Annotated in this window: 78 protein-coding genes (2 of these 78 cut by a window edge); 24 read left to right on the top strand and 54 right to left on the bottom strand. The window is 42.4% G+C overall.

All coding sequences use genetic code 11. The annotated features are described in order from the left end of the window. Both OQX61_RS15095 and OQX61_RS15090 read right to left on the bottom strand, forming a co-directional pair. On the bottom strand, nt 1-615 hold the beginning of the coding sequence (locus tag OQX61_RS15095) for a hypothetical protein (RefSeq protein WP_265842598.1). Its footprint begins 993 nt before the window's first position; only the first 615 of its 1608 coding nucleotides appear in the window; it begins with the start codon at nt 613-615; its stop codon lies beyond the left edge, outside the window. A gap of 125 nt (nt 616-740) precedes the next feature. Continuing rightward, nucleotides 741-1133 (bottom strand): acyl-CoA thioesterase, encoded by a 393-nt coding sequence (locus OQX61_RS15090; RefSeq protein WP_265842597.1) that lies wholly within the window; start codon nt 1131-1133, stop codon nt 741-743. A gap of 209 nt (nt 1134-1342) precedes the next feature. Between OQX61_RS15090 and OQX61_RS15085 the strand changes: the two genes are divergently transcribed. The 4 genes from OQX61_RS15085 (at nt 1343) to OQX61_RS15070 (ending at nt 6050) form a co-directional block, all read left to right on the top strand. Further along, nucleotides 1343-2593, top strand: a complete 1251-nt coding sequence (locus tag OQX61_RS15085) for a hypothetical protein (RefSeq protein WP_265842596.1) — start codon at nt 1343-1345, stop codon at nt 2591-2593. Between the two features lie 41 nt (nt 2594-2634). Beyond that, nucleotides 2635-2883 carry a hypothetical protein gene (locus tag OQX61_RS15080; RefSeq protein WP_265842595.1) on the top strand — a complete coding sequence of 83 codons (249 nt, stop codon included), beginning with the start codon at nt 2635-2637 and terminating at the stop codon, nt 2881-2883. Nucleotides 2884-2939: 56 nt separating this feature from the next. Next, nucleotides 2940-5627 (top strand): alpha-L-rhamnosidase, encoded by a 2688-nt coding sequence (locus OQX61_RS15075; protein WP_265842593.1) that lies wholly within the window; start codon nt 2940-2942, stop codon nt 5625-5627. Between the two features lie 102 nt (nt 5628-5729). Beyond that, nucleotides 5730-6050, top strand: coding sequence for a hypothetical protein (locus tag OQX61_RS15070; protein ID WP_265842592.1), 321 nt, complete (start codon nt 5730-5732; stop codon nt 6048-6050). A 101-nt stretch (nt 6051-6151) separates the two neighbouring features. Here the strand turns inward: OQX61_RS15070 and OQX61_RS15065 are convergent, their stop codons facing one another. The 5 genes from OQX61_RS15065 to OQX61_RS15045 form a co-directional block, all read right to left on the bottom strand. Continuing rightward, nucleotides 6152-6481 carry a helix-turn-helix transcriptional regulator gene (locus OQX61_RS15065; protein WP_265842591.1) on the bottom strand — a complete coding sequence of 110 codons (330 nt, stop codon included), beginning with the start codon at nt 6479-6481 and terminating at the stop codon, nt 6152-6154. Between the two features lie 230 nt (nt 6482-6711). Next, nucleotides 6712-9378 carry a glycoside hydrolase family 2 TIM barrel-domain containing protein gene (locus OQX61_RS15060; RefSeq protein ID WP_265842590.1) on the bottom strand — a complete coding sequence of 889 codons (2667 nt, stop codon included), beginning with the start codon at nt 9376-9378 and terminating at the stop codon, nt 6712-6714. Between the two features lie 71 nt (nt 9379-9449). Further along, complete coding sequence (locus OQX61_RS15055; protein WP_265842589.1) at nt 9450-11324, bottom strand: RagB/SusD family nutrient uptake outer membrane protein; 1875 nt, start codon at nt 11322-11324, stop codon at nt 9450-9452. A gap of 12 nt (nt 11325-11336) precedes the next feature. Further along, on the bottom strand, nt 11337-14423 hold the full coding sequence (locus OQX61_RS15050) for a SusC/RagA family TonB-linked outer membrane protein (protein ID WP_265842588.1): 3087 nt from the start codon (nt 14421-14423) through the stop codon (nt 11337-11339). 304 nt (nt 14424-14727) lie between these two features. Continuing rightward, a complete protein-coding gene (locus tag OQX61_RS15045) occupies nt 14728-16611 on the bottom strand; it encodes a 7TM diverse intracellular signaling domain-containing protein (protein ID WP_265842587.1) in 1884 nt (627 codons plus the stop codon). Between the two features lie 164 nt (nt 16612-16775). On the opposite strand from OQX61_RS15045, the gene OQX61_RS15040 reads away from it, so the two are divergent. Next, nucleotides 16776-18191 (top strand): alanine/glycine:cation symporter family protein, encoded by a 1416-nt coding sequence (locus tag OQX61_RS15040; protein WP_265842586.1) that lies wholly within the window; start codon nt 16776-16778, stop codon nt 18189-18191. 119 nt (nt 18192-18310) lie between these two features. On the opposite strand, the gene OQX61_RS15035 is transcribed toward OQX61_RS15040, so the two are convergent. The 13 genes from OQX61_RS15035 to OQX61_RS14975 all read right to left on the bottom strand — a co-directional run bounded on the left by OQX61_RS15035 (nt 18311) and on the right by OQX61_RS14975 (nt 36940). Beyond that, the gene (locus OQX61_RS15035; RefSeq protein ID WP_265842585.1) at nt 18311-20812 is read right to left on the bottom strand and encodes a glycoside hydrolase family 2 TIM barrel-domain containing protein; all 2502 of its coding nucleotides are present in this window, start codon (nt 20810-20812) and stop codon (nt 18311-18313) included. 131 nt (nt 20813-20943) lie between these two features. Further along, the gene (locus OQX61_RS15030; RefSeq protein ID WP_265842584.1) at nt 20944-21177 is read right to left on the bottom strand and encodes a hypothetical protein; all 234 of its coding nucleotides are present in this window, start codon (nt 21175-21177) and stop codon (nt 20944-20946) included. Nucleotides 21178-21334: 157 nt separating this feature from the next. After that, the gene (locus OQX61_RS15025; RefSeq protein ID WP_265842583.1) at nt 21335-21709 is read right to left on the bottom strand and encodes a hypothetical protein; all 375 of its coding nucleotides are present in this window, start codon (nt 21707-21709) and stop codon (nt 21335-21337) included. A 123-nt stretch (nt 21710-21832) separates the two neighbouring features. Continuing rightward, a complete protein-coding gene (locus OQX61_RS15020) occupies nt 21833-22213 on the bottom strand; it encodes a VOC family protein (RefSeq protein ID WP_265842582.1) in 381 nt (126 codons plus the stop codon). A 68-nt stretch (nt 22214-22281) separates the two neighbouring features. After that, complete coding sequence (egtD, locus tag OQX61_RS15015) at nt 22282-23259, bottom strand: L-histidine N(alpha)-methyltransferase (RefSeq protein WP_265842581.1); 978 nt, start codon at nt 23257-23259, stop codon at nt 22282-22284. A gap of 10 nt (nt 23260-23269) precedes the next feature. Beyond that, nucleotides 23270-24538, bottom strand: coding sequence for an ergothioneine biosynthesis protein EgtB (locus tag OQX61_RS15010; protein WP_265842580.1), 1269 nt, complete (start codon nt 24536-24538; stop codon nt 23270-23272). Further along, a complete protein-coding gene (locus tag OQX61_RS15005; RefSeq protein ID WP_265842578.1) occupies nt 24538-26163 on the bottom strand; it encodes an ABC transporter permease/substrate-binding protein in 1626 nt (541 codons plus the stop codon). The genes OQX61_RS15010 and OQX61_RS15005 overlap by 1 nt, the downstream gene beginning before the upstream one ends. Next, entirely contained in the window at nt 26156-27166 is a 1011-nt protein-coding gene (locus OQX61_RS15000; RefSeq protein ID WP_265842577.1) for an ABC transporter ATP-binding protein, read from the bottom strand. The genes OQX61_RS15005 and OQX61_RS15000 overlap by 8 nt, the downstream gene beginning before the upstream one ends. A gap of 83 nt (nt 27167-27249) precedes the next feature. Continuing rightward, nucleotides 27250-28635, bottom strand: a complete 1386-nt coding sequence (locus OQX61_RS14995) for a mercuric reductase (protein ID WP_265842576.1) — start codon at nt 28633-28635, stop codon at nt 27250-27252. A gap of 335 nt (nt 28636-28970) precedes the next feature. Next, entirely contained in the window at nt 28971-30107 is a 1137-nt protein-coding gene (locus OQX61_RS14990; protein WP_265842575.1) for an efflux RND transporter periplasmic adaptor subunit, read from the bottom strand. A 1-nt stretch (nt 30108) separates the two neighbouring features. After that, on the bottom strand, nt 30109-34449 hold the full coding sequence (locus OQX61_RS14985; protein ID WP_265842574.1) for a CusA/CzcA family heavy metal efflux RND transporter: 4341 nt from the start codon (nt 34447-34449) through the stop codon (nt 30109-30111). A 77-nt stretch (nt 34450-34526) separates the two neighbouring features. Further along, on the bottom strand, nt 34527-34907 hold the full coding sequence (locus OQX61_RS14980) for a hypothetical protein (RefSeq protein WP_265842573.1): 381 nt from the start codon (nt 34905-34907) through the stop codon (nt 34527-34529). Between the two features lie 221 nt (nt 34908-35128). Beyond that, on the bottom strand, nt 35129-36940 hold the full coding sequence (locus tag OQX61_RS14975) for a right-handed parallel beta-helix repeat-containing protein (RefSeq protein WP_265842572.1): 1812 nt from the start codon (nt 36938-36940) through the stop codon (nt 35129-35131). A 299-nt stretch (nt 36941-37239) separates the two neighbouring features. On the opposite strand from OQX61_RS14975, the gene OQX61_RS14970 reads away from it, so the two are divergent. Next, nucleotides 37240-37839 carry a hypothetical protein gene (locus OQX61_RS14970; protein ID WP_265842571.1) on the top strand — a complete coding sequence of 200 codons (600 nt, stop codon included), beginning with the start codon at nt 37240-37242 and terminating at the stop codon, nt 37837-37839. A 93-nt stretch (nt 37840-37932) separates the two neighbouring features. Here the strand turns inward: OQX61_RS14970 and OQX61_RS14965 are convergent, their stop codons facing one another. The 3 genes from OQX61_RS14965 to OQX61_RS14955 are packed head-to-tail and all read right to left on the bottom strand — an operon-like array spanning nt 37933 to nt 45192. Further along, a complete protein-coding gene (locus OQX61_RS14965) occupies nt 37933-40347 on the bottom strand; it encodes a hypothetical protein (protein WP_265842570.1) in 2415 nt (804 codons plus the stop codon). 56 nt (nt 40348-40403) lie between these two features. Then, nucleotides 40404-42101 (bottom strand): RagB/SusD family nutrient uptake outer membrane protein, encoded by a 1698-nt coding sequence (locus OQX61_RS14960; RefSeq protein ID WP_265842568.1) that lies wholly within the window; start codon nt 42099-42101, stop codon nt 40404-40406. Between the two features lie 28 nt (nt 42102-42129). After that, entirely contained in the window at nt 42130-45192 is a 3063-nt protein-coding gene (locus OQX61_RS14955) for a TonB-dependent receptor (RefSeq protein WP_265842567.1), read from the bottom strand. Nucleotides 45193-45382: 190 nt separating this feature from the next. Between OQX61_RS14955 and OQX61_RS14950 the strand changes: the two genes are divergently transcribed. Both OQX61_RS14950 and OQX61_RS14945 read left to right on the top strand, forming a co-directional pair. Then, entirely contained in the window at nt 45383-46690 is a 1308-nt protein-coding gene (locus OQX61_RS14950; RefSeq protein ID WP_265842566.1) for a hypothetical protein, read from the top strand. 46 nt (nt 46691-46736) lie between these two features. Continuing rightward, complete coding sequence (locus OQX61_RS14945) at nt 46737-47288, top strand: hypothetical protein (RefSeq protein ID WP_265842565.1); 552 nt, start codon at nt 46737-46739, stop codon at nt 47286-47288. Nucleotides 47289-47340: 52 nt separating this feature from the next. Here OQX61_RS14945 and OQX61_RS14940 read toward each other — a convergent pair whose 3' ends face one another. Further along, a complete protein-coding gene (locus OQX61_RS14940; RefSeq protein ID WP_265842564.1) occupies nt 47341-49806 on the bottom strand; it encodes a mechanosensitive ion channel domain-containing protein in 2466 nt (821 codons plus the stop codon). 113 nt (nt 49807-49919) lie between these two features. Here OQX61_RS14940 and OQX61_RS14935 point away from each other — a divergent pair, with 113 nt between their 5' ends. Continuing rightward, nucleotides 49920-50768 (top strand): hypothetical protein, encoded by an 849-nt coding sequence (locus tag OQX61_RS14935; protein ID WP_265842562.1) that lies wholly within the window; start codon nt 49920-49922, stop codon nt 50766-50768. Nucleotides 50769-50848: 80 nt separating this feature from the next. Here the strand turns inward: OQX61_RS14935 and OQX61_RS14930 are convergent, their stop codons facing one another. Both OQX61_RS14930 and OQX61_RS14925 read right to left on the bottom strand, forming a co-directional pair. Continuing rightward, nucleotides 50849-52264 (bottom strand): PLP-dependent aminotransferase family protein, encoded by a 1416-nt coding sequence (locus tag OQX61_RS14930; RefSeq protein ID WP_265842561.1) that lies wholly within the window; start codon nt 52262-52264, stop codon nt 50849-50851. Between the two features lie 55 nt (nt 52265-52319). Next, entirely contained in the window at nt 52320-52700 is a 381-nt protein-coding gene (locus tag OQX61_RS14925) for a hypothetical protein (RefSeq protein ID WP_265842560.1), read from the bottom strand. Between the two features lie 231 nt (nt 52701-52931). Here OQX61_RS14925 and OQX61_RS14920 point away from each other — a divergent pair, with 231 nt between their 5' ends. Beyond that, entirely contained in the window at nt 52932-53201 is a 270-nt protein-coding gene (locus OQX61_RS14920; protein WP_265842559.1) for a hypothetical protein, read from the top strand. Between the two features lie 49 nt (nt 53202-53250). On the opposite strand, the gene OQX61_RS14915 is transcribed toward OQX61_RS14920, so the two are convergent. Continuing rightward, nucleotides 53251-55014 (bottom strand): RagB/SusD family nutrient uptake outer membrane protein, encoded by a 1764-nt coding sequence (locus OQX61_RS14915; RefSeq protein ID WP_265842558.1) that lies wholly within the window; start codon nt 55012-55014, stop codon nt 53251-53253. A 19-nt stretch (nt 55015-55033) separates the two neighbouring features. After that, nucleotides 55034-58294, bottom strand: coding sequence for a TonB-dependent receptor (locus OQX61_RS14910; protein WP_265842557.1), 3261 nt, complete (start codon nt 58292-58294; stop codon nt 55034-55036). 615 nt (nt 58295-58909) lie between these two features. Between OQX61_RS14910 and OQX61_RS14905 the strand changes: the two genes are divergently transcribed. Both OQX61_RS14905 and OQX61_RS14900 read left to right on the top strand, forming a co-directional pair. Beyond that, on the top strand, nt 58910-59758 hold the full coding sequence (locus OQX61_RS14905) for a DUF6266 family protein (protein WP_265842556.1): 849 nt from the start codon (nt 58910-58912) through the stop codon (nt 59756-59758). After that, entirely contained in the window at nt 59755-60168 is a 414-nt protein-coding gene (locus OQX61_RS14900; RefSeq protein ID WP_265842555.1) for a DUF2809 domain-containing protein, read from the top strand. The genes OQX61_RS14905 and OQX61_RS14900 overlap by 4 nt, the downstream gene beginning before the upstream one ends. Here OQX61_RS14900 and OQX61_RS14895 read toward each other — a convergent pair. The 13 genes from OQX61_RS14895 to OQX61_RS14835 all read right to left on the bottom strand — a co-directional run bounded on the left by OQX61_RS14895 (nt 60110) and on the right by OQX61_RS14835 (nt 75092). After that, complete coding sequence (locus OQX61_RS14895; protein ID WP_265842554.1) at nt 60110-60802, bottom strand: SDR family oxidoreductase; 693 nt, start codon at nt 60800-60802, stop codon at nt 60110-60112. The two genes, OQX61_RS14900 and OQX61_RS14895, sit on opposite strands and share 59 nt — an antisense overlap. A gap of 84 nt (nt 60803-60886) precedes the next feature. Continuing rightward, a complete protein-coding gene (locus OQX61_RS14890; RefSeq protein WP_265842553.1) occupies nt 60887-61087 on the bottom strand; it encodes a KOW motif-containing protein in 201 nt (66 codons plus the stop codon). A gap of 39 nt (nt 61088-61126) precedes the next feature. Further along, nucleotides 61127-63259 carry an FUSC family membrane protein gene (locus OQX61_RS14885; protein WP_265842552.1) on the bottom strand — a complete coding sequence of 711 codons (2133 nt, stop codon included), beginning with the start codon at nt 63257-63259 and terminating at the stop codon, nt 61127-61129. Nucleotides 63260-63405: 146 nt separating this feature from the next. Continuing rightward, nucleotides 63406-65214 carry a cytochrome c peroxidase gene (locus OQX61_RS14880; RefSeq protein ID WP_265842551.1) on the bottom strand — a complete coding sequence of 603 codons (1809 nt, stop codon included), beginning with the start codon at nt 65212-65214 and terminating at the stop codon, nt 63406-63408. Nucleotides 65215-65286: 72 nt separating this feature from the next. After that, nucleotides 65287-66771, bottom strand: coding sequence for a hypothetical protein (locus OQX61_RS14875; protein WP_265842550.1), 1485 nt, complete (start codon nt 66769-66771; stop codon nt 65287-65289). A 119-nt stretch (nt 66772-66890) separates the two neighbouring features. Further along, nucleotides 66891-68234 (bottom strand): ankyrin repeat domain-containing protein, encoded by a 1344-nt coding sequence (locus OQX61_RS14870; protein WP_265842549.1) that lies wholly within the window; start codon nt 68232-68234, stop codon nt 66891-66893. Between the two features lie 13 nt (nt 68235-68247). Further along, complete coding sequence (locus OQX61_RS14865) at nt 68248-69429, bottom strand: ankyrin repeat domain-containing protein (RefSeq protein WP_265842548.1); 1182 nt, start codon at nt 69427-69429, stop codon at nt 68248-68250. 111 nt (nt 69430-69540) lie between these two features. Then, the gene (locus OQX61_RS14860) at nt 69541-69714 is read right to left on the bottom strand and encodes a hypothetical protein (protein ID WP_265842547.1); all 174 of its coding nucleotides are present in this window, start codon (nt 69712-69714) and stop codon (nt 69541-69543) included. Between the two features lie 272 nt (nt 69715-69986). Then, on the bottom strand, nt 69987-71216 hold the full coding sequence (locus OQX61_RS14855) for a hypothetical protein (protein WP_265842546.1): 1230 nt from the start codon (nt 71214-71216) through the stop codon (nt 69987-69989). Then, nucleotides 71213-71659 carry a Rieske 2Fe-2S domain-containing protein gene (locus tag OQX61_RS14850; RefSeq protein ID WP_265842545.1) on the bottom strand — a complete coding sequence of 149 codons (447 nt, stop codon included), beginning with the start codon at nt 71657-71659 and terminating at the stop codon, nt 71213-71215. Before OQX61_RS14850 ends, OQX61_RS14855 begins: the two co-directional genes overlap by 4 nt. 2 nt (nt 71660-71661) lie before the next feature. Beyond that, nucleotides 71662-72864, bottom strand: coding sequence for a di-heme oxidoredictase family protein (locus OQX61_RS14845; RefSeq protein WP_265842544.1), 1203 nt, complete (start codon nt 72862-72864; stop codon nt 71662-71664). Between the two features lie 193 nt (nt 72865-73057). Beyond that, complete coding sequence (locus OQX61_RS14840; protein WP_265842542.1) at nt 73058-74503, bottom strand: alpha-L-fucosidase; 1446 nt, start codon at nt 74501-74503, stop codon at nt 73058-73060. Nucleotides 74504-74645: 142 nt separating this feature from the next. Next, complete coding sequence (locus OQX61_RS14835) at nt 74646-75092, bottom strand: hypothetical protein (RefSeq protein ID WP_265842541.1); 447 nt, start codon at nt 75090-75092, stop codon at nt 74646-74648. A 198-nt stretch (nt 75093-75290) separates the two neighbouring features. Here OQX61_RS14835 and OQX61_RS14830 point away from each other — a divergent pair, with 198 nt between their 5' ends. After that, nucleotides 75291-76367, top strand: coding sequence for a histidine kinase (locus tag OQX61_RS14830; RefSeq protein WP_265842540.1), 1077 nt, complete (start codon nt 75291-75293; stop codon nt 76365-76367). Then, entirely contained in the window at nt 76364-77080 is a 717-nt protein-coding gene (locus OQX61_RS14825) for a response regulator (RefSeq protein ID WP_265842539.1), read from the top strand. The genes OQX61_RS14830 and OQX61_RS14825 overlap by 4 nt, the downstream gene beginning before the upstream one ends. 9 nt (nt 77081-77089) lie before the next feature. Here OQX61_RS14825 and OQX61_RS14820 read toward each other — a convergent pair whose 3' ends face one another. Continuing rightward, nucleotides 77090-77971, bottom strand: a complete 882-nt coding sequence (locus OQX61_RS14820) for an AraC family transcriptional regulator (protein WP_265842538.1) — start codon at nt 77969-77971, stop codon at nt 77090-77092. Between the two features lie 405 nt (nt 77972-78376). On the opposite strand from OQX61_RS14820, the gene OQX61_RS14815 reads away from it, so the two are divergent. Genes OQX61_RS14815 through OQX61_RS14805 form a run of 3 tightly spaced genes read left to right on the top strand, consistent with a single transcriptional unit; the run spans nt 78377 to nt 83950 of the window. Further along, nucleotides 78377-81505, top strand: a complete 3129-nt coding sequence (locus OQX61_RS14815) for a SusC/RagA family TonB-linked outer membrane protein (protein WP_265842537.1) — start codon at nt 78377-78379, stop codon at nt 81503-81505. 12 nt (nt 81506-81517) lie between these two features. Next, nucleotides 81518-83386: a RagB/SusD family nutrient uptake outer membrane protein gene (locus OQX61_RS14810; RefSeq protein ID WP_265842536.1), complete on the top strand. Its 1869-nt coding sequence runs from the start codon at nt 81518-81520 to the stop codon at nt 83384-83386. A gap of 15 nt (nt 83387-83401) precedes the next feature. Then, nucleotides 83402-83950, top strand: a complete 549-nt coding sequence (locus OQX61_RS14805) for a hypothetical protein (protein ID WP_265842535.1) — start codon at nt 83402-83404, stop codon at nt 83948-83950. Nucleotides 83951-84082: 132 nt separating this feature from the next. Here the strand turns inward: OQX61_RS14805 and OQX61_RS14800 are convergent, their stop codons facing one another. Continuing rightward, entirely contained in the window at nt 84083-87013 is a 2931-nt protein-coding gene (locus tag OQX61_RS14800) for a glycoside hydrolase family 2 TIM barrel-domain containing protein (protein ID WP_265842534.1), read from the bottom strand. A 191-nt stretch (nt 87014-87204) separates the two neighbouring features. On the opposite strand from OQX61_RS14800, the gene OQX61_RS14795 reads away from it, so the two are divergent. After that, a complete protein-coding gene (locus OQX61_RS14795) occupies nt 87205-89013 on the top strand; it encodes a response regulator (RefSeq protein ID WP_265842533.1) in 1809 nt (602 codons plus the stop codon). A 57-nt stretch (nt 89014-89070) separates the two neighbouring features. Here OQX61_RS14795 and OQX61_RS14790 read toward each other — a convergent pair whose 3' ends face one another. Next, a complete protein-coding gene (locus OQX61_RS14790) occupies nt 89071-89964 on the bottom strand; it encodes a DMT family transporter (RefSeq protein WP_265842532.1) in 894 nt (297 codons plus the stop codon). 96 nt (nt 89965-90060) lie between these two features. Between OQX61_RS14790 and OQX61_RS14785 the strand changes: the two genes are divergently transcribed. From OQX61_RS14785 to katG, 6 genes are all read left to right on the top strand, one after another. Next, a complete protein-coding gene (locus tag OQX61_RS14785) occupies nt 90061-91476 on the top strand; it encodes a PLP-dependent aminotransferase family protein (protein WP_265842531.1) in 1416 nt (471 codons plus the stop codon). Between the two features lie 99 nt (nt 91477-91575). After that, on the top strand, nt 91576-92421 hold the full coding sequence (locus OQX61_RS14780) for a GLPGLI family protein (protein WP_265842530.1): 846 nt from the start codon (nt 91576-91578) through the stop codon (nt 92419-92421). Further along, complete coding sequence (locus OQX61_RS14775; protein ID WP_265842529.1) at nt 92418-95060, top strand: hypothetical protein; 2643 nt, start codon at nt 92418-92420, stop codon at nt 95058-95060. The genes OQX61_RS14780 and OQX61_RS14775 overlap by 4 nt, the downstream gene beginning before the upstream one ends. A 36-nt stretch (nt 95061-95096) precedes the next feature. Then, nucleotides 95097-95495, top strand: a complete 399-nt coding sequence (locus OQX61_RS14770) for a BlaI/MecI/CopY family transcriptional regulator (protein WP_265842528.1) — start codon at nt 95097-95099, stop codon at nt 95493-95495. Nucleotides 95496-95497: 2 nt separating this feature from the next. Further along, complete coding sequence (locus OQX61_RS14765) at nt 95498-96871, top strand: M56 family metallopeptidase (protein ID WP_265842527.1); 1374 nt, start codon at nt 95498-95500, stop codon at nt 96869-96871. 245 nt (nt 96872-97116) lie between these two features. Next, the gene (katG, locus tag OQX61_RS14760) at nt 97117-99393 is read left to right on the top strand and encodes a catalase/peroxidase HPI (RefSeq protein ID WP_265842526.1); all 2277 of its coding nucleotides are present in this window, start codon (nt 97117-97119) and stop codon (nt 99391-99393) included. Between the two features lie 64 nt (nt 99394-99457). On the opposite strand, the gene OQX61_RS14755 is transcribed toward katG, so the two are convergent. From OQX61_RS14755 to OQX61_RS14710, 10 genes are all read right to left on the bottom strand, one after another. After that, the gene (locus tag OQX61_RS14755; RefSeq protein WP_265842525.1) at nt 99458-100375 is read right to left on the bottom strand and encodes a ketopantoate reductase C-terminal domain-containing protein; all 918 of its coding nucleotides are present in this window, start codon (nt 100373-100375) and stop codon (nt 99458-99460) included. 24 nt (nt 100376-100399) lie between these two features. After that, on the bottom strand, nt 100400-101353 hold the full coding sequence (locus OQX61_RS14750) for a bifunctional helix-turn-helix transcriptional regulator/GNAT family N-acetyltransferase (RefSeq protein ID WP_265842524.1): 954 nt from the start codon (nt 101351-101353) through the stop codon (nt 100400-100402). A gap of 134 nt (nt 101354-101487) precedes the next feature. Next, nucleotides 101488-102495, bottom strand: a complete 1008-nt coding sequence (locus tag OQX61_RS14745) for a metallophosphoesterase (RefSeq protein ID WP_265842523.1) — start codon at nt 102493-102495, stop codon at nt 101488-101490. A gap of 315 nt (nt 102496-102810) precedes the next feature. Beyond that, on the bottom strand, nt 102811-103842 hold the full coding sequence (locus OQX61_RS14740; RefSeq protein WP_265842522.1) for a S41 family peptidase: 1032 nt from the start codon (nt 103840-103842) through the stop codon (nt 102811-102813). Nucleotides 103843-103971: 129 nt separating this feature from the next. Beyond that, the gene (locus OQX61_RS14735) at nt 103972-107355 is read right to left on the bottom strand and encodes an endo-alpha-N-acetylgalactosaminidase family protein (protein WP_265842521.1); all 3384 of its coding nucleotides are present in this window, start codon (nt 107353-107355) and stop codon (nt 103972-103974) included. A gap of 312 nt (nt 107356-107667) precedes the next feature. Further along, complete coding sequence (locus tag OQX61_RS14730) at nt 107668-109842, bottom strand: hypothetical protein (protein WP_322973582.1); 2175 nt, start codon at nt 109840-109842, stop codon at nt 107668-107670. A gap of 13 nt (nt 109843-109855) precedes the next feature. Further along, nucleotides 109856-111445 carry a sodium/solute symporter gene (locus OQX61_RS14725; protein WP_265842520.1) on the bottom strand — a complete coding sequence of 530 codons (1590 nt, stop codon included), beginning with the start codon at nt 111443-111445 and terminating at the stop codon, nt 109856-109858. Nucleotides 111446-111542: 97 nt separating this feature from the next. Beyond that, a complete protein-coding gene (locus OQX61_RS14720; RefSeq protein WP_265842519.1) occupies nt 111543-112628 on the bottom strand; it encodes a Gfo/Idh/MocA family oxidoreductase in 1086 nt (361 codons plus the stop codon). Nucleotides 112629-112638: 10 nt separating this feature from the next. Beyond that, nucleotides 112639-115182: an L-rhamnose mutarotase gene (locus OQX61_RS14715; RefSeq protein ID WP_265842518.1), complete on the bottom strand. Its 2544-nt coding sequence runs from the start codon at nt 115180-115182 to the stop codon at nt 112639-112641. 5 nt (nt 115183-115187) lie between these two features. Next, a protein-coding gene (locus OQX61_RS14710; RefSeq protein ID WP_265842517.1) for a sugar phosphate isomerase/epimerase family protein crosses the window boundary here: on the bottom strand, nt 115188-115343 show its end. 750 nt of this gene lie beyond the right edge of the window; the window shows 156 of its 906 coding nt (coding positions 751-906); its start codon lies off the right edge, out of view; it ends in the stop codon at nt 115188-115190.

Here is a 115343-nt window from a genome sequence, read left to right as displayed (position 1 = left end):
ATGATTAATAAGTTTGGGAAGCTGTGAAAAGGGAGAAATGAAAAACTCCACTTTTGCTTTATGCTTAAAATGAATAATCAGGTTTACGATAAAACTGAGGAACAACAACACGAAAAAATAACGTCCATAAAGCAGACAAAGCGGGACAATAATCAAGGGCAGCACGCTTAAAATCAGAATCACATACTTGTTTCCGGATGGCTTTAATTTCCAGTCGAATATAATATTAGGGATAAAATAAGTTAAAGATTTATTCAGTTTCAAAAGATTAACTTCCAGTTCTTCTCTCAATTCCTTATGGTTAAAAAACAAGTCGATGAAACGATTCCTCTGTTTCAACTCCTCCAGCTCCTTAGCCGGATTTTGTAATAAGTAATACAGATATTGTTGTCCGATTTTGGTCTTACACCTATCTATTTTACTAAAAACCTCGTTAATATTCAGGTCTTCCAGGCTTTTAGCGGTCAGCTGATGCTGCTCATTGTCTTGAACAAGATGATCATTGTAAAGTCCAATGCGGTCAAAATCCCTGTAAACGATCTCTTCCTGCCCCCATTTCTCAGCCAGCTCAGCTTTAACCTTTTTCTTCTTATGGCCGAGATACCACTTTGACAAGTACCGGAGCAAGAAAAAGAGTGCTATTGTAGTTAAAATAAGAGGCGTTATCGTCATTTAACAATAATACCAACAAAATCAGACAATCACACGCTGTTAAATATTAATTATACTCCGGCTGTATCTTATACACCCAGGGTATCAAAAATCTCTCCTCTGCTTAGTTTGTCATCTATTTTTGCGATTACTTCTACTTTTGCTTTAAGGCATAAGGCCTGATCCGAAACACGGATAATATCCTGGAAAAACACCAGCTTCAGGCCCTGACGTTCCGTTCTAAGTTGCACCGAAAACACATCGGTACTGCTGAGGGATCTTTTAAAATCCATCTCAATCCGGGATACCATTAAGAGGATTCCCTGTGCTGTAAGTTCTTTAAAGGATTTTTCCTTAGACAACAGGTATTCATGTCTGGCGTGCTCTAAATAAGATTGGTACACTGCATTATTTACCACACCCTGAATGTCACATTCATAATCCCTTACTTTCAACTGAATTTCAAAAATATAATCCTTCATAATTGTCAAAGATCGTGAACTTATCCATTATTCAAACGCGTTTTCCAAAATGAAATAAAACCTAAGATTCATCGGGTGTTTTACGATATTGTATTTAAACAATTAACCTTAATACCTGCCAACAATCAAGCTTATAAACCACATTGCAATTAAACAACCTATTGCAAGCCGACAGCTTACTGCAAGCAGACAATTAACCTTTCAAATGCATGAATAACACTTTGGACCAACAAAACGACTGGACCTTACTACAGAAAACAGCCTTCAGATTTATCTTTCTTTTGTTCCTCCTTTTTATCATTATCTTCAATAACGGCGTTACTCCCTTATTGGTCCGATTATTTAACTACCCTCTCGAATTATTTAAAGACTTCGTGCCCTGGTTCGCAAAACAATATTTAGATACGGCTCATGAGGCTACCTACCATGTGAGCGGCAGTGGCGACACCACCTTTGCTTATGTTGCTTTATTGATCATTACTTTGTTTTCTCTAATTGGAACCCTCATCTGGTCAATTGCAGACCGGAAAAGAAAAAACTACGAACAGCTTTATTATTGGTTAACCGTTGCCGTTCGTTTTTATGTGGGAATTATGTTGCTCAATTACGGGCTGGTTAAGTTCACGAAAACGCAGTTCCCTTTCCCCGGTCTCTTCCAATTGACACAAAATTACGGAGAAAATCGTCCGATGGGTTTAGCCTGGGGCTTTTTCGGCTATTCTAAGGGATACAATATATTTGTTGGCTTTGCAGAAGTCCTGGCAGTATTACTCTTCTTCAGAAGAACTACCACCATTGGTGCTTTTTTAACACTGATGACCGCCTTCAACATCATGATGGTCAATTATTTCTATGGAGTACCCGTAAAAATGGTCTCTACCGCACTGTTTGTGTTCTGTCTCTTTTTGCTGGCCCCTAACTTTGGCACGCTGATTGACTTTTTCCTCAAGGGAAAGGCTGTTGCTTTAAAAATGTTAGCAGCTCCGGAGATCAGAAAAAAGTGGCTTTATTATACTAAATACACCGTCAAGTATCTGTTCATTTTGATGACACTCATTGGTCTGGCGCTTCATATGCAACAAATGAATAAGTATTTTTCAAAAGACCCGAAAAAGACGCTGCTTTATGGTGCCTACCGGATCAACTCTTTTTCTAAACCAAAAGACGCTCAGTCTACTGAAAAGAACTGGAAGTTCTTATTGATCGGAGGTGACAATGATAGTGGTATCAGATATTTTAATGACGAATATGAACCCGCTAAAATTAAAATTGATACCTTAAATAAAAAAATGGAAATTGTTTTTGAAAAAGATGAATCAAAACATAGCTTCTCGTACACAAAGTCCGCTGAAGGTCAGCTCATCTTAAATGGTACGCTTTACAAGGATTACGTAAGTATTGAATTAATCAGGGAAAAATTCCCATTGGTCACTAAAGAATTCCAATGGATCATTGAGTAATAAAAACATACAGGTGCTTGTCGCCTTAATAAAACAACGTTATGAGCAAATACCAACAAGAGTGGAAAGCACTCCTTCAAAAAGAGAAAACGTTTAAAGGCTGGAAAATCAGGTCCAGTGGTGGCGATCTGCTGATTCGTGTACCTGAAGACACAGACATGGACGTGCTGAAAATGCAGTTTTCTGACATAATCGGCCCATTTGCACCTTTGCTGAAATCTCCAAAAAACACCCTCAAATTCTACGTAGGTAATTCTGACGAATTCGATTTCATCTTTACGCTCAATTAAAAAAAGGGATAGTCAAAAACATAAGGAATCTCAGAAAATTATATAACTTCATGGAGATGAAACCTTATTTACTAAAACTCCTCCCTTCTTCAGCCATGCTGTTCCTCGCCCTGCCCATATTTGGACAGGCTTTAAAGACCATAAAAGTTCAGTCTACCGCATTAAAATGCGAGCATCTGGAAAATCCTTTAGGCATTGATGCGGTACATCCGCGTCTTTCCTGGATGATGAGCGATCCCCGACAGGGTGCTAATCAATCCGCGTACCGGATTATTGTAGGCAAAGATTCCTTAGCGGTAACCCGAAAAAAAGGGTCTTTCTGGGATTCCGGAAAAATCAGCAAACCGGTGAATTTGGTCAATTATCAAGGCCAGCCACTGGCTCCTTTTACCAAATATTTCTGGGCAGTTGAGCTTTGGGATAAAGACGGGAAACCGACTTCCTCCCTCCCTGTGGCAAGTTTTGAAACAGGAATGATGAAGATGGAGAATTGGAAAGGGATCTGGATCACCGATAAAAACAACACGGAGAGACGGGAAGCACCTTACTTTAGAAAAGCTTTTAATACATCAGCTAAAACGATTAAATCAGCAAGAGCCTACATCGCTGCAGGGGGACTTTACGAACTCTATCTCAATGGCAGGAAAGTAGGTAACCATCGCCTGGACCCCATGTATACCCGCTTTGACAAAAGGAACCTATATGTTTCTTATGATGTGACCGCTCAGCTTAAAAAAGGCCAGAATGCGGTTGGCGTATTACTGGGCAATGGCTGGTACAACCATCAGGCCATCGCGGTTTGGAATTTTGATAAAGCCCCATGGAGAGCAAGACCGGCTTTTTGCCTGGATTTAAGAATTACTTATGAAGACGGAACAACAGCCCTGGTAAGTTCTGATGGCGGCTGGAAAACCAGCTCCGGTCCTGTGGTATTGAACAACATTTATACGGCAGAACATTATGACGCCCGACTGGAACAACCCGGTTGGAACAACATCAATTTTAACGATCAGCATTGGAATACTGTTGTGCTGCGTAAGGCACCTTCCAATCAAATCGTGACACAAGCGATGGAGCCTATCCGCAATGTGGAAGAAATCCCGGTGAAGTCCATGAAGAAATTCAATGATACAACCTATGTTTTTGACCTTGGCAGAAATATAGCCGGCGTAACGAAAATCAAAGTTGATGGTCCGGCAGGTACAGTGATCCGGTTAAAACATGGCGAGCGCCTCTATCCAAACGGCCGCGTTGACCTGTCCAACATCGATGTTTACTATCGTCCAAAAGATGACACTGACCCATTTCAGACTGATATCATCACCTTATCCGGCAAGGGTCCCCTGGAGTTCATGCCCAAATTCAACTATAAAGGATTTCAGTATGTGGAAGTCAGCAGCAGCAAACCCATTCAGCTCAGCAAAGAAAGTATCACAGGATATTTTATGCACAGCGATGTTTCAGCTACCGGAAAAATCAGTTCCTCAAATCCGCTGATTGACAGATTATGGTGGGCAACCAACAATTCCTATTTGTCTAACTTAATGGGCTACCCTACCGATTGTCCACAGCGCGAAAAGAACGGCTGGACAGGAGATGGCCATTTTGCCATAGAAACTGGTCTTTTTAACTTCAATGCCATCACCATTTATGAGAAATGGCTGGCAGACCACAGGGATGAACAGCAGCCAAATGGCGTGCTTCCTGATATTATTCCTACAGGAGGCTGGGGATATGGAACGGCCAACGGAACCGACTGGACCAGTACCATTGCCATCATTCCATGGAACATATACCTGTTTTATGGGGACGCTCAACCGCTTTCAGATTCCTATACCAGCATTAAGAAATACGTAGCTTATGTGGAAAGTATTAGTCCGGCGGGATTAACCACTTTTGGAAGAGGCGACTGGGTGCCCGTTAAATCTGAATCTTCTCTGGAATATACCTCTTCTACTTATTACTATGTGGATGCGGTTATTCTTGCAAAAGCGGCCCGCTTATTTGGTAAACCTGCCGATGAAAAATACTACAACACACTGGCTGAGAAAATTAAAAAGGCCATCAATGATAAATACTTCAAACCGGAAACCGGAATTTATGCATCCGGTACGCAAACCGAATTAAGCATGGCCTTACAGTGGAATCTGGTACCGGAATCAATTCAGGCGAAAGTTGCATCAAATCTGGCAAAAAGGGTGGCCGCAGACGGCATGCACCTTGACGTTGGTGTACTTGGCGCTAAGGCCATTTTAAATGCGCTCAGCGACAACGGACAAGCCGAAACCGCTTACAAGCTGGCGGCACAGGATACCTATCCTTCCTGGGGATGGTGGATCGTAAACGGCGCCACTACCCTTTATGAAAACTGGGACATTAATGCGCCAAGAGACATTTCATTAAACCACATGATGTTTGGCGAAATAGGCGCCTGGTTATTTAAAGGTCTTGGCGGGATTCATACCGATGAAGCAGAACCAGGGTTTAAAAAGGTCCGCTTGCGTCCTAACTTCGTGTCGGGTCTGAACCATTTCGAAGCGGAACATGAGGGGCCTTATGGTAAAATAAGATCCTCCTGGAAAAGGGCTGGAAACAAAGTGATTTATGAGGTTCTTATTCCTGCAAATTCCAGCGCAAGCATCAGCTTTCCATTAACCGGCGACAAGAAAGCTTATCAGGCCGGCAAAGTATTGCCAGCTGTAATTTCTGTTCCTGCAGGCAAGTATCAATTTGAAATTAATTAGGCATCATAAAATAATCTCAGTATATTGTATTGTGATTCCTTAGCTAAACACACCAATAAATCAGCAACTTAGGGAAACAACGGAAATTTAAACCATCGAAACATGAACCAAACAGATTTTGATTTTTCTCATAAATACGATCAATTCATCACTGAATTGAATGCTGCTATGAACTATAGAGATTCCAGAGGTTACCTCACTTTAAATCCCGACAATAGATTAGAAGATTCTTTTACAGACTTGTTTGTCAACTATTGTGATCATCCCTTACCTCCGGGTCATAAGGGTGAATTTGATGATGCTACACTGGCATATTACTATTTCTGTTCCTCTACCGGGCGACAGGTGAACCTGAAATTGATTCTACAGAAATTTGGAAAGAAGTTTATCAAGGATTGTGAGAAACGTTTTAATGAACATTAATCAAGGTTTAAATCTACCTGCAAAATATACGATATACCACTACGATGAGGTACAAAAAACCCGGTCAGCTATTTAGGCGACCGGGTTTTTAAACATAAACACTATCCCCCGTAACTCATATCTTTTTTTACAATCAACAACACTCCATCTTCCTTAACTTTCTTTTTCACAATCACCAGCATCCCGTTAATCACATTCGCCTCCTGGATCTCTTCCCCTACCAGATATTCCACATCACATTTAAGGACGCTACAAATGGTCAGTAAGGTGGAAAGCATATAATCACACCGCGCATTTTCTATTTTACTAATTTTAGCAGAATTAACACTACATCTTTGTGCTAAAGCATCCTGAGTATAACCCAATGTTAACCGGATAATTCTTAAATTCTTGCCAATGGTCTCGTAGATAACTCGGAATGAATGTTTCATGTTTTAAAAGTCGTATCTTTTTTAAAATCAGTAATTGTCAATAAAAACAATAATTAAAATATTATCGTCTATTTATTCCTATTTTTCATCAATATATGTATTATTAATGATAATATTAAAATTACAATATAAAAAATAAACTTAACGGCAATAACCTGATATACATTCTTCCTAAAGCCCCATCATTCTTACTGCTTCCTGGCACTGGTTATCAGCTTCCCTTCGGATTTTTAGTTCAGCTTCCTTAATGACAAGGCATTCAGCACCGGCTTACCCTTAATGGGATTAAAGTCCAGCACAATTCCTTTTCCATTGGCAACCTGAATTCTGATCAACTTTTGGGCAGCCCTGGTATAGCCATATTCTTCAGAAATATTAAAGTCTTTAAGAAATTCATGACCATTAACATTCAGGTTAAAAACACGTTGATCCGAAATTTCCTTTTGTTGAGCATCATCGAGATTATAAGCCAGTGCTTCTTTCTCTGCGCCCCCCTGCAGTTCTGAGAAGTAAAGACTTAGCTCATAGAATCCATCAGGAACATCCATTTTATAGGCAGCTATTCCTACCTGCTGCGTCTGATAAACAGGATCTGAGTCAGTACCGGTAATATTTTTATCAGAACCATAAGTCATGCGGTTGTTGCCTCCCCGAAAGGCTGTCCCTCCAATGTATCCCCAGGCTCCTTTACGATAGGGCTGATCGGGTGTCCATAAGACATGGTTCTTTTCATCTATGAAATATCGTTCCGAACCCAATAAAACATTTAAAGTACTGAAGGTCTTTTCTGTAAAAAGGTAAGGCATCAACGTAAATTCAATATCCGCCAGATCACTAAGCTCAGGATGTTGAGCAGCAACAGCTTTTAACTGATGCTTACCCGCTGAAAAAGGCACATCCCAGGTGCAAATACGGTCTGTGCTTTCCTTAATTCCCAGACTCTTTCCATTTAAAAACAACTCCAGCGACTTTAAATTTGTAGCCACCTGAACCGGTTGAGTACTGAAGGATTTTGAGGAATCAGCGATACCTGTTCTTGCTGTCCAGTTTTTTGAGGCAATTTTAATGAATGGCTGTTTTAGCAAATAAGCCTGATACAGGTAATAAGTATCTTTGGGCTGGCGACCCAGTGTTAATAAGCCCTTATTATTGATGTGCGGCATCGTCTCTTCCCTGGTTTCGGAATTAAAATCAGCCAGGTTCCAGACCATGCCACCGCTTACAAATGGACGGCTTAACATCTCATTTAAATACACCTGACTAAATTTAATCGCGTACTCTACACTTTTATCAAAGCGAATCGGTTTAAATGACCTGATCCTCGGGTCTGCATCGGCACCAAATTCTGTAATCAACAATGGCTTATCCGGCAATTCCCGGTGGTGCTTGTCCAGAAAGCGACCAAAATCAGCTAATGATCCACCATACCAACCCTGATACAGGTTCCAACCAATAACCATAGGAATTTTTGTCAGCCCCACTTTATGATAACGGTCGAAATCTCCATGTAATGCCATCATCGTATATCTGGAATTATCCTCTTTACGGGTCAGTTCTTCCAGGCTTTGTGCAAGCTCAAAAACATGTTTAAAATACAGTTCCTGTCTGGGTTTATCATTCCCAAACTTTGGCCGCAGCAAAACCTCGTTCATATAAGCCCACATAACCACGCTGGGGTGATTATAATTTTGACGGATCATCTCTACCTGCATATTCCTGCAATTCTCGCTGAAGGCAAGACTTTCCGTGATTCCGTTGACGATAGGAATTTCTACGGATGCCAGAATCCCCAGCCGATCGCAGGTTTCCAGAATGACCGGGTCTTGCGGGTAATGGGCGACCCTTAGAAAATTACCACCCATTTCTTTCAGCAACTCTACATCTCTGATTTGTAAAGCATCCGGAACCGCATTCCCCAATCCTTCATAATCCTGGTGACGACTGGCGCCCATGAGCTTAAGTGGTGCCCCGTTTAAGAAAAAACCCTTTTCTGCATCAAATTTAAACCACCTAAAGCCAATAGAATGCGTCAGCTCATCGAGGGTATTTGAACCTCCGGCATCCAGGATACTGGAAACTACCCGATATAAAACAGGCGAATCCGGGGACCATAATTCTGGTTTATCTACCTTTGGTAAATCCATCAGAATGGTTTTCTTTTCCCCTCCTTTTAAGGTGACAACGATGGATCGCCTGACCACCTGTCTCCCCTCCTTGTTATAAAGGGCAGTATTCAACCGGACTTTACGGCTTTGGCCAGCCGCGTTTTCCAAAACATACTTTAGGGCTACCTGAGCACTTTCTGCGGATACCTGAGGTGTGCTGATGTAAATCCCGTCTGCTCCATGATCTCCATTATAAAAATGAACAGGATCCGTAATTAACAAGCCTACTTTTCTATAAATCCCGCCAAAAAAAGTGAAATCTGCTGTTAAAGGGGCAATATCTTCCTGATAACGATTAGAAACTTTGACCATCACTTCATTTTTAAAGTCGCTGTTAAACTTCAAAAATTTGGTTACAGGAATAATAAACCGCGTATATCCACCCGCATGTTTGCCAGCCAGCTGTCCATTCACATAGACCTCGGCTTCCTGATTTACCCCATCAAAACAAAGGAAAAGCATTTTACCTTTCATTGCCGGACTGGTTTTCAAAGTCCTTTTATACCAGCCTGTTCCGCGATAATAACCGGGAGCATCATCCATGACATCCTTTGCATTCCAGGTATGTGGCAAGTTAACATCCTCCCGGATCTGTTCATCCTTACTGAAGGACCACTGGTCATTCAAACCAATATACTGACGACCGGGATTACTATTTATACTTTTCGAAAAAGAAGCACCGGCAAAAAAAAACAACAATAAGAACAGGCATAAATGCTTAAAACAAGTCATAGGCAGTATTTCGTAGAAAAAAACGGTTAAAATAAGGACCAGGCGAAAACTACGCCTGGTCCTGTCAAAATTTATTTATCAAGTGCAGGCACATTGGATTCATATCCGCTATACCCTTTATTCTGGTTGATGTGTCCTTCAGTATTAAATCTTTGCGCAGTGGCAGGAACCGGCCATAAGACATGATACGGGGCAATTCTATAATTTACGCCTTGAATCGTTCTTACATTATTTTTATAGAAATCATTTTTCTCTATAATGCGGTCATAGAAGAAATTCTGATCAGAAAAAGCGTTCAAAGTATAGGTCTTTCCATTATAGGCCATTTTGCCGGTCAGGGCAAAAATATAGGCCATCCTGGTCAGCTCTGTCTTTCTGGGCTCCTCCCAGAACAATTCCCTGGCTCGCTCGTCCAGGATAGTACCAATATTGATTTTACTGATATCGGTGAGTAAGGCCGCATTTGCCCTGGCCCTCACCACGTTGATATCACTCATTGCTGAACCAAGATCGCCCTTCCAGTAATAAGCTTCCGCTCTTAACAAATAAGTCTCCGCTAAGCGAAACACATACCAATCTGTATTTGTACCGCGTGGTGGCGACCAGTATGGATCATTTGCCAGCGTATTTGTGGAGTTGATGAACACCTTGTAATGTGGCCAGCCAAACCAATGACGGATGGTATCTAATGCCCCATTCTGAAAAACGGTAGCGATATTCGCCGGAGTATATTGTTGTATAGGTTTTCCATATAGATCTTTGTCGACTTGATTTTTTGAAGTTTTCAGTGCCGGATTATTGTATACCAGATCGGTCATGTCCATCCACATCCCCTTGGCATGCCTGTAATCGGTCTGGTCTGTCCAGATGTATTTTGTACTATATGGGGTGCCGCGGTACCTTCCAATTCCACGACCATACATCTTCGTTAATGGAATCTCAGCGGTTACCGCATCCGTGATGGCTTGTATTCCGGATCCCGACGGGGAGCGCAGGTTTGCGAAATGCCAGGCTGGCACTGTATTACGCATCAGCTGCGATCCATTTGGCGTAAAGCCCTGGAATGCTTCTCTGTCAATCACCAAAAACAAAGCCTCTTTATTTGTTGAAATGGCCTTATTATCCATTCTGTGTAAATCCCACACCACATTTTTCGTTGCATCGGAAGCGGTACTGCCGAATCTGCTGGTCATCATTCCATATTTTCCTCCGCCAATTACATTGGTTGCAGAAAGAATTGCTTCATCAAATTTACCTAAAGCCAGATTAACTTTTGTCAGCAAATGGCTGACCGCACCTTTGGTCACTTCTCCTTTGTTCACATTATCCGTTACCCAGGTTTGTGCAAACTCAAGATCAGTTTTCATTCTCGCCAGAATCACTTCTCTTTTGGTAGAATAGAAATCGGAACGTGGGGCATCAAGGTCATTCAATAACAAAGGTACATCGCCAAACTGGTGTACGAGTCTGTAATAGTAATAAGCGCGATAGAAATAGGCAGAGCCTAAAATGGCATTCTTTTCTGCTTCAGAAGCATATTTCGGAACATCAATACGGGTGATAATCGTATTTGCCTGTCTGATGGCGACAAACGAATTGTCCCAATACCAACCAACTTTGTTAAAATCATCACTATTCAGATTTGCATCCGGTGTGATGCGGGTTACCAAATCCTGGGCAGGTGTACTTTTGTCGGTAGTCCCATCTACTGCGACATCAGAGAACAGCGATTCTGTTAACATTGGGGCAGAATCACCAAAGTACTCTCTCCTCAGGAGGAGTGCTACCCCATTTAGGGCAGCTCGCATGGCATTAGGATTATCCAGGTTTTCCGGCGAATAGCTGGACAGTTGATTGGCATCCAGGTAGTTTTTTTTACATCCTGTATCTGCTACCAGTAATGCGGCAGTACATAACAGGACTAGTGCTTTATTTATTTTTTTCATGTCGCTAAAATCTTATAAGGAAACATTTAAACCCAGGGTGTAATATCTTGGTGTCGGGCCATTATTCTCAGGATCCCAGTAATTCCAGTCGCGAGTATACACCGCCGCATTGTTTACATTGGCATATATCCTTGCATTTTTAATACGAAGCTTACTGATCAGGTTTTGAGGAATCGTATAGGCAAGGGCAATTGAATTTAAACGGATAAAGGAGTTGTCACGAAAAACATTAAAACTGGTTCCGCTGGTACCTGAGCTTAGCCTTGCATAGTCATTGATTGGATTTTCTGCCGTCCAGTAAGGAAGTTCATAAGAATTCTGGCGGGCAAAACCAACGCTTCCCGGCTGGTTCTTTGCAGAGTTATATTCTTTTTTCTGGCCCCAGTTAGACAATAACTGGAAAGAGAAATCAAAGTTCTTAAAAATGTTAAACTCATTTCTAAGGGCAAAGATAAAGCGAGGGGTTCTGTAGCCTAAAAACTGTTTATCGGCATCACTATACGCAAAATCTCCGTTCACATCCTCTAGTTTGAAATCTCCTGGTTTAATCGCTCCTTTTGTATATTTAGCAGCCTCTGCCATTTCGTTTTCCTGCCATACCCCAAGGACCTTATAATCCCAGATCACATCGATATCTTTTCCGATAAACCAACCATTTCCGGGATCATCAGCTGGTAAAGCCAGACTGACAATTTTGTTCCTTGAAAAAGAGAAATTGAAATTGGTATTCCATTTGATTTTCCCATCGGTGATGTTCTTTGTGTTTAAGCTAAAGTCCATTCCTTTATTACTGATTTCAGCAATATTGGAGTACACATAAGCGTAGCCAGTCACATTTGGAAGGGTTTGTTTCACGAGTAAGTGATTCGTTTTTTTATCATAGAAATCTACGGCACCAGTAATTCTGTCCTTTAAAACAGAGAAGTCCAATCCGACATTAAATGACTTTGTCTGCTCCCATTGCAAATTTGCATTCTGCATTTTGGAGGTAATTGCCAGCGTATTCACCGTTGATGCAGTACCACTACCATCTACGGTTTGATATTTATCGCTACCCAAAATGGCCAGAGCGGCATACGGATCAACCGTATTGTTATCCGGATTTCTCAGGTCCCTGTTTCCATTGATCCCATAAGAAACACGCAGTTTACCAAAGTCTAACCAGGTCAGAGACTTCAGAAAAGACTCTTCTGTAAACACCCAGGCAAAAGCTGCAGCAGGGAAAGTCGCTCTTTTGTAATTGACACCAAACACAGAATATCCGTCTCTGCGCACAGAAAGTGTCAGGTTATATCTTTGCATCAGGCTATAATTTAACCTGGCCATTAAAGCATCCCCCGTAAAAACCTTATCTTCTGCATTCACAACAGGTTTGATACCGGTAGAAAGGTTATGGTATCCTAAAACATCGCTGGGAACAAAACCTTCATTTCCAGCCTGTGTCCACCAGGTTTGATACTTTTCCGCATTTGCCAATAGGGTTACATCAAAACTATGGATATCTGCAATCGTCTTACTCCATTTTAACAAATGATCGATTTGCCAGTTGTAACGGGTTTCATTTGCTCTGGTCACAGAACCTCCGGGGGTGGTTACATTTGGATTTTTTGAAGAAGCGTGATCAAATGTCCGGTACATATCGATACCCGGGCTAAAATTCAACTGATAGGTAATTCCAAAAGGCAGTTTAACCCTGGTGTATAGACTTGCAAACAAGGTGTTTTGTCTATTCATCCTACTGTTATAGGTCATATTCAGAAAAGGATTTCTGGCGTTCAAGCCATTGTCGTCTGTTGGGATCCGTCTTAAAGTTCCATCTGGATTGTACATATCGCCATAAGGGGAAAGGTTGATCAATTGATTCCAATCAGCTTCAATCGCACTTTCATCACGGTCTGCATATTGAGCATTAAGTCCGATGGTCATAAATTTAGCTGCCTGGCCCTCAAGGTTAATACGCGCTCTAACCGTACTGAATGCGCCACCTTTGATCAGATTCTCATTTTTCTGGTAACCCAGAGACATGTAATAACTGATTTCATCTTTTTTCCCGCTCATGCTTAAGGTATGGTCCTGGCGCAATCCTGTTCTGAAAATCTCATCATACCAATCGACCGTTTTACCAGCCATGTAGTTTTCTTTTTCATTGGCTACCAGCCCTAGTCTGCCCAACCATACGCCCACAAGATCTGTAGGAACAGGATCTGTTGGTTTAAGATTCAGCCATTGCCCGACTGTCACGCCCGCAGGAAGGTTTCTTGGATCGTTGTACAAATAAGGCGCCGTAGCACCTCCACTACGCATCACATCCCCTCTCCAATTCAGGAAAGCATCTCCGGTATAGGGACGCATATTCTGAGCAAGATTAACCAGGCCAACATTGGTGTTAAAGATAATTGTAGGTTGATCTCCCCGACCCTTTTTTGTGGTAATTGCGACCACACCAGTCGCTGCTTTTGCACCATAAACGGCCAGTGAACTTGCATCTTTCAATACATCCACCGTCTCAATGTCATTGGGATTAATATCGGAAAGCTGACCGTTATAGATCACACCATCCAATACGATCAATGGGGAACTCCCTGCTGTTAATGTTGATTTTCCACGTACGAGTAAGTCGCCACCACCTTTAGCACTTGTATTTAAGCCTACGGAGAGGCCGGCAATATTGCCTTTTAGAATATCGGCCACACTTTGGGGGTTTTCATTTTCCAGCTGAGTAGCTTTGATGCTCGAAATTGCCCCTGTAGCATCTTTTCTGGTCGCTGTTCCATATCCGATGACCACCACTTCAGATAAGCCCTGAGCTTCTTCCTGAAGGGATACATTCAGCTCACTACGATTGTTTACCGGAACTTCAAGGCTGGTATAGCCAATCGCTGAAAAGAGCAGAACGGCTTTTCCGGAAACCGCAATGGCATACCTACCATTGCCATCTGTAGAGGAGCCGGTTTTTGAATTTTTAAGTTTTACGGATACCCCCGGCATTGGTGATCCTTGTGTGTCCTTTACTACTCCTTTTACGGTAAGGTCCTGTGCATAGGCCAATACATAGCTGGTTAGAAAGAACACCATGAATAGTGTAATTCTTTTTTTCATTTTTTGCTTGGTTAGGTTTATAAATGGTTTGATAAAACTAGGCTAACAAAAGCAAAAGAACAAGCTAGAATAACTACAACTATCTATAAAACAATAAGTTACAAACAACAGTGATACGCTTGAGACTCAATCAATAAATGGTGTTTTCACTGATTATCACCTGATTAGGCAGGATCGTAAAATGGAAGCTGATACGCTAAAAAAACATTAAAAAAAATACAAGAAAAATTCCCCTGAATAGTAATACAGCCCCTTTTTTTGATAAAAACGGCTGGGATTAAACAGGCTGGGTAAGATTCAGGGATTATACCACTGGTTTTCCGGCAAATGATGGAGACTCAAAGATCAATTTACTCCATCCGCCTTCACCGGCATTTTTCAGTTCTTTATTTCTTTCCTCCAGCAGCTTTTGCATCTTGCTGTTATAGGCCCAGCAGGTACTTTGTCTGATCAGGAGCAGCTGAGATAATTTATGGGAAGAAATTTTACCCTTGGTGGAATAAACCAGGAAAAGCATATAGAAAGCTTTATTGATAGGTATCCTGCTATTCTGAAAGATGGTATGGGCGATTACAGATTCATCATAACCACATTTTGTACACCTGCGGCTATAAGGCAGGAAACCGGAAAGATATTGTGTGTTGAGGCATTTTTTACAACTATATCCATTGGTCCATTTTAGCTCGGAAAGGTATTTAAAACAGGTATCCCTGTCTGGATATATTTTACTGAACTCTTCAAAATTCACTTCCATAGACATCACTCTTGCACGGCTTACTTTCTTGATGTTTTCATGCAGTTCCTGGTTGTCTTTTTCCAGCATGGCATTCATCAGGGAGATTTCCATGTTTTGCTTTTCAATAGTTGCGGCCTTCTGGCTGACCTCCTTAGTACGTTCATCAACCAATGAGCTCAGCTCCTTATTTAAAGTTTCCTTTAGTTTTTCATTAATCTGAAGCTGCTCAATCATCCGCTTTTGCGCTCTGTCTTTTTTCTGTCTTAAGCCTCTGATGTTATCGCCAATGGCAAAAGAAACCAGAATCATCTCTATCACGAAGCAAAAGCTTAAGCTGTAATGGGTAACCGGACCATAGGGCAACCAGGGAACGTTTAAAAGCACCAGCCCTTTAATGATGAAGCCAATTAATAGAAATGAGTAGCCAATCACAAAGAATCTGGCTGGTCTGAAGCCATTTTTCCAGATATAAATACCGGAGCCCAGGGCAATCAACAAAGGCAATACTTCTACTAATTTGTAAGTAAACAACTGATGGTCATACAGGCAGGCTATAAAAAACAAAGTCCGCAGCCCAATCATTGCAATGATGGCTTTGTAAAGCCCCGGGGCCTTACTTTTCAGGTATAAAAAATTCAGGGTAAAGAGCAATCCGAACAGACTGCTTAAATACAAGGCAATCCCATATCCGTATTGGTTTAAAGCAGGATGCTCTGGCCATAAGTACTGAAATGCGATGCCATCCACACAGGTTTCGTACAATCCAATACTTAGATTGTATAACACGTAGTATAGATATTGTTTTTGCCTGATGGCGATGAACATCAGTAAATTGTAAAAACTAAAAACAACGATCATCCCATAAAAAAGCCCGAAAAACATATATTCTTCCGTCGCATAATGAACTAACCAGCGCAGGTTTCTCAGGACAATGATTACGCTTGCCGATTGTGAGGACTTTATTCTGATGTAATAAGTCTCCTCCCGCTCTTTAGAATTATCGAGGTTTAGCAGGAAATTCTTATGTGCATACTCGCGCTGATCAAACTTGTATTTTGCACCAAACTTAAAACGTTGGTATTTATGAGGCCCAATAGGTGCATAGAAATTAACGTCATCAATGGTCTGGTCGAAGAATTCGAGCACCCAATTCTCCTTAGATTGGGGGTTAAACCTGATCTTAATCTTAAACCAGTGGGTGGAATTCAGGCTAAATATCTTAGGCGTATAGATCGTGCTTTTGCTGAATTTGCTGTCCATTGCCGGACTTAGAATATCCTGTAGTGTTAGTTTTCCGCCAGGATCTTCCAACAACTCAATTTCCCCGTAATTAAAGATGTGGTGAGGTACTTTGTCGTCAATCGTTACCTGGACCTGCGCCCTGGATTTCAGCTGTAAAACACTCAGTATAGCAAAGGCACAAAAAAAAATAACCCTGGAAATTTTCATCATTTAGCATTACAACATGGAGCACGCAATTCATTGCCACTGAGGGGAATTGCTGCCAATTATATTTAGTTGCTGTAATGATAGGAAAAAATTCCATGGAATACAGGCACCTCGTTATTGAATTTTTATCGGCTTCCTTTTAAAAAATTCCCCTATTTTACCGGCTTATGGAAGAAATCATTACCAAAATTAACGACCTCGTATGGAGCAATGCGCTCATTTTACTTTGTATGGGTACCGGCATATATTTTTCTATCGTTACCAGATTTGTACAGCTTCGATACATCAAAGAGATGATCGCACTTCTTTTCGGAGGACAAAGTTCTGCCAAAGGGGTGAGTTCTTTTCAGGCATTTGCCATCGCCATTTCCGGACGCATTGGTACTGGAAATATTGCGGGAGTAGCAACGGCTATTGCGATGGGTGGCCCTGGTGCCATATTCTGGATGTGGTTGATTGCATTTCTAGGTAGCGCATCGGCTTTTATTGAAGCTACACTCGGTCAGATTTACAAACAGGTTAACAATGGACAATATCGTGGAGGTCCGGCCTTCTATATAGAAAAAGGACTGGGCGTAAAATGGTACGCGGTGGTATTTGCCATAGCCACCATCATGAGTACCGCGCTTTTTTTACCTGGAGTTCAAAGTAATAGCATTGCATTGAGCATGCATAATGCTTTTCAGGTTCCGGTGGGCTATACTGGCGCAGGAGTCGCTATATTACTTGGATTAATCATATTTGGCGGTGTTAAACGCATCGGCAGAGTTGCAGAAATTGTTGTCCCATTTATGGCCGGGGCTTATATCCTGATGGCCATCATTATTATGGCTCTACATATCCAGGAGATTCCATCTGTGATTATGCTGATTGTAAAATCGGCTTTCAAACTAGAACCAGCCTTTGCCGGCGTATTTGGTATGGCGATTGCCTGGGGCGTAAAAAGAGGTATTTATTCCAATGAAGCTGGCCAGGGAACAGCACCACATGCTGCCGCAGCAGCGGAAGTAAGTCACCCGGTAAAACAAGGTCTCGTACAGGCATTTTCTGTTTATGTAGATACTTTATTTGTGTGTACTGCAACCGCTTTTATGATTCTCTTTACCGGCCAATACAACGTCATTAATCCGGAGGGCGGCTTCCTGGTTGAAAACCTACCGGGGGCAAAAATCGGAGCAGAATACACCCAATTCGCCGTAAACTCCCATTTCCCTTCCTTAGGTAGTGGCTTCGTTGCGGTATCCCTCCTGTTCTTCGCCTTCACCACCATTATGGCCTATTATTATATTGCGGAAACCAACCTCAGCTATCTGGATAAAAAAGGTAGAAAATGGGCCTTATGGACCTTACGTATCCTGATCCTTGCAGCTACTTTTTATGGATCTGTCAAAACTGCTGAAGCAGCATGGACATTGGGTGATATTGGTGTGGGTGTTATGGCCTGGCTCAACGTTGTCGCCATCATATTACTTAGAAAACCGGCATTAAAAGCTTTTAAAGACTACCAGGAGCAACGCAAAGCGGGTAAAGATCCGGTCTTTGATGCGAAGGCATTGGGCATAAAAAACACTACAGAATGGTAGTATAGGAATTCAGTAAAAAAGCAATGCCGTAAAAAGGGGATTGGCGATTTTAAATCACCAATCCCCTTTTTTAATTGTTAGCCCAATACTTCAGTTAACCTAATACCCTGGTCAACCTGTTATTTCACTTCAATTTTCAGTGTTGTAGATTTCAAGCCCTTTGCAGTCGCCTCAAAATAAATCGGGCCTTGTTGCTCATCAGCTTTCACAATAGCGGTCAGCTGACCGCTAAAAGCTTTCATTTTAGGTGCCTGAAAAGATTCCAGACTTGCACTGTTGCCATTGGCTACTGCATGAAATTTCCCTGCCCCTCTGACTTTAAAACTGATCTCTCTGGTATCCTCTGAACATAGATTTCCAGCTGCATCCACTACGCTAACCAGCACAAAGGAAAGATCCTTACCGTTTGCCGTTAACTGCGTACGATCCGCTTTCAGTTCCAAATGGTGAGGTTTACCAGCGGTATGAATTTCTTTTTCCTCCACAGCATTTCCTTTCGCATCATAAGCAATCACCTTAACCGTTCCCGGTTCATACTTCGTATCCATCCACATCAGGCGGTATCTTTTCTGACGGTCAAAAGCTTCCAAAGATTTTTTATCGCCGGTATTATACACTGTAAACGTCGTATCTTTAGTTTTTCTTCCCTGACTTTTACCATTGATAAACAATTCAGCAGTCGGGTAATTGGTGTAGACAAAAACCGGAGTAGTTTCACCTACCCTGTCTTTAAAATTCCAGTTTGGAAGAATATGAAGCGTATTTGCAGTGGTATTCCAGTGACTTCTATACAAATAATAACGGTCTTTAGGGATTCCGGCAAGATCTACTATTCCGAATAAAGAGCTATGGCTTGGCCAATTCGTGTAATATGGAGTTGGCTCTCCGAGGTAATCGAAACCTGTCCACACAAATTCACCTATCGCATAAGGCAGATCATCATGCTGAATAAAGTTATCTTCCGGCAAGTCAGACCAGCTACAATGCTCTACATCATAGGATGAAACCTGCAAATCCTTATATACAGGCATCGCCCGTCTGGTGACAGGGAATTTATAGATCCCTCTTGAGCTGATGGTTGAAGCAGTTTCAGTACCCAGAATCAGTTGCTGAGGTAATTTCTTATAAGCCTCCGGATAAGCAAAAGGGCGGTAATTAAATCCGGCTACCTGCATGGTTGCCGCAAAATTGTTATTGATAACCGATCCGGGGTTATCCATGCCTTGCGTCACAAAACGTGTAGGATCTTCGCGGAAACAGATGTCCTGGAGAAACTTTGCAATTTTAGCAGCACCAACCATTCCCTGCTCCGGGACTTCATTTCCGATACACCACATCACTACACTCGGATTATTTCTGTAATGATGGATCAGATTCACCATATCTTTTTCCGCCCACTGGTCAAAAAACTTATGGTAACCGTTCTTTTGCTTTGGCTCTTTCCATTCATCAAAAGTTTCTGCCATGAGCATCATTCCCATTTCATCACAAGCCTTTACAAATTCCGGGGCCGGCATATTATGAGAAGTCCGGATGGCATTTACGCCCATATCTTTCATGATGCGAATCTGTCTTCTGATGGCGGCATCATTTACGGCGGCACCCAGCGGACCAAGGTCATGGTGTAAACAAACGCCTTTAAACTGCGTTCTTTTCCCGTTCAGGAAGAATCCTTTATTGGGAATAATTTCTATTGACCGGATACCAAAGGTAGTCGTGTATTCATCGCGTAGCTCATTTCCTTCGTATAACTTAGAAACTGCGGTATATAAAACCGGGGTTTCCGTATCCCACAATTCAGGGTTTAAAACCACCAGCTCCTGATTAAAAACATCCTGATCATATTTGTTCAGGGGCGTTTTCAAAACCGCAACAACCTTACCTTTTGCATCCTTAATTTCGGTAGACAACTGAAACTGATCTGCCGCGGTTTTTCCTGCTCCTGCCAACTTTGTTTTGATGTTTACCTTCGCAAATCCGGCATTGATCACCGGTGTCGTTAACTGCGTTCCCCAAACCGGAATATGCGCTGCTTCTGTAACCAGCACATGAACATTACGGTATAATCCGGCACCAGGATACCACCTTGACGATTCAGGGAAGTTCTCCAACCTTACAGCAAGCGTATTTTCCTTGCCAGGCTCTAAAAACTCCGTGATATCAAAATGAAAAGTATTGTAACCATAAGGCCAGTAACCTACCTTTTTACCATTTAAGTAAACGGTAGCATTGCTCATTGCACCATCAAAGATGATCGTTGCCTTTTTACCGGCACTAAAAGCAGGCAGCACAAACTTATTCCGGTACCAACCTACGCCAACAAATGGCAAACCACCGGTACGACCGGCGTGCTCAGAAGCTTCTTTCTGCCCATCTTGTGTAATGGCAACATGTTGTTTATCATTATTGGCACTAAAAGGACCATAAATCGCCCAATCATGGGGAACTGTAACACGCTGCCATTTACTGTCATTATATTTAGCAGAGATAAAGCCTTCCTGATCTTCCCTGGTAAACTTCCAGTTCTTTTCCAGAAGTAATCCGGACCTGCTTTGCGCCTTAGTGGTCCCATACAGCATGCCTAACGACAATATAACAACAGCAAAATAATTCTTTTTCATATCAAAATTTAACGTTCTAACCGGTTCAACTCACCCTCTATTATGTACTACATAATACTGGCAGCTAAATATATGTTAAAACCCTATAATTTTGATGCTTTATGGAGATAAAGTAGCGTGGAGACCTGAATTTACCGGTGACCTAAATAACACCAATGGGTTACCCAGTAATAATCGTCCATCGGCAATCCCTTTAAATACCATTCCGGACACAAAGGATCCAAACCAGCGTAACCAAGGTAGATTTTAGCTGGACTTCCAAAATCAGTAATCCTCACCAGGACAATCCTTGAAAACTCATCTCCCTTATCTGTAGGAAGCGGCAAATAACTATCTGCGCAAATCCAATTAGAGTTACTTTCCATATTAACTGAGCTACTGCATATAGATACGAAAATATAGTCGGGCTGGATTTACAAAATCCCAGTCCCTGATGGTCATAATTCCTGTTTAAATAGTTCGAAAACAAAACGAGGGCGCCAAATTACTTTGGGCACCCTCGCTTCAATATTTAAGAATTTATTACCTGGTACAATCTGCTGTCCAGGTCGCTCCATCCTTGGTCACGAACATTTTTAAAGTACTTTCATCAATTTTAATTCCGGTTAACCCGCTTCCAACACTTACATAACTATTATCTCCGGATTTTTCAAATTTCACACCTGTGATATCAGGAATGTTATTACCGAAAAAGAAATTGTAAGTTTCTCCTACTTTACTCACTGTAATCTTCCCATCAGAACTAGTGATGTTATTGCCATCTTTTGAGTAAGAAACTGAACCTTTATAAGTTCCCACAAATAAATCTTTAGAAGCTGGATCTGTGTCTTTCTTACAGGCGATCATAATCGTCGTAGCGATTAAAAGTAAACTGAAGATTCTAATTGCTTTTTTCATAATGTGATGTGTTTTATTGTAACACCACAGTTACAAAGCCCGTGCCAACAACGCAATTCATGTTGACAATTAATGACCTTTTCAGGAGCAAAAAGCCACTTTTCAACCACAAAAACAGTACTTTTAATTGTTTTCCAGAATGGAGAGAATATTCCCTGCCGGGTCTTTAAACCAGGCAATTACCGGTCCTTCTCCACGAAATACACCTTTTTCATCGGTCTTAAAACCTTCCTCCTCATAATGCTCAAAAAGCACTCCTTTTTTCCCTAACTGCTCCACCGCTTCCTCCACACTTTGAACCGGAAAATTTAGGACAGTGAAGGTTGCGGGCTCATGATTGCGCTTTGGATAGATCACTATCGGACTGGATCCATTCACATGGAGTTCCAGTATTCCCATTGGATCATCTTTCAAATCTAACCCTAATACGCCACCATAAAATGCCCTTGCTCTTTCCAGATCGTCCACTGAAAATGAGCTAAATGATTTTGAATTCTTTAACATGATTTGTGTTTTAATTTAAGACAATCCGCTACAAATAAAGTTTGAGGATGTCCTATTCAGTTTAAAAATCAATCCACTATCCAAACCGCATCTACAAAGTATTTATTTGCATCAAAAAACAGATGTTTACCTACAAAACCTGTAACCCTGGCCATAGCCTCTATTTCGGGAAGCGAATATTTCTGTGAAATCTCCATATAAATAGGTTCATGCGCCGCAAAGCTGATGGCGGTTTCCTCATCAAGATGGACTACCTGCTCTTTCTTACTGATCAGGTAACTTTTGCAAGCCCCTGAATCCGGATCGTAACAGGCATAATGTTCAAAAGATTGCAGGTTAAAATCGCCGCCCAGTTCTCTGTTGATCCGATGGAGCAAATTGAGATTAAAGGCCGCAGTGATCCCTTGCGCATCATTATAGGCTGCCAGAATTTGCTTTGGGTTCTTCTTCAGGTCAAAACCGATGATCAACATATCTCCTTTTGACAAATACGCGTTTAGTGTACTGCAAAAGGCATTGGCCTCCTCCACATCCATATTCCCAATATTTGCGCCCATAAAAAGCACCACCTTCCTACGATTGGAAAGCGAAATACCTTTATCCAGCATTTTGAAATAATCACCATTCAATCCCTTAATATCCAATCCGGGCAATTGCTTCGGTAAAACCTCTTCCAGATGACGGATCACATTCGCAGAAATATCGATTGGCAAATAACTGAATTCCAGCTTCCGCTGACTCAGCTCCTTCAACAAATGAATAGATTTAGTGGCGTCACCGGCACCCAGTTCGATCAGGTCAAAGGGGCTGTTTTCAGAAGCAATCAAGTCTGCAATGTCTCCGCTTTGATTGGAAAAGATGTCCATCTCTGCATTGGTCAGGTAATATTCATCCATTTTCATAATCTGCTGAAAAAGCAGATCCCCCTGATGATCATAAAAATATTTAGCCTGCATAAACTTCGGACTTGCCTGCAGCCCTGTTAAAATATCTTTCCTGAATTGGGTCATCGTACTTACTTGTTCTTCTAATTTAATTGTGTCCATATAGCCCATATTATTTCGCAAGTCTTATCCCTGTAAACTGCCACCTTAAGTGTGGATGAAAAAAGTTCCTGTAGCTAACCCTGCTATGTTCCGCAGGGGTGGCGACAGATGCACCACGGAGTACCTTTTGATTGACCATAAACTTTCCGTTATACTCGCCTATTGCCCCTGGTGCTTTACTGAAACCCGGATAAGGGAGGTAGGCGCTTTCTGTCCATTCCCAGCGTTGCCCCCATTTAAAAGAGTCCGCAGCAACCTCCCATTCAAATTCTGTTGGTAGCCGCATTTTTGCCCAGCTCGCATAAGCATAAGCTTCATAATAACTGATGTGTGTTAAAGGCGCATAAAGATCTAGTGGCTGAAAGCCTTCCAGCGTATAATTTTGCCATACGCCATCTACTGAATGCCAGTACATCGGAGCAAGGATCTTGTTGTTATTTACCCAGTCCCAGCCTTCTGAATGCCACCATACAAAGTTCTCATAGCCCCCGCTATTGATAAATTCAAGGTATTCGGCATTGCTCACCAGATTGGAACTGATGGAGAATTGGGGTAAATAAACCTTATGCCTGCCCAACTCATTGTCGAAACAAAAGTCAGTTCCGGCATAACCAATCTCATAAAGCCCTGCTGTTATCGTTTTCATTTCCCGGAACCGGGAAGATACTTCAATGTTCTGAGGCTGTGCCGCATGAGGAAGATGCCCCCCTTTCTGAGCTACCTCAATATGCTCAGGATGCTCCGCATGATGAAGATGTTCAGCGTTCTGAGCGGCCTCCACCTGATGAACATGCTCAGCCATTTCGGTGCGATAAGCAGGAAACAATGGATTATGTCCCAGAATATATTTGATATCAGTCAGCAAAAGTTCCTGATGTTGCTGTTCATGATTAAAACCAAGAAGCAACAATTCTTCTGCCTTTTGCTCCAGTGGATTTTCCAGCAGCCGAAGCATTGCAGCATCTACATACGCCCGGTACTGATAAATTTCCTTTACACCCGGCCGACTAAGATTCCCCCTGTCCGTTCGGATCACTCTGCTTCCTACCGTTTCATAATAACTATTGAAAACATAATTATATGCGACATTGTAAAGCTCATAACCCGGCAAGAAGCTCTGCAGGATAAAGGTCTCAAAAAACCAGGTGGTATGTCCCAGATGCCATTTTGGAGGGCTCACATCTACAATGGGCTGCACTACATAATCTTCGGTCTCTAAAGGCTCGCAAATCTGTTCAGAGTGTTTTCTAATTTGCCGGTACTTTTCCGCTAGTATCATCAATTCGTATCTAAGTAATTTTTTAATTCGGTTATGGTATTAACACCTAGTGCTTTCGATTGTTTTTCCCTCATCATCAAGGCATAAGAATTGTTAAAACCAATAGGAATAAGCCACTTAATCTTGTATTTCTGCTGAAAAGTTTTGTTCACATAATCGTATACTTTGTCTTTATCCTGTCCGATGTTTTTCAGCAGCTGCTGATCAGGAGCCAGCAACACCAGCAAGCCCGTACCAGTATACTCGGGATAAAAATCAATCTGATCATTGACCAATGCGTCGAAGCAGATTTTTGTACCACCAAGACCGGATTTTGTTTCCACCTGATAATCGGTATTACCCTCTATCAACATCCGGTAGATCTGGGCAAGAATATATTGTTCACCAAATATTTTGGAACCAATCCTGACCACTTCCCCATTTCCTTTCCGCGGACTTTTATACAATCCTGCGCCAGATAAAAAATCTCTGGCCACCCGTTCAGGGCTCTGCTTCAGGTAATCTGTGCGGTAATTTAGCGCGATCATGGTAGAATCATTGATTTTTCCTGCCAGCAGATTCAATACCCCTTCCAGTTGTGGGAACTTCTCCAAAGCCCCCTCCCGAACGATAGGTACCGCATCATAGGGCGGAAATATTCCTTTGTCATCTTTCAAAACGATCAGGTCAAAAGCTTTTAATCTGCCGTCAGTTGAATACCCACTAATCACATCTAGTTCCTTTTCGTAAACTGCTTTATACATCAGGGCATCACTAATTACCCGCGTCGGAATTTTCAATTTATAGACGGACTTTAATCCCAGATCTCCGTCTTGTCTGCCCATAAATTCAGGGGTAAAACCCGCAGTCAATTTAGTACCATCACCGGAACCAGCAGTCCTTTCCGCAGCAAGCCGTCCTGCATTACCAATACCCGTAATCACAGGCCCAAGCTTATATCCTAACAAAGCTATCATGACAAAAACCAGCACATAGCTCAGTTTTTTAAGCTTGATAAAATCAAGTTGCTGAACCTTCGACAATAAAAAATCTAAACTGATAGCCAATAAAGCGGCCGGAATCGCCCCTGCAAGGATCATATTGCTGTTGTTCAGCGAAATCCCTCCGAAAATAAACTCGCCCAATCCGCCGGCAGCAATAAAAGAAGCCAGGGTGGCAACACCGATATTAATCACCGCAGCCGTTCGGATCCCCGCAAGGATCACTGGCATGGCCAAAGGCAGTTCTACATGAAAAAGAACCTGTTTTTTATTCATACCGAGGGCGGTTGCAGCCTCAATAACATCCCGGTTTATTCCTGTTATGCCGGTATAAGTATTTCGGATAATGGGTAACAGCGCATATACCAGCAAGGCGACTATAGCCGGTTTTGCACCAATCCCCAATAGAGGAATCATAAAACCCAGCAGAGCGATGCTGGGAATCGTCTGTAGCACACCTGCAAAGCCTAAAACCCCTGCCGCCCATTTACGTTTCCGCGCAATAAACATCCCCAGGGGAAGGCCGATTGCAATGGCTAACAATAGCGCAGTAAAAGTAAGCCCAAGGTGTTGAAAAGTCTGGCTGAGCAGCTTATCCCTTTGCTCCCACATGAAATTCCACAAGGTTTGCTGGCGATCATCCATGAATATGCTGTTGTTGATAGTGGTGAAAAGCCCCGGTCAGCTCCTGAAAGCTAATGGTTTTTATCTGCTCCGGACTACCGTCCAGCACAAAGCTTACATAGTCCTCCACCGTAAAATTAAAACACTCCATTGCCAGCCAGACACTCAGTGTTGCTGGTTGTAATTGATCACCCGTCACCTTGGTCTGCTCAGTAAGCCGGATAAAATTCTCCTCAGCATTGATGGAATGCGGAGGCAGCAACTCCCATAAATCTTTGATGCTGGCACATTTAAATTCTAAAACCAAACGCGCGCCATCGAGAAACCGACGTGCAAAATCATTAACAGGTCTGTACAATAAATCCTTTGCAGTACCAATTTGTACAATTTCACCACGGTTCATCAAACAAATCCTGTCGGCCAGCTCAAAAGCTTCCTGAACATCATGTGTCACCATCACGATCGTTTTTCTCTTTAACTCTTCCAGCGCTTTGAATTCTGTATGAATCTTCGACCTGGTCACATTGTCAAGCGCTCCAAAAGGCTCATCCATCAATAAAATCGCAGGATCTGCAACCAATGCTCTCGCCAGACCGACCCTTTGCTGTTGTCCGCCACTCAATTCATGAGGAAACAGGGATAAGCAATCCGGAGATAAACGCAGCTTTTCCAGCAATTCAGCTGTGCGCTTTAAAGTTTTTTCTACAGGCCATTTCAATAGCTTCGGAACGATGGCAATATTTTCAGAAACGGTATAATGAGGAAAGAGACCAATATTTTGCATCACATACCCAATTTTTCGCCTCAGCATTTCCGGTTTTTCATCAGATGCGGACTGGCCATTGATGCTGATCTTTCCGGAATCTGGCTCAATCAGGCGGTTGATCATTTTGAGCGTGGTGGTTTTCCCGCAACCACTGGTCCCCAGGATTACCATAGTTTCACCTTCAAGCACCGTAAAAGAAACCTCTTTTACCGCTTCTGTATTTCCGAAACGCTTACTGACACCTGATAACTCAATCATCCATTCATTTTCAAGGTTTACAAAAAGTTGATTTAAAGATCCCGATACTATTCTTTCCCGCTTCATCATTTATTTCAGATACGCTATTCCTCTTTAATACTCATAAAAAGGTTGTTTAGCGATTCAGAAAATGTGGGATGGGCAAACACACCATATCGGATCTCGTCGTAGGTAATCCCTCCTTGCATGGCCATTTGAAGTACGGCCATAATTTCTCCGCCTTCTGCGGCAAGGATGCAGGCGCCCAATATCTGCTTACTTTTACGGTCTACAACGGCCTTCATAAAACCTGAAGTCTGACCGGTTTCTATGCCACGTGCCACTTGCGACATTGGTATTTTAGCGACCAGAAAATCCAGTCCTTTCGCTTTTGCATCTCCAGCTGAAAGCCCTACACGACCGAGCTGAGGATCAGTGAACAGACAATATGGTACCTGCCTGTCTACTGTACTAAAATTTCCTTTCTCTATCAGATTTCTATAGACAATCGTAAAATCATTATAGGCAATGTGCGTAAAAGCAGGGCCACCGTTTACATCACCAAGCGCATAAATTCCCTTTACATTCGTTTCCAGCTTGTCGTTCACAGAGATATATCCGTTCTTATCTGTTTTTACACCCGGAATATCCAGGTTTAAAGAAGGGGTATTGGGGGTTCTGCCAATGGCGATTAAAAGATGACTGGCCTTAATATTTGCTGCTCCGGCAGCTGATTTCAGCTGAATTTTAAGTTGCTTAGGAACCCGCTCAATTTCTTTTATAGTGGTGTTGGTCAGGATTTCCAGCCCCTCCTCCTTAAGTATTTTTGTGATTTCAGCAGAGACATCTTCATCCTCCCGTCCTATAATTCTCGCGGATTTCTCCAGGACAGTCACTTTACTACCAAACCGGTGAAAGAGTTGTGCAAATTCCAGACCGATGTAATTTCCTCCAAGGACTACCAAATGTTCAGGTATTTCAGCTAGATCCAGAATAGTAGTGGAAGTCAGGTAGTTTGATTCAGTCAGGCCCGGCAATTCCGGTAGCTTAGGTTTGGCACCGGTATTAATGAAAATCCAGTCTGCGGAAAGCATTAGTTTCTCTCCGCCAGCCAGGGTTACTGTTAATTCTTTCGGGCCGGAAAAAGCAGCGCTGCCATGAATAAGATCCAACCCCTTCGTCGACTCCAGTCCTTTTTGTGCCCCTGCTCTGAAAGACTCAACGATCTCATCCTTCCGTTTCCTGATTTGTTTAAGATCCACTTTAACAGTACCGGTTTGTACGCCCAATTTACCCGCCATCCTCGCCTGATAAGCCGCACGAGCAGAGGCAATCATTGTTTTTGTTGGCGTACACCCATCATTGATGCAGGTTCCACCAACCATTCTTTCCTCAATAATTACTGTCTTTTTTCCGGCTTCGGCTAGCTTTTTGGCTAATGGGATACCCGCTTGTCCTGCTCCAATAATAATAGCATCGTAATATTTCATACCTAGTTCCTTTAACCGATTCGTAAATACACTGTCTGATGTAGACGCTCTGTCTAATATAACTACTATTCAGCACAAATGTTTGGGAGCCGAAAAAAGAGATAAACTAACATACTGAAGCGCAGTACATTGAATAAGCAAACACCTTAAGCCGCTGCACTGACAGCATTAAACCAGCGCAAAAGCAAGATTTATTTTGATCCGGGATTACCCGGAAGAAAATGCGATTTCATAATTAAGCCCTCCTAAAATCATTAAGAGGGCTTAAACAATCAATTATTGGGATTCAGTTTTTTAATCCCAATAATTAAAAAAAACCGGGCTTAAAACAAACCTTATTCTTCGGTCGTATTTTTCAATTTCATCAATAACGAATAAGCACCTTTCACTACAATATCCTTCCCTTTTAAATCAGAATTTACGGCGGAGAAACCTTGTTCCGTAGCACCTTTTTTCACTTCGGTCAGCTTAAAAGCATCCTTACCATTCCGCACAAAAACATAATCCTTGCTCTCGTAATTCACAAAAGCATCCTCAGGTAAAGCATCCACTTTATCATTATTTATCTGCACTACCGCATTCATATACATGCCCGGAACCAGTTTCTGATCATACTGATCGAAATCACAATGCACCGTGGTACTCCTTTCCTCATTTAATGCATGACTCACCAATACCACCTTCGTCAGGTGTTTTTTATCCGGTTTAGCATTGTTGTAAGCCATCACCTGCTGACCGATTTTGATCTTAGTCAAATCCTTTTCAAATACCGTCAGATTCAGGTGGATATTATCCGGATTAACCAGCTCAAAAATAACATCAGCAGGCAGCACATACTTTCCGATGTTCACATTCACTTTGCTCACATAACCGTTAATAGGCGAGTAAATCCCTATAGTCCTGCTGATATTATCTTCTGTAAGTTTCGCAGGATTCAATCCGATCAAACGCAGCTTTTCTGCTAAAGCTTTACTTTCGATACTGAAATTTCTAAACTCATTCTCTGACTGTTGCAATACCTTATCACTACCAGCTTTAGCGTTATGGAGTTCCCTTTGTCTGTTATATTCTTTAAGTGCAAAGCCGAGTTTATTCTTCGTGCTCAGGTAATCCTGTTGCAATTGAATATACTGCGGATCCTCAATAACCGCTAAAACCTGCCCCTTTCTCACCTTCGTCCCTGGTAGCATTTGGGTCGATTTCAGGTAACCACCCAGGGGTACACTCACCGACACCAGATTTTGTGGCGGCACTTCAATCTGTCCATTCAGCTTCAACAGCGTACTAATCTCTCTGGGCTGCACCTCCTGGACCTGCAAATCAATTTGTTTTACCTGCTCCGGACTCAGCTGTACGATGCTTTCATCCGTATTGACAGGTGTTTTCGACTCTTCTTTAGCGCTGCTACTGCATCCATAGATAAGTACAGGAATAATCAGTGCAGACAAATATTTAAAAAATATAGATTTCATGTTATTTTGATAAAAGGTAATTCAATTGGATGATGCTGTTGTTCAGGTTGATGACGGCATTTAAATAATCCATACGGACTGCTAAAGCCTGTTGGTTCAGCATGGTCCATTCCAGGTAATTGATCTCCCCTTTTTGCAACTGTTTATTCAGTGTTTGGGTAATTTCTCTGGCGTTTTTTAACGCATTATGCTCAAAATCCTGCACAATTTCTTTGTTCTTTTTCAGCTGCTGAATGCCATCTTCCATTTCAGCCTGCAACTGTTTCCTGGCGTAACCCGTTTCATTGATGGCCAGATCCTGATCCGTCTTCGCAGATTTTATTCTGGCCTTTTGTGCTCCGGAGAAAATTGGTATACCGACACCTAACTGAAAGGAATGAAATCTTGAACCCGGATCATAGCGAATACCATCCTGTAGAGACATGTTTTGATAACCCAGGCTAATTTCCGGAAGCAGTTTTGATTGCTCCACACCAGTCCTTGCTTTAGCCAGCTGTTCCTCCTGTAAATGAAGTTTTAAGAAGGGATGATTTTCCAGCAATGCCGGATCAATCCCGCTAACTGTCAATTTAAAATCCGCTGCCTGAGGTAAGCGCGCTTCTGAGCTATTGATCAACAACATGAATTGCTGCTGCAGGAAACTAAAGTCCTTCTGTAACTCTTTCTTTTGTCGCCCGATTTGTGTCAATTGATTTTCTGCACTAGCCTTTTCCAGCATATTCGTTTCGCCGGCTTTAAACCTTAACGTTGCGATCCTTAGAAACTCCCTGAACGTACTGTCCATCGCCCCCAGCAAAGCTTCCTTTTCCGCAATCACCAGCATTTCATAAAACATTGAACTGGTCATCTTTTTAACTTCCGACTGCTTTAAATCAACATCCAGCAATTTCAGTTTCCATTCTTCGGATAACCGCTGCTTTTGCCGGCTATAAACCGTTGGAAAACTGAAGCTTTGACTAAGCCCAACTGCATTATCTGTTAAAGCACTATTGAACTTCCCATACTGCGCGGATAAATTCGCTTGTGGAATATCCCGCCCGGTTTTGATTAGTTGCTGCGCTTGTTCCGCTCTTAACTGCTGACCTTTAACCAGCATATTCCCCGTGGCAGCACTATCCAGCGCCTCATTTATACCAATCGGCCTTTGGGCAGTAGCCGAATTAAAAGGGCTGAAAGCAAAAACCAACAAGATCAGCGTAGCAATAGATTTGGCATGCCTGGCCCCGGGTTTCAAACCTTTCTCCACAGCAATGTATAAGATTGGTAAAACGAAAAGCGTCAGCAAGGTGGCAATCATCAAACCACCGATCACTACTGTAGCCAGTGGACGTTGTACCGCTGCCCCTGCACCATTACTCAATGCCATAGGCAGGAAGCCTAATGAGGCCACAAAAGCAGTCATCAATACCGGCCTTAACCTGGTCATTGTGCCCTGCATCACTACATTTCTCATATCTGTTTCTCCTGATTTTTTAATGCGGTTAAACTCGGCAACCAATACAATCCCGTTGAGCACCGCGATACCGAATAAAGCGATAAAGCCCACTCCGGCACTGATACTGAAAGTCATCCCACGAATCGCCAGCAGGAAAATCCCGCCAATGGCCGACAATGGAATCGCCGTATAAATCAACAGACCATATTTTATAGAGTCAAAAGCAAAGTATAACAACAGGAAAATAAGGATCAGTGACACCGGAACAGCTACCGACAACCGGGATTTAGCCTCATTCAGGTTTTCAAATGATCCGCCATAAGCCACCGTATAACCTACCGGCAGCTTAATGTGCTTATCCACCTTTTCCTGGAGCTCGTTCACGATACTTTCTACATCGCGACCATTCACATTAAAGCCAACCAACACCCTTCTCTGGGTATTTTCACGTTGTATCTGACTTGGGCTGTCTACCAATTCAACAGTGGCTACCTGACTCAAAGGGATCTGGTTACCGGCAGGAGTTGGAATCAACAGCTCCTGCACATCGGTCAGGTCTTTCCTATTGTCATTATCGAGCCTAACGACCAGTTCAAAGCGCTTTTCACCTTCAAAAACCAATCCTGTACTCTGACCTGCAAATGCCGCATTGATATTCCTGTTTACTTCCGAAATGTTCAAACCATATTGCGCAATCGCAGGTCTGTTGTATTTGATTACAATTTGAGGCGTTCCGGAGATCTGCTCCACATAGTGCTCGGTTGTACCTTCTACAGTCCGCACAATATTGCCGAGCTTTTTGGCGTAAACACTCAAAGTATCCAGGTTTTCACCATAAATCTTACAGACCACATCCTGCCTTGCCCCCGTCATCAGCTCATTAAAACGCATCTGAACAGGAAATTGAAAACTCGTTGTCACCCCCGGAACCTCTGAAGCTGCCTTGCTCATTTTCTCCGATAACTCATCAAAAGAACTCGCGGAAGTCCATTCGCTTTTCTTCTTCAGGTTGATGATCATATCGCCCATATCCATTGGCAAAGGCTCTGTAGGCACCTCACTACTTCCTATTTTGGTCACTATATTTTTCACTTCCGGAAATCTGGATTTCAAAATCGCAGACACCTTCTGTACATTTTCTATCGTCGTATTCAGGCTACTACCAGAAAGCACCCTCGTTTCTACGGCATAATCACCTTCTTCAATGGAGGGAATAAACTCGCCCCCCAGCCTTGTCAACAAAAACACTGCAAAGACGAACATCACCACGACCAGGCCCAGAATAAGCTTAGGAATCCCCAATGCACGGTTTAATACTTTGCTGTAACCAGCTTCTATTTTTGCCATCAGACGATCCGAGAAGTTCTTTTTATCCGAGATCGTTTTGCTCAGAAACACGGTGCTCATCATCGGAATATAGGTTAGCGAAAGGATAAAGGCACCTAAAAGTGCAAAAGCCACTGTTTGTGCCATTGGCTTAAACATCTTTCCTTCAATTCCCTGCAAACTGAAAATCGGCAGGTAAACGATCAGGATAATGATCTGTCCGAATACCGCGCTATTCATCATTTTAGAAGACGCACTTTTCACTTCCTTATCCATCTCCTGCTGCGATAAAGTCCGTAGACCGGCGAATTTCTTGCTATGCGTTAATTGGTGCATTACCGCTTCCACGATAATCACCGCGCCGTCTACAATCAACCCAAAATCCAATGCGCCAAGGCTCATCAGGTTTCCACTAACGCCAAATAAGTTCATCATGATAATGGCAAAAAGCATGGAAAGTGGGATCACAGAGGCCACTAATAACCCTGCACGGACGTTTCCTAGAAACAAGACCAGTACAAAAATGACAATCAATGCCCCTTCCATCAGGTTCGTTTTCACCGTATCAATCGCATTGCTCACCATATCTGTACGATCCAGGAAAGGTTCAACCACTACGCCTTCCGGCAAAGTTTTCTGAATCTCTGCAATCTTAGATTTGATACTTTCGATCACCACATTGCTGTTGGCACCTTTCAGCATCATCACAATACCACCGGAAACTTCACCCTCGTCATTGTAAATTAAGGCTCCGTATCTGGTTGCCGACCCGATTTTCACCTCCGCAACATCGCGGATCAGCAAAGGCACGTTGTTCTTGTTCCTGATGACCACATTTTCGATGTCGTCTTTATTTTCAATTAGTCCTTCACTTCTGATATAGCTTACGGAAGACTGTTTTTCGATATAGGAACCGCCGGTATTCTGGTTGTTACTTTCCAGTGCATTAAACACATCGGCAATGGTAATCCCCTGGGATTGCAGCTTATTGGGATTGATGGCCACCTCATATTGCTTGAGTTTACCACCAAAACTGCTCACCTCAGCCACGCCTTTTACACCTAATAGTTGTCGCCTGACCACCCAATCCTGGAGCGTACGCAACTCAGTAATATCGTATTTGCTTTCATAGCCTTTCTTCGGTTTCAGCACATACTGGTAGATCTCTCCGAGGCCGGTAGAAATAGGGCCCATTTCTGGTTTCCCAATACCATCCGGAATACTCGCCTGCACGGTGAGCAACCGCTCCGAAACCTGCTGTCTGGCCCAGTAAACATCTACATCATCATTAAAAACGAGGGTAACCAGCGAAAGACCGAACCTGCTATAGCTCCGGATTTCTTTGATCCCTGCAATATTGCTACTCGCCTGTTCTACAGGAAAAGTCACCAGTCTTTCGATATCTGTTGCACCATAAGAGGGTGCAGAAGTAATAATTTGCACCTGATTGTTTGTGATGTCAGGTACCGCATCTACAGGAAGCTTTGTCAATTCAAAAGCACCGTAAATGATCAGCGCAATAGTAAATAGCGCCACTATGAGTTTATTCTTTACAGAAAACCCAATGATTTTATTCAACATAAAAAAGGAATTTTGATTTACTTTTAATACCATAAAAGCTAAGCCAGGGAGCTATTCCGCTGGATTAGTAGTATAAATCAAATTTTTGGCGGTTGCCAGATGGTGTCCAGATAAGCATATGGAACATGTTCATCGGTATAAATTACCGTAGGTGTATTTAATAAGGCACTGAATACCTTTATGACGTATCTATGGAATGGCGGAGTTGCCGGACTGGTTAACACAGAATTCTGATCAATTGACTTAAAAGGCAATTGGTTATCACGTTCCTGGTCATTGTCCGTATGGGGAATAGAGTTGTAATGGTCAAAAAGGAAGGCTGTAAAGGTAATATCCTGATTTATAGCCTGGTGTTCAAAGTAGTGTTGAAAAAGTAAAGGCAGTTTGATTAATTCCTGCAATCCGGTAGAAAAAATGAGGAGGACTAAAGTTATAAATATGGATACGTGCTTCTTCAACGTCTCAAATGTATTGGTTTCTTTGCTCCCAAAAAAGGAAAAGACGGTAACTTTTACATAAACTTCCGTTAAGATTCTTCATTACAACGGCTTAACTGTGGTTCAGCAGAAACAACACTGACAAAAACAGTAGTAGTAGTAGTAGTAGTAGTAGTAGTAGTAGTAGTAGTAAGAAACATAAATAATCAGCCGCAGGGCAGCTGATTGTTTATGATGATGACCTAATTTGACTTGATTTCAAATTTCATATCAGATTTGATATCTGTTTTTTTCATCTCCCGCAGCTCCACAACCGGGGATTTCTCCGCGCCGAAATCATTATCCTTTAGGATCACTTTTGTATCAGCAGTTAATAAGATCGCAGGTCTTTTATCCCCTCTTTTCATAAAATTGGTTTGTATGATCTTATTGCCTTGAAAAGTCAGGCCATTGGTACTTCTGGCAGCAAGAATCGGATCGTCGTACACCTTAAATGTATTGTTCAGGATGCGGATATTTTTATGCACCCAATAACCTGGTACCGGTTCCCTGTTTTGGGGAAAGATATTGATCACATAATTATCAGGATAAGAATTATAGGCACAATCTTCAAAAACATTTTTTCTAATGGTTACATCTGCTACCGGACCGGATTCGAACCAACCCATGGCATCGTTTTCAATCAGGATGGCATGCATTCCCAGGCGAAAGAAAACATTATTTTCTATCAGTACCTTTCTGCGGGTAGTCACCAGAATCCCCCTTGCATTCGAACCCTCGAACCTTGAATTCTTAACTGTTAGCGAAGGCGTCCAGGTCACATTTTCCACAAAATCGCCTGTTTTAAGTTGCGCTGAAACCGCAGCAGTCAATTCTACCAGGAGCTCCTTTTCATTGATCAGCTTTACACTTTTAACGACCCTGTTTTCAAATATCTGCAATGATTTTGCGCGAAGCAGGGCGACACTATCGCCAGCCGCAAAAGCCTCAAAACCATAAGATTGCCCATGCATAAACCTCAACCTCAATTGATTTCCAGAGATTACTTCCATTACTTTCAAATGAGTTCCATGCACATTAATCGCGTCATCATGTAAACCCCTGAATCTGGAATTCGCTATGGTGATTTGCCCTTTACATCCGGAGAAATGCGTCCCATCTGCAGAAGAGGCGATCACTCTTCCACTGCCCTTTTCCGGTTCCACAAAAAGGCTGTCGTAGTGAAGGTTTTCAGAAAACTGGGAGATAATCCCGAGTCCATGCATAAAATTCATGTGCACATTATGGAGCGCGATATTTTTAGAACGGTTGTTAAAAGCACCCACATAATCGCGGAAACGGTCACGTACGGTCAGCACTTCTCCCGGCTTTGCCTTGAATTTAGAGAAATCTCCGCTAAACTTCACAGTCAGGGGAGCAACTACACTGGCTGTACTTTTCAGGAAAGGATCCCAGGAACTATAAGTGTTGACACCCGTTTCCGGATTCACCAGGATGGCATGGAAGTTCTTGCTGACCCATTTTTCGCCATACCATTGCAGTGTTCCGTTGATGATATCGAATCTGGAGTCCGGATGAACTTCCACAAGTACACTGGTTGGATTGATTTCTTTGATCGTCATTTCCGACATTCCGGGACGTTCATAATCAAAATTCAGGTTTTGAATCCTGATGTTTTCACATTTGTCCAGAATCCAGGTGGCCATTTTCCCATGAAACACAAAGGTTGAATTGTTCCCTTCAATCGTGATATTTTTCAATTGCTTCAGCAACATCCCGGCCTTGATCTTTTTAGAAGGGTACTCTTCCACTGTTGAAGTGTTGCTGATATAATAAGTGTTTTCCTGCGCCTGATCCGGCCAGAAATCATATCTTCCTTTGGGGAAAACAATTCTGGAATCTGGTTGGTTCCGGCAAGCTTCAATCGCTTTCGCCACTCCTGCAGTAACATCAGCAAAAGTATTGGGTTCAACACCAAATTTCTTAACATCAATATCCTGAGCAAAAGAAAGTTTACAGCAAAAAAGGAGTAGGATCAGTAGTTTCGGTTTCATAGTTTTAATTAGGGTATGATTTATGATAGTTTGATTTGTGTGGTTCGGTTTGTATAGTTTGATGATATTCTGGTTAATTTGTATCGTGTTATTTGTAGATTGTGATTCCTGATGGTGTTTATCGTGCTAACTTACTATTATATTTCTCCTTAATTACATAGAGCCATATATCTGTCGGCACACACTTAAGTATTTTATATGTTACAAAAAACGTCGATGATTAAACTGTTTCAAGCTTCCTGATTTCAGGTATAAACGCTCACAAAAGCATTACATTTATTCCTTTTAAAAACAAGACTATGAAAGTACAATTTCCAGTTGTTGGTCTCCTGAGCGGGATGCTACTATTTGGCTGCAATTCCTCAGAAAACAAAGTAAACAGCACCGATACGGTAGCTACAGAAAACAAATCAACAGCGATTCCGGCAGATGCAACTGCCAATACTCTATCCAAGGCTGATCAAAAAACAGTTGACCTGGTAAAGCTTAAATTAACCACAATGTTTAAGGATGAGTTAGCGAAAAACCTGATTGATACCCCAGGCAGAAAATTTAAGTTTTTTGAATATGACCTCAATGGTGACGCTAAAAAGGAAATCTTTGTTGGACTAACAGGTTCTAACTTTTGCGGATCAGGTGGTTGCACCATGTTATTACTTTCTCCGGAAGGAGAATTGATCACTAGATTTACGGTGGTAGACTACCCTATTCAAATCAGTAATACCATGACCAAAGGATGGAAAGACTTAATCCTGCACAGCAACAGCAAAGATCATCTGATGAAATTTGATGGAAAAGCTTACCCTGCTAATCCTAGTATTCAACCTGTTTACACTGCAAACTCCTCAACAAGTTCAGTAAAAGGCTTAGATGCCTCAGATCAATTGTATACCTGGTAAAACAAAAACTCCCCTTATAAAACAGGGCTTTAAAAACATTGGCAATTGAAAAAGTTGCCAATGTTTTATTTCTTCAATAATTGGTTTAATGCACTACTGGTACTTAAACCAAACCGTTGCGTTACAATCTTTATCAGCAATAGCACGTACCCAATGCGCACTAAACCCAACCGGGAACTGATGCTCTACCACTTTTCCTGCAGGAATTACAAAGGTTTTATAAGTATGAAAACCTGTAAGGTCAAAATCTACTTCCAATGTAATTGTTACCTCTTTATCGGCTGTCAGACTTACCGTTTTCTTGTCATAGCCCGTCATTAAATAGGGAAGCGAAGGTGTATTGGAAGTTACTTTTGCATTTTTCCATACGCCACCTTCCCCTACTGGCTTGCCTAGTTTCCAAAGGTCATCTATGGCGCCAAACCACAAGCCATTGCCAGAATCTCCAAAGAAATGTCCCTCATTTTTTGCCTGCTGTTGCGTTCCACTCAATACCAGCAAACCTCTCCAGGTACAAAAATCTACAATTTTCTTCTTGTGGGTAGTCACCGGGCGGATGGCCAGGTAGCCAGATTCTCTGCCAATCTCATACATGGTACCATGCGCATTGAGCATTAAACGTTCAGACTCCAGTTCCCGTCTTGCCCTTGGCCAACCGGTTTCAAATGGCTGATCATAAATTGCAGACGTTTTAGGTAATCGGAATGTTCCTGTTTTATCTTTTACGATCACAGAAGCTGCATCAATTTCGAATTCTTTCTTTATTGCCAGTATAGAGGCTACTTCTTTAGCCAGGTCTGCCTGAGGACTGATGAAATTCAACTTTTCATTTACTTCCTGGTAAGCATGTTTATTAGCTCCATTTAAAGAAAGCACCTGAAGGTTCTTATTTAAAGCAGCTGGTCTGATGAGCGAAGCGTTGAATTTACCTTTGCTATCTACATCTGCCAGAGCATTAAACATAGGATCTTTCTTTTCATGGGCTTTCGCTGAGAAATGCACAGAAGCGGTTGCAATACAGTTTTTATCCGTTTTAAACCGAATCCAATTGGCCGCAAAATCATCAGGAAAAACAAAGTAAGTATAGCCATTAGCTGTTACAGGAATCGTTTTATAAACTTCCCATTGATTGTTCCCCTTCTTGTCTATTTCCAAAGTAAATTGAACAGTTTCATTCCCCTGCTGACTCAGGTGCAGCACTTTTTTATTAAATCCATTCATTAAAAAAGGATCAGATACCGTATTCGCTTTCACCTCATCATTCATCCATGGGCCTCCCCATCCAGTGCTCGCTCCCCATTCTTTCAATTGATTGGCCGTACCGAACCATAAATTTGATTGTGATCTTCCGGCATAAGGGTTTTCCAGCATAGTCGTCTCATCGGTAGCCAGCACCAATTTCCCATTCCAATCTGCAAAATCAGGCACATACCTCAAGTGTGTACTAATTGGTGAAATTCCGGCACTATTTGCAAGGCTAAAGGTTTTTGGAAAATCATAGAACATACCATGCATGTCCATCAGCATTTTTCCATTTCCAATCTCACGAATCCTGGGCCATTCGGTGTACCATCCACCCCAATGATCGTAGGTACGGGTCGCTTTTGGCAGGCGATAGGTATACCATTTACCACCATCCAATAGCTTTAAAAGCATCGAACGTTTGTCCCAGCCAATACTCCATGCGGCACTTTTATCATCTGGGTTGCCATAAATACCACCCGGACCAGTTACATCGGTAAACTGTTTACGTGCTATAATTTCCCATTTACGGCCGTCCCAACTGGCCAAAACGCCTTTGTCTTCCGGACTCTTCGGCAGGTCGCCGGCTTCCAGTTTATCTTTACTCAGTTTAAACACGGCATCCTCCCCGTTATTCGCTACAATTAAACGGTTTTGTGCCGTATAAGCTCCTTTACCATGCCATCCAGGCACAGGTTTATGGAAAAGCTTTTTTACGGCCAGTGTATTTACATTGGCCTCGTATAACATGCCTTCCATATCATAAAAATAGACCTGATTAACAGGATCAGTCAAATGTCTGGCAGTGGCGGTCATTCTTCCCGGCATTACAGACGGTGAAATCACACGAACTTTACCCTTTGCATCAATAAAATAAGGACCCGTAATCAACTGATTCGATTCTTTATGAATTAAACGATTGGCAGGAGTACCACCCACACTTTCCGGATGAATGCTCAGGTTCATCTGATTATCGATGCTATATAGTTTATCTGAACTCCCGTAAATACAATGAGGAGAATAAGTCACCATCCATAACTTCCCCGCCCAGGGCGTGATGGCTCCGATTCCACCCTCTTTACCATCCCCGTTACAAGGCAGGCCATTTCCCTCATTAAATACAGCCAGATGGGGATAAACCCCGCTAATCTGTAAAGGTTTTGCTTGTTTTTGGGCAACAGCAACCATGGTTATTAGCAAGCTACCTGCTAAGGGGACCACAGCTCTGACTGCTTTCTTAAATTTTCTAATTTGCATTATTTTCATGTGTTGTTTTTAGTTATTTCAGCTCAGTATTTTACAATACCAGTTGTCAGGGGTAATTAATAATTAGGGTTTTGTATTAAATTGGGATTCAAGCGGACTTCCTGAATTGGAATTGGCCATAAATATTGTTTCGTTTTATCAAAGTTTCTATTGAACAAAACTTTAACATCGCTTCCAAATCGGGAGTAATCTGCAATGCCATCCATATCGATTGGAGTGACGCCTGGAAATGGAAACTTAGCCCGGTTTTGATTTGCCGGATCAGGCATGCCGATGATAGGTCTGGTTAACGCTTTCTCCGCTAATTTCCACCTGATCAGATCCATGTAACGCAGGCCCTCAAAAGCAAATTCCACTCTTCTTTCCCTTCTCACTATTCTTTTCAGTTCAGCGGCATCTAAAGTCGTCACCGCAGGATATAAGGTAACCTGAGCCGCTGCTACTCCATAAGCCCTGGCCCTTACTTTGTTTAATGCCTCTAAAACAGTTGCATCTGCCTCACCTAATTCTATTTTTGCTTCTGCATAAGTGATCAGAATTTCTGCATAACGGATAATAATGGCATCATTGTCTTCCGCGTGGGCATCAGACCAACTTTGCTCTATCCCTTTTTTAAACATAAACCCGGTGAAACTGGCAAATGGAGCTACTGAACGGGTATCGTTGTTGGTTACTTTTCTACCCAATTTTGAGCTCCATACTTGTGTAGAATCCGGGTGAGGTGTATAATTATATCCCAACCAATAAGTATTGAAAGGAACTACCGTTGCGGCCAGGCGAGGATCACGGTTTGCAAAAGGATTTAAAGGATTATACAGGGCAGATTCGTTAATTGGCTTTCCATCGGTACATTCAAAAGCATCCACCAATTCTCTGGTAGGCATGGTCGCAGCAAATCCACCTGCATTTCTGGTCAGCATATCATCCGGAACACCAAATACTTTTTGAGCCTGATCGCGGGGAATGCTTAAAATAATCTCTGCACTGGATTCACCAGCCTTTTGAAAAAGAGCAGCATAGGACGCATTCAACATATAGGCACCCGCTCCTGTTAATTCCATGACGGCCAGGGAAGCCTCTTTTGCCGTTTTCCAATCTTCCATATACAGAGCCGTTCGGGCTTTGAATGCAAGTGCTGCACCTTTACTCAACCTTTTTACCGCAGTACCATAAGTTTGTGGCAAGTTGGCCGCAGCAAAGTCGAACTCCGTTTTTAGAAAAACATAGATCTCCGCCTTACTGGTTTTACTGACCTGTGATGCCTCAGCAATAGGCAAGGTTTTAAGGATCAATGGAACGTCCCCAAAATGGGAGATCAGTTTGGCATATTGAAAGGCCCTGATTAACCTGGCTTCTGCTTCTAATCGCGTGATAATCGCCCCTGAAGTATTTCCTGCTGCCCGATCTTTATTTTCAAGGAAAGCATTGGCACGTGCAATTGCTTTATAGCTATCCGTCCAATATGTGGCTACATTCCCATCAGAGGAATTTAATGAGCCTGCAATTATTGGATTTGATCCCGCACCCCCTCGATAATAGCAGTTGTCGGAAAAGAACTCTTCCCAGGAGCCGGTCGTTTCTTTTACAGGACTCCAGAATACCAGGCGGTATAAATCGTTCACAGCCAGTTCCAGCTCTACCTGGTTGGAATAAAAGCTTTCTGTTGAAGGAGAATCAAGTACATTGAGGTCTAGCTTTTTACATGATGATATAAATACAGCCAGAATACATATCGTTATGATGAATTTTTTCATTTCTTTCTATTTATGCGTAAACAATCTTTTAAAACTTCACATTAATTCCGCCCAAAAAGGTGGTTACAATTGGATAGGCTGAGCTTCCTGATTCAGGATCGGAATATTTCGGAAACTTGCTGCTGGTTAAAAAGTCATTCGCCGCCACATATACCCGAACAGAACCTACCCCTGGTTTATTTAGAAAGCCCTTTTCCAGGGTGTAGCCCAATGTGATGTTCTTCAATCTGAAATAAGCACCGTTAATGAGCCAAAAATCTGATGTTGAATAGTTGTTCCCACTTGTGGTATTAGATAAGCGTGGATATTTTGCAGCTACGTTCTGCTCAGGAGTATTCGTTTTACTATAGAATTTGTCCTCCAGTAGTGTTGGAAAATTACCAAACTGCTCTTGAAACGGCCTGACCACATCATTGTTCAACCTGCTTAAACGTTTACCAACTCCTTGAAAGCTCAATTGGAAATCGAATCCCTTGTAGCCCAGGTTAACGTTTCCGCCATATTGATAGCGCGGTAATGAGCCCCCTAAAAACACACGATCATTCGCATTGATGATCCCATTTTGATCAACATCTATGTATCTGATATCTCCGGCGCCGACTGCCGAACTTGTTCTTGGTGTCCCGTTCGCTTCTGCAGCTGTTTGATAAATACCATCCGACAAGTAGCCATACCATTCTCTGAACTGACTGCCTTCTATATTTATTTGCTGGCCATCAATCTCCTGCCTTGTGGCTTTCATATCCAGAATTTTCGTTTTGGCATCAGAGATATTGAAGCTCAGACTATAACTCAGTTCATTAATTTTATCCTTCCAGTTGACGCCCAGTTCCCATCCTTTTACATTTAAGGTCCCGGCATTTTGTTGTGGTCTCCCATAACCAATCACCAAAGGGATATCTAATGGCAATAGTATATCAGCTGTTTCTTTTTGATAATAATCCGCGGTTACACTTAAACGGTCTTTTAAAAAGGCTGCATCAATACCTATATCTGTAGAACGGGTGGTTTCCCAGGAGATTTCTTTAACGGCATAAGTTACCTGAGCACCCCCACTCAGTGGCACTAATGACCCATTTTGGTAAAATAAGGCGGTTGAAGGGTCAATAGTTGCCTGATAAGGATAATAATTCTGGCTGCCATCCAGGTTGGTAATGCGCTGATTACCCACTTCCCCATAAGAGCCTCTGATCTTTAAATAATTCAGCCATTGGATGTCTTTCATAAAGCCCTCTTCTGAGATTGCCCATCCTGCAGAAAAAGAAGGGAAAGTAGCACCACGAAACTCCCTGCCAAAACGGGAAGATTTATCGTGACGTAAGTTGGCCTGTAAATAATATTTATTTTCATAATCATAGGTCAGCCTCCCAAATACAGAATGTAAACTCTCTTCCCTTGCACTGCCGGAGTTATCTCTTAACAACTGAGATCCCTGGTCTAAATAAGGAAAATCTATCAGGGAGAATCCATCTCTGGAAGCATTCAGGTTCTCATTTGAATAGTAAACATGTTCAAAACCAGCTGTGGCTCCAAAGTTGTGTTTAGCCGCAATAGTTTTAGTGTAGTTCGCCAAAAACTGACCATTTAAATTATAGGTTTCATTGCGAGCTTCCCTTAAGGTGGTCAATGGCGTATTCGTTGCCGCACTGGTCGTCCCATCGGGATTGGTATAAGTGATTTTCTTAGAAAACGCTTTACTTTTATCAAAATCAAAAGTAGGCGCCAATTGTGCCGTTAAGGTTAAATCAGCAATTGGTTTATAGTTTAGGGCCATCCTGCCTTGCAGCTGATTGGATAAAGCCGTTGTTGTTCCACCTTCATTTAATTGCGCCAATGGATTACGTCCATCTTTGGCGATGGCATAAGCACCATTTGTATACAATGCAGCATAAATCGGAGGCATCACACGGGCTTCATAAATCGGCGATTGTCCGCTGAAAGGATGACTAACCGGAGATAATAAATTCACCCTTCTTAAGCCAAGATCTATATTGGCCGTTAGTTTGGAACTGATTTCTATATCATTATTTACCCTGAACTGATACCTTTCATAATCGTAATTGTCATAAAAAGCACCAACGTTTTGATAACCAAAAGAGGCCTTTGTTCTAATCCCTTTTGAACCTCCGGTAAAAACTAAATCATGTTGTATCCGGGGCGCATATTTATTGGTCATGATTAAATCCTGCCAATCGGTATTGCCAAAAGGAAACCGATCTGGATTGGCGGCTCTGTTTGCATCAAAATTGACAATGAAATCATTTGCATAAGGGCCTGTTGCCGCACCATCATTGGTTGCCTGTTCATTAAACAACCTCATGTAGGTTGGCGAATTTACGTACTCCGGCAATGCAGTAGGTTTTTGCAAGCCATACTCAAAATTATACTCCAGGCTTGACTTACCTTCACGTCCTCTTTTTGTGGTAATTAAAATCACACCCGCAGCACCTCTGGAACCATAAATTGCCGCAGAAGCAGCATCCTTCAATACGGTAAGTGAGGAGATATCATTGGGGTTCACCAAATCCATGCTACTTACCGGGATACCATCTACGATGACCAGCGGTGAATTGGTATTTAAGGAGGTCACCCCCCTGATTTGAACGGTAGCACCTCCACCCGGACCTGCACCATTTCGCGTCACAGAAACACCAGCAATGGCACCCTGTAAAGCTTCAGATACCTGTATGGTCTGCCGGCCCACAATATCCTCTGAACTTATTGTTGCAATTGCACCAGTCAAATCCTTCTTTTTCTGCGTACCATAGCCCACCACCACCACATCATTTAAACTTTGGCTAACCTCCGTTAAACGGATCAATAATGGTTTACCGGTAATTTCCAGCAATTGTTCCTGGTAGCCAATAAGGCTCACCTTAATCATTTTTGATTCCTGCCGGACATTCAGGCTAAATTGCCCGTTTTCATCTGTTGTTGTTCCAAGCTTCGTATTTGGAACCAGGATACTCACACCAGGTATCGGTGTTTTTGTACCTGCATCGATCACTTTACCCGAAACATTTCTTGTTTGAGCAAGCGCCACATATTGCAGTCCTAAAAACATGGCAATAAGGAGTAGTTTTCTTTTCATTTATATTTGGTTTAGTTTTTAAAAAGATTGTTCTTTGTCGATCTGATTAAGATTGGTTAGGCGTTTTGGATTGGTTATTTGAATTTAGCCTCAAAAGCATCACAAAAGCCAACAACGTCTTATTCAAAGGACTGAGCAATATTTTAACCAACCTAACCAACTATAATACAGTTGATTACTGTAAATAAAAATGCACTCTGAACAAGCTGAAAACCCGTTATTTTTTCAATTACTAGATATTTGTTGTCAGAAAATTGCTGAAGCGGTTGGAGATAAACAGATTTATGAATGGACGAACAGTGATTTTGTCCGTCTGAGTGGTTTATTACAACGAAAAACAAAGGTGCAGCTGAGTGAAAGTACCCTGAAAAGGATATTCGGTAAATCCAAAACTTCCACCCGTTATTATCCACAGAAGGCCACCAGAGATGCCCTTGCCCGGTTTATTGGCTGTAGGGATTGGTATGAATTTGAATTAAGAAATACGGTATCAATTGAAAAGTCTGTCGCCAAAACCAGCTCCAAAAGCGAAGCCAGTCCTGTGGTCAGAAAAACCGCGCTTACTAAAAAAGGGCTACTGTACACTGTTTTCCTGGTCTTTGCCGCTATAATAGCCTTTTTAATTTTCAGATCAGCACCTAACAAGGAGCAGGACATCAGCAGGGTGGAATTATCCTGCTTAAATCCCGAAGGCCAAACGCCACATTCTGCCATATTCAAACTTAAAGCAGCAGGAGAGCTACCCGATTCTCTTCAACATTTTACGATCAATTTTAGTGATGTAAGGTGGAAAACAGCAGACTTCAGAGACAGCCTGGTCAACCATTATTACGAAGTTCCAGGCAGGTATTACCCTGTTCTTTATCATAAGAAAAAAGCACTGGATACCGGGTATGTATACCTGCAAACCAAAGGCTGGACCGCTACTGCTTCGGTTCAAAATGACACCACCAGAGTTTACCCGATTTTGGGTAATAATTTAATGGCTAACAGACCTATTAAAGTTTCTGCCCGGGCAGCACTTAGTGCAGGAACAGATACCACACGTACTTTTTTTGTTGCTTTTGCGAATGTAAAACCAAGCCGGATTAATGGCGATAACTTTGAACTCTCCGGCAATTTCACAACCTCTCCGATTAGGGCTGGTGTACGATGCTCACAGGTGGATATTTTCGTCTTTGGGGAAAAGGATAAACACAGTTTGGGCATCATTAAGCCTGAGTGTGCTGCATGGACCTTTTATCAATTTTCTGAACACAGTAAAGAAGGACAAAAATATGACCTGCGGCCTTTGGGACACGACCTTACTAAAGGTGGGCATGTTCAATTGAGAGTTGCTGATAAAAAAGTCAGCTTAATGATCAATGGCAGCGAAGTGTTTAAAACGAGCTACAACAAACCTATAGGAAAGATAATGGGTGTTAAAATCATCTTCGCAGGTATCGGACAATTCGATAACTTCAAATTAGCAGATCTAAAAACTAAAGAGGAATTTTAAGGTCTGGCATGAAAGTAGTACATCCATTTGTACTAAATTAATAGCTATGAACTTACCATCGTTTAGGAATGTCAACTTTAAAAAGGTAAAAAAGGATTTCAGGGAAGGCTTCAATAACCTTGCTTCCGGAGGCTTTAAGCAGATTTTCAGTCGGATTGACCAGGTCAACATCAAAAAAGGTGTGGACATCATGGGAATCGACAAGTTTGTGAATCAATGTGCGTTAATGGCAGCGGGATCAGGCTTAATCACCGGAGTAGGTGGCGTTGGCACCATGCTCATTGGCACACCGGTGGACATGATCAACATTATTACCCAACAATTCCGCGTCACACTGGCCATTTCTTATCACCGGACCGGCAAATATAAAATCAGCTTTGAAGACTTCTTTAAGATTGTCGCCTCCTCCGTTAAAGCAGATACGAAATTGATCCTTAGCAAAAACATCATGGAAGAAGTTGCGGAGAAAATCTTCCTGAATTTAGGCGCAAAAGCAAGTCGCAGGTTAGTACCGGTGGTTGGCGGCGTAATTGGCGGAACCATCAATTACCTGTTCATTAAAAAACTAGCGAAAGAACTATTGGAGAAACCTCATTAAACAGCTCGGAATCGGGTTTTCCGATACACGATCTATACCTCCTGAGGTTTTACTAAGCATTAGCGGGATCATCCAGATTACGGACATATACCTCTTGTTGAGGAACTGGCATCTTGATACCATTCTCTTTAAAAGCAGCCGTAATCGCAATGATAAGATCGCTTCTGGTGGCAAAAGCCTCCCCAAGGTGTTTGGTCCAGAAATAGATTCTAAGGTCAATCGCACTATCGCTAAACTGCTCAAATTGAACTATGGGACCCGGATTTTTACTGACCCTTTCATCCTTACTTAAAATATCCTTCAGGATTTGTCTGCTTTTTTCAAGGTCTGAATCGTAGGCAATACCGATCATGACGGATACCCGTTTACGGTTTCCACCAAGCGACCAGTTCACCAGATGGGCGTTTAAAATATCACCGTTAGGTACTACCACATCTGCGCCATCCCAGTTGGAAATCACACTACTTCGAAAACCTATAGACTTCATCGTGCCGCCTTGTCCGGCGATATCGACAATGTCCCCTACATTAACCGGTTTTTCAAAAGCGATAATCAATCCACTCACCAGGTTGTTCACTAAAGTTTGCAGACCGAAACCGATACCGACCCCTAAAGCACCCAAAACAATGGTAATCCGGTCTACAGGAATGCCCGCAGCGGCAACCGCTAAAAACAAACCGATACACAGGATAGAAATTCGGACCAACAGCAACCAGCTCCCGATTCCCTGACGCTTACTATCTTTATCAGCAGCAGAATACCTGTCGGAGGCAAAAAACGAAACCACCTTAGAGATCAGCACGGAACTCCCCATGATGGCTATAAAAAGCAGCATATTATTAATGCTGAACACATAATTACCTAAGGTACGTTCCTCGCTGAAAAAGTTCAGCAGAGGTTTCGACAAGTAGTCAAATGAAGGAAAATTACGTCCGAATAATACCAGCCAGCCGATGACCAATAAGATATAAAACAGCAACGGTGCCTTTTTTCCAACCCTTTCAAAGTTCAGGTAAAACAACTTCCTGTCTTGCCCTGAATACACATTAAAGGCCATTAACAAGCCTTCATTAATCAGTCTTACCGTCCAGAGAAAGAGGATGGCAATCACAACATTCAGAAAACCTGCAATGAAACATGTTTTTGCCAGGTTATACCGGCCAAACATATTGGCAATGATAGCAGCAACTTCCAGAAAAACCATTAGTGCAACGGACCAGGTGATCCATTTCTCCTTTAATTCTTCCTTATTGCCTTTTACTAAGGCAAACACCCCTACTACAGCGCCAAAGATGGAGCTGAACAACATAAACCAGCGCTCTACTCTGGAGGCCTGCAAAACCAGGTTATCCCCTGCTGCCAGCAGGAAAAACAGCACCATGACCAGCCATACCCGAAACCAGTACCGGCTCACATAACCCCTGAAAATTACGGACAGGCAAATACAGGATATCGTCCAGAAAACCACATTTAAAATAAAAGGCGGTGAAGGGAAAATGAATTGAAACAGACTCACAATGATTAAAACGGCAGATAACAATGGATACCTCAGCACCAATTGCCCTTCCAGATCGGCCTTTATCAGATTCCCTTTAACATAGATACTTTTTAAGGAGCGCAGGTAAATAAAGGAGGCCAGGGTCAGCAAAAGCAAGACCATTATTTTCCCGGTATTATTTTCGACATAAAAACTGAAAGTCAGTAATCCTTTTGTTTTTGAGAAGTCAAGGATCTCTGTAAAAGGGCGGTAAAAGCCCTGTGGATGCCAGATATTGGCGAATTCTCTTTTGAAAGTATGGTCCGCCATCTCTTTCTGATAAGCCTCGATTTCTTCTAAACTACTTTGCAGCTGAAAGACGGTCAGGTTTACCTGGTTTAGCAAAGTCTGAATATTATTACCTGCAATTTTCAAAGAAGTATCTACCGGACCGGTTTCATAAGCAACCACCTGAATCTTCTGAAGGTACTTCATCAGTGTGGTAGAATCTGCGGAGAACTTAAATAAAGCGGGTACACTCAACAAAGAATCCAGCTGATACCGTAGATTACCCAGATCCTGCTGACGAATTTCCAGCTTTGACTTTCTGGAATTGGCCTTATTGAGTAACTCTGCTAATATTTTAGCGGTAGATGTTAAGTTTCGGAAAGTCTGTGCAGTTCCTTTATTGGTGAAAACCCCATCTCCGGCAATGGCAAGATCTTGCGCTATTTCTTTGAGTTCGGTCTTGGTGCCCGGCGTATCGAGGTTACTTTTGAGATAGATCTTCGCTTTTTGCATCGTCCTGGTGATCTCCTCAAAAGTCTTGATCTGCGCTGTTATGGCCTTATCGGCTTCAAAGTCCGCCGCACTTTTTTTAGCCGATACTTTTGCAAAAGCCTGCATTTTACCTACAAAATCTAAGGTTGAACTATCCTTTTTAAGGGGGTTATTCAGGCTATCCTTTGTTTGTGCATTTAAAGACAGTATGATGAACATACAAGCATAAAACAAAACAGTTGCTTTTTTTAAAATAATCATCTGATTCAGGTATGAGACTCAATAATACGGAAAAAGCGGCATTAATTTTTCTTGAAAAGACAAATCAAATCATTCCTGATAATTGTTATATTCCATATAAAACAACCTTAAAAATGAGAAAGATTCTTTTGTTTGTCTTTACGACAATTTTCGCATTAAACACCTTCGCCCAGACCAGTCCCGGTACAAAGCAAGATGTGATTCAAAAAACTAACGGGGAAGAGCTAAAAGGCAAGCTCACCCGCATTAACGACACCGAAGTCAGTTTTATTTATCCTGGTGAGACGGTGGAATACACCATAAAAAAGTCTGATATCGCCAAAATAACCCATGCGAGTGGCAGAGTTGAGGTTTTCGGTCAGGCTTCCCTACCAGCTGCTGACCGCCAGAAAGACGCGCTGAACATGGCGGCCACACCGGTTGATCACCATAACAAAATCGCGATCCTGCCTTTTACCTTTTTAATGGATAACCAACCAGGAGCAGAACAAATCGGCTATAAAGCACAAGAAGACACCTATAGCTTTCTGTCGAAACACTCCGCGGGATATACCATTATTGACCCCAGAACAACCAATGCCAAATTAATTCAGGCCGGTGTAACCAGGGATAAAATGATGGGCTTTACCATGAAGGATATCTGCGATATACTTGGGGTAGAATATATAATTGACGGCACAATTCTTCAAAACAAAGGATATCAAACCAGCACTTCCAGCGGCAGCGCCGATACTAAAGTAAAAAGAGATGATGCGGAGAAAGTTAAAAAGGTGTCAGGCACCAATGTTAATTACGCCAATTCAGCACAAAGATATGACGTGAGTGTTAGCCTTCACATTTACATGGACAACAACGCAAGCATCTACAATCAAAGTCATAAGGCTTTTCTTTCCAGTGTAGATGGCTCTTACAACAGCCCATTGGAATATTTGCTAAAAAGATCGCCTTTGTATAGGAAATAATAGTAACAGCAACACGCCATTCATAATACAAACTTATTAATACGGTACGGACCAGATGCTTGCTAAGCCTGCAAGACAAGCTATATACTGGCTTTCACTAAGCGCCCTAAACGCTTGATATCATCTTCTAATTTATCATTCCATTCCAGCGCAAAGTTTAGCCGCATGCAATTGTTATATTGATTGTATTGCGTGAACATTCTGCCTGGTGCAAAGCTGATTTTTTGCCTGATCGCCTGATCAAACAACACCGCAGTATCCAGTTTTTTATCCAGTTCTAACCACAACATAAAACCGCCCTGAGGCTGAGATATTTTGGTATTTTCGGGAAAGTAGGCTTCGATTGCCCCCTGATATTTCAGGCAATTGCTATAAAGCTTAGACCTGAGCGTGCGTAAATGATGGTCATACCGGCCATGCTCCATAAAATCGGCGATTACTTCCTGATACAGGGAAGGCGTAGAAATGGTCTGCACCAGCTTTTGCCTGATGATCTTATCCTTATATTTCCCCGGAGCCACCCATCCAACCCGATAACCAGGGGCCAGGGTTTTAGAGACAGAGCCGCACCACATCACAATGCCCGCTTCGTCATAGTACTTACAGGGTTTTGGCCTTTCCGTTCCAAAGTACAAATTGCCATACAGGTCGTCTTCAATCAAGGGAATATCGTATTCCGTCAGCATCCTGACCAGCTCTTTTTTATGAGCATCCGGCATCAGGCATCCCAATGGGTTACTGAAATTACTGATGAAACAGCAGGCATTTAATCGGGGTAGCACTTTCTTTATTGCCTCTAAATCTACACCGGTGATCGGGTGTGTCGGAATTTCAATTGCCTTTAGGCCCAGCGATTTCACTATCTGCTGGATACCAAAATAAACCGGACTCTCAATCGCCACTGTATCTCCGGGTTTAGTTACCGCCATCAGGCAGTTAAAAATAGCATTCATCGCACCAGATGTGGTCACCAGGTCATCCTCAGTCAGCTTCCCTTCCAGTACAAAAGACCATTTGGCCAGCGTTCTGCGGAGGTTAATATTACCTTCTACCGGCTCATAGCCTGTCCCGCCGTCATCTAACCTGCTAACCGCATTGACCATTCCTTTATTTAATTTGGCAATGGGCAACATACTATTGGCAGGAACACCTAAGGAAAACTGAGTAATGGTCTTATCATGAAGCGTATTAAAAACCTTGCTAATCAGATCTTCCGGTTCCTGCTGTTGGGTAGTAGTTTTCATTTTCCCTACAGATGGCAAGGAAAACTTCCTCATGGAGGCTTTGCTCACAAAATAGCCTGACTTGGCTCTTGGCTCAATAAGTGATTTGCTCTCCAAAGCTAAATAAGCTTGCTTGACGGTATTGATACTCACATTATAGAGTTTTTGTATCGTACGGATCGATGGCAGCTTGTCCCCTAACTTCAGGGTTTCGCTTTCAATCTGCTCCTCCATTACTTTTGCAATTTTAACGTATAGGGATTCCTTTTTCATCTGAGCCATATGCTGTATCCTGTAAATTTACTAAAAACAAATCTGTATCCCTGTATTAAACGGTGCAGGTATTTAGCCAGCTCAGCAAATGTTGAATAGCGTGTTTTAAAGAAGTACGGTCCTCTCTGATACCTGAAAATGTAGCATGCAATGTTTTTTCAGCTTCTGCTTTTAGCGTATTTCCAATAGCAACATCGTCATTTACACAGTGGCTGCTTAAGGTCAGCTCCTCCAGGTCATTGGTGGAAGCACAGGCAAAGCCGATGATGACATTATTGTTAATGGCGACAGTTAAAGGAAGGCCAAAATGCGCAGTCAGTTGAGGACTGGCTGCTTGCTTAGTTTTATTATTATAAATACGAATCAGGACATTCAGGTCTGACAGGTATACTTTGCGGAATTCGATATTCATGTTTTTAGGATCTTGGTCGTTCATAGCTTCGGAATTAGATTACAAACCTAAGTATGAAAATCAGTTAGATACAGACACAGAAAACCAAATATTATAGGTTACAGTTTCAACCCTGGCAATACACTGCTGCACAGGTTTTGGGCCAATAGTAAGCGGGGCCAACAGCGGCACAAACCGTAATGAATTCATTACAAGTAAAATAAGAATAAACCCTAAGTTAAATGTAAATTCAGGTTACACACAAATCATCATATTATGAAAATCACATTAGACATCAAATCCCTGATCATAGGGTTTATGGCATCCGCCTTAATTATGATGGGTCTTAGTTTTAAAAATGGGGAAGCTGAAAACACAGGGAAATACAAAACCACTATAGGCGAAAAAGGCATCGTGGTACTCGATACTGAAACCGGCGTTTTTATCATATCCAATGGGATTTATGGTACTGGTAGAATGGATTGGACCAAAGTCAATTTTGCAGATGCTTATGAAACCGGCAGAGAATTTAAAAAGAAACCGTAACACAAATAATTGCTGTAGCAGATTTGCTGCTACAGCAATTGATTACTTATTAATGAAGTGTAGGGTCAAATGTCCCACCCCAGTCTTTATTCTGTTGCAGTTTCTTCGTTTTCCCGATGATAGAATTCGATATCGGTGCAAAGTAATATTGATCAGGCAAAACATTTAGCTGTACGCCCGTCCTTGGTATCTGCAAAACCACATACTTGAAATCGCCTTCTTTTAACTGGTTGGCATTAGCCAGCGTTTTCGCCTCGGTAATTGGCCTTTCCGATCCATCCGGCAATATTGCGATCGCTTCAATTCCGTATTTAGGGCTATTATTCAGCACACTAAACATCCTCCATCGACGCAAATCACTGAACCGATGTCCTTCAAAGCAGAGCTCCACATTTCGCTCATCCATGATTGCTTTTCTAACGTCCTCTCTGGATGTGGCGCTGATCCCATACTGACTACCTGCTCCTGGTTCTACACCTGCGCGCTGACGTATCTGTATTAGCATATCCAATGCTTCTGCGGTATGTCCGGTTTCATTTGCAGCTTCCGCATAGTTTAACATCACTTCTGCAAAGCGCATCAATACATAATCAGTATCATATTGCTCCACCTGTTCCTGCTTTAAATCCAGACGGTTACTTTTCGTGATAAACAGTCCCGAATAGCGGTTTAAATTCTCTGACTTTTCGCTGGAGTTGGGATTGATTCCGAAATTATCTAAGGCTGGCGCTACACCAAGACCGGTATACTGTCTATACCCATCCACTTTTCCAGCAACAGGAAAGGGTTTTCCATTCCATAATATAGATTTATCAAACCTCGGATCTCTGTTTTCCCAATAAGTTTTTAAGAACTGTTCTTCGGTTTTATAATAAGCTCCGGTAGGATCATTGTACAGTTTCCCATCTTTCATTGGGATGGCTTTTATGAAATTCCAGGTTGGGGTAGCTCCTGCCGGCCCCCTGCTCAATGATCCCGGACGGGTACCATTGTCCCAGTTTGCGGTTTTATTCGGAAACTTATTGATCACCGAAAAAACGACTTCCGTATTCCGTTCGGTCAATGCAATATTTGAATAATTATCGACCAGTTTAAAACCCTGTGCTTTTAATTCCGTATAGGCTAATTTATTGGCCGTATAAGCATCCGTCCAGTTCACATTAGTCCATGGACTTGTAGGGTTAAACTGCGGTGAAGCTTTGTACAACAATAATTTCGCTTTAAATGCAAGGGCGAAATTGCCGTCGATTTTACCCCAGTCGCCGGATGATGGCGCGATCTTTTTGGGCAACATCACTATTGCCTGATCCAGATCCTCCACCATAAAATCGAAACACTCTTTGGTAGAGTTTCTAGGCACATCGAGGTCATCGGTAAACCTGTCCTGGGGGATTTTGATATAGGGAACACCGCCATAAGTGCTCACCATGTAAAAATAAACCCAGGCTCTTAAAAAGTAAGCCTGACCAAGGATTTTGTTTTTTTCTACGGTGGATAAGGATCCTTTTTCTACATCAACCAGGGCTTGATTGATTAAACGAACCTTGCCATAATCCCAGTTGCCCAATCCGCCATTCGTAATGGTTACTGCATCCGGATAGAAGGGAATTCCAGCCAGCTGATCTGACCTGAAATCAGCACCGGCGTTCCAGTTTCCAAAAACGGAATAGATGTTGGCCATGTAGGCATTTGCTAAGTTTGGATCATTCCAAACCTTTTCAGGGCTATAGCTATTTATATTTTCTACGTCTAACACCTTTTTACAGCTGGTAGCGAAGGATATTACTAAGATATATAAGATGATTTTTCTCATGATAATTCTGATTTAGGCGTTAAAATTTGAGGTTTAATCCAAGGGTAAATGTTTTCATCACCGGGAAAGAATCATAATATTCCTGTTCCGGATCCTGAAACTCTTTCATATCTGAAATGGTCAGTAAATTGGTGCCATTAAAGAACAGTTGCGCATTGGAAAGCTTTACGCTTTTGAGCCATCTCTGAGGAAAATTATAAGCGACATTCAGGTTCCTCAACCTCAGGTAGGCACCATTTCTGATCCAGAAACTAGAATTATCCGTGCCGGATTCGGCCCAGTTTTCGCCGGTTACACGTGGGTAATTTGCATCCGGATTTTCCGGTGTCCAGACATCACCTGCCCAGATTGGATAATAGGTTCTGAAAGTTCCACCATGTTGACGCATACCGCCACCTTCAAGGTTACTAATCATCCTGTCGTAGGCTCCGACACCCTGAAAATGGGCATCAATAGTAAATCCCTTCCAGCTCACATTAAAACCTAATCCGTAATTTATGCGGGGTTTATTGTTGTTACTCAACAGCTGCAAATCGTTCCCATCTATTTTCCCATCCGCTCCTGGCTTGAAACTATCCCCTCTGACATCTTCATAAATAATTGCGCCTAAATAAGGTTTACGACCATAGGTCTTATAGCCACTCGAAATCAATTGATCTAATTCCTCCTGAGTACGAACAATTCCCTTTGCCTTAAAGCCAAACAATCTGTTGGCAGGTTGTCCAATGGCGGATTGCCAGGCCCGGCTGCCTCCTTCTAAATAGTCGGCCCCCTGGTCTAAAATATCCCATTGGTCTTTTGCATAACCTACATTTCCGTAGATGCCATACGAAATTTCAGTACCAATGGTACTTTTCCAGTTTAAGGTAAGCTCAGAACCACGGAAAGAACGTTGCGCATAATTTTCTGCAGCTAATTGCTGTCCGTAAGAATCAGGTAAAGTCACAGTACGCTTCCCTAAGATGTTTTTCATTTTGTTTCTAAACACCTCAATGCTACCAGACAAACGACGGTTAAGGATATCAAAATCCAGCCCGATGTTGGAGTTTTCTATCGTCGCCCAGGTTACATTTGGGATGGGTGTAGCGCCCGGAGCAATCGTGGTGTACAAGTTATCTCCAAACATATAACTGCCGGAATTCACATAGGTGGAAGTATAGGTAAATGGTGGAAGCGGATCACTGTTGATGTCTAATAAGTTCCCTGTTGTTCCATGGGATACCCTTAATTTTAAATCGTCCACCCAGCTAACCGAATTTTTAAAGAAACCTTCCTGAGAAACCCTCCATGCTAAGGAAACGGATGGAAAGAATCCCCATCTGTTTTCCTTTGAAAAGAGTGTACTGCCATCGTATCTAAATGCAAAGTCTACCAGGTAGCGGTTGTCAAAATTGTAATTCAGCTTACCAACCCATGCCCTGCTGGCGTCCAGGTTTTCAAAGCCACTTCCTGTTCTGTTCGCTTCATCATTTGAATACACAAACATCTGATCAATTGAAGTCAGTGGTGAGGAGGCTTTAGAAGTCACGTTATAGGCATGTCGCCCGGTTTGCTCCCAAACGGCTAAGGCATCAATGGCATGCTTGCCGAAGGCTCGCTTATAGCTTAAATAAGCATCCAATTGATATTTCCAGCCGTTTTCAGTCTGGTACCTTAGGAAAGGCTGCGTCTGACTAAAGTTAAAGGTGTTGGTATTGTTAGGGTCTGGCGCTCCCGGAATAAACCTGTTCCCACCCGGTTCTTTTGAAATAAAGGCATAATTCTTTTGAAAAGTCATGTACCATTTACGCAGGTAATCATTGCCTTCATAGTTACCTACCATCTTTGCAGAAAGGCCCTTTACAAATTGATCTAACTTGATATCCATCGTTAAAATGGAATTGACTTGTCTTCTGGTGGTGTGGATATAACGATCTCCCATCACCTGATCGATCACATTCCAGGCTTGCCAGCTACCCATCGGAGTTTGTACCGGAAAGTCGGTGACCTGATTTGCTGGTGTCCCATCCTTCTCTGTATAAAAAGGATATAATTTAGGCCAGTTGAAAGTAACCCGGTAAAAATCACCGACGTTATAATCATCATCCCCGCTAAAGGGCCAGTAAAAGCGATCGTGGTTTTGCTGCGCGGCAGAGACATTCAGGTTTAAGGAAATCGCCTCACTTAATTTGGCAGTGACATTGGAGCGCAGGTTAAACTTCCCGTAATCCAGATTTTTATAAGAGCCATTTTCCCCTGTATAACTCGCCTGTGCATAATAAGTAAGCTTATCACTACCTCCATTTACACTAAACAGGTATTTTTGGGTAGTTGGATTCTGCCAGATCCAGTCGTTCACATTGTAATTTTTATCTTTGAAATAATCGAACTCCCGCTGTCCGTTTGGCAATGGGTCTCCCCTGAATTGTGCCACCCTGTTTTGGTAGGTCAGCTCATCATCAGCCGTTGTTAAATCTGCCAGTAAAGTCTGGGTTGGCCGCGCTGTACTGTAAGAGGTTTGAAAATTAAAAGCGGGAGCCTGATTACTTCCTTTTTTTGTGGTGACCACCACTACCCCATTTCCGGCTTGTGAACCATAAACGGAAGCGGTTGCCGCATCTTTTAAGACCGTCATCTGGTCAATTTCATTCGCATCTAAGGCATCAAAATCAGCTTTGGTTTTGATGATTCCATCAATAACAATCAATGGTGATCCGAAGGAACCCCGGATTCTGATACTCGATGCCGCTCCTGCCAAACCGGAAGTATTGGTTACGGTTACGCCCGCAGCCCTTCCCGCCAGTGCATTGGAAAGGTTGGTGACCGGCACATTGTCGACCTTACTCATGTTGATAGAAGATACAGCGCCGGTAATGTTGGATTTCTTCTGCGATCCGTAGCCCAGCACCACCACTTCATCGAGGTCGTTTTTCGCTTCTTTCAAGATGATCGTCTGGTCGTTTCTTGCCGGAACGACCTGTGTGAGGTAGCCCATATAGGCCACCCTGATGGAATCACCGGGTTTAAGGTTTTTTAAAACAAAGCGGCCATCGGTATTGGTTTGAGTCGCATTAGATGATTTCAGCACGGTTACTGTTGCTGCGGGGATAGGTCTTGAGCCTTCATCCAATACCCTGCCTCTGATTTCTACCACATCGGCACGTTGGGCAAAAGCGGCCCCCATAGTGGTTAAAAACAGGAGCAGGAATACGGAAAACGTTTTACTATAAAAAAACAAGGTTCGGATTAAATTTGCGTCATGGCAAATTTTGGGCTTAGCGGTTCTTCTAAGTCTGTTCATAGATTTGGTTGATTAGGGATGATAAAATTGGTTTGGTTGTTTTATTTGAAGAGGGCGATAATTACAGGAAACAAACTGTAAATAAGACTCTTCTCCTTCTGAAATATAATGACATTTTTCATTTTACTTTATCAGAAAGTTGATTTTATTCCTAAATAGTTTGTCTTTTATATCGATTTAGCTTAAATCTCCGGTGATTCTCTGCGAAAATGTAGTTGAGCAGGAATTTCCGCTGATTAAACCCGAAAATATTACCCTAAAATGAAAAGAACAAGGCTCTTAGCCATTGGTTAGATTAAAAAACCAGACCGGGCTGTCCTATCGCTGAACTAAAAGGCAATTTATAAGATATTACAGCCTTGATCCTTTCCGGATCCCTTCGGAATGCTTCCCATATGAGCTTCATTTTTATTAATCATTAAACCATAGTTAATTAATGGTTGATTAATCTCTAATAGGTCTAAAAGACGTTTCAAGGATGGTTTAAGGATTATCTGAGATTTACTTTACGTTTAATTTATATTGGACTCATCTCGAATTCATTAGTAGTCAATCCCGAACTTAATGACTATATTACATCAGCTAACCTACTGCTTACCAATAAACAACAACACTATGGGAACTTTTCAAAACGGATTATTTGGTGGATTTAAGGGCCGGATAGGCAATTTAGTCGGTTATGAACTGAATGGCAAAAACGTCATCAGGACGATTGGTCATAGTAATAAGCCCCTCAGCCCGGCCAGAAAGATCAATTGTGACCGCATGACCATCGTTAACCATTTTCTACGTCCTATCAAAACATTTATTAAATCAGGCTTCCGTCTGAAAGTTGTGGGTACCGACAGAAACTTCTATAACGAAGCCGTTTCCTACAATAAAAAACACGCAGTTAGTGGTGAATTCCCAAATGCACAGCTAGATTATCCTAAAGTAATGCTGAGCATGGGAACCTTATTAAAGGCAGAAAAACCGCAAATCCAGCTTATAGGGACAGAAATTGAATTCAGCTGGGAAGTCCCTGCTGATCTCCCGTGGCGAAATAGAACCGACAGGGCAATGGTACTGCTCTACTGGCCGGATCAGCATCAACACACCCATTGCCTCAGTGGATCCCACAGAATGGATGGAAAACATAGGATCCAGATTGCCCCGGATCTTGCCAATCAAAGAGTTGAGGCTTATATTTCCTTTATCAGTGATGATGCAACTGAAATTTCAGACAGTGTCTATGCAGGAAGTATAGCAAAGCAAGAGCAGAAGTCTGTGCCTGCATTAGAAATCGCTGATTCCAGTACAAAACGAGTTAAAACCATCAAAAAACACCTGTTACCTAAGGTAAATCCGGTAATAAACACTAAAACTGTTGCTAAACTCAAACTGAATACGCCCATAAATACAAAGAATAAACCCGATATTCCACCATTTAAACCGAAGAAAGCAAGCCCTGAATACCTGGAATGATAAAAAAAAACCAGCCCCTTAGAGACAGATTTATTTATGCATTATTAGTACTTATCGTAATCACTGCGGGAATCCTCTCCAGGAAAACAACGATGGTACCCCTATTTGCCGGCGATTTATTATATGCTGTGATGATGTTTCTAATCATCAGGTTTTTGCTCATTCGATCAGGTTATCAAAAGATAGCAATCATCAGTCTGGCGATATGTTACGGGATTGAGCTTGCACAACTTTACAATGCGCCATGGATCAATCAGCTCAGAAGTACTACTTTGGGCGCATTGGTTTTGGGACGGGGATTTCTATGGAGCGACATGGCAGCTTATACAGCAGGCATCGCTATTTGTGTTTTTATAGGTTTAAGTCCTGCATTGCAGGCATATTTATCTCCTTCACACAGGAAGCCTTAGAAGTGGAAATGATAAATTTAATAGCATTGACAACATCCTGAACTGGTATACCGCCTGTTTGATCCAGATTGGAAGTATCTTCCAAAAACCCGGGATTTAAAACGCTGACACCAATTTTATGAACCCGAAGATTTTCCCTTAAAGCATGTACAATACCTCTTACTGCAAATTTAGTGGCAGAGAAAGCGACCTCTTTTCCATTGTGGTTGTCTAATCCCCAGGTGGAACCAATAATGATAATCTTAGCATTTTCGGACTGCTTCAGGTTTTCCAGGAAAGACTGAATGGCAAGAATGCAGGAAGTTACATTGGTATTGACCAGCGTTAAGGTCTCTTCCGGTTTAATATCCTGAAAATTATAGTCGTCCGAAAAGGCGGTCTGCTCCCATATCCCAACATTATAGATTAAATAATCAATCTTTTGTCCGCCTATATTTGCTTTTATTTCATGGATGGCTTCCATTGGTTTCGACAAATCCGCTTGAACCCAGCTTAGATTTTTATGATCATCCAGGTATGGAGGTTTTGTTCTGGAAACCCCGTAAATCTGATCGTTAGCCGATGGAACCAGTTCAGTAAGCGCCCTACCCAGTCCTTTACTTATCCCATAAATTAAATACGTTTTACTACCCATATCCTGATCATTTCAGCAATTTAACAAACCACTAAGGTATAAGAATTTTCAGGCTGTATCTATTTGAGATTTCACAGATTTGTGTCAGGATTTATTCCCCTGCGCGGTAACGATTACATTTTTTCCAAGGGTCTTAAACCTTACCCCGTTTTCCTGTTCAACGGTAATCGTGATGTGTCCTGTTTTACTCGTATTGATATCCCTCACCTTGCCCGATTTACCTTTGTGGGTTCCACCAACAACTAAACATTGATCACCGTCTTTTAAATTTTCTACTGTACTCATGTCCTTAAATCTTTCTTGATTCTAAGGTAGGATAAAATGCTAAATGAAGTACATTTTTAGTTCTACAGATAAGGCTAGTAAAAGGTTTAGCTGGTGCTGTAATGTGCCCTCGTTGTCGTTGTATTCTTCTTCGATTTTATCGGCATGTAGCACTTCGTTGATCTTTGCGAGATCGAGTCTGTTGCTGTGCTGAATACAATACTCCATATTGCTTAAAGCTTCCGACACGATAAGCATGCCTGAATCCTGCTTCACATACTGCTTTGCAGACAGCGATAAAGAGGCAATGATGGAGTTGATGCGGTAACTGAGGATTTGAATCGCATAGATCCCGTGCATATCCAGCGCTTTGCTGTTCGGTTCCAGGTGCATGTATTGAAGTGTTTCCGAAAACTTAGCCAGCTGAATATAACTGTTTTTACGTGCCAGTTTGGAGGCGCCAATGCCGTTTTCTGTTCCCCGGAGTTCGGCCTTTACTTTAGTCAGGTAATTGCTGTTGGCTTTCAGAATATTTGAAATCAATGCTTTCAGGCCTTTAATTTCCCAGATTGGAAAAAGAAATGCTGCCAGAAAGGCGATTGCACAACCAAGAATCGTATAGATCACCCGTTCCATAATGACATGATCACTATGCCCGTCGTAAATGCTGAGACATAGAATCACCATGGCAGTAATACAGACCACGCTAACCGAATACCTGATGCGGTTGAAGGTGAAAAATCCAAGCAGCAAAAATGCCGATATGATCAGTAAGGCAGCAATCTGATGAATGATCAGCAGTAAAACAATCCCTATAACCGCGCCGATCAAAGTACCTGATAAACGTTCTACATTTCGCCTCCAGGTGAGTCCAAATCTTGGCTTTGCGACAATCACAATGGTGAGTAACAGCCAGTAGTTGTATTTACCTAAAGGAAACACAAGGTTGATGAGGTAAGCCAAAAAGCACAATAATGCCAGCCTCAACGAAAACCTGAAGACTGCTGAGCTGAAAGAAAAGTATTGTTTTAATGCGCTTAACTTAAACAGTTGTGGCGATAAGAAATCCGCATAGGCGATGTCCTCCCCGGAATCAAGGTTAGCAGGGAGAGCAGACATCGGCTGGTCTTGCTTGATCACCTGGATATGCAACACGATTCCTTCCAGGTTCTTTAATACTTTATGTATGATGTGGGCATTCGTTTCATCTGTTGAAAGTGCCAGTTTGGTCAGTTCAGCACGGGCCTGCTCAAATTTAATCAGTCGCAGTGCCGATTGCGTTTTCTTGGGTCTTAAGAACACCCCGCTGAGTACCTGTAGTTCTTCTGCCAGGGTTTCTATCAGTTCAATAATCAGGTTTAGTGCGCCGGTTTTATCGAGGCTTTTTCTGACGTAAGCATAGTCGTAATGAATAGCCGTCACCTGCTCATAGAGGTCGATTACACTGACTGCTGTGCGCAACAATTGTTGCCCGCGTTCATTGGTCGGCTTCATCGCCCTTTTATCGCTCAGCAACAGGTTTCTAACCAGCTCCTGCTTTTCGCTTACTTTAATGTGTAAAGCAATCGTTTCACTATAACATTCCTCGAGATTTACTTCGGGATCATAATAACGGGCTTTAGATTTTAGAAATACAGAAGTCGCGGTAATACATTCAAAAATGGCCTGATGCAGCGAGCGGTATGGCCAGATTACAATCTGAATCAGGCTGATCAGGTAGTACCAGTATCCGCCGAGGAGAATATACCAGCTGAATAACAATGGGTTTTCGGGATGTAATCCAAGGGTGAAAATCCCGAGGATGATGGCCATAGTTCCTATAAGTGCCATTCTGCTGCCAAACATGGCCAGCATGGAAAACACGAAGGTCAGCAGGAAAATACTTCCCGCAGTCAGCCAGGGATTTCCCAGTGAAGAAGAGATGATCAGCGCCGTGAAAAAGAAGGATATGATGCTGATGATTGCGCTTTTGAACTTGTTTGCCCGGTTTCCGGGAGAATCGGTCAGGCTAATCAGCAATGCACCAACTCCCACCCCGATGGCCATATTGGGCTGATGGTAAAAGAACAACAGGGAAAAAGGTAGAATTATGGTGATGGTGTTCCGCAAGGCATCCGTAAAGTATTCTCCATACACTAAACTGATCAACCTGGCTTTTATGCGATCCCATTTCACCAAATCCTTACTAAACATATTGCGTTATGAATTTATTATTTCGCCGCAAAATTATTGTAAATAAAGCTAATGTGGTTGAAATTGCGGCTATTTATTCTTCCATCCTGGCTCAAAGCCTGTTGAGACTATTAAAATAGTACTTCAGGCCTTGAGCTATGGATATCCTAATGATCATCTAATGTTTTAAGGAAGGCTATAATTTGTTTTATTTCATTTTTGGTCAGGTTTAATGGGTCTGGAGATAAAGTCTGATTGTCCAGTTTAATCCCGATCCCTGCACCGCCGCCACGATTGTAAAAATCCAGTACCTCTTCTAAAGTTTTATAAACCCCATTGTGCATGTATGGCGCTGTTTTAGAGATATTGCGCAGTGTGGTTGTTTTAAACGCATATTTATACTGAGGATATGGGTTTAATGCAAAACGTCCAAGGTCTTTGTCAATTTTAGCATTAACAGCATCAGCTTTAGCGGGCACCCCAAGCACTTCGGCCTCGCTTTTATTAAACAGTGGAGATTGGGTACCGTTAAAAAGTGGCGCAAAATGACAACTGCCACATTTAGCCTTGCCCATAAACAAGTTAAAACCTGCTTGCTCTTCTTTGTTTAACTGCGTATGATCTCCCTGCATGTACTGATCCAGTCGGGAAGAAAACGGCGCCAATGAACGGATATAGCTCGATAAGGCATGCTGTATTTTCCATGGATTTGCAGTGACATTATCGGGACCAAAAGCTTTACTGAATGCGGCTTTAAAAGCTGGGTTCTTATTTATCCTGGTAGCTGCCTGCTCCAGGGAACCATCCATTTCATGTTTATTATGTACCACATCAAGTGCCTGATCTTCTAGTGTGCCCGCTTTCAGGTCGTAAAAGAATCCACGTTGAAAACCTGCATAAGTTAGCGTAGGCGTGTTTCTGAGTAAGGGAATCGTTTTTCCGGATCCGTCTTTTTGAATACTGACTGCGGTTACCAGACCATCCGTAAATGCTTTGCCCTCATGGTGACAACTGATACAGCTTTTATTTCCCCCATTGGAAAGGATTGTACTGTTAAAAAGCAATTTGCCCAGCGCTACCTTTTCTTTTGAGATATACTCTGTATGATTACCTACGAATTTATTGACATTCAAAGCGTCTTTTTGAAACAAACTGATGGCATCATCAGTCATGGCAGAACCGCCTGCAACAGGATCAATACGATGATCCCGGCGTAGCTGATCAATAGCCTTGCTGATCGGTTGCAAGTGTTTGGTTATAAAATCTAATCTGTTAAAAGCGTTGAAATCCGGAGATTGCTGCAGGTAGCTTGTGGCATTATCGAGCAATTCAGCCAGTTGATCGCTGTCTTTATATTTTAGCATGGTTGTTTTAATACCCTGCAAAGCCGAGGCAGCCTCAGGCACAGAAGCCAAAGCCGTTGGGGTATCAAATCCGGTAATGCCCAGACTGGTAATTCTAAATATTTCCAACCTTACCGCATCAAAAACCTGGGCATCGGTAATTTCATATTGCGTATGGTATCTTGCTACACGTTTCAGGTTCAACTGCATCTTCTTTACTTCATTGAGCAAAGTCTCCCGGTTTTCCTTGTCGGGCGTTTCATAGATCAGTTCTTCCATCACCTGAAAACCTGTAGGCTCTTCAATAAGGTTTTCACCGAGTTCTATTTCATCAATCGGCGCCCCATTTATAAATACAGCAGTAGTTGGAAAGAAATACTCCATATAGTATTCAATTTTTTTATACTGGTTTCGTGCCTTTAGGAAGCTTTGAAGGATCTTTTCTTCCTGCTTTTGTTGCACAGCAGGGAAAAATTCTTTGTCTGCGATTTCCTGAAGTCTGGCCAGTTCCTGGTCAAAAATAGCCTTTACCTGTAGGCTTGGCGCAGGTTCTTTTGTGCTACAAAAAATTGAAAGTAGTGTTGTAGTTGTGATTAGGATGGAAAAGATAATGATCTTTTTTATTCCGGTCATAGGATCTTTTGTTGAAAAAAATATCCCTCCGCAGCTATTAAGCCGGGAGGGATGTTTTTTATAGGGAAGAAATTATTTTGCGATACCTCGAACGATTACAATTTGCCCGCCTTCACTATTGTTAGTTAAGCGCGTAGTTCCGCCGTCAGCATTTTTAAATTTAGCATCAGTCCAGGTATGTGGGTGCAGGTTTACCACGAAAGTATCAGGTGTGCCTGTCAGGGAAGATACATCGTACATCGCACCATATTCCCATGAGCTGGTACGCTGGTCGTTTGAAGGATTATACTTAGCGTTGAATGCAGTTTCTGTTCTGCGGTGGTTCATTTGCAACATCGGTTTTAAAGCCTTTGAAGACATTGTAAACTGCCAGATTGTTCCATCATGGTCGTTGTTTTTGTAATAAGAATCGCCGTCTTCCTGGATGTATACAAAGTTTTCAGTTACACAAAGGTTGTCCGGGTTTACAATGCTTTTCCCCGGACTGTCATTACCGTCTACGGCAACTTCCAGTTTCCCTTTTAACGGGTTATTTGCATCCAGGACTAATTTATAAACACGGCCCCACATGGTTTTACCACTTACTGGCGTCAATTTATCGTCCTGACTAACACCTGTGGCTGTAAAGTATACTTCACGACCATTAGCGGCACTGCCTTTTCTGTAGTCGATATCTTCCACACGTGCCAGCATTAATGCTTTTTTGTCGATCGTTTGTTGTTGTAATTGTTTTCCTGTGGAGCTTTTTACATTGTCGAGTTCCACAAACTCCACATCAAAGGCTTGCCCTTTAGACATATTGGTTTCAATAGGATCATTATTCGTGCGTTTCATCACATATAATTTACCACTATTAAGATCGCCCTGCGTGTTAGATAAGTACATCGCCAGCTGTCCGTCAGTTTCATCTTCACCGATCAGGACTACCGTTTTACCAGGGTAAGCACCTTTTGGAAGTGGGACTGCATTTTCAGCGCTCCATTTTCCTAAAGCACTTAAGGTACGCTGGCTATTTTTCTTGTCAGCAGGTGCTAGTGGATCAATGTCATGGATCATAGATTCTGAACCACTTTCTCCGGCTGTAAGGAATGTTGCTCTGGCAAAGCCATGTTCTTCAGGAGTGGCCAGCGTGGCAGAGCATAAACGCGTCATACCGCCATCCGAATCTACGATATACTCCCCTTTTACGGGTTTAAAATTTTTGTCCAGATACACCCTGGAAACAGATTGAAGGATCTCATGGTTGTTGATCATAATAAAACCTTCACCTTCAGGGTTTCTGATGATTCCGGCACCATCTGGTTGCGCGCCAAAAATAAAGCCCGGAGATTCAGGAAGCACATCATCACTACTGATCAATGTGGTGATCTTAAGACTTTCAAAACCACTCATTGCTTTTAACAAGGATGGATTTACAGAATAATCCTTTAAATCAATCAGACCTGCCACAACACCATCCGTGTTGTTTTTTTTACAAGCAGAAATAGCTATTGCAGAGGCCACAAAAGCTGCCACACCAAATGATAATGTTTTTGTTTTAAATAGAGGTTTTTTCATTGGTTTGATTTATTTTTCGACAGCAAACCTAACCATCTAATGTTGCGGGAAATTTAACACTGTATTAAATGAAACGTCAAAAAGATTAAATTTCAGATGAACACAGTGTTAAATATCGGCTAACCTTTAAGCACTTTCGCTTTTTCCGCATCAAACTCTTCCTGCGATAAAATACCAGCATCAAGCAGTTCCTTAAGGTCCAGGAGGGCTTTTTTCTTCTGCGCCATATCCTGGACAGGTGCTGCTTCCGTAGGCGTAGGAGCCATTTTCGGTTCAACTTTCGTTCCTTCCGGACTGAATTTCAAGATCATTTCGGTGATTTCATTGAAGCCTTTTATATTGGCATAGTCTATTGCCTTTTGCTCTTTTACATTGACAATATTGACATCTGCCCCTTGTTCCAGTAAAAACTTAACGGAGTCTTTTTTGCCGTTTGCCGCCGCATAATGCAAAGCGGTATTTCCGGATTCATCCTGAATATCAATTGAAGCACCATTTTCCAACAGTAATTTGATCATGCTCAAATGGCCGCTTTTTACCGCCACGTGCAACAGGCTTTCTCCTCCGTAACTGTAGCTGCTATCGAGATTAAAACTGCGGTCTGTCGCTAAATTACTTGCCGTTTCTACCCAATCCAGGTAAGAGTTCATATCGTCTTCCGCTCCGGAAAGAGGCTTACTATGGTTTACATCCAGGCCATGGGCTAAAAATAAAGCCACAATCTCTTTTTGGTTGTTTGCACCCGCATACCAAATTGGCGAAAGACCTGTTTTAGAGGTGATAAACAGGTCTGCCCCTTTGTCTACCAGCAGCTTAATAATTGCCCTGTTGGTTTCATAACAAGCCAGCAATAAAGCGCTTTCTCCGGCATGATTTACATGGTCGATAGTAGCGCCACTATTCAAGAGAAATTCGACCATCGGAATGTTTCTGGTTTGCACCGCGAACAACAATGGAGAAGTACCCAATTTGTTGGTCGTATTCACAAGCGCTCCATGCTGAATCAGCAGATCTGCGATTTCTTTATGGCGACAGGCAGCAGCCATCAATAAAGGTGTTTCTCCCTCATTATTTTCAAGATCTACTTCCGCGCCTAATTCAAGAAGCCTTTTTAGCACTTCTATTTGTCCGCTTTGGGCGGTTAGGTGTAATAAACTGTTTCCCTTTAAGTCATTAACGGTCGGTTTTGCACCTTGTTCCAGCAGGTACATCGCGGTTTGTTTTTGCTTTTGAAGCCCCGCAAAGAAACACGGGGTTTCGCCCTGGTGGTCTTCGTAATCCAGTTCAGAACCGGCTGCGATCAGTAATTTCACCAGGTCGAGATAGCCTCTGTGCGCTGCATAATGCAGGGCGGTTCTCCCCTTTTCGTCGGTATAAGCTACATCTACTTCTTTATTAGCCAGTAATAATTCCGCTATTTTTCTTTTTCCGCCTTCACAGGCTATAATAAATGACAATGACATGCGCTGTGTTTAATTAGGATTTAGCTGATAAGAGTATTTCGACTGTTTTAGTTTTCAGGTTGTCACCCGAAGCAATCATCATTGCCGTTTCGTCGTGGCTATTGGTGATGCTGACATCGGCACCGGATTCCAGTAATAATTTCACTTTTCTATAAGTGTCTTTGGCGACTTCCTGATCGTAGTTGGAATCTACCGCACATACTTTATGTAGTAAGGTATTGCCTTCATCGTCCTGGTCATTCAGTTCAATTATACCCTTCTTTACAATCGTGCTGAAAACCGGTGATTTTTTCTCTGCCAGCCAATCCAGTCCGGATTTATCTTTACTGTAATATGGGGAAACCTGTTTCAGATCTGCACCTTCATCTATCAATTTTTCCAACAGTTTTATCGCACTTTCTGAAGATTGCATCATCCGGAGATAAGCAGACAGCATCGTTTCTTTTTCTCTGCTTCGCTGCTCAAAATCAGGCTGATGATTTTCGGATAACGCTTCGTAGATTTTAAGGTCGCTTAAGTCGACCGCAGCAGTGTAAAAGGCAGTTATTCCTTTCCCATCTACTTCATTAGGATTTGCGCCATTCGCCAGTAGAACCGGAATCACCTCTCTTTTTGCCCTTTTAACGGCCAAATGTAAAGCAGTAGTGCCTTCGATATTCGCCTCATTCAGATCTAGCCCGTTATCCAGTAAATCTGACAGGTATTCAGAAATCAATTCCGGCTTGATCTGGTTGTTATTTACAACCTGATAAATGAGATTTTCCTCCGCAGCATTTCTAAAATCTGTATTGCAACCGCCAGCGATTAACGCTTTAATGATTGCCGGTGCAGCACCTTCTGCTAAAGCAAAACTTAATAAGGTTTCGCCGCCAACTTCATCGTTTATATTGTCGTGCTTTTGAACAAAGCTCTCCAGGTAACTGAGCGAGTCCTCATCCGCCGGAAGCGATTTAAAAAGGGTTTTGAATATGCTGGTTTTAAAGGAATCGTATTCGTAAATATCTGTTTCCAGCTTACCTGCTTCAATTAAGGTATCCAGGAAACTGAAAGCTTTAGCGGTGATGATCTTTTGGTAAATGCTACCAAGCGCATAGGCATCGATGCCCACCGGAAAGTTATCGCCATTGGCAACCAATTTTTGAGCTTCCACAAAATCACCGTTATTAATTGCGGTTGTGGTTGGGTTATTTATCATGATAGGTTTTATAATTTAGGGATGAACAGCTTTAAAAGCAAAAAAAAGACCATAGTAAGGGAATAGCCTTAATTTAATTAAGCCTTTAATTTGATGGTGAAGCTGAAATAATTAAGCTTTCTTTAGCACCAAGCGCTGATGGAGCTGCACGTAAATGAGGCAGGTAGCGCCCATTAATGCATAAATAGCGGCATGATCACCTTTGATGAAGGTCATAGCGAAACAGGCAAGGCCCGTTAAAATAATCGTATTTGACAGGTATTTATTAGCTGTTGTTTTTCTCATAATGGAACTGTTAATCTAATAACGTTTTTTTTGAGGATATGTTTTTATCGATTTCAAAAGCAATACCGGGTGCTTTCTCAGCTCTTATACTTCCACACCTTCTCTATCCAATATAGTTTTCAATTGAGGTGCAAAACCCACTGCTCCATTTGAGATCACTTTTAATTAGGTAAAGGTTGAATGCAAATCGTTAGTTCAGTTATAGGCTGCTCCAGCCCCCCGGAGCAACCTATATGGTTTCAAATACCTAAAAAACCCTGAAATATAAATGCTTAAAAGTAAGTAGAAAGACCGAACTGGATTGCTGCCGTTTTGGCCGGAGGGTTACCCAGAAGGTCCTTTTGCCATTGCTGACGGTAGCTCATTCTGAGCACTGTTTGTGGGTTTGGCCTGAAACTGACTCCAGGCATCACACTCCACAACTCATCACCAATATCACCTCCTGTTTCTGTAAACTTACCTACATTCCAATCCACATATTCCAGCCGGCAGGCAAGGTTGACTACTGAATTTTTCCAGCCAAAGATATTTCGTTTTAATATTGGCTGAACCACATCTACAAATCCCCCCTGCTGCCTGTTACCAAACTGCTGCGAATAAGTTGTTGGTACCTCCACGTTTACCCAGGCCCATTCTGCTGTTATAAAAGTTTTCAGCTCTGGTAAAACGGTATTAAAATCCACAGCAAATACGCTTAAGCTTCTTTTGTCGTCGATTACAATTCCATCGTCCTGCCATTTGTTATATAGTCCCCCCATATAAGAAAGCCCGATTTCTCCTATTTTATTGTTCCGTACTGCAACCTTCCCGGTAATCAGTGGTTGACCGCTTGCCATTTCTTCAAACCGCTCTGTATTGGCTTTAGCCGCAGGTAAAAAGGTTTTGTTTTCGGTATTGGCGATAATCGAATTGTCGAAACCACTGGAAGCATACAGTTCGTAACCGAACATCCAGTTCTTGTTATAGTGCTTTCCATAAACCCCGAACCCCGCGTTGCTCCATGTGGCAGGTAACATTTGGGTCATTGCTATCGGGCGGTCTGTAAATTCCCATTTTGGTCCATCATGATTCTGATTAAAAGCACCTATAGGATTCATGATCATCCCCCCTCTTAAGTTCAGCAATGGATGAAGTTCAAGATCAAGTGCGGCAAACTCTATCGCGATTTCTTTTTCTGCCGGCTCAAACTCAATTTCAGATAAGAATTTAATCCGCTGACCGATGGTTGAAGCCACAAACAACGTCATTCGTCTGAATTGAATCTGCTGTCCCTCAGAAACACCATCTGTACGCTGATATTGCCAGTTGGCTTCCATGTAACCACCCAGGGAGACTGGTAATTTCCCAACTGCTACAAAAGGTCTGTCGTAAATGGCATCCATGTTCAGGCGCTGCCTGGTGGTATCACTGACCTTCCTTTTCAAAAGTTTAGGATCAATCTGAGCATGAGCTGTATAACAGAGCACAATGGCCATGCTTAATATGGTAATTAATTTCTTCATACGGCTTTAAGCGAAATTTTAAGCTGATCTTGTTCGATAGTCATTGGGAAACTGCGCAGGTTGGCAGCAGCAGGGCCATTCTGCATCAGGCCTTTGTTGTTAAATTCACTGCCATGGGCAGGACATTGCAGTTTATCCCCAAACACCTGTAATTCTGCACCCTGATGGGTACACTGCATCCATAAGGCGGAATAGCTATTTTCGTTAAAGCGGTATACGCAAATGGGAAACTTTAACTGTTCATTATTTAAAATGATATACTTTTTAAACTGGTTTTTATGTATCGGCCCGATAACAAAATCTTTCACAGGTACAATCAAATCATCACCAGCTATTTCTCCTGTTAAAACTTGCAAGGTGCTACAGCTTTCGAGGATTGTGGTTATCCCAATTCCACCTAAACAGGCAAAACCACAGGTTTTTATAAAATCTTTTCTTTCCATGGTTATAGTGATTTTAAAAATTTAAGGAGCGAATTTTTGTCGGTTGGGGAGAGCTCAGTATATTTGTTTCTGGCGGCAGTGGCCTCTCCTCCATGTAATGTAATAGCCTCTTCAATGCTTTTAGCACGCCCATCATGTAACAAATGATACTGTCCACCCTGAGAGTTTGTAGATAAGCCTAAACCCCATAGTGCCGGGGTTCTCCACTCAGCGGTTTTTGCAGAACCTTCTGTATAGCCATCATCAAGACCTGGTCCCATATCGTGCAGAAGAAGGTCGGTATAAGGATGAAATTCCTTGTTCGACAAGGGGGCAATGGAAGAGGCTCCGGTTTTTAAAGTCGGTTTATGGCAACCTGAACAGTTGATTCTGTCAAATATCAACCGCCCTGTTTTAACTTCAGCATCATTCTGATTACGTTGAACCGGAGCTTTAAGGGTTTGCAGGTAGAATACAACATTATTAACCGTCTGTGTGGAAACCTCAGGATCAATCATCAGTTGTGTATAAACATCTACCGGATCAAAGGCCGAAGCAATCCCCATATCCTGATTATAGGCATTAACGGTTTGATGCAACAGGTTGTAAGCCGCTGCTTTTTTTCCAAAGCGATGGATGTACTTCCCGTTTTTCCCGATTGCATGATTAAAAGGTACCAGGTACTGTGCTAAGCTGCCATAATTCGGGACTCCGGAAATACCATCTTTATCATCGTCATTTGGGTCTGCCATCGCCAGGATATCCGCGTCAGAAACGAGTTCCAGAAAACCTAAGCCAGTATTTGCCGGAGGTGTAAATTTAGAGAACGTTGCACCTGCGGGGATCTGTTCCGGCATATGCCCGGGGATTGCCCTGTTTTGTAATTGCGGACCTCCCTGATCCAGAAATTTATTCCCTGTTTCATCAATTTGTCCGAAACGGGTAAGCGTGGTAAAAGGATGACCTTTTCCATCTCCGGCATGGCAACTGCCACAACTTGTAGCTACGAAAACCGGCCCAAGTCCCTTTTCAGGAGTAAAAATTTCATCGTTAAAAGCGACATCACCTAACAGAAAACGTTGGTTCTGTTCATAGGTTAAATCTGCTACTGGTCCGTCCAGCAGCTCATCTTCGGCCGGTGCCGAAGGCATAATCTTCTGGCAGGCAACCATTAAAGTCACCAAACTAAGAAGAGCGCCAAAAATCAATAGTAATCTTGTTGTCATATGTCAGAATTGTAATACAAATCTAACTATAATAACAGAATGACAAAACATTATTTTTAGGTTACTCTAACTTTATTGCAAGAGCCCTATATAACAACCTTATTTTAAGCGCGTTTATTCAACAGAGAGCCGTTTAAAACTAGGAATTCTGAATCGTACTAAAGGGAGTGGTATGATCTTCAACCCCTTTTTATTAGTTTCCTACGCCAACTTCGCTGACCATGGGTTCGTCAATAGAGGATAAGATCTTTAGCTTGATGTATCTGGCTTTTGTAGGGGTAAATCCGGCAATTTTAAGGTCGGAAGTTTTGTTCCAGTTCTCGCTTTTAACCTGCCGGAAGTTTTGATTATCCTCAGAAACTGAAAGCTCATATTTAGTAATCAGGCCAGTATAGCCTTTCAATTGAACAGGTAAATAATAAAACTTACTTATGTTTTGCGAAGTACCAAGGTCAAGAACCAGGAAATTATTTGTTCCGGAAGAGAACTTCCAATAAGTTTGGAAAGCAGCGAATCCGCCACGATCTCCCACGATATCGCTGATGCCATCAATCATGACGCTTGCTGTCTTTTGACTCAGCAGTCCGGCCACCGGGGAACCATCATTGGCAGGTCCTCCGGGCTCAATAAACACTTGTCCGGCACTGGCATCAATATCCTTTGGGCTGAGGTAAGTTTTTAAGGCAGCTCCCTGTTTAGGTAAAGGCAACCTGGTGAGGTCGGGCTTCCAACTGGCCCCTACCGCTTTAAGTCGGGCGACTACCTCCTCATCAAAAAGGCCATCACGATTAGGCCCGATATTGACCATGAAATTACAATATAAGGGTACTACTCTTTGCAGTTTATCGAGGATATAGTCTAAACTTTTAACTTCTTTTGCTGCCCCGGGATGCCAGAACCAGCCATTGGTGAGGGTCAATGCCATTTGCGACGGGTAATTGTTATTTCCGGGAGGATATACCCCTTTTGGTCCTTCGTAATAGATCACATCGGTTTGAAGTGGACTATTCCCATTGTGTTCGGCCACCAGGCAATTGGGTTGCAGTTTCTTGATGTGGTTATATATCTTCTGGAAATCGATCAGACGGTGGCCCATTTTCCAGTTCCAACCATCAAAAATTATTAAGGGGATCTCTCCATATTGGGTCAGCAGTTCTGTAAGCTGGTTTATCACCAATTCTTCTTCCTTTGCTCCACCATTTTCTATGCCGTTATGTCGATCCCAAATGGAAAAATACAGGCAGGGTTTAAGCCCCTGGTCGCGGAAAGCCTTCACATACTCAGCTACGACATCCTTTTTAACCGAACTATTGGCGACATCATAATCTGTATATTTGGAATCCCACAGGCAAAAACCATCATGGTGCTTGGTAGTGAGGATACCATAAGTCATCCCGGCAGCTTTACAGGCCTTTGCCCATTGATTGCAATCTAGCTTTGTTGGGTTAAATTGTTTGGGATCATGTTTCGGGCTTGCCCATTCTTCATCTGTAAAAGTGCCCATGTTAAAGTGCAACATGGCGCCAAAACGCAAATCGACGAAGTTTGACTGCAATTGTTGCAGATTGGTTTGGGCGATGGCTATGCTGGTACCGCATAACCATAACAGCACTATAATTCTAATCTGCAATTTCATCATGATGGTATATTCTGGTGTTAAAATTTCTACGCCAAATTATGAAACCTGCTAAAGAACAACTAGTATGGAATTGTCCAAAACTAAACCCATATTATCCATAATGTGAAATCAATCCGGATTAATGAACCTCCCGTGCATCTGTTTATTTTAGAGTCTGAATTTTAGATTCGAAAAAGTCGAAGCAAAAGATTTTATCATAAAAAGAGGCGATGTTTCTCTTTTCTATGAAACTGGTAAATGAATTAACTCCTGAACACAGCGGGTCCTTTACAAAAACTATCCACAATTCCCTGGTACATGTTTTGGCTTTAAAGGCAGCCAAAGCAGAAGAATTAAACAAGGAAAAGTCAAATGACGACTGTAATACAGCTTTGCTATCTATAAAAAAAACACCTTTTCTTACCCCCTCTTCTACGATCACATTAATTTTATGGCTAAATGCATCTTCAATACTGATGGTTGGTTTATAGCTGGAGATAAAACGACACAGATCGGCGAGCTGAATTATTTTTTCCTCCTGCTGACTTTCTCCCAGCCAGGGGCTTTCAGTAATCTGTTCGGCTAATATTTGAAACTGTTTTTCACTCATAGGACTGAATTAATCAGCTGCAAAGCAACAAAATAGATGTACTGCTATTTTTTTATTATACCAAACCTGCTGTTTATTATACCAAAACCCTGCAAAAATGAAATTTGATATAATAAACAGCAGGTTTGGTATAATTCTCCCTCTGGCAATTGGATATACTTTACTTTTGTATGGTGTTTTAATTTAAACGGCTACCGAATGACTTCCCAAACGCAGGAACTTAAAAACAGACAAATTATAAATTTTCTATCTGAAGACCGTTACCGGTTTTTACGTCATGCCGGACTTTTGCTTGGCCTTTTTGTCCTGTTTTATTATTCTGATCTTTCCAGCCAGTTTTCTGGAATTTATAAATACTACAGGTTGTTATGTATCTACACCGTTTTTATTATAATGTTCTATGTCAATATGTACGTGCTCGTCCCCTTATTTTTCTTTAAGGCGAAGTATTTACTCTATCTGGTGTTGGTGGTTGGCCTGGTGATGACCGGACTATTTTTTAGCGGGTATATGTTAAAAATCATAGAACCACATCGCCTGCATTTGCCATCTGAAGACGCTCACCGCATCAGGAGCTTTTATGAAGGCGCAATGATTACCGTCCCTATTATCATGCTCACCACCACCATAAAACTTTTACAAAGGTGGATAAAGGACAACGACCGGATTTCAGCGCTAAAAGAACTTACGCTTCATATGGAATTGAATGAATTGAAGAACCAGATTAATCCGCATTTCTTATTTAATATGCTGAACAATGTAAAAGCACTCATCAGAACTGATCCGGAAAAGGCTGCATTGGTAATCCTCAAATTATCCGAATTTTTAAGGTACCAGCTCTATGAAAACAATGAGAAAAAAACGGCCTTAACTTCCGAGATCAATTTCATTTCCAACTTTTTAAATCTGGAAAAAATAAGAAGGGATAACTTCAGTTTCCACATCGGCAAACAAACCGATGAACCCTTGTTCAGAAGCGTATTTATCCCACCAAATCTGTTCACTACTTTTGTAGAAAACGCGGTAAAACATAGCGTAGACATCAGTGGTGCAGCGGCTTTTATTAACATTGAAATCGCCATTCTTCAAGACAAACTACATTTCTTCTGTACCAATTCCAAAAGCCCTGATGAGGTGATTACGGATCAGAAGTATAGTGGTTTAGGCCTCATTAATATCAAAAGACGGCTGGAGCTTTTATACCAGCAGGATTATAGTCTTGAGCTTAAATCCAATGATCATGAGTATTCAATCCACTTAACCATTCCAGTATGAATTGCATAATAGTTGATGATGAACCTTTAGCGAGGGAGGAATTACAAAACATGGTCAGGGAGTCATCACAGTTAGAGGTGATTGGTATTTTTTCAAATGCATTGTCCGCGCTGGATTTTCTCAAAACCAATGAGGTTGACCTGATTTTCCTGGATATTGAAATGCCTAAAGTTAGCGGTCTGGAGTTTGCAGCGCAAATATCAGGACAAACCTTAATCATATTTACGACCGCTTATGCTCAATACGCCTTAAAAAGCTATGAGCTGGACGCCATTGATTACCTTCTGAAACCAATTGATCCAACCAGATTGGAGAAAGCAATCAGCAAATCCATCGCTTATAAAACCTTACTCTCCGAAAGCACAAAAAGCACTATTGAAGGCAGTACAGCAGACTTTTTGATGGTCAAATCCGAGCGCAGGTATTACAAAATACGCTTTAAAGACATCCGGTTTATTGAGGGACTCAAAGATTATGTGGTCATTTATACGCAAACTCAAAAGTTGATTACCGCAATGAATCTAAAAAACATACATCAAAAAATTCCCTCAGACCTATTCCTGAGGGTCAGCAAGTCTTATGTTGTTCATGTGAACCACATAGACTCTTTTGATAACCACACGATTTACATTGGCGACTTTGAAATCCCCATTGGGGAGGTATATAAGAACGATTTCTTTGATAAATATGCCGGTGGCACTCAACTGCTATAATTTCTTAGCTTATTCTCTACCTTTTAGACTATTCGTTAAATCCCTCCGGTATTCTGAGGGTTTCATGCCTGTGATTTGCTTGAAAAACTTATTGAAATTGGTTAGGTTATTGTATCCACTGGCATAGCAGACTTCGGAGATCGAATATTCTATATTTTGCAGTAGCTTACAAGCATGGCCAATCCGGATCTCATTGACAAACTGGGACAGGGATTTTTGCGCTCTATCTTTGAAAAACCTGCAAAAGGAATTTGTGGTCAGGTTACATAAATCTGCCACTTCTTTTAAATTAATATCCCGTTGAAAATTCTCCATTAAAAACTGATACACCTTATTGATCCTGTTCGTATCTTTTTCATCGTAAGGATTTTTAAAGGCAATACTCGCCAGATATTCATATTCATTTGATACCGACAGAACCTCAATTATCTGAAGAAAAGCCACAATCTTATCAATTCCTTTCTTTTGCGGTAGTTTCATGAGAATCTTAGCGACTTTCTGATTGGTTTCCCCATAAAATCTCAATCCTCTCCCTGCCTTTCGAATCAGATCTTCTACCTGATTTAAAGTGTTCTGATCGTCGGTTAATCCGAGCAGGAAATCCGGTGGAAAATATACCACCGTTGACTTCACTTTATTCTTTTCTTCAGACAAAAAGACTTTATCACTCTGCCAGATATGCGGTAAATCCGGCCCCATTAAGACCAGATCATGGTCTTCAAAATTGCCAATATGATCCCCTACAATCCGCTTGCCATAGCTCTTCTCAATCCAAACCAATTCACACAATTCATGAAAATGAAAAGAGGAAATCAAGCAATTCGTCTCCAGGCGCTTAACCCTCAATGACTTAACACCCATGTTGTTAACGTCAATTAACTCTGGTTTCATTAATAGTCTTACAGTTAAAATTATGCGAACCTAAACATTTCAAGCATAATTAATTACATCATGGTAAGATAGTTTAAGCTTTTGCATTTTAACTTTTAGAAAGTTGCTCAGCCAGCCCGCTATATTTACTCAAAGTCAAACCCGTAAATCTTTGAGCGTCTTTAAGTTCTATAAGAATGTTTGCTACGCTCCTACATACACCACAAAATATCTGCCTGATCAACAGATTTAAAAAAGATGTAAAGCAGCTTTCATTTGCAGAGCCGACAACATCATTCCGGATTGACAACAACGCCAATATTAAGCCATAGGCCTTATGCTTAATGATTGTGTGCATGCATTAAACCAAACAAACCATCGTATGAAAAAAGAAAATGATTACTTATTTAAAATAAAGCCATGAAGATGAACAGCAATAAAACTATCACAGGGATAGGGCTAACGACTGTCTTTTCTATGTTATTGGCTTTTTCCCCTGGCACAAAGGTCTACGGAGCAGCACATTTACCGGTAATGGAGGCCGCTCCATTGCTCCGTACCTTTTTTCAAACAGACTCCTTAATTACCATCAAGGGAAGGGTGTTCGACAGTGATAAACTCCCGCTTCCGGGTGCGAGTATCGTTGATAAGAAAAACCCAAAAAGAGCGACTGTCAGCGATACCAATGGTTATTTTACCATTGCCGTCCCTATGAATACCGTTCTACGGATCGGTCATATCACCCATTTAAACAAAGAACTGACTGTTACTAAAAATGAGAAAAATCTACAAGTTAATCTAGAGATAGATTCCAAACCGCTGGAAGAAGTAATGGTGGTTGGTTTTGGTACCACAAGTATCCGAAAAAACACCACTTCTGTAGCCACACTTAATCCTAAAGCACTAAAGGACTTACCTTTTGGAGATATGGGTTCCGCCTTACAGGGCAGAGTCCCGGGAGTTATTGTACAGCAGGGTTCCGCTGAGCCCGGACAAAACGGGGCCAGTATTTCCATCCGTGGAAATGGAGAACCGCTATACATCATCGATGGCTTTGTCTCCGATCGTGGCCGTTTTCTATCCTTAAATAAAACGGATATAAAAACGCTAAGCGTCTTGAAGGATGCTGCTTCTACAGCAGTCTACGGGATGAATGCAGGAAATGGCGTAATTGTGATCACTACAAAAAAAGGAGAAGCAGGACAAATGAGCTTTGATTATCAAGGAAATTTTGCTTTCAACACCCCTTCTTACCCTCCAAAACGCATGAATGCCTATGAGTATGCCAGCGCAGTAAACAACCTATACCAATCCCTGGGACAAGGAGTTAACGCTTTTAAAACGCCTAAGGAAATGCAGGAAATCAGCGAAAACCTATCTGATTACACGAACTGGGAGGATCAATTGCTGCGCAAATATGCGCCCCAACAAGAGCATACTGTCTCTGTAAGTGGTGGAACTGATCGCTTAAAGTTTTTTGGGAGCTTAAATGCTTTAGGACAGCAAGGAATTATGAAGTTCAATTCCCTGAATTACAACCGATATAACTACCGCTCGAATGTAAGTAGTCATTTTGATAAGATCGGATTAACCGTTGAATTGAATGTGAATGGGACGCAAACGGATGAGAAATACCCTCCTGCCAGCGCAGCGACCATATATTCAAGGCTAAGAGACCGGAATCCTTTTGAGAAACCATTTACGGCTGGTGGTCAGATTTCTAATCAGTTTGACAATCCGGTACTGCAATTGATGAGTCCGGGATATGTGAAGCTGAAAACCGTTTACAACCAGGTGGCGGGCTCCTTAAATTGGGTAGTTCCCGGCGTTGAAGGATTAAGTTTTGGCTTTAGCGGAAACTATAATGTGCAGTCGCAAGACCGTGTAGACTGGATTCAAACGGCCACTTATTATGATGAACAAGGCAATGCCACAAAAGAAGATCCTTCCAACATTAGCATTAGCCGCTCCTCATTTATGACCAACCAATACGATATAAATATCAGAGGGGACTATAAGAAGACGATTCTTGGAAAACATAACATAGAAGCTACGTTGGTCCATACCAGACAGCATTATTATAACAATGCCTTAACTGCAGGATCAAGGGGCTTCAATACCACAGAAATCCATCAGATTCAAAAGGGAGATGCAACTAGTATTACGGCCTCAAATACGGAAGGTATGCAGGCATGGATGGGCTATGTAGGTAAATTCCATTATGATTATGACCGCAAATATATGGTAGAATTTGCCGGACGTTATGACGGATCTGACAATTTCCCTGATGGCAAAAGATGGGGTTTCTTCCCTTCCGTATCCGCAGGATGGGCCGTTTCTGAAGAGAAATTCTTTGAAGGAATCAAAGGTGGAAATGTATTGAATTACCTGAAACTCAGAGCTTCCTACGGACAAATCGGCGTAAATAACATTGACCACTGGCTGTATGCTTATCTACCTACGTATAATTACAATTCCAATGCCTATGTAGTGGGTGGAAAGTTGCAAAACAGTGTGACGCCAGGGCCTACGCCAAGTTTAAACATGACCTGGTTTGATAAAACGAAATATGATGTCGGACTTGATTTCTTCCTCTTTGGCAATCGTTTAGAGGGTAGTGTTGACTATTTCTTTGAAACAACTAAAGGATTCTTATCAGCTGATAAATTCCGCTACACGGACCCTATAGGATACGAACTTCCTTTGGTGGTATCTAAAGCGGAAGATAGAATTGAAGGCCTGGACGGCGCGCTAAAATACAACACCAAAATAGGAAAAGTAAATATTACTGCCGGTTTCAACTTTACGTATTACAGATCAATTGCTTTTAGAACCAATGAGGACAGCCTTACGCTGGCCAATCCTCGTCTACGTGCTCAGGGAAATGAAAAGTTTTATGTAGGAACGGGTTATGTTGGCGCTAAATTCTACACCAATCCAACGGACATCCTGAACAACCCTAAACGCCTTACGTCGAGAGACCTGAGACCCGGCGATTTGCAGTATCAGGATGTGAACAATGACGGAAAAATTGACGGCCAGGATCAGTCCAGATACGGGCACAATACCACGCCAACTTTTGTGTTTGGCTTTGACCTTGGCGCAACTTACAAAGGGGCTTCTATTATGGCTACCATCCAGGGAACCGGAGCCAGACAAACCTATATGAGTAATGTAGCCATGGGCGCAGAAGGTGAAAGAAGGTTAGATTTTGCTTTCCAGAATGATAGCTGGTCGCCGGATAATCCAAATGCCAGCTTACCAAGACCGGGCAATCTTACCTTAAATGACAACAACAATTATGCTTCCTCTGATTTTTGGGCCCGTAAGTCGAACTATATCCGGTTAAAATCGGTTACCCTCTCCTACGACTTTAAGCATGCCTTGCTCGATCAACAGAATTGGTTGCGCAACCTGACCATTTTTGCTTCCGGCGTCAATCTATTCGCCACCGGCCCTACCGTAAAATATGGGGATCCTGAAGCAAACAGCTTCGAAGGCTATGGTTATCCAATGATGAAGACGTATTCTGCCGGTTTTCAATTAGGCTTTTAAATGATAAAAAAAATGAAAAAATATAAATTAATATGGGTACTGGGATTAATGTCCCTTTATCTATCCTCTTGTAAAAAGTTCTTAGATACAAAACCTTACGATAAAATAACCGGCGAACAAACCTGGAGTAGCGAGAACCTAACCACCGCCTTTATTTACCAGATCTATGCGGATGTGCTCACCAGTGATTCCTGGTTGGCAGCGTATGCCAGTCCGAATTCTGCCCGTTCTGAGAGCTCCACTAAAAATGCGATGACCGGTACTTTAAATGGTCCGTTCTGGTCCAAAGACCGTGCAGAACTGATGACGAAAAATGATGATTATAAATGGTTAAACTATAATCTACTGTGGAGAATACATACTGCCATGAAAAATATTCAGGAGAGTACTAAGTTTTCTGCGGAGTATAAAAAACGCTCCCTTGGAGAGCTTCACTTCTTGAGGGCTGCACATTATTTCATCTATGCCAAGCTATATGGAGGATTGCAGATCATTGACCGTGAACTTAATCCAACGGAGAACCTGCAGATCCCCAGGAAATCGATAAAAGAGACTTACGACTTTATCATTTCGGATTTGGATAACGCCAGTCAATCGCTTCCCCCTACCGCTGAAAGAGGAAGGGCTTCTGCTGCTGCAGCATATGCCCTTCTGATGCGGGTTGGCGTACAGGCAGCCGCTTATGTAGATGGTGGCGCCACAAGCAGTGTATATTATGACAAGACCATCGCCGCAGGAACCGCATTAGGACTAAATGCCGGGGGTGCTCAACTCAGCCCTTACGCCAATATGTTCCGTGCCTATGAAACGGCTATTGCCGCACCGGAGATCATCTTATCCAGAGAGCGTTCTAAAATTAACAGTTCGCTTTATGACACCCCTATTCAGTACCAGGGTTTATGGGCAAATGGTAAATTCTCTGCCTATGCAAAGGAGCATTTCCCGATCAATGTAACCATGAACTTCTGGGGAATGGACGGTGGATCCTGGCCAACACAAGACCTGGTTGATGATTATTTAGTGAAGGATGTGGATGGCAGTATTAAGCCCTGGACCGATGCTTCTTATGTGACTACAGGTAAAAATGTAGATGAGAAAATGTACTTCAGCAGTACCAAAAAGAGAGACCTTAGGTTTTATTCCACTATTTTATACGATAGCTGTATGTACTTTAACAATCAAGCCCGTGTATTCTTTAGAAGAGATGGAAATGTGAGTAACGCCAACAGTAAAATCAATGAGCGTTCTGTTGAAGAATATGGTTATCAGGCAGGAAACACGGAGAACTACAACTCTTCTACCGGCTATGCGATGATCAAATATCAATATGATCACATCATTAGTTTACCAAGTCCGGGCGATCAGAAATTAGACTATTCGTTTTCAGTTTTCAGGTATGGTGAGGCTTATTTGAATATGGCTGAAGCTTACCTGATGAAAGGTGATTTTGCAAATGCGAAAGTGTATATGACGCCAACGATGGTAAAACATGCTGGATTTGATGAAAATCAGGTGGCCGCTTATTTAGCCCCGCTGACTGGAAACAACTGGGGAAACTCCTTATTTGAAGCTTACAAGCGGGAAAGAAACGTTGAGATGGTTTATGAAAACAATGATGCTTACTGGTCTCTTTTACGCTGGGGAATGAGAACTTCCGGAGGAGTCAGGAATGGTGAATACGTGAGTAGTGGTTATGTGATTCCGGCTTTACAAGGCCCGCTTCGGGGCATCCGGATTTCCAGAGACGGGAAGACCTATTCCTTTTTCCAGGACAACAATTCAGCCGGAGAAGCAAGGTTTACGCCTAAGCGTTACCTGATACCCATTAATGAAGCTTTCCGTTTAAAATCTGGTATAAATCAGAACCCGGGTTGGGATTAACTCTAAATGATAGAAATGAAAAAAATAATAAAGCCACTATTTAGTGTAGCAGCCCTTGGATTGATGTTCTCCTTGTCAGGTTGTTTAAAACAAGGATTGGATGAGCTACAGAATTCCAATCAAAAAGTGATGACTTCTGTTGACTATACCTATCGGTTTTTGTATACGGATACCATTCAAAAAGGAACCAGTAAGCAAGAGATTTTAACAGATCGTGTTTGCGAGGTATTGTTCAAGAAAAATGTCGTCCGCACCAATGAGAATGGCCTTGATGGGTTTAAAACAACCCTATCCTATGATGTCAATTCCGTATTGAAAGCTGGCCCGACAGGCTCCGTTACTAAAGCCATGTTATTTACCGAATTTGACAAGCTGATCAGGAAAGATCAATTGAGTAAGTTATGGGTTTACGTCACCGTTTCAGATGTATCCACGGTCAGTCCTTTAGCCGACGCGCCTAAACTAGGCAGTCCGGGGGATTTTTCAAAAGACCATGTTTATCAGGTAAAAGCAGCTGACGGCTCTACCAAAGATTACTTAATCAGAACCATAAAAGGTTTTTAACACAATCGCTCTCTATGCTAAAAATGGCCTGTATCATCTATGATGATCAGGCCATTTTCATATGGTATCCGGCTTTATTTAGCCTCTTCATTTAATCAGATTTGTCTCTTTATCGCTGGCAGTATATCGTCCTTAACGCAACCTGAAAGTCACATTTCCCTTCAATTCTTTGTCTTTAATATTGATCCTCTGATCAGTAAACGGAGAATTATAAAAAGGTTCTGAGCCATTGTTACTGTAATCAGCGATTAGAAACTGAATCTGACTATCCTGCAACCAGCTTCTGGAAGACTGGCTTTCATCGGAAAGCACCTTAATTCCTTTGTTGTCTTTATTGATGAGCTCCGCAGAAATGATATGCTGTTTTGTAGACCTGAAATCATTGGAGCCCATTTCATTTGCATCATCTTTCCAATGTGCCGCAGCGGTTTTACCCGGTTCTTCTACAGCTGATAACCATTTGGCATTTAGCTTTGCTGTTCCGGCATCCCTCGAAATATCCTCCGGAGCATAGACTGTAAAGTCGCCACGTCGCTTCCAGTTCAGCTGGTCAAAATCAGTTGGCAACTGAAATAACATCCCGTACTGATACGGGCTGAAAGCGGCTTTATCGTTACTTTTCAGGGCATATTCCAGCCTTACATTTCCGTTCTTCAGGAACACATATTTCAGCTTTCCATTAGCATTGGAGTAAGTGGTTTCCATCTTCAGGATGATGCTGTCCTTACTTTCCTGAACGATCAGGTTTTTCACAAACAGCGTGATTAAGGGGTAGTTTTTTATCGGGTAAAGGTTGTTCTGATAGGTCTCTCCGGCAACGTTCGGTTTTCCACCGTCCTCGCTATTCATCGGTACCAGACAAAACACAGGCCCTTGTGAAAGGATCCTTTCGCCCTGGTTTTCTGCGCCCGAAATGATGCCGGTTCTTTTTTCTACCGTAAACCTGTTTTCTCCCTGTTGAATGAAATAAGCAGCAGAACTCTCTTTTAAGGAAAGCATGGCAACCGGCTGATATTCTTCTGCCGTAGCTTTCTTTAGCACAATGCGTTCTTCACTGGAAATAAACCCTGAAGGCTCTTTGAATGTAAGGTAAACTTCCGTTGTTCCAGGGTTTACAGGAATCTTTAACTGTCCTTTTTGACGCGGGCCTATTGATGATTTGATCGTTCCCGAGGCATTATTGGTTTTATAGGAGATGGAAAGCTCCGACAATGGTATAAAATCATAGCGGTTTTCTACTTCAAGTAACAGCTGATTATTTACAACTTTCAGCCCCTTTAAGTTTTGTATTACGACTGGTGAATAGGCTTTTTTCATGGCCCAATATTCTGGTTTTGGTCTGCGCCAACCGTCTATCGGTCCCCATGGGCCATATCCGACAATCCTTCCGCCAGGCAAATGAAAAGTATCGTCAATCCCGCTCCATATTGCACCGCCCAGACTGCCCTGGTGGTGGTAAATGGAATCGTACATTTTGACTAAAGGAAGTCCGTAAGCGCTTCTTACTCCCGGATCAGTGATCAGCTCCCTCCTGTTATAGGTGCTCAGGTGGGCATATTCGCCAAATAAAGTCGGACGGCTCATGGTATCTGTCGCTGCTGCGCCGTCAATTCCAGGGTAGTGGTAATTGGCAATATCAGCTTTGCTGCCTCCATTATTGAAACCTCCCCAGCATTGATCATGAAAAGCAGTTGGACGGGTATTATCGAATGCTTTCACCTGATCCTGTACTTTTTGCCACAATGGACTCCACATCGATTCATTTCCTAAAGACCAGATAATCACTGAAGGATGGTTTTTTGCGGCCTGCATTTTTTCCAGATTTGCGGCAAGCATATAGGGTAAGAATTTCTCCTCTTTATAATCCCAGAGCTTCCAGATTGGAGAGGCATGGTGCTGAATCCAGGTTAATGACGATTCATTCTCCACAAAAAGACCAATCCGGTCTGCGGCCTCCAGAAATTCTTCAGAAGGAGGATAATGGGAACTGCGGATAAAGTTGCAATTCGCTTGTTTAAAGAGTTCGGCGTCTTTTATTTCCAGGTCCGGACTGATGCTTCTGCCGGTAAGCGGATGGACAGAATGTCGGTTAACCCCTCTTAATTTAACCGCTTGTCCATTGACTAATAGCTGATTTCCTTTGATTTCTACTTGTCTGAATCCTACTTTTTGACGGTTTTCCTGAACAGGTTTTCCTGCAATGAACAGTGCTGTGGTTAAATCATATAGGTAAGGATGCTCGGTATTCCACTGCCGGGGGCTGTTTATGGAAAAGCTTTGGGCAGAAAGCAAAGATGCTCCCGGACTAAGCGCCTGGTCCATTGCTATGGTTTTATTTAAAATAACTTTGCCTTCCTGATCTTTCAGGACATAATGTATCGCGGCATCGGTATTGGTTTTTGATTCGTTACTCAGCTTCGTTTTAAGCTGAAGACTGGCGTTTTTATACTGCTTATCGAAAGTGGTGACTACACTAAGGTCGGCAATATTTGTTTCCGGCAAGGCGAATAAAGTCACCTTTCTAAGGATCCCTCCTACGGTATGCGCGGCATATTGAGAGGTACAGGCCAGAAAATCACTAACCGTTAATGCCTGAACTTCTACTTCCAGCAGGTTCTTACCTGGTTGTAAAAAATCGCTGACATCAGTTTCAAAAGGAACAAAACTTCCTTCATGTTCGGCCACTTGATGACCGTTTACTTTAACTACCGCATGAGAACTTACGCCATCAAACTTCAACTTTATGCGTTTCCCTTTCCAGGCAGGCAGCACAAATGATTTAGTATAAATTGCACTTTCTCCTGCATTTACGGTGTATCCCTGCATGACCCATTCGCCGGGAACCTGGATTGACTTCCTGCCTTGGTTTGCTATACTTTCTGAAAACTGCCATTCGCCATTGAGTGAAAGTTTTAAGGCATCATCTGCCGGTAAGGGCGATAAACGGGCAGGCGCATTGTTATTTTGAGCTGTCAGCAGCAAGGTGCTTTTTTGAATCTGTGCTGTCGAACTGTTTCCTGCAAACAGCAGGGAAACCAAAACTATCTTTTGAAAATTCTTCATTGCTTTATTTTACCAATCGAATACGATGATGTTATGCGGTTAAGGTTGGGATTACCAGGCGTCAAAAATCCGAAATTTACCGGAATAATGCTACACCGCATTTATCTGGCACTAAACCTTTTTTATCATTTGTATCGAATTTGATTGATAAACTGGAGAAGCCATCGATTTTTGTAACTTTAAGGAATATTATGCTCCATTTATATAGACCCATAGAAAAATTTGTCCATGGAATCGCCTCAGTAGAACCTGATGCTATTGATCAGGCACGTATTAAATTGCTCTTATACATCCTGCTTCTATATCTACCTTATACCGCCATTTTAATCGCTGCCTACTATCTAGGTGGAGAATCGCCTCACCTGATCAGGGTGTCTATAGTTTTTGCCTCTTGCCTGGTCTGGATCTCTGCGATTTATTACCTCAAGGTATGGAGAACGGCTTCGCACATTGTATTATGTAGCCTCACACTGGCGGTTTGGAGCAATATGTTCTATTATGTGCATAATATTAATGTGGAGACGCTACAACTGATTTGGTTTGCCTGTGCACTTAGCTTTTATATGCATGGTTTAAAATGGGGCTGGTTTTACTCGGCAATTAATATCTTACCCGTACTGGCCTTCACGGCCAATGAAAACCAGGACTATTTCTACTTAGGTGCCGGCCCCTATACCGTGAGCCAGCTGACCTATCTTTTTGTCATCTCCTATAATTTCTTATGGATCATCTACCTGCATTACTATTTCTTCAAGGTATTTAACCATAATTTTATCAAGCTGACGACTACAAAAAACGAGCTTAAAGCACTTAATGAAAAGTTAAAGACAACGTTGGAAGATCTTCAAAGGACTTCCAATGCGAGAATGGATTTCTTATCTACCATGTCTCACGAATTACGCACCCCCTTAAATGGCGTGATTGGCATTTCAAATGCCTTATTACTCCAAAACCCCCGTGAAGATCAGACCGAAAATCTTGCGGTACTAAAATTCTCTGCCGAAAACTTATTACTACTCATCAATGATGTGCTTGATTTCAATAAGTTCGAATCTAATAAAGTGGAGTTAGAACATATTCCCTTTGACATGGGCGTTCTGCTGGAAAACAACTATTCGATTATTAAGTTGAAAGCGCGTGAAAAGATGCTGGATCTAAAGCTGGTAGTCCCGGAGGATCTAAAAGGTAAGCTGGTCATGGGTGACCCTACCCGGTTAACCCAGGTCTTGTTAAACCTGCTGAATAATGCCATTAAATTTACCGAACGCGGATCCGTAAGTTTGGGGGTACATACTGAAGACTTAACCGATACTCACATTACCCTGAGCTTTGTGATCATCGATTCGGGGATTGGCATTGCAGCCGACAAACAGCAAAATATTTTTGAACCATTTGTTCAGGCATCCAATAGCACCAACAGAAACTATGGTGGTACCGGACTTGGGCTTCCTATTGTTAAAAGGGTTTTAACCATGTACAATAGTGTCATTAAGATGCAGAGCATGCCAAATGTAGGAACTAGTTTCTCTTTTGAGATTGTATTTCCATACAAGGAGTCCAATCCTGAAAACTCACATCAACTGCATAATAACGGGAAAGAACTGGCTCACCTGAAAATATTAGTCGCCGAAGACAATCCTATTAATGTTCTGGTGATTAAAAAGACATTGGAACAGTGGAATATTAAACCTGTCATCGCTGAAAACGGTAAAATTGCCCTGCAAAAGGTAGTAGAAAATGACTTCGACATCATATTGATGGATCTGTATATGCCGGAAATGGATGGTTATGAGGCAGCGGCAGCGATACGTAAGCTTAGTGATCCGGGTAAATCCAGGATCCCGATTATTGCCCTTACTGCGGATGTGAATAACAGTGTGGCCCTGAAAGTGGAAGAATCTGGAATGAACGATTACCTGCCAAAACCATTTGATCCTAATGATCTTTTTCAAAAACTAAGAAAGCTGAGCCGCGAGAAATCTGCTGTACCCCAGGTATGATCTGAGGTAACCAGGGTGTAATTTTCTTACGGATCAGGAGTTCTAATGTTATTTTGCTTAAGCTTTGGCAAACTTCTTTGTTCCGGCCACACAAAGAATCACACCGGCAGTCACTCCTAACATCCCCATGCTTACCTGTTCATGAAGTAAAGTTGTGGCTAATGCCAGACCAAAAAGCGGTTGCAGCAGTTGTAATTGTCCTACCATTGCGATTCCCCCCTGAGCCAATCCACGATACCAGAATATAAATCCGATAAACATGCTAAACACAGCAACATAAGCCAGACTCCCCCAGGCTGCAGTACTAATTCCTGCAAATGATTCCGGACGCAAAAAGAACATTAAGGGGCCCATCAGCGGTAATGAAAGCAGCAATGCCCAGGAAATGACCTGCCAGCCACCCAATGTTTTGGACAGTTTGGCTCCTTCCGCATAGCCGAGTCCGCATAAAATGATGCCAAGTAGCATCAGCAAATAGCCAATGGGAGCTGCATCCAGACCTTGAGAGGCTGCAAATCCAATGACCAACAGGCTTCCCAAAATGGAGAAAAGCCAAAATACCGGCGCCGGTCGCTCTCCCCCACGGATCACTGCAAATACAGCTGTTGTCAGTGGTAGTATCCCCATAAAAACGATGGAATGTGCAGAACTAACATACTGTAAAGCCATTGCAGACAATAACGGGTAGCCCACCACTACCCCCAATGCCACAATAAATAAAGAAAAAACATCCTTTCGTTCAGGTCGTTTCTCTTTAAAAAACAGCAGCACGGATAGTGCTAGTACTCCTGCAATTGTAGCCCTGGCTACGGTTAAAAATACGGGGTCGAATTCTAAAACGGCTATTCTTTTTGCAGGTAACGAGCCACTGAATATCAGTACGCCAATAGCACCATTGATCCAGCCCTTTGAACTGTTGTCTGTCGGTTTTTTTATACTTATTGCTTCCATAATCATTTATAACTTCAGGACAAATTTGGGTAGAAGCACTCAGCAATTACAGTCTCAGTTTTGTATGTTTGCGTGGACACAGTTACCCTAATTAACATGAGCAAGGTTTTTATATATGATGAGATAGCGAATGGAATTGCTTTGCAGATCAGGAATGGCGTTTTAAAATCCGGCGATAAACTACCTTCTGTCAGGAAGTTATGCCAGGATCACGGTATTAGTATGAATACCGCAAAACGGGTATTTCTGGAACTGGAAGCCCAATCCCTGATTGAATCAAAACCACAGTCTGGATTTTTTGTGAGTAAGCTGCTTTACCAGAAACTGCCACTTTCGGAAGTCAGCCGGCCCTCCCTCCTGGCCAATGATGCGGAGCCTGAGGAATTGATTACTAAGGTCTATGGTAATATGGGAAATGAGGATCTTACCCTGTTCTCCATTGCTGTTCCCTCCGGGAATCTCTTGCCCTTAGCGAAGTTAAAAAAAGAGATTTTGCTGGCCACCAGGGCGCTTAAGGAAGGAGGCACCGCCTACGAACCGCTTCAGGGAAATGTTAAACTGAGGAGAATGATTGCGGTACGGTCCTTATGCTGGGGAGGAAATTTGCAGGAGGAAGACCTGATGACGACCAATGGCGGGATGAATGCCATTTCTCTTTGCCTGATGGCTTTGGGGAAACCAGGGGACACGATCGCCATGGAAAGCCCTTGTTATCCGGGGATTTTACAGCTTGCGGTCAGTCTGGGATTTAAAGTACTGGAATTACCTACGCATCCCATTACCGGGATCGAAATAGACGCGCTAAAGAAAGTCATTCCTAAAATCAATATGTGCCTGTTGGTTCCCAATTACAACACGCCTCTGGGGAGTTGTATGCCTGATGAGCATAAAAAGGAGGTGGTAGAATTGTTATCAAAACACGGTATTCCACTGATTGAAGATGATGTTTATGGTGATCTTTATTTTGGTACGCAACGTCCAAAATGCTGTAAATCTTTCGATACGGAGGGGAATGTTTTATGGTGCGGTTCTGTTTCCAAAACCCTGGCACCGGGCTATCGTGTGGGCTGGGTTGCGCCGGGTAAATACAAAGACCGGTTACTGAAATTAAAACTCGTTCATGCGATAGCTGCTAACACTGTCATTCAGGAAACTGTTGGCAACTTCATCAAAACCGGGAAGTATGAAAAGCACCTGCAGCAACTTCGCCGGACTTTAGGTAGTAATTATCAGCATTATGTAGGGGCCATAGCCGAATACTTTCCGGAAGGAACAAAAATGAGCAGGCCGCAAGGGGGACTCTCCATTTGGGTAGAATTTAATAAAGAACTGGATACGACGAAATTGCATGACCTGGCCATGAAGCAACACATTAGCATTGCTCCCGGGCGCATGTTTACCTTACAAAACCAGTTTGAAAACTGTATGAGGCTCTGCATCGGTTTACCCTGGTCCCCTGACTTACAGTTCAAACTAAGACAAATAGGAAATCTTGCAAAAATGATTCAGTAGAAACAGTGTTCGTCTATATTTTTAGACAAATATTCAGTTTTACTTGTTTGTCTAAAAACATAGACGTAGATTAGGTTTCCAAATTAAACCAATCTTACGATGAAACTATTACTGATTGCTATCTCATTTTGCTGTTTCAACAGCCTTGCTTATGCGCAAAAACCAGATAAGGATATCCTTGATCATGTGAGGATCAGGGCTTATTATCTGCTGGCAAAAAAAACGAGCCCCTCTACCCCTGCCTATCGTAGGGATACCATGGTGCTGGACATCGGAAAACAGGTGTCAAAGTTTTATGACCCCGCACGTCTGGGCAGAGATTCAGCGATGTCCCAGCTGATGAACGGCAAGAGAGAAGATATAAAAAGCTTGCAGGTGTTCAAGGGTGATAAAGGGAAAGACCTCTCCAATCTTCCGGGCATGAGGTCATCTAACGCCATGGAAGGCGAAAGTTATCAGATTTTAAAAGAGAAACAGGGCATTACCGTATTTGATTACCTGAGTGGAGCAGCGGGAGCAAAACTCCAATATGAGGATCCCTTTCCAAAACTCAACTGGGAACTTGTGGAAGGCACAGATACCGTTGCAACGTATGCTTGTCAGAAGGCTTTACTGAAGTTCAGAGGGCGAAATTATACGGCATGGTTTAGCCCGGATATTCCGGTAAATGAGGGGCCATGGAAATTCTCCGGTCTGCCGGGACTGATTCTAAAAATAGAAGATGCTGATCAGCTATTCTCTTTTACTCTGATCGGAATGATCCAGCCAAAATCGGTATTGCCGATTATACTGAGTAAAGCTGACTTTTTAAAATGTTCCAGGGAAGATTTCACACAGCGCCGAAAAAAACAAGGCATGGGGATGCAACTCCATTTTGCCGATGGTGTATTGAGTATAGCCGAATTACCCGGTAAATATGATCCTCTTTTAATGGAGTTAGAATGAGGTGGTATTGCTTTTTATTAATGGTTTGCGCTGGTTCTTTAGCCTATGGGCAGACTAAAATCAGCGGAAGTCTGAAAAATGCAGCAGATGGTAAACCCATTTCCGGATTAAGTGTTACTGTTAAGGCGAAAGCGGGTATTACTATGCTCAACTATACCCTCACAGATGATAAAGGGGCGTATCAGCTGACTTTTAACACCACAGCAGACAGTGTTCTGGTCTCCGTTTCGGGCATGAGTATTCAAAAGCAGGTACGCTCCTACCCTAATCAATCCGGGTTCCTGAATTTTGACCTGGTTTATCAGGGCATTCTACTTAAGGAGCTAAAGGTGACGCCGCCTAAGATCCGCCGGTTAAATGATACATTAAATTATGCGGTGGACCTGTTTACCGGAAAAAACGACCGGACAATTGGCGAGGTTTTGAAGAAAATGCCGGGTATCAAGGTGGCCGACGATGGTTCTGTGAGTTACCGTGATAAGCCCATCAACAAATTTTACATCGAAAACCAGGACTTATTAGAGGGGCGCTACGGCATTGCTACCAACAATATCGCCGCCAAAGATGTGGAAACGGTGCAGGTACTGGAAAACCATCAGCCGATAAAGGCCTTGAAAAACAAGGAATTTACGGATGAGGGTGCCATCAACCTGAAACTTAAAGCTGATGCCAAAAATGTATGGGTGGCCAACGCACAATTAGGCGCCGGTTTAGCACCTGTGCTCTGGAACAATGAGCTTTCCGGAATGTATTTTGGCAAAGGAAAGCAGTTGATGACGACCTATAAAGGAAACAATACCGGTGATGATTCTGGCTGGGAATTGAAGAATTTTTACGGTGGAGACCGCAACCTTGACTTTCCTGTTGCACTGGGGATTCAATCCCCTGCAGAACCTGGATTGAGTAGAAAAAGATACTTATTGAACAGTGATCATGCGTTTTCGCTGAACAAGCTACGCTCCTTTGGGAAAGACTATAAGCTGACTGCGAACTTCAGTTACCTGAACGACCGGCAGAAAAAGGGTAGCTATTCCCGCTATGAAAATTTCCTTCCGGGGGATAGCACATTGGTGATAGAAGAGCGTATGAAGTCCATCACGCGCTTTCATCACCTGGAAACCAGTCTAAAGTTGAATGCCAATACGGCGGCGTTTTACTTTGACAATTCCTTCAATTTTAGCGGTGATTTGCAGCGTAAGGAATATGGTAGTGTAGAAAATGAGCAGTTTATCGCTCAGGGAAGAACGGCTCCTTATTTTAAAATAGGCAATAACCTGAGTATCATCAAAAACTATAAGAAGCTCACTTTTAGGCTCAACTCTTACAATGGTTATGGCAGGATCAATGATGATCTTAACGTCGAACCGATGTTGTACCCCTTGCTGTTTAGTGATCCGGGTTTACTGAGCGGAACAGCGCAGTCCTTAACACAGCAGTTGTTCGTTTCGCAGAACAGCCTTAGCTTCAGGATCAAGCATGGTAAGTTTAGTCAGAATTACCTGGCTAGCGCAAATGCAAGTCTTTTAAAGTTAAGTTCATCGCTGCAAAGTATGCTGGAAAATGGTGGTTTAGGAAAAACGACAGATTCCCTGAGCAACCAGCTGAACTGGAACAGGTACGATTTTGGTTTAGCGCCAGAATACACTTATAAAGACAAAAAAGTAGAGCTGACCCTAAAGCTTCCGCTGAGCTATACCCGCCTATACCGGAATGATTTGATTTTAGACCGTAACATTGCTCAGGAACGGGTGTTCTTTATGCCTTCCTTATCAGCAAATTACAAGCTCAATTTGCTCTGGTCTATCCATGCAAATGCCGGTTATTCCCAAAACATTGATGGTGCGGAAAACGGTTTCACAGGGTATATCATGCAATCGTACCGGTATCTGGTGCAGAATGAGGGGCGATTACCGGAGCGCAGTATGCAAAATTACGGAACGGGTTTCAGGTATGCCCACCCCATTAAAATGCTTTTTGTGAATTTCCACGCTAATTATTACCGCTCCAAAATGAATCTACTGTATAGTCAGGAATTCCAGGGTATCCTGACGCTGAAACGAACGCTGGACATTCCCAATACGGCCAATGGTTTTAGTTTTAGGCTCAATGTTGATCAGGGACTGAATGGTATTTTTCAAAAACTGAGTCTGGATGCCGGGTATAACAATTCGGAAAACACCCGGCTCAACCAGGCAGCGATCACCAGGTTTATCAACCGCACCTTATCCGCAGGTACGCGGATCAATGGAAAACTAGGAGAATGGGCAGATTTCAATTATGGAATTCGTTATGTGGGCAGTAAAAACATTTTGAAAAACGAGGTCAGGGATTTTGCGCCAATCCATTCGGCCACACAATCTGCAGGACTTAACTTCTTTCCCTTAAAAGATTGGGTACTGCGTATGAGCTTTGAAAACGGCTATAACACTGCGGTAACAGGCAGCGGAAGGGCGATGAACTTTGCCGATGCAGGGCTTAAATACCATATTAAAAAGCTGGAATTTAACCTGGAATACAACAATATTTTCAACACCAAACGCTACATCGCTGCTGCGTACAGTGGCATCGGGTCTTATTATTCAAGTTACGACCTCAGGCCGACGCAGGTTTTGTTGAAAGTAAGGTTTAAAATTAAGTAAACGGTTTGATGTCTATAAAAATAGTCCTATATTTAAATGATGAATGGATTGGTAAACGTGCAGCTGACAAAGGCTGAAGAGCAGATCATGCAGGTGTTATGGGAATTGGGCGAAGGCACGGTACAGGATATCCGCGACCGGCTGGAAGAAGTTAAACCTGCCCGTACTACGGTTGCTACGGTATTGACAATTCTGGAAAACAAAGGTTTTGCCAGTCATACCAGCCTGGGAAGAGTTAATATGTACAAACCTTTGATCAGTAAGGAAGGATATTCTAAATCGCAGTTATCGGGTTTGTTAAAGAATTATTTCAACAATTCTTTTTCGGCCATGGCTTCCTTTTTCGCCAGAGAAAACAACTATAGTATTGAGGAGTTAGACCTGATGATCAGGGATACGAAAGAAGAACTGAATAAAGAAAAAAATAATAAGTAATTATGGAAGGTCTGGCGCTGTATCTATTGAAATCTGCCCTGTGTGTTGCCGTATTTTTCGGTGTGTACTGGTGTTTTTTAAAGAACCAGACCTTCTTTCGTTTCAACAGATATTTTTTAATTTCCGGGCTGATCTGCGCTGTTTTCTTACCTTTTTATACGTATACCTATGAGGTTAGATTAGCGGTTTCTGGTATTCCGGATGTTGGTTCTTTAACTGTTCCGGTTGTTTCGCAGGAAAGCTTTTTTGCTGATTATGTTTTGATTGGCTACGCTTTAGTTGCTTGTTTTTTACTGGCACGTCAGGTATCGGGCCTGATTAAAATTAAAAAGGTAGTCGCCAAAGCCGGATACCGTTCCATTAAGGAATGTCGTTTGGTGAATACGTCCGAGTTTAAGTCCTCATTTTCCGTATTTAATTACATCTTTTTTGACACTTCGGAGGAGCTTTCTGATACGGAAAAGAAAATGATTCTGAGGCATGAGCTTGCGCATGTGAAACAACGCCATTGGGCAGATTTGTTGCTGGCGCAGTTGTTTTGCACTTTACAATGGTTCAATCCTCTGGCTTGGTTATACCTTAAGGCCATCCGCCAAAATCATGAGTTTCTAGCTGATGAGGCCGTTTTACAGCAGGGAAATTCTGTGGCTGGTTATCGTGCGGTACTGGTGAACCATTATGTGGGTACACGCGTTTTCGCGATTTCAAGCTCATTTTATCATTATCCGCAGCAGCGGATCAAAATGCTGGCAAGGCCTTCTTCCGGCTGGTTCAATAAAATGGCGGTAGTTATCGTATTACCTGCTATAGCCATTTTTCTATGGGCGTTTTCAGAAGCAAAGGTGGTTTTAAAAGAACCACGTAAAGTAGTTGAATCTGTGGTTACTGCTAAGGAGCGTACAGTGCAGCATACAAATCCGGCTTTCCGGTCAGATTCACTGCGGGTATTTAAACAAAAAACACTCCCTGCTAAAAAGGAAACCACCCTGGCAAAAGAAAACAGGACCCGAACTCAGGTCGCCTTAGAGAAATCCAGTCAGGTAAATTCCAGCGTAGATCCGCAACAAGTGGATCCCCAACAGACAGCTTCCCCTCAGAAAGTTTCCAGCGTAGATTCGCAGGTAGGATTAAATTCCGGCTCTTCGACAGCCGTCCCCCTGCCACCTAAAGAAGCTCAATCCCCTGCTCAGCCTTTATATTTTCTGGATGGTGTGGAACTAACAACCGGTTTTGATCGTATCGATCCAAAGACGATTGCGGCTATTAGTGTGATTAAAAATGAAAAGGCGGTTGCTGCTTACGGAGAAAGAGGCCGAAACGGGGTTATCCTGATCTCTACAAAAAAAGAAAATCAGCGTTTCGCTCCATTGAACTAATCTATATAACCCATCCATAGCGCTCCTATTCCCATCTATTCCGGAAAAGTCTGTTTGGTCAGGAAATTTTCCTGATGATAATAAAAACAATATCCTTCCTGATTCTATTATTTTAATACCACAACAGGTTTTAACCCGCTAACATCTCATGAATTGATAGTGATTATTTCAGTTAATCTCCTATTTTTATATTGCTTTAGGGTTAGCGAGGGACAAGCAAGTATTCAACATATAAAATTTAGAGTATGGAAAAAGAATCAAATGACATCAGTAAATGCCCGTTTCATAATGGTAGCATGAAGCACAATGTAGGCGGTGGCGGTACACGGAACCACGATTGGTGGCCCAACCAGCTAAAGCTTGGCATTCTGCGTCAACACTCCTCTTTATCAAATCCGATGGAGGAAGATTTCAATTATACCGACGCTTTTAACAGCCTTGACTTTGCTGCGCTGAAAGCAGACCTTCATGCGCTCATGACTGACTCGCAGGACTGGTGGCCGGCAGATTTTGGCCACTATGGCGGTTTATTTATCCGTATGGCATGGCACAGTGCTGGAACCTATCGTGTAGGTGATGGTCGTGGTGGCGCCGGTGCTGCTTTGCAACGTTTTGCTCCGCTGAACAGCTGGCCTGATAATGTAAGTCTGGATAAGGCCCGCAGACTATTATGGCCAATTAAACAAAAATATGGGAGCAATATTTCATGGGCGGATCTAATGATCCTGACCGGAAACGTAGCGCTGGAATCCATGGGCTTTAAGACTTTTGGCTATGGCGGTGGTCGTGAGGATTTATGGGAAGCAGATGAGTCCGTTTATTGGGGATCTGAAACCAAATGGCTGGGTGGCGACCTGCGTTATGCGCATGGCTCTCCCGGCGTAGATGAAGTACATGGCGTATTGTCGGCAGACGACGATGCAGATGCCGATATCCATTCCCGTAAGCTGGAAAAACCACTTGCTGCGGTACAAATGGGCCTGATCTATGTGAATCCTGAAGGTCCGGATGGGAATCCTAACCCTGTTGCTTCTGCAAAAGACATTCGTGATACTTTCGGCCGGATGGCCATGGATGATGAAGAAACCGTTGCTTTAATCGCCGGTGGACATAGTTTTGGCAAAACGCATGGTGCTGCTACAACTGACCATGTGGGCAAAGAACCGGAAGCAGTTGATATGGATATGCAGGGCTTCGGCTGGAGCAACAGCTATCGTTCCGGCAAAGGTCCGGATGCCATTACCAGCGGACTGGAAGTCATCTGGACTAAAACGCCAACCCAATGGAGCAATAACTTTTTTGAGAACTTATTTGGCTTTGAATGGCATTTGACGACTAGTCCGGCGGGTGCGCACCAATGGGTAGCCACAGCGGCCGAAGCGATCATCCCGGATGCCTTCGATCCTTCCAAAAAACATTTACCAACGATGCTGACAACCGATCTTGCTTTAAGGTTTGATCCGGTTTATGAGAAAATATCAAGACGATTTTTTGAAAATCCTGATCAGTTTGCAGATGCTTTTGCACGTGCATGGTATAAATTAACACACCGTGATATGGGGCCCCGTGAACGTTATCTGGGCCCGGAAGTACCGCAGGAAGAATTATTATGGCAAGATCCTATTCCAACAGTAGACCATCCGCTGATCAATGAAACTGATGTTGCCACATTGAAAGCAAAAGTTTTGGAATCAGGTTTAAGCATCGCTGAACTGGTTACTACGGCATGGGCTTCCGCTTCTACTTTCCGCGGTTCTGACAAACGTGGTGGTGCTAATGGTGCCCGTATCCGTCTTGTTCCGCAGAAATACTGGGAAGCTAATCAACCGACGCAATTGCAAAAAGTACTGGGTGTTCTGGAAAGAATCCAGAAAGAATTTAATAGTGCAGCGGCTGGCGACAAGAAAGTTTCACTCGCTGATTTAATTGTATTAGCCGGTTGTGCAGCTGTTGAAAAGGCTGCTAAAGACGCTGGAAATGACATCAGGGTTCCTTTTGCTGCTGGTCGTATGGATGCTTCCCAGGAACAGACCGACGTAGAATCATTTGGTTACCTGGAGCCTGTTGCAGATGGTTTCCGTAATTACCGGAATTCAAAAATCCCGGTTTCAACCGAAGAATTGCTGATTGATAAGGCGAATTTACTGACACTTACCGTTCCGGAATTAACCGTATTAGTTGGTGGTCTGCGGGTATTGAACGCTACTTTTGAAGGCTCTAAAAATGGTGTTTTCACTGCGAAACCAGGTCAGCTGACCAACGATTTCTTCATCAACTTACTAGATATGGGCACCGTATGGAAAGCCGTATCCGAAGACAAAGAAATTTTTGAAGGTAGCGACCGTAGCAGCGGGGCAGTAAAATGGACGGGTAGCCGTGCAGACCTTGTTTTTGGTTCTAATTCAGAATTAAGGGCTGTTGCTGAAGTTTATGGCAGCACCAATGCGCAGGGCAAATTTGTAAAAGATTTTGTAGCCGCCTGGAATAAAGTGATGAACCTGGATAGGTTCGATTTAGTATAAATATAATATGATCTAAGGTCCGTTGTTTCCATCCCTTTCAGGAGGAATAACGGACCTTAGTTTTTTACGCTCTTGATAATTCTGACTTAATCTTTGTCAGTTCCCCCAATAAGGCGGTCACAGGAACATGGTTTTTACCTCCCGCAGCTTTAGCGACCGCAAAATTCAGTGTTTCTATCTCCGTCTCCCGCTTATTCAAGATATCTTGATATGTTGATATTTTCTGCCCGTCAGACATTTTGCTGATTGCAAGAACATTTTGCAACACTTCATCTATGGTTAATTGAATTCCACTTTCTTTAGCAACGGCTACACATTCGCTGATCACTGTTTTTGCCATTTCCAGCGCAGCATCATTTCTTTGAAATACACCGTTATCCGTTTCCAATAGCGGACAAATGGAATTAAATACACAATTGCTGATCACCTTTTTCCAGATGATCTTTTGAATATCCGCTTCAGCATGAAAAGAAAACATCGCAGTGTTCAGTTCCTGTACAATATGGCTTAGGACTTCATCCGATCCTTTGATAATCCCAACCGGCGAAGAGGCAACAAGCCTGAACCTTACTTTGCTATCGTTGATGGACTGACTGGTTGCCATTAACACACACCTGTAGAGCTCCCTAAAACCCAACCCGATAAAGCTATTTTCGATGTGCAGACCATTTTGCAGGAAAACTATTGGTGATTGCTGTGCTTTTAATTTCAGTTTTTCGGCCAGCGCTTCATTTCCAAAAGATTTATTGGTCAGTAAGATGATACCATCTAGCTTTTCATGGTTACTTAATGTACTGATGAGCACATCAGCAGCCAATAGCTGATCCCCGATTTCTACCTGTATGTGTTCGGTATAAATTGGTTGTTCATCTATGCTCCCACGGATAATCGTCACCTTTCTCCCCTTGATCGTTAACGCGACAGCTAAAGCCTTTGCGATGACACCATTGCCGATGATATATAACTCTTTTGAATAGTTCATTAGATTTTCTTACTATTCGATATATTAGTTTAGCTCTAGCTCCATTTGGATATTACAGCGCTCGTAAGGTGTGGACCTGCCGATCACTTTCTTAAATCCTAATTTCTGATAAAGATTAATTGCGGGTTTTAAAGCCGTATTACTTTCGAGGTAAATCTTAGCGGCGCCAAGCTCTTTTGCTGCATTTACAACCGCCTGCCCTAATAACCAGCCGATACTTTTACCCTGTATTTTTGGCGAAACCGCCATTTTTGCCAGCTCATAATCGTAATCAGGATCGTCCATTTTAATCAGTGAGCAAACCCCTACCGGTTCATTGTTGTAAAGCGCGACAAATATTTCCCCTCCTTTGTCCAGAATATATGCTTTAGGATTATCTAAAGCCTTATAATCCGCTTCTTCCATTTTAAAATAAGTAGAGATCCATTCCTCATTGAGGGCTCTGAAGGCCGACTGGTATTTGTCTTCATAAGCCACAATCTGCACGTCCTTACTTTCCCGCAGTTTCTTCTGTTCCTGCACCCGTCTGAACAATGATTTTTGTTCCAGCAAAAATTCCCATTCAGCTATCGCTTCCCAAAGGTTGTGTCTGGCTTCTGAAATAATGCTGTCGATAGCAACATCCACATCCGAACATTGTACTTTGATCTGTCCGGAAATCTCGATTCCTTTTATCGTTAGTCCGACTACATTCCGTCGTTTATCCGGAGAATCCCGGTTTTCCTGAACCAATCCTGCCGCCGTCATTTCCTGAATGATCTTGCTCACGGATGGTTGTGAATGTCCAATTTCATTGGCGATTTCGGTAATGGTCTTTTCTCCATCTTCCGAAAGGACAAAAAATGCAGGGAACCATTTCGGGGAAAACTCTACATTGTATAATTCATAAATCCGCGCTGCGTCTTCAGTGACCTTTGCAGTCAGTAATCTTAAGCGGCTACCCAAAGCCATCTTGCCTGTTTTCTCGAATAGTTCCATACACAAAGTCAATTACATAATCAGTTATGCAAATATATGTAATATCTGATAACTAACCAAAAGGCCGTATCAAATGGTTTTAATACGGCCCTTTATTCAGTACGGAATCCGGGAAATCCAGAATCAGATTCCGGTTAAGATTTACTCAATGTTGTCTCGTAAATTACTGTTCCGGTATGGTTGACAATCTGCGCATTCAGTCTGGTCTTATCAATTGAAAAATACATAAAACCATGTTCTGCGGCTTCAAACTTGCTGTATCCTACTCCTGGGGTAACAGGCGTAACTTCAGAACCGGCACCGGATATGAACTGATGTGTGAACCCCTCTGGTTTTAAATGTTGTAAGGAATGATCATGCCCGGATAAATAAACATCCACCTTATTGCGTTCAAAAATATCTTTAAGCCCTTTCCTCACGGCAAGTGTATCGTAATTTTTGATCCTTGGTCCGACGGTGTATATTGGATGATGGCCGATCACCATTTTCCATTTGATATCCGGTCCTGCTTTTTTCAGGGTATCATCAATCCAGGCGAGTTGTTTGTCTGGTTGCTGGTCATCTACATAGGGTGCGTATTTTGGATTGTTGTGAAACTCTGGTATCAATGGACAGGTGTCAATGAAAATCATCAATACTTTATCACCCTTGCTCCCCAGATCAACTTCTTTCGAATAGTAGCGCGCAGGCATTTTCCATCTTCTGCTCACTTTGCTATAGCGAACCTGTGCATCAGGATCACTCTGGTAATCGTGATTGCCTAATATAGGGTACCAATCGTCCTGCAAGGAGAAATCAGTGTAGATGTTTTCAAATGAATAATGCCATAGAGGATCCTGCTCACTAACCACCCCCTTCGGATAGAAGTTATCACCCAGAGCAAGGATAAAATCATTCGGACGTTCTGTGGTCCATTTTCCCATTTGTCTAGCCACATGAATCTGGTGATCAGCACCGGTCCGGCCCCAATCTCCGATGGCCACAAAATGCAATGGATAATCGTCTTTTAAGGCATTTGCAGGAGAAAGGTCTTCGCCTTCCAGATGCGTTTCAGAATTGGAGGCTATAGACTGTAAGGGGGCCAGTAAAGTAGCTCCCAATGCCGTAAAAGCCGTGCTTTTCACAAAATCTCTTCGTTTCATATGCTGGTTAAATTCTTTTATTTGAGGTTCTTTATTTGATGAACAGCTTCTTTAAGCTTTATTAAACCCCCGGGGATCAAACCCTTTAAGTATGCTTAGAAAGTTATTATTCGTTTGGGGCGAAAATACTCAGTTTAACAGGCATGGAGTTTAACTCAGGATTAACTCTTTATTACCCTTCTCCCCGGGATATGAGCACCTAGCACATGAAAGAAGAATATTAGGTGTCTCTTTGGTTTAAACAAAAAAAAGCTCCTGCATCAATATGCAAGAGCTCATTTCTTAAAGCAAGAGTCTTATGTAAGCTATTCTGTTTTATCTACCTATGTTTTTCAGCCATAAAACGGCCTTTTTAATTTTCTCATCATCCTTTAACTTTTCGAAATTATCACCATCCGGTACTAATACGTCAGGCCTTAGATTCTTTGGATAAATCTGCCCATTTCTATCCGAAGCATAATCTACCGCCAGGTTCAGTCCGGAATATCCATTTAGTTCAAAGCCAAGATTAGAGGTGGTGTAACCAGCAGAATTTTCTCCAATCCGGATGGAATTTTTCCTGCCGATAGTCGTGATTGCAGTCATTTCTCCCGAACTTGCAGTATAGCCACTAATTAAGACTGCTATAGGAAGGTCTTTTTTAATGGGATACCCTTCGTATTTCACAGGGGATACCTGGATGGAATCGACATAGAATACGCCCTCTTTAATGATCCAATTACCATCTGGCTGATGATCTGAGGTCATAAATCCGCCAACTTTCCCTTCTCCTAAAAACTCTGTTAAACCTGCAATCATGGGATACATATTTCCCCCGGTGTTTACACGTAAATCAATGATCCAACCTTTAATATGCTTATTGTGGATTTTTGCAATGGCTTGTTTAATGCTTCTGCTAATACTATCCATGTGCTGACTCCTGAAATCACTGTTTCCAGGGATCAGAATATAACCAATGTCTTTGCCAATTCTTTCAGAACGAACATTGGTATATTTTTTCGTCGCAGCTTTTATAAGGTTATTTACATTAGGTTGTTCCTTACCAGTCCATCCATAGGTTTTTTGTTTAAATTTTAAGCTGCCATGGTGATCATCAATCTGTTCGAAAATGTAGGTATACACCGGAAGAATGTCTTCATAAGTCCTTGCTCCAGCTGTCTTTTTGTAAACATCTTTCCTGAGCTCCTTCCAATCCACTTTACTACTATTTAACGCATTTTTTTCTATAATAACGAGGCTGCTGTCTAAGTACTTTTTGACACTATCTACCATCTGAACGGAATTATTCTGGCCATTAGACGCAAAGGAATAAGCAGATAGTAAGACTATGATTAAATATTTGTTCATACGGTGGTTTATCAAAGTATAAATCTACTAAAAACAGCAGCTAATTAGACACTCCTATCATTAACTCGCTGAAAGACCAACTTTTTAAAAGTTTTCACCCCCCATCTACCCTTCTTGCGACATTCAATACTATTTATCCAGACTTCCATCTAAACTAAAATTATCGATGATCAGAATACCATTTCCTTTTTTGGTGGTGGAGATATAGTAATCATCCGATTTGCCAGTCGTAAATGCTCCGGAGAACACCGAATTTCCTTCCAGAGGAACATTAATCAGCTCTTTATTGTCCTTTTTGGAACGAACGACAAGGCGAAATATCCCCTTTTCTGTAGATTTATAATCAAACTTAATTTTATAGGTATTGTTGGGTTTGAAACGAATCATTGAAGTGGAAGTACGATAAACTTCTCCATTTCCTTCCTGCCATGTTTTCAGGGAGAAATTACCATCAATTGTATCTTCAGTATAACCATCATGACGCTCCGACAAATGGGTTTTATATAAGCTTGGCTTGCTCGCAATGAATGGTCCCCAACCCTCATCTACATCCTCAAAATCTTCGAAATAAGCATGCTCAGTTTTCTTTTGAGTACCCATTTTAACGATCCTCACATCATCAAATTGTACAGAGGATCCTTCCCCGCCTTTGAAAAACATATTCGCAAGGGAACTCCCTCCCTCGTAAACAAACGGGATTTTGATCCTTTGGAAATTTGTCTTGTACCTGTCGGTGTTGTCGGTGAAGTTAGTCACGGTACTTTCTGTGATGGAATAAGATTCATCCCCGATGGAAAGCACAGCCTTCCCTGCACCTTCGACCTTAACCCACACCGATAAGGTATAAGCTGTACCCTTTTCAAGTTTCAAAACCTGACTCACATTTGCTGTACCTGCCATTTGTAAAACGTCCTGTCCATAATTCGTTTTCGAGATCTGTACGTCTTTACCCTTGATGTTCCAGCCAGATAATCCGCCATCAAAGCCAGGATTCGAGATCAAGCCACCGGCACCCCAGGTCATTTTTGCGTTACCGGAAATCTTTTTCTGATAAAGCACATACCCTTGTTTCGGCTCAGCAGTTATCGTAATCTCCCGCTGTGCAGTTATTGGTAAATCAGCCAGCCATTCGTTTCCTTGCGCAGTCAGTTTGTATAAACTTACCGTTCCTGTAGATTTCCAGCTTTCCGGAAGTGTCCAGCTAGATGAGCCTCCCTTAGTATTGTAGTGGTAAATTTTGTCTTTGCTAACCGGATTCCATGGAATAAACAGGTTATCACCATCCTTGATCAAATGACCATTTTGACTGATTTTATGGATACCATTGATCGATTCTGAAACTACATTTCCTTCAAATGATGCTTTGGTATCGTTAATGTTTTTCAGGGCATGATACATCAGAAAGCGGTAAGGAAGTTGCTTCGTAAAGAAATTATGCAATACCTGATTGAAGTCTCTTCCTTTTTGCCAGCCCATAAAACCAATTTCTGCTCCACGGGAATAACCTCCCATTAGTAAAGGATGCTCAGCATAGCCATCACGGAATTTATGTTGAACAAAGCGGGAGATCAGACTTTTCGACTCCGGTGGATAATGTGTCCATATAGCTTCTCTATAGAATATTTCCGGATCTTCTGTCCATATCGGCCATCCGTTTTTATTGAAATGCTTCGATGTAAAATTTGCGATAGAACGGTGTTCACGGTAAGTGTCAATGTAAACAAAAGCCAGATTGGGTAAATCTGTTTTCATTTGATCAATCCTTTGGGCAAAAGTACCCCGCTTAATGTCTACCTCCTTATTGATCAGGTAAGCCTGGTCCAGCCATGCCCAACCGGGAATGTCCGTGATGATTTCAGCATCATAAGCCTTTGCTTCCGGGTAAGCTTCACTATGGTTAATATGAACGCCAATATGGGCATTATAAAGCTTCGACTTCTCTGTTAAATACTGTAAATCCGCGAGCCCACCAGCGCGACGGTTATAGTTGCCGGCATAATCCGGGTGACCGCTATCATGGCCTTCCGACTGGTATCCTTTCAATTCCAGCATTTGTCCGAAACCATCCGTTGCCAGGCTAAACTTTTTGATATTATCCAGTTGACGCATAAAGGGATATTGCCCGCCACTGGCAAAATTCATCGTGATGGTAGCATATGAATTTCTGATTAAATCAGCGCCATAAGGTTCAGGATAGGCCTGAGCTAACACATAGGCTGCATCCTGCCAATCCACGATCTGGTTACCGTTGCTGTCTTTTGAAAAGATAATTTTCATTTCCGGCAAAGGAAGCAGCTCATTATTGATCCCTCTGTAAATCCATTCATTACTATACAGCGAGGTAAAAAACTCCTTTCCAACCTTTGCCGTACGATACAATATTTGTCTGGCGTTGTAAGTCGAATTGTTGTCTACAGTAGCCGCAATTTTATCATTATTCAGGATTGCAATTGCCGCATAACCCGCTGTTGTATCCGCTGAACGGTTGGCCAGTGGCATAAACTCGTCACTGTGCACATTATTCGCTATCGATAGCATCGCTTTTGCGTCCTTATTATTCATGGAAACCAGGTCATGATTTGGAAAAGCTATCGTTTTCACCTTGGTGTTTCCCCGCTCTTCTATTCTGGTTACTTTCATTTCCAGGGTCATATTTCGGAGCGTAAATTCTGTCCTTATCCCTACATTTATTTCCGGGATTTCCGATTGATAAACTACTTTATCCGGACTCCCGACAACCTTTGTCTTAGCTGCGTATGTTTTTCCGTTGATCACAAACCCATTGGAGACTTTTTTCGCTCCCGGTAACAGGATATTACCTTCTTTGATTCGATATTGATATACAGCAGGGTAATCTTTAGAAAAAATAACCTCCATTTTATCAGAGCCCAGTTTTATGGAAGAAGTTTTTGCTATTTTCTCTGTCTGGCTGATTACCGGAGTAATTTCCACATTACTGATTTCTACTTCTGCACCATCGTGTGCTCTAAAGCCGACATAACCGGGTTGGTTGCCCATCAAAGAAGCTGTAGTACGGGTAATCTGCTCTCCATCGAGGTAAATGGCGACGCTTTTATCTACGTACTCTATACGAACGTGTCGCTTATAATTTTTATAAAACTTAGAAATCTCAACCGCTATTTCCTTTTTTTTACCAGGCGTACCTGCATACCAATGCGAGTTTGTTAAAATATCTGAGGTTAAATCACAGCCCACATAAGTCCAGTCCCCCTTGTTCTGGTATCTGCTGATCACACCAAATTTTGAGTCCGAATTCTTTGGCAACACATCAAACTCTATCGCCATGTTATACATTTTCGGTAAATTCTCCTTGAAAATCAGCAGTGATTCTTTTCCTTTTCCAGCCTTAAGTAAAAAAGCATCGCCTTTTTTACTTAAGGCTGCATAGTTAAGGGATAAGGTGTCATTTTTAGAGGTCTGAGCGTTTAGAGCTGCTATTGGAATAAGAAAAAAGCTGAGTAGGGAAATGGCTTTCAGTGGACTAAAGGTCATAGTTTATTTCTGGTTTACTTTTGGTTTGGTTGGTTGTCTAACTAATATTACGCTACCCCTAAAGTTTAAAAGAAAAATCATCAGGATGATTTCACACAACCGTTTGCATAAATTGAGGGCCAAATCTAAACGAGTCTTTTCCGTATATCAACCACTTAATCATTTTTGCCGGAAAAAACTAATCATTTAATAAAATGAAGGCCTTTAATTAAAACACCTTCATTCTCAAAGACAACAAGATAGAATATTTCTACACAAACGTTTGATTCCATCTGTTTTAATGGTGTTTAAGGGAAAATGCACAGCCCGAACTTACTTAGCGTAACTCACGGTATATTCCCTACCCTTTTCTATCTTAACCTCATAAGTCCTTTTTCCGACTTCTATGACCTCTCCACCTTTTACAGTTGGCTTAACGGTACTCTTAAACCTCAATACCCCTGTGCCCTCATCAGATTTCAGCCTGATTTCTTTTTTACTACAATACAGGTTGATCGTGCCGGAAGGTGTAGGAACCTTACCTTCCATCCATTCCAAGCCACCTAAAGTGGGTTCTACTACATAGGTTTCATACCCCGGTAAAACCGGCTTTATGCCCAGATAATACTTACCCAACAGGTAAATCGGACTGGCACCCCAGGCATGGCATAAACTTTTACCAAAGGGACGGCCATACATCGCATAGTGTTCCGCGCCGGTTTTATCCGGATTATATTCTTCCCAGAAAGAGGTAGCGCCTAAATCCAGCATTCCACCCCAGTAGTCCTTCATTTGCTTCAACACGTAGGATTGCTCGCCCATCGCACAAAGCGCTTCCAGTTCATAAAAACGCATGTATGGCGTCGTAATCTTATTGATTTTATCATTCATTAATACCTGCTGTTTCACCCCTTGTTTTTGTGATGGGGTGAAATAATCGAAGAAAATACCGAACATATTGGCATAACGTGTTACATTTTCGGTAGGTTTTCCATTCACCCGGCTGTGTACCAATGCCTGCTTTTTCTCATCCCAATACAGTTTAAATATCTTTGCCTTCAGGTCGGCGGCAAGCTTTCTGTAATTCGCCGCAGCTTCGGTATCTTTTGTCATATCTGCACAAAGCGCCATCGTTTCCAGACTCCTGCAAAACAACAGCTGCTCAAAACTAACTTCGCCATCCTTGCTCAGTTTATCTGCCCAATCGATAAAAATCCAGTCGCCTGGCATCCATTCCAGTAAACCATCTTTATTTCTGCGGTTCAAGACATAATCCATCAGACTTTTCATCCTCGGATAAATATCCTGTACAAATTTCTGATCGCCGGAATATTGATAGTAATCGTAGATCCCAAGGAACCAGTAGAAAGAATAATCCATGATGGTATTGATGTGCGCCGTTACCGGATCTTTACCCCTTTGCGCCAGCAGGGTCCTTTTCACGATCGGCGACTCATTGAAAGAGTAATAGTTCATCAGGTAACTTTGGTAAGCATCCCCCGACCATACCCATCGGTCCCGCTTAATCCCATCAATGAAAAACTCACGGGTATTCAAATGAAAGGTGTATTTCGAGGTCTCATAAATCTTATTGACCTGTTCATCTGAACATTGGAAGCTGCCCTTTTCCGTAACCGGGGCATATTCATACAGCATCGATACCCCATCCAGACTTACGTCACCTTCCGGCTGACAATTCACATAGCGGAAAGCTTTAGACAGTTCAATAACAGAGTCTCTTTTACTTTTAAGGTCGATTTCTAACAAATCCAGCGTTTCAGAATGACTCGCAGATAAGGCTTCTTCTTTAGATTCTCCGTAATAAATATGGAGTTTCCCTGTACCCTTTAGGCCCTGTAATTTCAGGAAACCAAAGGTTTCCTTACCAAAATCAACCAGAATACCTTTGTCCACTTTAGTAGTTTTTACCGCATCCATTGGTTTGGTGGACAGTTTAAACTGCGATGGTGGCAACAATGGGTCGCTTAAATCCCAGGAACCTGCAGCAACAAAGGTCGTTCCCGACTTCTCCGAAGCCTTTCCACTCTGGTCTATCCATTCCTTATCTTCAAAAGTACTTAACCAGCTTTCATCAGAAACAATCGTTTTTCCTTGTACGAGTATCGCTGGCACCCTATCCTGTCCGTATACTTTTAAACTTAACTTATGCTTACCTGCCGGAACAGTAATCTTTTTCGGATAGCCGGAAAATGCCTGACCGTCCAGCTTCACATTATACTGTCCTTCAACATACAGGTTTACTTCTTCGGGCTTTGCCAGATTAAACTCTTTATGAAACTCTACCAATACATAATGGCTGTCCATTTTCCAGAATGGCGGAAGGAAGGCTCCTCTTTCGGTTCTGCGGTTTTGCATTTTATTGGACACCCAGATGTCCAGATCGCCGGGATACCAGATCCAGGAAGCTTTTGGAGCTTGCTGAGCAGCGACATCCGTGTAAACTATCATCAGCAGCAAAAAGAAGGAAGTAATCAGTCGTAATTTCATAGTATCGAATCAATTAATGTCCGTTAAAAAAGAGGTATAAAGCAATCATGACCACTGCAAGCGCGGCCCAGGTGTACCAGACGCGTTTTGTTGGTTTTTCAATGGCATTTTTATCGAGCTCATTCATTTCATAAATCGTCGGATTCCTGTCGAGCAGGGAGATCAGCACCGCAATGATCATTAGTCCTGCAAAAATCAGGAAGGAAAGCATCAGGTAATGTGGCCAGAAAGGGTATTTATCCGATGGCAATATCCACAGGTAGGTGATTCCTGTCCCCAGACTTAAAGCAGAACCTACAGAAAGCGTAAAGTTTACGGCTTTTCGGGTGGTCCTTTTCCAAAAGACGGTCAGCAGGAATACCACCGATAATGGTGGTGCAATAAATCCAAGCACAGATTGAAAAACATCGAACAGGTTTAGTCCCTTGATGTTATCAATAGCGAGCACTACGATTACTGCCAGAATACATCCTGCAATAACGGAAATCCTGCCCATCCTGATGATCTGTTTATTTGTTGCCCCGGGATTGATCTTCTTCACATAAACATCCATCGTAAACACCGTGCTCAATGAATTTAAAGAAGAACCGATGGTACCTACCAATACGGCGATCAGGACCACAATCACCAATCCGTTCATTCCGGGAGGGAATAAGCTGGTGACCATCGTCATGTAAGCCTCGTTTGGATCCTTTAAATCCGGAAATAACACATAACAGAGGATACCCGTGATGATAAATAAGGGTAGCGACAGGATCTTTAGCCAGGCGATAAAACTCACCCCAAGTTGTCCCTGTTCCAGGTTTTTAGAACCCAGTACAGATTGCACCATGGCTTGATCTGTACAAAAGAAAGCGATTGCAGCTACCGGATAGCCGAGTAAAATGGCATACCAGGGGTATTTAGGATCAGTTGCCGGTTGGATCAGGTTCCAGTAATGTGCCGGCGTTTTATTGTATAGGGCTTCAATTCCCCCCACTTTATGCAAGCCTAAAATAGTCAAGGCCAAGGAGACCGCAATCAGTAGTATCATTTGAAACACGTTGACTTTAGCAATGGCTTTTAACCCTCCAAAAAAGGTGAATAAACCCGCAAAGGCGACCAGTACTGTGACCGATTGCCACATTGGAATGCCCAAAATCTGGCGGACCAGGAAGCCTCCGGCGAAAAGTCCGAGCGACAACCAGGAGATCAGTATTTTGATTAAGGCGTACCAGGCCAGGATATTTTGTGTAGAATCGCCATACCTTTTACCCATAAACTCAGGCATGGTACTTACCCTGGCCGCGAGGTATTTGGGGGCAAAAACTATAGCCAGCAGAAACAGGAAGACAAAAGCATACCAGTCAAAATTAACCGCCACTATTCCTGTGCTATAGCCGATACTGGCAAAAGCCAGGAGCATCGAGGGGCCTACATTTGTGCCCCACATGTTAAAGCCAACGCTGGCCCAGCCTAAAGATTTATTGGCGAGGAAAAGGGTTTCATCTTCTTTTTTCTCTTTGGAGAAGCTAGCCCGATATCCGATAATCATTAGAATAACCAGATAGGCGATCACAATGATGTAATCCAGGCTGGTTAAGCGTTCTACAATATTTCCCATTTAATAATTTGGTTTGGCTGATTGGTTTTGGTGATTGATTATGGCTTAGCAGATTGGTTGCCCTGATTGATTTTGCTCATTGGTTTCTTTGATGGATTTACAACCCGAGCTCAGCTCTTAAGAGCTCGTATTCGTTCAGTATATCGTTGATTTTAACAGGAAGACCAGTTTGCAAAGCCCTGTCCATCGCCTGTAACAAAGCAATTGTGCCTATTCCTTCTTTCAAATCAGGGTAAGCTACCGTATCGTTTTCAATGCTTTCGGCGAAATACTCCAGGTAGTTCTGGTATTCTCCGGCATGGTGGCTTTGTCCTTCAAAACGGAAGAAATGTTTCATTTTCGCATCTCCCCAGGTGATCAGTTTTTCTTCGCCGGTATTGGTGGTTACCGCATAACGCAACTCATGGTAATCTGCCTGACTAGCCCCCTCCGTGCCTCTTAACACACAGCTCATTTCACTTTCGCGGTAAGCTGGCTGAATCGGACCGGTATAAGCACCGCTCACACGGGCTATCCGGCCATCAGTTGATTTGAAAATAAAGTGCATCGTGTCTTCATTTTTTAAACCCGCCTTTTTGCCGTTAGCGCTGATCATCCCATAGCCCATCACTTCTTCAATTTCCGGCAAATACCACCTGATGAAATCAACAGGATGGCTTAAGCCACCATAAAGCCATTTAAAAGAAGGTTCTAAAGCCCATTTCTTCTCTAAAAACCATCGGTGATCCGCATTGTAATGGCATTCCACAGTCATTAATTCGCCGATAATACCCTCAGTATAATCGGCTCTTTGTCGCTTGTAAGGTTCAAAGAACCGGGAACTCTGGCCAACAAACACTTTTTTACCGCTTTGTCTGGAAACCTCAAGGAGCTCCTTAGCCCGCCCCAAATCATCAATGAATGGTTTTGTGCAAACGACATGTTTTCCGTGTAACAGCGCTGCTTTTACGTGGTCTGCGTGTAGATGATCGGGTGTATATATCGCAATTACGTCGATACTGGCATCATCCAGCATTTCCTGATAGCTGGTGGTATAGTGTGGAAAGTCAAATTCTTTTGCCCGTTGCCTGCAGACTTCTTCGTTGGCATCGCAAATTTTAACCAGTTCATAGTGATTACTCGCAAGGGCGGCAGACATGGTACTACGACCTTCTCCCAATCCTAATATTCCTAATTTTAACATAGTTGATCTTCTAATTATTCTTCTTAAAAAACACCCAGACTTCGCCTGGCTTCGTTCCTGAAATCCCCTCCTGGTACTTTTTCATCAGGTTGTTCCAATCATCCACCCTTGGGTTATTCAGACTGGTTTTAGGATTTAACTTATCTAAATCTGCTCCTTTTGGAATGCTGATGACCAGCATCAGCTGCCTTCCGTTTTTAAAGATGCTTAGCTGTTGAAAATCTGCATTGCAAAAGCCTTTTGCTACTTCCGGCCATTGCTCAAACTGCGTCGCATGATGCTCCAGATATTCCTTTTGCAGCGCCTCATCTTTGACCAGATTTGCACTTAAAATGATGTTATCCCATTCCTTAACCGCTGCTGCTCCGCAATGCTTTTTACGTTCAAATTTATAAAACACATCCTTGTAAAGCTTTACCTCTGCATCCTTTATCCGCGTATGTATTTGCCTCATCAGGGCCTCCGCTTCATTCGTTGAAGCGTAAACGAGCAATCGGTTATTCCATTGATAAATAGCTGATGCCGCAATGCCCTTTTCCCTGCAAATCTCTACCAGCAGGGGCTTACTTAATTCAGCAGCGGAAGGGAGTACCACCTCTAAAGCGATTTCGTTTCCATGACCAGATTCTACACTATTTACCGCTTTCTTTGTTTTATTTAAATCACTGTTAATCAACATATATTTATAATCAGACTCAAGTCCTGCTTTATATTTAATATCATTAGCAACCTTAGGGCCGTTACCCGACCAAACGTTCCCCGGACCGTTTGCATTTTGCATGTATTTCTCTGCCGGAGTCCAGTTGTCATTTACCGTAAAATGGGAAGAACCTTCGTCGGTATACAGGTAAAACCAATGCTCCGGATCATGGGGATATGGCGCTTTATAAATGCTGTCGATATAGTTGTTGGAAATCAAAGAACCTGGTTGTGCAGACAGTGTATAGATGCCGGCAACATCATACAGGTATTTCCCATAATGATGGATTTTGTTTGCAGTGATGGTATTGTCGCGCATAGCATTGCTGCTTTTTGTCCAGCCCCAGCCCATGCTGATTCCTGAGTAGGCCACATCGCTGATCTCATTGTGTGCGATATTGATTCCCCTTACATAACCAGCTCCTATCCCGACACTGCCCCAGTCTTCATTGGTAACATCGGTGATCAGGTTATTGGTAATGCTTTCATTGCTACAAATCTCTCTTTCATCTTTAGGCTGATAAGGCAAATGCACCTCGGTCGCTTCATCGGAAAAAGTACCAACCAATATTCCGCTGCCTCCAATGTCCTTAAAAAGGTTTCCTTTAACTTCATTGCGATAAGTACCTCGTTTATAATCAAGTCCTGTGGAGGCATGATGTTCGAATCTGCAAGCTTCAAAACCAGTATGATGTGCATAGCTGACTTCTACTGCTGCTGCCGGGCGACCCACCCAGGCCTGATTTTCCAATCCTTTTTTATCTGGTGTTCCTGGTATTTTCAGCTTGTAGGCATCCAGCATATACATGCCCGTCTGGTGTGGCACATGACCAAAATGCGAAGGCCTTAGCCAGCCGGCATGCTGAAAAGAAATGCCTTTAAATGAAACATAAGCTACCGGATGATCAATCGTACCTTCCATCCGTACCAGAGTTTCCAGATTAGGCACGACAGCTTTAACAAGCTGCATATTTTCTTCCGCCTTTGGCCAGTAATAAAGCTTGCCGTTTTTTAAATCTTCGTACCATTCTCCAGGCTCGTCGAGGAACTGAATTGCATTCGTCAGGTAAAACGGGGAGTTACCTGTTTTAGCAGATATCCATGGCGCTGGCCATGGGTGTTCTGACTGCACGCGACTTTCGGGTTCCATAAAGCTCAGCTCTGCCTCTGCTCCTTTTACCTTAATCTCTTTCACCCTCAGATTGGCAATAGCCCACCATTGCTGGATCACCATTTCCATGCCCTTAATGCTTGCAACATTCTTCATGTTTGTCAATTCCTTTAGAGGAATTCTACAGGTTCTTCCGGCAGAATTCCAACTTAAAATGCGGGCCATTTTATCACCATTCAAGCTTCTTGCTCTGGTTGCCTTCTTTCCATTTAGCCAAAGCATCCTGAATTCTAAAGCCCTGTTATCCAAACCATAGACATCAGTCACCCAAAGTTTATCTTTAATTTTATCCGGAACACCAGGCATGCTATTTTTTTGCTTTTCCCAGCCACTAAGTGGTATCCCTCCGCTTAACACTACTTCCTCCTTGTTTAAAGCAGTAATGGTGGTGGGACTGTCTGCAGTTCCTGAATCTTCAGGTCGCACAACTACCGTTTCTGTAAGCTGGTAAAATCCCTTTTCAAGGATAATATTGATGCCGCCTTTTATGGAAGGATCGTTTAAGCGCCTCAATTCACGGGCCTTACGCAAGGCATTTGCGAGCGTTGCTACCGGTGCTGTTTTTGTGCCGGTATTGCTGTCCGATCCTTTCAAAGAAACGTAAATATCAGCGGCTATGGCCTTGTTATTATTGCAAAACAAGACCGCCAGCAATACCAGCCAACAAGGTTTAAATAAACTCATACCTGTTATACATCGGATTGAAATACAGATTTCACATACGCTGTATTTGCGCTAAAATTCACCTTTACATTTCCCGGTTGCGTGGCATCCCTGGAGCGTTCTACCACCAGCCAACCTTTCCAGCCCATATCATCCAGGGTTTTACGAACCGCTTTCATGTC

Origin of the sequence: Pedobacter sp. PLR, assembly GCF_026239675.1 — a bacterium.
In the GTDB taxonomy this organism is placed as follows: domain Bacteria; phylum Bacteroidota; class Bacteroidia; order Sphingobacteriales; family Sphingobacteriaceae; genus Pedobacter.
Note: the sequence above shows the minus strand (reverse complement) of the source record. Positions and strands in the feature narration are given on the sequence as shown.

What these genes read in the sequence shown, in the direction of transcription:
- OQX61_RS14755 (WP_265842525.1), bottom strand. Translation starts at nt 100,375, where the DNA reads ATGAACTATTCAAAAGAGTTATATATCATCGGCAATGGTGTCATCGCA.
- OQX61_RS14805 (WP_265842535.1), top strand. Translation starts at nt 83,402, where the DNA reads ATGAAAAAAATAATAAAGCCACTATTTAGTGTAGCAGCCCTTGGATTG.
- OQX61_RS14860 (WP_265842547.1), bottom strand. Translation starts at nt 69,714, where the DNA reads ATGAGAAAAACAACAGCTAATAAATACCTGTCAAATACGATTATTTTA.
- OQX61_RS15010 (WP_265842580.1), bottom strand. Translation starts at nt 24,538, where the DNA reads ATGATACTAGCGGAAAAGTACCGGCAAATTAGAAAACACTCTGAACAG.
- OQX61_RS15030 (WP_265842584.1), bottom strand. Translation starts at nt 21,177, where the DNA reads ATGGAAAGTAACTCTAATTGGATTTGCGCAGATAGTTATTTGCCGCTT.
- OQX61_RS14750 (WP_265842524.1), bottom strand. Translation starts at nt 101,353, where the DNA reads ATGGAACTATTCGAGAAAACAGGCAAGATGGCTTTGGGTAGCCGCTTA.
- OQX61_RS14775 (WP_265842529.1), top strand. Translation starts at nt 92,418, where the DNA reads ATGAGGTGGTATTGCTTTTTATTAATGGTTTGCGCTGGTTCTTTAGCC.
- OQX61_RS14900 (WP_265842555.1), top strand. Translation starts at nt 59,755, where the DNA reads ATGATAAAAAAAAACCAGCCCCTTAGAGACAGATTTATTTATGCATTA.
- OQX61_RS14990 (WP_265842575.1), bottom strand. Translation starts at nt 30,107, where the DNA reads ATGAAATCTATATTTTTTAAATATTTGTCTGCACTGATTATTCCTGTA.
- OQX61_RS14895 (WP_265842554.1), bottom strand. Translation starts at nt 60,802, where the DNA reads ATGGGTAGTAAAACGTATTTAATTTATGGGATAAGTAAAGGACTGGGT.
- OQX61_RS14815 (WP_265842537.1), top strand. Translation starts at nt 78,377, where the DNA reads ATGAACAGCAATAAAACTATCACAGGGATAGGGCTAACGACTGTCTTT.
- OQX61_RS15075 (WP_265842593.1), top strand. Translation starts at nt 2,940, where the DNA reads ATGAAACCTTATTTACTAAAACTCCTCCCTTCTTCAGCCATGCTGTTC.
- OQX61_RS14920 (WP_265842559.1), top strand. Translation starts at nt 52,932, where the DNA reads ATGAAAATCACATTAGACATCAAATCCCTGATCATAGGGTTTATGGCA.
- OQX61_RS14795 (WP_265842533.1), top strand. Translation starts at nt 87,205, where the DNA reads ATGCTCCATTTATATAGACCCATAGAAAAATTTGTCCATGGAATCGCC.
- OQX61_RS14985 (WP_265842574.1), bottom strand. Translation starts at nt 34,449, where the DNA reads ATGTTGAATAAAATCATTGGGTTTTCTGTAAAGAATAAACTCATAGTG.
- OQX61_RS14965 (WP_265842570.1), bottom strand. Translation starts at nt 40,347, where the DNA reads ATGAAAATAATGCAAATTAGAAAATTTAAGAAAGCAGTCAGAGCTGTG.
- OQX61_RS15020 (WP_265842582.1), bottom strand. Translation starts at nt 22,213, where the DNA reads ATGTTAAAGAATTCAAAATCATTTAGCTCATTTTCAGTGGACGATCTG.
- OQX61_RS15070 (WP_265842592.1), top strand. Translation starts at nt 5,730, where the DNA reads ATGAACCAAACAGATTTTGATTTTTCTCATAAATACGATCAATTCATC.
- OQX61_RS15085 (WP_265842596.1), top strand. Translation starts at nt 1,343, where the DNA reads ATGAATAACACTTTGGACCAACAAAACGACTGGACCTTACTACAGAAA.
- OQX61_RS14770 (WP_265842528.1), top strand. Translation starts at nt 95,097, where the DNA reads ATGATGAATGGATTGGTAAACGTGCAGCTGACAAAGGCTGAAGAGCAG.
- OQX61_RS14720 (WP_265842519.1), bottom strand. Translation starts at nt 112,628, where the DNA reads ATGTTAAAATTAGGAATATTAGGATTGGGAGAAGGTCGTAGTACCATG.
- OQX61_RS14715 (WP_265842518.1), bottom strand. Translation starts at nt 115,182, where the DNA reads ATGAGTTTATTTAAACCTTGTTGGCTGGTATTGCTGGCGGTCTTGTTT.
- OQX61_RS14905 (WP_265842556.1), top strand. Translation starts at nt 58,910, where the DNA reads ATGGGAACTTTTCAAAACGGATTATTTGGTGGATTTAAGGGCCGGATA.
- OQX61_RS15080 (WP_265842595.1), top strand. Translation starts at nt 2,635, where the DNA reads ATGAGCAAATACCAACAAGAGTGGAAAGCACTCCTTCAAAAAGAGAAA.
- OQX61_RS14935 (WP_265842562.1), top strand. Translation starts at nt 49,920, where the DNA reads ATGAGAAAGATTCTTTTGTTTGTCTTTACGACAATTTTCGCATTAAAC.
- OQX61_RS14890 (WP_265842553.1), bottom strand. Translation starts at nt 61,087, where the DNA reads ATGAGTACAGTAGAAAATTTAAAAGACGGTGATCAATGTTTAGTTGTT.
- OQX61_RS14870 (WP_265842549.1), bottom strand. Translation starts at nt 68,234, where the DNA reads ATGTCATTGTCATTTATTATAGCCTGTGAAGGCGGAAAAAGAAAAATA.
- OQX61_RS14955 (WP_265842567.1), bottom strand. Translation starts at nt 45,192, where the DNA reads ATGAAAAGAAAACTACTCCTTATTGCCATGTTTTTAGGACTGCAATAT.
- OQX61_RS15025 (WP_265842583.1), bottom strand. Translation starts at nt 21,709, where the DNA reads ATGAAAAAAGCAATTAGAATCTTCAGTTTACTTTTAATCGCTACGACG.
- OQX61_RS14735 (WP_265842521.1), bottom strand. Translation starts at nt 107,355, where the DNA reads ATGACCTTTAGTCCACTGAAAGCCATTTCCCTACTCAGCTTTTTTCTT.
- OQX61_RS14810 (WP_265842536.1), top strand. Translation starts at nt 81,518, where the DNA reads ATGAAAAAATATAAATTAATATGGGTACTGGGATTAATGTCCCTTTAT.
- OQX61_RS14950 (WP_265842566.1), top strand. Translation starts at nt 45,383, where the DNA reads ATGCACTCTGAACAAGCTGAAAACCCGTTATTTTTTCAATTACTAGAT.
- OQX61_RS14970 (WP_265842571.1), top strand. Translation starts at nt 37,240, where the DNA reads ATGAAAGTACAATTTCCAGTTGTTGGTCTCCTGAGCGGGATGCTACTA.
- OQX61_RS14995 (WP_265842576.1), bottom strand. Translation starts at nt 28,635, where the DNA reads ATGAAATATTACGATGCTATTATTATTGGAGCAGGACAAGCGGGTATC.
- katG (WP_265842526.1), top strand. Translation starts at nt 97,117, where the DNA reads ATGGAAAAAGAATCAAATGACATCAGTAAATGCCCGTTTCATAATGGT.
- OQX61_RS14930 (WP_265842561.1), bottom strand. Translation starts at nt 52,264, where the DNA reads ATGAAAAAGGAATCCCTATACGTTAAAATTGCAAAAGTAATGGAGGAG.
- OQX61_RS14820 (WP_265842538.1), bottom strand. Translation starts at nt 77,971, where the DNA reads ATGAAACCAGAGTTAATTGACGTTAACAACATGGGTGTTAAGTCATTG.
- OQX61_RS14850 (WP_265842545.1), bottom strand. Translation starts at nt 71,659, where the DNA reads ATGGAAAGAAAAGATTTTATAAAAACCTGTGGTTTTGCCTGTTTAGGT.
- OQX61_RS15065 (WP_265842591.1), bottom strand. Translation starts at nt 6,481, where the DNA reads ATGAAACATTCATTCCGAGTTATCTACGAGACCATTGGCAAGAATTTA.
- OQX61_RS14790 (WP_265842532.1), bottom strand. Translation starts at nt 89,964, where the DNA reads ATGGAAGCAATAAGTATAAAAAAACCGACAGACAACAGTTCAAAGGGC.
- OQX61_RS15090 (WP_265842597.1), bottom strand. Translation starts at nt 1,133, where the DNA reads ATGAAGGATTATATTTTTGAAATTCAGTTGAAAGTAAGGGATTATGAA.
- OQX61_RS14865 (WP_265842548.1), bottom strand. Translation starts at nt 69,429, where the DNA reads ATGATAAATAACCCAACCACAACCGCAATTAATAACGGTGATTTTGTG.
- OQX61_RS14830 (WP_265842540.1), top strand. Translation starts at nt 75,291, where the DNA reads ATGACTTCCCAAACGCAGGAACTTAAAAACAGACAAATTATAAATTTT.
- OQX61_RS14915 (WP_265842558.1), bottom strand. Translation starts at nt 55,014, where the DNA reads ATGAGAAAAATCATCTTATATATCTTAGTAATATCCTTCGCTACCAGC.
- OQX61_RS14745 (WP_265842523.1), bottom strand. Translation starts at nt 102,495, where the DNA reads ATGAAACGAAGAGATTTTGTGAAAAGCACGGCTTTTACGGCATTGGGA.
- OQX61_RS14725 (WP_265842520.1), bottom strand. Translation starts at nt 111,445, where the DNA reads ATGGGAAATATTGTAGAACGCTTAACCAGCCTGGATTACATCATTGTG.
- OQX61_RS15000 (WP_265842577.1), bottom strand. Translation starts at nt 27,166, where the DNA reads ATGATTGAGTTATCAGGTGTCAGTAAGCGTTTCGGAAATACAGAAGCG.
- OQX61_RS15060 (WP_265842590.1), bottom strand. Translation starts at nt 9,378, where the DNA reads ATGACTTGTTTTAAGCATTTATGCCTGTTCTTATTGTTGTTTTTTTTT.
- OQX61_RS14855 (WP_265842546.1), bottom strand. Translation starts at nt 71,216, where the DNA reads ATGAAGAAATTAATTACCATATTAAGCATGGCCATTGTGCTCTGTTAT.
- OQX61_RS14910 (WP_265842557.1), bottom strand. Translation starts at nt 58,294, where the DNA reads ATGAACAGACTTAGAAGAACCGCTAAGCCCAAAATTTGCCATGACGCA.
- OQX61_RS14780 (WP_265842530.1), top strand. Translation starts at nt 91,576, where the DNA reads ATGAAACTATTACTGATTGCTATCTCATTTTGCTGTTTCAACAGCCTT.
- OQX61_RS14740 (WP_265842522.1), bottom strand. Translation starts at nt 103,842, where the DNA reads ATGAACAAATATTTAATCATAGTCTTACTATCTGCTTATTCCTTTGCG.
- OQX61_RS14960 (WP_265842568.1), bottom strand. Translation starts at nt 42,101, where the DNA reads ATGAAAAAATTCATCATAACGATATGTATTCTGGCTGTATTTATATCA.
- OQX61_RS15005 (WP_265842578.1), bottom strand. Translation starts at nt 26,163, where the DNA reads ATGGATGATCGCCAGCAAACCTTGTGGAATTTCATGTGGGAGCAAAGG.
- OQX61_RS14945 (WP_265842565.1), top strand. Translation starts at nt 46,737, where the DNA reads ATGAACTTACCATCGTTTAGGAATGTCAACTTTAAAAAGGTAAAAAAG.
- egtD (WP_265842581.1), bottom strand. Translation starts at nt 23,259, where the DNA reads ATGGACACAATTAAATTAGAAGAACAAGTAAGTACGATGACCCAATTC.
- OQX61_RS14800 (WP_265842534.1), bottom strand. Translation starts at nt 87,013, where the DNA reads ATGAAGAATTTTCAAAAGATAGTTTTGGTTTCCCTGCTGTTTGCAGGA.
- OQX61_RS14940 (WP_265842564.1), bottom strand. Translation starts at nt 49,806, where the DNA reads ATGATTATTTTAAAAAAAGCAACTGTTTTGTTTTATGCTTGTATGTTC.
- OQX61_RS14925 (WP_265842560.1), bottom strand. Translation starts at nt 52,700, where the DNA reads ATGAACGACCAAGATCCTAAAAACATGAATATCGAATTCCGCAAAGTA.
- OQX61_RS14765 (WP_265842527.1), top strand. Translation starts at nt 95,498, where the DNA reads ATGGAAGGTCTGGCGCTGTATCTATTGAAATCTGCCCTGTGTGTTGCC.
- OQX61_RS14730 (WP_322973582.1), bottom strand. Translation starts at nt 109,842, where the DNA reads ATGAAATTACGACTGATTACTTCCTTCTTTTTGCTGCTGATGATAGTT.
- OQX61_RS15055 (WP_265842589.1), bottom strand. Translation starts at nt 11,324, where the DNA reads ATGAAAAAAATAAATAAAGCACTAGTCCTGTTATGTACTGCCGCATTA.
- OQX61_RS14880 (WP_265842551.1), bottom strand. Translation starts at nt 65,214, where the DNA reads ATGACCGGAATAAAAAAGATCATTATCTTTTCCATCCTAATCACAACT.
- OQX61_RS14785 (WP_265842531.1), top strand. Translation starts at nt 90,061, where the DNA reads ATGAGCAAGGTTTTTATATATGATGAGATAGCGAATGGAATTGCTTTG.
- OQX61_RS15050 (WP_265842588.1), bottom strand. Translation starts at nt 14,423, where the DNA reads ATGAAAAAAAGAATTACACTATTCATGGTGTTCTTTCTAACCAGCTAT.
- OQX61_RS14825 (WP_265842539.1), top strand. Translation starts at nt 76,364, where the DNA reads ATGAATTGCATAATAGTTGATGATGAACCTTTAGCGAGGGAGGAATTA.
- OQX61_RS14885 (WP_265842552.1), bottom strand. Translation starts at nt 63,259, where the DNA reads ATGTTTAGTAAGGATTTGGTGAAATGGGATCGCATAAAAGCCAGGTTG.
- OQX61_RS15045 (WP_265842587.1), bottom strand. Translation starts at nt 16,611, where the DNA reads ATGATGAAAATTTCCAGGGTTATTTTTTTTTGTGCCTTTGCTATACTG.
- OQX61_RS14875 (WP_265842550.1), bottom strand. Translation starts at nt 66,771, where the DNA reads ATGAAAAAACCTCTATTTAAAACAAAAACATTATCATTTGGTGTGGCA.
- OQX61_RS15040 (WP_265842586.1), top strand. Translation starts at nt 16,776, where the DNA reads ATGGAAGAAATCATTACCAAAATTAACGACCTCGTATGGAGCAATGCG.
- OQX61_RS14845 (WP_265842544.1), bottom strand. Translation starts at nt 72,864, where the DNA reads ATGACAACAAGATTACTATTGATTTTTGGCGCTCTTCTTAGTTTGGTG.
- OQX61_RS15035 (WP_265842585.1), bottom strand. Translation starts at nt 20,812, where the DNA reads ATGAAAAAGAATTATTTTGCTGTTGTTATATTGTCGTTAGGCATGCTG.
- OQX61_RS14975 (WP_265842572.1), bottom strand. Translation starts at nt 36,940, where the DNA reads ATGAAACCGAAACTACTGATCCTACTCCTTTTTTGCTGTAAACTTTCT.
- OQX61_RS14840 (WP_265842542.1), bottom strand. Translation starts at nt 74,503, where the DNA reads ATGATGAAATTGCAGATTAGAATTATAGTGCTGTTATGGTTATGCGGT.
- OQX61_RS14835 (WP_265842541.1), bottom strand. Translation starts at nt 75,092, where the DNA reads ATGAGTGAAAAACAGTTTCAAATATTAGCCGAACAGATTACTGAAAGC.